This window comes from Nonomuraea glycinis, assembly GCF_014646515.1.
GTDB lineage: Bacteria > Actinomycetota > Actinomycetes > Streptosporangiales > Streptosporangiaceae > Nonomuraea > Nonomuraea glycinis.
Map to the genome: position 1 here is coordinate 56838 of NZ_BMNK01000012.1, position 110714 is coordinate 167551.

Genomic DNA, 110714 nt, shown 5'->3' on the forward strand with positions numbered 1-110714 from the left:
TCCCCGCAGTCCAAGTCACCGCATCCGCGACCGCCGCCACCGAGCCCTGACTCACCGTCGACACCCGCCCCGACCTCGGCGGCAGGCAGCGTCGGCACTGCAACCCCGTGTTTCCCGGCCCTTGCCTGCGGGCGGGGCCGGCATTCGGTTCGTGCGTCGGCGTTCGTAGCCCTGATCAGGTGCCTTTCCCGCGACCGGCACCGGGCACCTTGCCACCAACTGGATCGATCCTCTTGTCGCAGCGGATCAGAGCCCAACATGAGAGTGAAAATGTCTGCCAGACGCAGTGACAGAGGATCGGCCACGCTGTGGGCCGTCGCCCTCATGGGTCTCCTCATGGCGGTGGCCACGGCCCTCGCCATGGTGGGTTCCGTACGCGTTGCCCGTCACCGCTTGAACGATGCCGCCGACCTGAGTGCCCTGGCGGCGGCCAAACTCGCCATCATCGACCCGAAGTCAGCCTGCGCCCATGCGGCGGCCATCGCTGAGGAGAACGGTGTCGAGCTGTCCAACTGCACGATCACCGGTGAAGTCGCAGATGTCTGGACAACGGTGAAGTTCTCACTCCCCGGTCTGGGCACACGCACCCTGACTGGCAGATCAAGAGCAGGACCAGCCCGTCAGGAACACCCCTAACCCAGCAAATCACCGAAGCGCTCTCCTTTCCTGCCCGCCCGTAAGGCCCCTTACGTCTACCCCGCTTAGAGCCTGCTGGCAAAGGCTTTGCTCGCTGAGGCCGGGCGAAGGATGTCCTGGCCGAGGGCATCTTCGAGTGAAGCCCTGCGGACAGGAGCGGCGTCAGCCGCGGCGCCTCGGATGCCTCCTGCGGAGCGGTGTCCCGCAGACGGTGGGCGGTGGGGCGGCTTGGTCAGCTCGCCTGATCGATGACGTCGTGGAGGTACTGTACGGCGAGCTTTTCGGCGTGGTGACGGGGTTCGATCACCGCTTCGGTGTCGTCGAGCCACTGCCGGTAGAGCTCGACGCAGGCGAGCAGGGCCTGACCGGCGTCGTGCCGGTCGTAACCGCAGAGGGTTCCTTGAAGGGCGCGCGCCTCGTCCGGTGCGATGGATTCGAGGTGGCGGACGCCGCGCGGTGACGCACCCACCCGCCGAGCGGCCAGCGGACCCAGCACGGCCTCGCGCAGGTAGCCGAGGAAGCCGATGACCTCGAACAGTTCGCCGCGGCCGAGTTTCGTCGCGCCGTAGTGCACCCAGACCCAGAATCGGTCCTCGATCCACTGGAGGTCGAGCGACGGGTCCGCCGGCGGATGCTCCGCCAGACAGGCGGCCAGGTTGCCGTCTCGGTCCCACAGGATGTCCGGGTCTTCGACGCGCTCGGCGAAGTCGGAGGCCCGCACGAACTTGAAGTCGACGTGGAGGAGGGCCGGCCCGACAAGTGTGATAATCAGGCGGGGTTCGCCGACGTGCTCCCCGGTGAAACCCGCCACCAGGGCGGTCCATGAGCCGATCAGCTCAAGACGCTCCTTCATGACCGAGTCGAACGCCTCGTCGTCGATGACCACGATGAGATCGACATCGGAGTACACATCGGGGTGTCCCCTCGCGATCGACCCCGCGACGGCAACACCGGCCACTCTCGGATCTTGCTGAACCCGAGGAAGCGCGTCGCTGAGGAATTTTTCGTGCAGGAAAAGAGCGTCCATAGCGTTCCTTTTCGATACGAACAAAGTCTTCGGACGTACCATGCCGTCCGGCCAGCCCGGATTCGTAAGCCAGTTCTGCTGCGTCCTCCTGGCGGACAGCTCTGCGCGGTATCGACACCGTCGGTCCGGCGAGGCCGCCGACATGTGGAATATGAGGCCAGAAGCGCTGATACGTGGCACCCCGGCAGACACGACCACTATGGACCAGCTGACCAACACCTGTCCGCTGAGGCCTTTTATGACGGCCGGAACGCCTCTGTGATGCCCAGCAGACTCCCGTTCAGAGACTTTCGGCCAACTTCATGACATCTGTACGTGTGCGAGGTGACAATACCTGGTCGGCTACCGCTAGCTCGGGTCTTGGCGATAGGCGGGCAAGCGGGCAAGCGGAGGAAGGGCGGGTAAGCGGGCAGGTAGGCAGGGCAGGGCAAGGCGGGCGGGCAGGCGGAGGAAGGGCGGGCAAGCGGGCAGGTAGGCAGGGCATGCAGGGCAGGGCAGGACAAGTCGGGCGGGCAGGCGGGCGGGCAGGTGGGCGGGGAGGCAGGGCATGCAGGGCAGGGCAGGGCAAGGCGGGCGGGCAGGCGGGCGGGCAGGTGGGCGGGGAGGCAGGGCATGCAGGGCAGGGCAGGGCAAGGCGGGCGGGCAGGCGGGCGGGCAGGTGGGCGGGGAGGCTGTGGTTGTGAGGGTGGTGTGGTGATTCTTGAGCAGGGTGCGGTCAGGGGTCGAGGAGGGTGGCTAGGAGGCGGAGGGCGCCGCGTTTGTCCAGGGGTTCGTTGCCGTTGCCGCACTTGGGGGACTGGATGCAGGAGGGGCAGCCGCGTTCGCATTCGCAGGAGGCGATCGCCTGGCGGGTGGCGGTGAGCCAGTCGGTGGCGCGGGCGTAGCCGCGTTCGGCGAAGCCGGCGCCGCCCTCGTGGCCGTCGTAGACGAACACGGTGAGCAGGCCCGTGTCGGCGTGGAGCTCGGTGGAGACGCCGCCGATGTCCCAGCGGTCGCACGTGGCGAACAGGGGCAGGAGGCCGATGGCGGCGTGTTCGGCGGCGTGGGCGGCGCCGCCGAGGTCGAAGCCGTCCTCGGCCAGCGCGGCCACCTCGGAGGCCGGCAGGGTCCACCAGACGGCGCGGGTGCGCAGGGTGCGGGGCGGTAGGTCCAGGGGCTCGTCGCCGAGTGTCTCGCCTGATTGGAGGCGGCGTTTGAGGTAGGAGACGACCTGCCTGGTGACCTCGACCTCGCCGAAGTGCAGGGTGCCGGGTCCCAAGGAGTGGGAACGGAGGGTGGAAAGGACAGAAATGTCGGTGATGTCGCGGGCGAAGGTGGAGTAGTCGGGCTGGGCGCTGGATACCAGGGCCACGCCGGCTTCTAGGTCGAGAAGCTCCACCAGGAACGTTTCGCCCTGGTGGATGTAGACGGCGCCGGTGTGGACCATCGTGTGTGCGGACGGCTCGTCGACGCTGCCCAGCAGGCGGCCGGTCGAGGACTCCACGACCTGGATCGGCGCGCCGCCGCCGCCCCGGATGTCGGCCAGGTCGGTGGCGCGCTCGCGCCTGGTCCAGAACCATCCGGCCGGGCGCCGGCGCAGCAGGCCGTCGGTGACGAGGGTGTCGAGTACGGCGGCCGCGGCGTTGCCGAAAGTGGGCAGGTCCTCCTCCGTCAGGGGGATCTCTGCGGCGGCGGCGCACAAGTGGGGACCGAGGACGTACGGGTTGTCGGGGTCCAGGACGATCGCCTCGACGGGCTGGCCGAACAGGGCCTCGGGGTGATGGACCAGGTAGGTGTCCAAAGGGTCGTCCCGGGCGATGAGCACGGCCAGCGCGTCCTGGCCGTCGCGGCCCGCCCGGCCGGCCTGCTGCCAGAGGGAGGCGCGGGTGCCCGGCCAGCCGGCGATCAGTACGGCGTCCAGGCCGGACACGTCCACGCCGAGCTCCAGCGCGTTGGTGGTGGCCAAGCCCATGAGCGTGCCCGAACGCAACGCCTTCTCCAGAACCCTGCGGTCCTCGGCCAGATATCCGGCCCGATAGGCCGCGACCTTGTCGGGCAGATCGGAGCCCTCCGGCAGCGCCCACGCCGGACCCCCCTCGCCCTGAAGACTCGCGGACCCGCCCACCCCCGAGTGGGGTTCGCCCACCTCAACGAGGGGCTCGCGCTCCCCTGGGAGGGGTTCGCCCGCGCGGGACTCGCCGAAGCCGGCCAGACCCGAATCGGGATGCTTTGCCGACGCTTCTGCCGCACCGGATGAGTCCGAAAGGGACAGCCCCGAATGGGGACGGTCGGCTGCGAAAAGGCCGGGGTCAGGGTGTTCGGTCAGGGGATTTCCGCCATCGGGCTGGCCGGAGGGGGCCAGGCCCGAGTTGGGATGGGTGGCTGCGGAGGAGGCGGGGTTGGGGTGGGGGGTGACCGTGCTGGGGTGGGTGGACAGGGAGAAGGCGATGTCGGCGAGTTTGGCGCGGGCGGTGAGGGCCACCGTTTCGGCGCCGCGGCGGGAGCGGACGAAGGCGAGGGTGCGGACCTCCGCCAGCACCAGGTCCGCCAGCAGGTCAGCCGCCTCGGCGGTGGCCGTGCGCCGCACCGGCGCCCCTCCTTCGCCGCGCAGCTCCGTCAGGGGCGGCTCCCAGAGCGCGACGGTCGTCGAACCCTTCGGCGAGGCGTCCGTCGTCACCTCGGCCATCTCAAGCCCGGTGAGCCGCTTGGCGAACGTGCCGGGCTCGCTGGCGGTGGCCGAGGCGAGCAGGAACGTGGGCTGCGTGCCGTAGCGGGCGCAGACGCGGCGCAGGCGGCGCAGGATCTGGGCCACGTGGGAGCCGAACACGCCGCGGTAGCCGTGGCACTCGTCGACGACCACGAGGCTCAGCCGCCGGAAGAACGCCGACCACTGCGCGTGCCGGGGCAGGATGCCGCGGTGCAGCATGTCGGGGTTGGTCAGGACGTAGTTGGCGTGCTTGCGGACCCAGGTGCGCTCCTCGTACTGCGTGTCACCGTCGAAGCAGGCGGCCCGCACCTGGGTGATGCGCAGGTCACGGATGCCGCGGAGCTGGTCGGCGGCCAGGGCTTTGGTCGGCGTGAGGTAAAGAACGGTGCCGCCGTCGAGACAGGAGGCGATCGCCGGGGTGAGGTAGGCGAGCGACTTCCCCGAGGCCGTGCCCGTGGAAATGATCACGTTTCGGCCACGATAGGCCAGGTCGGCGGCCTCGTACTGGTGGGGCCACAGCCCCGTGACGCCGTGGTTCGCCGAGCGCGTAACCAGCAGTTCTGGAGCCCAATCCGGCCATCTGGCTTGACCTGCCTGACGTGCTGGAACATGCTCCACATGGGTGACACGCTCGTGACGTGCGGGAACTCCGAGCAGGTGGTGGAGGAGTGGACCCGTTCGGTGTGGGGAGGATGCGGTGGAAGTCACTGTTTCCAGTCTGCGTCCGTGGGCAAAGTCGTCGGGAATCGTGATTTCGTGTAGACACAAGCCGGACGCGTGGTTGAATGCCGCGCGTCAGGGTCCGGCAGTCGGGAGCCCCGCTCCAGAGTGCCAGGCCCGCAAGGGTAGTTTCGCAGGCGAGGCGCTGGAGGATCTGTGGATCTGAAGTTGGATCACCGCACCGAAGACGGACTCACCATCGTGGAGGTCGAAGGTGAGATCGATGTCTACACGGCGCCGAGATTGCGTGAGCTCCTCATCGATCTGGTGAACAAGGGCAATTTCCACCTGCTCGTCAACATGGAGAAGGTGGACTTCCTGGACTCGACGGGTCTTGGTGTCCTGGTCGGTGGGCTAAAGCGAGTTCGTGCGCACGACGGCTCCCTGGAGCTGGTGTGCACCCAGGAGCGCATCCTCAAGATCTTCCGGATCACCGGGCTGACCAAGGTCTTCGGGATCTACGCTTCGGTCGACGAAGCCAAGGAAGCTCACGGCAAAGACAAGTAGCATGGCTACCGTCGAGCTGATGTTCAGCGCTCTTCCCGCCCACGTGCGGACCGCCCGGTTGGTGGCGACGGCGATAGCCCGCCGCACCGGCGTGGAGGAGTCCCTGCTGGACGAGGTCCGGCTCGCCGTGGGTGAGGCGTGCTCCCGGGCGGTTGAGGCGCATCGCGCACACTGCCCGGGCGAGCCCATTCGCATCGAGCTCAAGGACGACTCGGGGCGGTTCGAGGTCACGGTCAGTGACCAGGCGCCCAGCGATGAGATCAAGCAGGAGCAACCCCTTGACCTGGGCATGCTCTCGGACTCGTTCATGTCCGGTTTCGGCATCGCCGTGATCGCGGGCCTGGCCGACGACGTGGAGGTCTTTCCCAGTCCCAAGGGCATGCGCATCCGCATGAGCTGGCCCGCCGCCAACGGCCACCCGAGCTAGGAGCGTTCCAGAGGCTCCTGAAAGCCTACGGGCCGGCGTTAAGGACATCTTCGGCACCGCACGGCCGCGTAGCGCCGTACGGAGGCGTTCAGGGCGTTTCAGGCAGGTGTGCGGCGCGGCGCGCGGGTGGCGGATGCCACCGGACGTGCCTGTGTGCCGTGAGACCGGAGTCTTCCAAGATTCTTGCGAAGGCTCCGGTCTCGCCATGTGCGGGCGACGCGCCGACGGGTTTCGGGCGGCACTTTTTTCCGCGCAGTCACGGCCGTAAAGCGGGGGAAATATCGCATGTCAGATACCAAAACGCCCTGCTGTCAGGCGCTTACCGGACGGGCGCACAATTCCCCGCCCTCAGAGCCTTCATATCTGAGAATCCCCTGCGTAGACTCCCGGCACCGGCCAAGGTGATCTGGCGAAACCGCGGATTCAACCGGAAGCGGCACCCACAACCCGGATGGTGCCGCACCGCCCAGCCGAACCTTGCAGCGCCACCCGGGCAGGACGACCGGTCTTGCCGAGGAGAACGATGTATAGCCACGTGCTGGCACTGGAGCCAGCGTCCAATCTGGCCCTGAGCTCGAACAACCTCACCATCGTGATCGTGGTCGCCGCGGTCGCACTGCTCGCACTAGCCGTCGCCGGCGGCCTGGTGCGTGAGGTGCTGGCCGCCGACCAGGGCACGGAACGCATGCAGAACATCGCCCGTGCCGTGCAGGAAGGGGCCGCCGCCTATCTTACGCGGCAGTTCCGGACACTGGCGATCTTTGTCGTGATCATCCCGTTCCTGCTGCTTCTGCTACCAGGCGAGCTCGACGTACGCGTCGGCCGCTCGATCTTCTTCGTGGTCGGCGCGGTGTTCTCCGCCCTGACCGGGTTCATCGGCATGTGGCTGGCCGTGCGTGGCAACGTCCGCGTCGCCGCCGCCGCCCGTGAGTCGGGCGAGAAGCTCGCCATGCGCATCGCCTTCCGCACCGGCGGCGTGGCCGGCATGTTCACCGTCGGCCTGGGCCTGCTGGGCGCGGCGGTGGTCGTCTTCATCTACCAGGGTGACGCGCCGGGCGTGCTCGAAGGCTTCGGCTTCGGAGCGGCGCTGCTGGCGATGTTCATGCGAGTCGGCGGCGGCATCTTCACCAAGGCCGCCGACGTCGGCGCCGACCTGGTCGGCAAGGTCGAGCAGGGCATCCCCGAGGACGACCCGCGCAACGCGGCGACCATCGCCGACAACGTGGGCGACAACGTCGGAGACTGCGCCGGCATGGCGGCCGACCTGTTCGAGTCGTACGCGGTCATGCTGGTCGCCAGCCTCATCCTGGGCCGGGTCGCCTTCGGCGAGGAAGGCCTGATCTTCCCGCTCATCGTCCCGATGATCGGCGTCATCACCGCGATCATCGGCATCTTCGTCACCCGCATGCGCGACGGCGACCGCAACGGCATGGCCGCCATCAACCGCAGCTTCTTCATCTCGGCCGCGATCTCCGCGGTCCTGGTCGCGGCGGCGACGTTCTGGTACCTCCCCAGCAGCTTCAGCGAGCTGTCCGGCTCGGCCGTGCAGTCCGACGCCGACCCGCGGATCATCGCGATCGGCGCGGTGCTCATCGGCCTGGTCCTGGCCAGCGCCATCCAGCTGCTGACCGGCTACTTCACCGAGACCACCAGGCGTCCCGTACGGGAGATCGGCGAGAGCTCGCGCACCGGCGCGGCGACCGTCATCCTGGCCGGCATCAGCGTCGGCCTGGAGTCGGCCGTCTACTCGGCGCTGATCATCGGCGGCGCGGTCTACGGCGCCTTCCTGCTCGGCTTCGGCAACGTGACGGTCGCGCTGTTCGCGGTCGCGCTGGCGGGCACCGGCCTGCTCACGACGGTCGGCGTCATCGTCTCGATGGACACCTTCGGGCCGGTCTCCGACAACGCGCAGGGCATCGCGGAGATGTCCGGCGACGTCGAGGGCGAGGGCGCCCAGGTGCTCACCAGCCTCGACGCCGTCGGCAACACCACCAAGGCCATCACCAAGGGCATCGCGATCGCCACCGCGGTGCTCGCGGCGACGGCGTTGTTCGGCGCCTTCAGGACCGCGGTGGAGGGCGAGCTGCCGGCGGGGTCGGTGTTCAGCCTCAGCGTGGACGCGCCCAACGTGCTGGTCGGTCTGATCATCGGCGCGGCGGTGGTGTTCCTCTTCTCCGGCCTGGCCATCTCGGCGGTCGGGCGGGCCGCGATGCGGGTGGTCTTCGAGGTACGCGACCAGTTCCGCAACAACCCCGGCATCATGGACGGCACGGTCAAGCCGGACTACGGCCGGGTGGTGGACATCTGCACCAAGGACTCGCTGCGCGAGCTGGCCACGCCCGGCCTGCTGGCGGTCCTGACGCCGATCGCGGTCGGGTTCGCGCTGGGTTACGCGCCGCTGGGCGCCTTCCTGGCGGGCGCCATCGCGTGCGGCACCCTGATGGCCGTCTTCCTGTCCAACTCCGGCGGTGCCTGGGACAACGCCAAGAAGCTGGTCGAGGACGGCCACCACGGCGGGAAGGGCTCCGAGGCGCATGCCGCCACGGTCATCGGCGACACGGTCGGCGACCCCTTCAAGGACACCGCGGGTCCGGCCATCAACCCGCTGATCAAGGTGATGAACCTGGTCGCGCTGCTGGTGGCGCCCTCGGTGGTGCTCTACGCGAGCAACCCGGCGGTGCGCATCGGCATCACGGTGCTGGCGGTCGGCGTGGTCGTGGGCGCGATCATCGTGTCCAAGCGCCGTTCGGTCAATGTCGAGCCGATCAACAACGACAACGACAGGAAGTCGGAGCCTGTGGCCTCCTGACCTGCCTGGCGACGCCCGCTCCACGTACGACTGGAGCGGGCGTCGCGCCGTCTCGGGGGGTGTTGGCCGGGCGGATGGTCACGGTGCGAAACTGGGCGGATGGAAGACAAGCCGCCCTCCGGTGGAAAAACGCTGGCCATGATCCTGCTCGCGATGTTGACCATCCTGGCGGTGCTCGTCGGACTCGCCCTGTGGGCGTCGAGAGGATGAACGCGATGCGTACTCTGATCGTGCTTCGCCATGCCAAGGCGGCCCACACGACCGACGTGACCGACCACGACCGGAAACTGACCGATCGCGGTGAGCAGGACGCCGAACGGGCCGGTGCGGAGATCCGCGGCCTGGGGCTGGAGCCGGACCTGGTGCTGTGCTCGACGGCACGGCGAACCAGGCGCACCGCCCAGCTCGCCCTGCCCGGCGTCGAGACCGACCATCAGGGCCTCATCTATCAGGGCGTCCTCGAGGAGCTCCTGGAGCTGGTGCGCCAGGCCGGGCCGGAGCGGCGGACCGTGGTGCTGTGCGGTCACAATCCGGGCGTGCTGGACCTGGCCCTGTCGCTGACCGGCGGAGACTTCGCCTTCCCGCCGGGCGCGTTCGCGGTGATCCGGACGGAGTCCGAGTGGGCGGACCTCTCGCCGGGAGACGGCAGCCTGGTCACCCACTGGAACCCCAAGGAGCACTGAGACTCAGCGCGAGGACAGCAGGCCGTCCTCGGCGTCGGCGGCCTCCACCTCGGCTCTGGAGATGCCCAGCAGATAGAGGATCGAGTCGAGGTATGGCGTGTTGACGGCAGTGTCGGCGGCCTGCCGCACGACGGGCTTGGCGTTGAACGCGATGCCCAGCCCGGCCGCGGCGATCATGTCGAGGTCGTTGGCGCCGTCGCCGATCGCCACGGTCTGGCTGATCGGCAGCCCGGCCTCGCGCGCGAAGCGCTCCAGCGCCTTGGCCTTGCCCGGCCGGTCGACGATCTCGCCCACCACCCGGCCGGTCAGCTTGCCGTCCACGACCTCCAGGACGTTCGCGGCGGAGTAGTCGATGCCCAGGTCGTCCACCAGGGCGTCGGTGATCTGGGTGAAACCGCCGCTGACGATGGCGAAGCGGAAGTCGAGCCGCTTGAGGGTACGCACCAGCGTGCGGGCGCCGGGAGTGAGCACGACCTCCTTGCGTACCAGCTCGAAGACCTCGGCGGGCAGCCCTTCGAGCAGGGCGACGCGGCGGCGCAGCGACTCGGCGAAGTCGAGCTCGCCGCGCATGGCCTCCTCGGTCACCCGGGCGACCTCTTCGAGGCAGCCCGCGTGGGCCGCCAGCAGCTCGATGACCTCGCCCTGGATGAGCGTGGAGTCGACGTCCATCACGATGAGCCGCTTGGCCCGCCGCGACAGTCCGGTGCGTTGTACGGCCACGTCGACCTGCTGGGCGGCGGCCTCGGCGGCCAGGTCGATCCTGAGCTGGTCGGGGTTGGCGCCGGAGACCGACAGCTCGATGCAGGTGACGGGCCACTGGGCGAGGCGTTCGATGCGGTCGATGTTGGCGCCGGCGGCGGAGATCCGCCCGGCGATGCCGGCGATGGCCGCCGGCTGCAGGGTGGCGCCCAGGACGCTCACCGAGAGGCGACCCCGGCGGCGGTGCTCCCTGGTCTGGGATCCGGTGGAGAGCTCCACCTCCATCCCGAGGTCCTCGGCGACGCGCTCCACGGCGGTCCACATGGCGCCCAGCGTGCTGCCGGTGCCGGTGGAAGGGCCGCCGGAGTAGGTGACGAGCACGCCGAGCGTGAGGCGGCCACGGATGACGACCTGCTCGATGTCAGAGACGGTCACGGGAAAGCCGGACAGGACGGAGAACAGGCGCGAGGTGACGCCTGGCCGGTCAGGGCCGGTCAGAGTGATCAGGAGGGTACGCTGGTCCACATTCAGCCACGGTACTGCGCCCATGTCGGTGCTCGCGTAGCAGGTACGGCTTTCCGACAGATCAGCCGCTCATGATGAGGTGTGTGTCGCCGAACTCGTGCCACAGGTAGCCCTCCCGCAGGGCCGCCTCGTAGGCCAGGCGCAGCGCCGGTCGCCCGGCTATCGCGCTCAGCATCAGCAGGTGGCTGGAGCGCGGCTCGTGCAGGCCGGTGATCAGCCCGGTGACCACCTGTACGCCCGCCTCGGGGGTGATGACGCGGGTGGTCCAGCCGGCTGACGCCGTCACCTGGCCGTCGCCGTCGACGACCGTCTCCAGCGCCCGCACCACGGTCGTGCCCGCCGCCACCACCCTGGCGCCGCCGTGCCTGGCCAGGTTGACCTGGCGGGCGGTGGCCTCGGGCACCTCGTAGCGCTCGGCGTAGGGCGGCTCGTCCTTCTCCGGCGAGGCCACCCCCGTGTGCAGGGTGATCGGCGCTATCCCGATGCCCCGCGCCACCAGGGCCGTCACCAGCTCCGCGGAGAACGGCCGGCCCGCGCTGGGCATCTCGGCGCTGCCCGGCACCGTGGCGAACACGGTCTGGTACGCCTCGATCGGCCAGTCCCGGTCCACGTAGGAGTAGCGGATCGGCCGTCCGTGCTCGCGCAGGTACGCCTGCACATCCCGGTCCAGCTCGGCCCGCCACAGGCGCGGCGTCTCCCGCCCGAGCAGCCGCAGCGTCGCCCGTCCTGGCATCGGCAGCCACTCGCCCGGCTCACAGCCGCCGTACGGCTCACTCGCGGTGGACGTACGGCGGCGCAGCTCGACCAGCCAGGTGCCGTCCTCCCGCGCGGTGGAGAAGTGCACCGCGAGCCGGTCCAGCCGGACGGCGGCGGGGAGCGTCGCCGAGTTGTTGACGACGACCAGGTCGCCGGGGGAGAGCAGGCGGGGCAGGTCGGTGAAGCGGTGGTGCGCCGGCTCACGGTCTCCGTCGGAGACGAGCATGCGGACCGCGTCGCGGGCGAGCCCCCTGGCCTCCGGCGGCTCGTGCGCGGACAGCGCGGGGGGCAGCGCGAAATCCAGGGCGGCGGTCATTGCAGGCTCACTCGGCCGCTGGCGGGCCTGGAGCGGACCAGGTCGTGCAGGGTGGCGGCGACCTTGGCGGGGTCGGTGGCGGCGGCGGCCTCCTGCTCGCCGACCGCGTCGGCCAGCATGCGGGTGTTCATCTCGCCGGGGTCGGCCCACCAGACGGCGACGTCGGGCTCCTCGGCTGCCAGCACGTTCGACAACTGCTCCAACGCGGCCTTGGTCGCCCCGTACCCGCCCCAGCCCTCGTAGGCGCCGTTCGCGGCGTCGGAAGTGATGTTCACGATCGCGCCGCGACGGGCGCGCAGCGCGGGCAGCGTGGCCTGGATGAGCGCCAGCGGGGCGGTCACATTGGTCTCCAGCAGCTCCCTGAACGGCTCCAGCGGGTAGCCCGCCAGCGGCGGCAGCGGGGTCACGCCCAGCCCGCTCGCGTTGTTGACCAGCAGGTCCAGCTCGGGTACGGCGCCGGAGAGCCGGGCCACGTGCCCGGGGTCGGTCACGTCGCCGGGGATCGCGGTGGCGCCCAGCTCGGCCGCGGCCTTCTCCAGGTCGGCCGCGCCACGGGCGGTGAGCACGAGGTGCCAGCCTGCCTCCGCCAGTGACCTGGCCAGAGCCAGGCCGAGCCCGCGGGAGGCGCCGGTGATGAGTGCGGTGTTCGTCATGTACGCAACGCTAGAAATCGGCCGTCACCCGCACATCGGGCGCAAGGTCCGGCCAGGCCTGGGCCCATCGTCCTAGGACCAGAAGCCTGGGCGCGTCGTACCGGGACCGGGAGTCCGGGCGCGTCGTACCAGGGGCAGGGGTCTGGCCGCGTCGTACCGGGACCGTAGAACGTCGGAGCGGGACCATAGAGTGGGGCCGTGCCTGCTGAACGAGCCGAGATCCTGCAGGCGGTGAGCTCCGCCGTCCTCGCCGTCACGCGCCACCTGTCGGTGCGCGAGGTGCTGCAGGTCATCGTCCGCTCGGCGCAGCGGCTGCTGGACGCCCGCTACGCCGCGCTCGGCGTGCCCGACGAGGAGGGCTCCTTCGCCGAGTTCGTCGCCGAGGGCATCACCGACAAGCAGTGGGACGCGATCGGCCCGCTGCCGCGGCAGCATGGCATGCTCGGCGCGATGCTCCGCGAGGGGACCCCGGTCCGGCTGCCCGACCTGCGCGAGGATCCGAGGTTCGAGTGGTGGCCCAAGGCCCATCCGGTGATGAAGGACTTCCTCGGCGTCCCGATCCTCGACGGCGGCCAGGTGCTCGGCATCATCTTCCTGGCCAACAAGAGCACGCCCGGCGGCTTCACCAAGGACGACGAGGACCTGCTGACGCTCTTCGCCGCGCACGCCGCCATCGCGCTGACCAACGCCAGGCTTTACGAACGCGGCCGCGAGCTCGCCATGCTGGAGGAGCGCAACCGGATGGCCCGCGAGCTGCACGACGCCGTCACCCAGAAGCTCTTCTCGCTCAGGCTGACCGCGCGGTCCGCCGCCGTCATGCTCGACAGCGCCCCGGACCAGGCCGCGGTCGAGCTGGAGCGGGTGCAGCGGCTGGCCGGTGAGGCGCTGTCCGAGCTGCGCGCGGTGATCGTCGAGCTGCGGCCGGCCGAGCTGGACCGGCACGGCCTGGCCGAGACCCTGCGCAAGCATGTGCGGATGCTCGACCGCCTGCATCCCTCGCTGGTCGCCTTCGAGGCCGGGGAGCTGCCGCCGATGGACTCCGCGGTGGAGGTGGCGGTGCTGAGGGTGGCGCAGGAGTCGCTGCACAACGCGCTCAGGCACTCCGGCGCCGAGCAGGTGTCGGTGCGGCTGGCGTACGAGAGTGGCAGGTTGTCGCTGACCGTCCAGGACGACGGCGTCGGCTTCGAGCAGGGCGGGACGCGAGGTCTGGGGCTGGTGTCGATGCGGGACCGGGCGGAGTCCGTTGGCGGGGTCATGACGGTGAGCTCGGCCCCGGGGCAGGGGACGACCGTGCGGGTGGAGGTAAGCGGGTGCGGGTGATCCGGGTGCTGATCGCCGACGACCATCCGGTGGTGCGGCAGGGTTTGCGTACGTTCCTGGATCTGCAGGAGGACATCTCGGTCGTCGGCGAGGCGGGCGACGGCGCGGAGGCCGTCGAGCTGGTCGAGCGGCTCAGGCCGGACGTGCTGCTGCTCGACCTCAAGATGCCGGTGCTCGACGGCCTGGCCACGCTGGGCCGGCTGGCCGGCACGGCCACTCGGGTGGTCGTGCTGACCTCGGTGAGCGACCGGGCGGACGTGGCGCCGGCGATACGGGCCGGCGCGGCCGGCTTCCTCTATAAGGACGTGGACCCGTCCGCGCTGGTGCAGGGCGTGCGCGCCGTGCACGAGGGACAGGTGCTGCTCGCGCCGGAGGCGGCCGAGGCGATGCTGGCCGACGGCCACGGCGGCGACGGCCTCACGGCCACGTCACTGACCGACCGGGAGCGGGAGGTGCTCGCGCTGATCGCGGCGGGGTGTTCCAACCGGGAGATCGCCAGGAATCTGACCGTGGCCGAGAAGACGGTCAAGACCCACGTCTCCAACGTGCTGATGAAACTCGGCGTCCAGGACCGCACCCAGGCCGCCCTCTACGCCGTCCGCCACGGCCTGGTCTGACCTACTGGTTGGGCGGCGGCTCGGGCTGTGCCGTCCAGCACAGCCTGGTCTGACCTCTACGCGTTGCGCGGCGGATCGGCCTGGGTGGGGCTACGGGTTGCGTAGGGGCTCGAAGATGGCGTGGTGGGCGGCTACGACGGCGCGTCGGACCGCGCGGTCGAGTTCGCGCAGCACCGCGCCCCGCGTGGCGATCTGTCCTGAGGTGAGGCCGCGCTCTTCGACCAGGCGCAACACCGCGCCCAGTCGCGTGGCCAGGGCGGAGACCCGGTGCGCCCGCGCCGGGTAGCCGGGTGCGAGCTCGCCGCCGCGGCCCAGGTCGTCGGGGCGGCTCTGCGCGGGGCCGTCCACGGACGCCAGCGCGTCCGTCGCCGACCGCACCGCGTCCGACAGCTCCCGCTCCGCCTCGGCCACCGAAGGCAGATCCAGGCGTACGGGGCCCGTCTCCTGCACGTCCAGCCGTACGCCCACGTAGGACGACCCGCGCAGGTCCGCCGAGGGCACCAGCCCGAGGCACCTGTCGGACAGCACGGCGATGGCGGCCTGCCCGGCGTCGACCGCGGCCGAGTTGAACTCCGCGGGCCCGGACAGCCCCAGAGGGTCGCCGGGCGCCGGCAGCGCGAGCCGGAGCTCACCCAGCCCGTCGACACGGAGGTTGGCAAGGTATTTACGCAACGGCACCTGGCCCACGACAGTGGGTCCGGCGACGGCTTCCACGTGGTCAGCCGCCTCGTCGAGACCGACGTGACCGGCGAGCCAGGCGTTGCCCCAGGCGACGAGCGCGGGGCAGACAGGCGATTGAGGGCGCACCGATCCACGATATGCGCTCGCCCTGCAATAGGTTTGTCCCCGTGGGTTACTCCTAAGGGGGGAACGAGGAATGGGTGGTCAGGTGCTGCGGTTCCAGGATGTCGCGTTCAGGCGCGATGGGGCGACCCTGCTTCGTGGCATCGACTGGACGGTCAACGAGGACGAGCGGTGGGTCATCCTCGGCCCCAACGGGGCGGGCAAGACGACGCTGATGCAGTTGGCGGCCACGATGCTGTTCGCCAGTGACGGGATCATCGAGGTGCTCGGGGAGCGGGTGGGGCAGGCGGACGTGTTCGACCTGCGGCCGCGCATCGGGCTGGCGAGCTCCGCGCTGGCCGAGCGTGTCCCGGCGGACGAGAAGGTCATCGATCTGGTGCTGACCGCCTCCTACGCGCTGCTGGGCAGGTGGACCGAGGAGTACGACTCCAACGACGTGACCCGTGCGGTCGAGCTCATCGACATGATGGGCGCCGCGCATCTGATCCGGCGGCGGTTCGGCTCGCTGTCGGAGGGGGAGCGCAAGCGGGTGCAGATCGCCAGGGCGCTCATGCCCGATCCCGAGGTGCTGCTGCTCGACGAGCCCGCGGCCGGGCTCGACGTGGGCGGCCGTGAGGACCTCGTGCGGCGGCTGGCCGTGCTCGCCGGCGACTATCGTTCGCCCGCGCTGGTGCTGGTGACGCATCACGTGGAGGAGGTGCCGATCGGGTTCACGCACGCGCTGCTGCTGCGGCACGGCGCGATCGTCGACCAGGGGCCGATCGAGCACGTGCTGACGGCCGACAGCCTGTCGCAGACGTTCGGGGTGCCGTTGACGCTGGACCGCAGTGCCGAAGGCCGCTGGTACGCCAGACCGTACTAGCGCAAGACCGTACTAGATCGCTCTATTACGGCCGCTGAACGTACAAACCAAATATCATTCACGAAGTCGGGACAAGTCCACTTCGGAGCGTCGCCATGACCGTGGAGCAGCTCATCGTCGCCCTCGTCGTGGTCGCGGCGGTGGGTTTCGGCGTGGCGCGGACGATTCGCATCATCCCGCAGGCCACGGCGGCGATCATCGAGCGGCTCGGCCGCTATCACCGCACGCTGACTCCCGGGCTGAACCTGGTGGTCCCGTTCGTGGACCGGATCAAGGAGCTGATCGACCTGCGCGAGCAGGTCGTGTCCTTCCCGCCGCAACCGGTGATCACCTCCGACAACCTGGTCGTCTCGATCGACACCGTCATTTATTTCCAGGTGACCAACCCCAAGGCCGCCACCTACGAGATCGCCAACTTCCTCCTCGGTGTCGAGCAGCTCACCGTCACCACGCTGCGCAACGTCGTCGGCGGCATGGACCTGGAACGCACGCTCACCTCCCGCGAGGACATCAACACCGAGCTGCGCGGCACCCTGGACGAGGCCACCGGAAAGTGGGGCATCCGGGTCAACCGGGTGGAGCTCAAGGCCATCGACCCGCCGTCCTCCATCCAGGACTCGATGGAGAAGCAGATGCGCGCCGACCGGGACAAGCGGGCCGCCATCCTCACCGCCGAGGGCCGTCGGCAGGCGGCGATCCTGGAGGCAGAGGGGGAGCAGCGGGCGGCCGTGTTACGGGCCCGCGGCGACGCGGAGGCGTCGGTCCTGCGCGCCCAGGCCGACGCCGAAGCCCAGGCCATGCGGGCCAAGGGGCAGGCGGACGCGATCGGCATGGTCTTCAAGGCCATCCACGAGGGCAAGCCCGACCAGCACCTGCTGGCCTACCAGTACCTTCAGACGCTGCCGGAGATCGCCAAAGGCGATGCCAACAAGCTGTGGATCGTGCCGTCTGAGATGGGCAAGGTGCTGGAGAACCTCGGCGGCCTCTTCGCTCATGACAAGCCCCAGAGCCCCCCGGAGGTCTGACCGGCCCCGTGCGTCAGGATAAACGCACCCCCTCTAAGCTCGGCTAGCGATACCGGGGACATCAAGGGGGCAGGGTGACGGTCTGGGAGGCGCTCGCCGTGTGCGCGGCGGGGCTGGCGGCCGGGGCGATCAACGCGGTCGTCGGGTCAGGGTCGCTGATCACCTTCCCGACCTTGGTGGCCGTGGGCATCGACCCCGTGGTGGCCAACGTCTCCAACAACATCGGCCTGGTGCCGGGCTCGGTCACGGGCGCCTACGGGTACCGGGTCGAGCTGCGGGGGCAGCGCGATCGGCTGGTGCGGCTGGGCGTGGGCTCGGTGCTGGGGTCGCTGATCGGCGGCATCCTCCTGCTTTATCTCGACCCGGACGTCTTCCAGGTGGTCGTGCCGGTGCTCATCGGCCTGGCCTGCGTCCTGGTCCTGATCCAGCCCAGGCTGAACGGGTGGCTCGCGGCCAGGCGCGGGCAGCCGCATCCGCACGGAGGCGCGGCGCTGTGGCTGGGGGTCTTCGGGGCGGGGGTCTACGGCGGGTATTTCGGCGCCGCCCAGGGCGTGCTGCTCATCGGCCTGATCGGCGCCTTCCTCGACGACGGCTTGCAGCGGGTGAACGCCGCCAAGAACGTGCTGTCGCTGCTGGTGAACGCGACGGCGGCCGTGCTGTTCCTGCTGATCGCCGAGGTCGACTGGTGGGCGGTGCTCGCGGTCGCGGTGGGCGCGATGCTGGGCGGCTTCCTGGGCGCCAAGATCGGCCGCCGCATCCCCGCGCCGGCGCTGCGGGGCGTCATCGTGACGGTGGGCCTCGTGGCGATTTTCGTACTGGTGTACGGCTAAATTCCGACCTTTGTGGGTATAAATCCGTACATGAAGGGTGATCGGGTGGAGATCGTCATCGACGCGGGTGGCACCCCGCGCACCTACGAGGTCATAGCCACCCGCGCGGGCCGCCGCGTCGAGGTGGCCACCCGGCGAGGGCTGGTCGAGGTGAGCGAGGTCACCCGCAGCGGCACGGCCATCCGCACCGCCCGCTTCATGTCGAGCCGCATCCTCGCCCTGGTGGAGCACCCCGCCGACGAGAAGTGATCAGCGGAAGTCGGCCGCGTGGTCCCGCGCCCACGCACGGAAGGTCCGCGCCGGCCTGCCGAGCAGCTTCTCCACCGTGTCGGTGACCTCCTCGGGCGCGTCCACGAACGCTCCCCAGGCCGCCAGCGCCGCGTCCACGAACGAGGCGTCACCCCAGGCCGCCAGCAACTGCTCCCGCGCCTCCTCCGGCGACTGGTCCTCCCAGCGGACCGCGCGCCCGGCCGCCTCGCCGATGACGGCCACCTGCTCCGCCTGGGTCAGCCTCTCGGGCCCGCTCAGCGAGTACGCCGCCCCGCCGTGCCCGGCCGAGGTCAGCACGTGCACCGCCACGTCCGCGATGTCCTTCTCGTGGATCAGCGCCCTGGAAGCCCGCCCGTACGGCCACCGTACGACTCCCTGCCTGATCTGCTCGGCCCAGCCCAGGGTGTTGGTCGCGAACCCGCCCGGCCGCAGGAACGTCCAGGTCAGGCCGGAGCGCTGGATGGACCGCTCGATCTCGGAGTGGAAGGTCCCGTCGGGAACGTGGGCCGACAGGTAGACGATCCTGCGGGCCCGCTCGGCGATCAGATCGATCACCGGCTGCGCGGCCCGCGCCTCGAAGCCGGGCCACAGCAGGAACACGGTCTCGACGTCCGCCAGCGCCGGCGCCAGGGTCTCGGGCAGGGTGAGGTCGCCCTGAACGACCTCGACGCCCTGGGGGAGTGCGGCCCGGCCGGGGTCGCGCACCAGGGCGCGGACGGGGACACCCCCGTCGGCGAGGGTGGTCACCAGATGCTTGCCGACATTTCCGGTCGCGCCGGTAATAAGGATTCCGCTCATGCTGCGACCGTAGAACCTCAACAAAGGTTCAGGTCAAGCTCGGCCGTACCTGGATCGTGCCGTCCCGCCGGATCCGGGTCTCGAAGGTGGGAGCAGGAGCGGTGGCGGGCCCGTGCTTCACCGAGCCGTCCTCCAGCCTGAAGGTGCTGCCGTGCCAGGGGCAGATCACGCACGGCTCGCCGTTCTCCATGACCAGCCTGCCCTGGTGGAGCGGCCCGGACAGGTGCGGGCACCGGTCGACGAGCACGGTCACGCCCTCGTTGTGCCGCAGCACGAACAGCTGGAGATAGCCCAGCCGCCGCGAGACCGCCCGGCCCTCCGGCAGGTCCTTGTACAGGCACAGGTCGTGCCAGCCCAGCGGCACCAGGTGGGACACCGGGGGAGCGTGGTTGGCCCCCGCGGCCAGCCGGTAGGCCAGATGCCCGCCCAGGTAGCCGCCCACCCCGACCGCCGTGAGCCCGGCATAGGACAGCGTGCGGCCGGTGCGCTCGCGGCCCCGCACCCGGGCCACCAGCGACGCGGAGAACAGGCCGAGCGCGGCCACGTTGGACAGCATGTGGACGAAGCCCACGCGCTGCTGTTCGCGGTGCAGCGACGACCAGTCGGTCAGCCCGGCCGCGGCGGTGGGCAGAGAGGTCATGATCCCGGTGGCCACCAGCACCCGGACGGCTCGGGGATCGGCTTTGGCCAGGTCGAGCAGGGCGGCGGACATCCAGCAGCCAAGGGTGACCCCGGCCAGCGGCGGGTGCAGAGGTTTGCCGGTCGGCACGCCGTGCAGCACATCCCGCAGGAGACCCGGGCGGATACGTGCGCGCACGGCCTTGGCCAGCCCCAGGATCGGCCTGTCCATGGACGGGGTCCTTTCGAGCCGGTCAGTCAGGTCAACCGGCCCCACGAAACGCCGCAAGTGCCGACGTCTCGCCCGAACTGTCTCTTTCACGACGAGTCCCCTACCCCAGCGATACGGGGGTCACTCGGGCAGGTGTCCGCTGGCCACCGACGACTCGACCAGTTCGCGGGCGTAGGCGCCCAGGGTGGGTGAGCCTGCCGCGATGATCTGGACCTTCTCCCTGACCTGCGCCGCCGACACCTTGAACAGCGGCCAGGTGCCGCCCTCGGTGTGATGATTGGCCAGAATCGGCGCGAACCGATCGATCGCCTTGGCGAACCTGGCCTCATCCGTCTCGCGGGCCTCGAACTCGTCCCAGAGCGCCCGCAGCCGCGCGGCCTGCTCCGCGGGCAGGATCGCGAAGATCCGGTCGGCGGCGGCCCGCTCGGTCTCGGCCTGCGCGGCCACCGCGACGGGGTCGTAGATGAAGGTGTCGCCCGCGTCGATCTCCACCAGGTCGTGCACGAGCAGCATGGCGATCACGTGCTGGATGTCGGTCCCCGGTGGGGCGTGCTCGCCCAGCACCATGGCCAGCGTGGCCGCGTACCAGGAGTGCTCTGCGTCGTTCTCCCGCCGCGAACCGTCCATCAGGAGGTTGCGGCGGATGATCCGCTTCAACTTGTCGATCTCGACGGCGAAGGCGATCTGGGCGGTCAGGGAGGACTTATCCGGCACGATGGTCACGCGCGACACCTTATTGTGCGGTGATCATACCGGTTGGCGAAATACTCACCGGAACTCCGTTGAACACTGCGTTACCGGACGGTATGTCGATGGCCGACTCGTCGGTGAGCGCGTTGGCGCTGACCCCCGGATGCGCGGCCGCCACCGCCTGCGCGCTGCCCGCGTGCCCCCACCCGTGCGGCAGGCTCACCACGCCGGGCATGATCGTGTCGGTCGGCTCCAACGGCACCGTGAGCTCGCCCGTGGCCGAGCGGACCACGGCCTCGCCGGCCAGCCCGAACCGGGCCACGTCGGCCGGGTGGATCTGCAGCGTGCACGTGTTGCTGCCGCTGACCAGCGCGCCCACGTTGTGCATCCAGCTGTTGTTGGAGCGCAGGTGCCGCCGCCCGATCAGCACGACCTCCGGCGGCTCCTCCTCCAGCCGGGCCCGCAGCCGCTCCACGTCCTCGACGATCTGCGGCGGCGCCAGCTCGACCAACCCCGAGGCGGTCCGCAGCACCTCGGGCAGCCGTGGCCGCAGCGGTCCCAGGTCGAGGCCGTGCGGGTGGTCGAGCAGCTTGCGCAGCGACAGGTCGCCCCGGCCGGCCCACTCGCCGTAGGGGCCGAGCCGGAGCATGAGGTCGAGCCGCAGCTCCGCGCCCGTGCGCCCGTCGAGCGCCGCGCGCAGCTCGGCCGCGTCGCGCCCTTCGACGCCGGAGCCGGGCGTCTCCACGGCCTTGCCGAGCAGTTGCCCGATCAGGAACTCGTCCAGGTCCCCGTCCAGCCCGGAGGCGATCAGGGTCAGCCGCGCCAGGATCTGCGCCTCGGACGGCTGCCCGTCCAGCGGCAGCGCCGGCGGCGAGTAGCGGGCGTAGTTGCGCACCGCGAACCCGAGCAGCGCGAAGTCGTAGTGACCCGCCTGCAGCACCCGCGGCGGCGGCAGGATCACGTGGGCGTGCTTGGTGGTCTCGTTCAGGTACGGGTCCACGCTCACCATGAAGTCGAGCCCCGAAAGCGCCCGGCCCAGCCGGTCCCCGTGCGGCGCCGACAGCACCGGGTTGCCCGCCACCGTGACCAGGAACCTGATCTGCCCGTCGCCGGGCGTCTCGATCTCGTCGGCGAACGTCGCCACGGGCAGCTCGCCGTTCGCCTCCGGCAGCCCCCGCACCCGGCTCCTCCACCGCCCCACCGTGTACGGCCTGCGCCGCCCGGCTGACTCGGTGGCGGGCATGGGGAACATGGCCCCGCCCGGCCGGTCGAGGTTGCCGGTGAGCACGTTCAGCACGTCCACCAGCCACTGGGCCAGTGTGCCGAACTCGGCCGTACAGGTGCCGATCCTGGCGTAGACGGCCGCCGTCCTGGCTCCCGCGAGCTCGCGCGCCAGTCGTACGATCACCTGCGCGGGCACGCCCGTGCGGCGGGCCACCACGTCAGGCGGGAAGTGCTTGGCCGCCTCGCGCACCTGGTCGAGCCCGTTGACCGGGCCGGACAGGCGGGTCAGCTCCTCGGCGAACAGCGTGTGCACGAGGCCGAACAGCAGATAGGCGTCCGTGCCGGGCCGGACGAACAGGTGCTCGTCGGCCAGGTTCGCGGTCCTGGTGCGGCGCGGATCGACGACGACCAGCTTGCCGCCCCGGGCGCGCAGCGCCTTGAGCCTGCCGGGGAAGTCGGGGGCGGTGCAGAGCGAGCCGTTGGACTCCAGCGGGTTGGCGCCCAGCATCAGCAGGAAGTCGGTGCGGTCCAGGTCGGGCACCGCGATGGTCAGCGGATGGCCGAACATCAGCCCGCTGGCCACATGCTTGGGCATCTGGTCGGCGGTGCTCGCGGAGAAGACGTTGCGGGTGCCCAGCGCCCTGATCAGGGGCGCGCCGTACAGCGCGCCCGCCATCGTGTGCGCGCTCGGGTTGCCCAGGTAGATGCCGGTCGACTGGCGGCCGTGCCGGGCCACGACCTGGCCGAGCCCTCGCTCGACGGCGGCGAATGCCTCGTCCCAGCCGACCTCCCGCCACAGGTCGCCCTCCCTGACCAGCGGCCCGCTCAGCCGGTCGGGGTCCTCGTCCAGCTTGCCGAGACTCGCGCCCTTGGGGCAGATGAAGCCCTTGCTGAACGGGTCCTCCTTGTCGCCCCGCACGCTCGTCACGTGCCCGCCGTCGTCGAGGGTCAGGGTCAGGCCGCAGACGGCCTCGCACAGCGGGCAGGTTCTGTGGACGGTCGAGGACATCACCACTCCTGAGTTCGCCAGAGGAACTCATCTTGAACCGTACGGCCCGCAGGGGGAAGCCCCGGAGCCCCCGCGGTCTCCGGGGCTCGCACGGAAAGCGCTCAGCCCAGGTGGGACAGGACCAGAGTCCCGCGCAGATCAGGCGGTTCTTCGAGATCGGACCGGAGCGCGACCCAGGCCCGCCTGCCGTAGAGCCGGTCCAGCCCGGGAGAGACGGCTCCGGCGACCTCGTCCCGCCTGACGATCTCCACGATCACCAGGTTGGCCCGCCGGTGATGCCGGAAGACCAGGGAGTTCCTGGCCCAGCAGGCGGCGGCGATCTCCTCGCTGTAGGCGTCGAACTCCTCGGCGCTGATACCGGCCCTCGTCAGGATCAGTGCCTTCTCGCCCGTGCGGGTCGGTGTGATCCACAACACCAGCGGGATCCGGCCGGCCCTGGTGTGCATCGTGGTCTCGAGGCAGACCCGCTGCAGCCGGTGCCTGGAGATCACGCACCACACGTGCGCCATGACCCAGTTGCGGCCCGTCCTGGTCGCGGCCGGCGCCGAGATCGCGCTGCTCAGCAGGATGAACGGCAGCCAGCGGCCCTCCAGGGTCGCGCCCAGCAAGGTCACGGCGAACAGGGCGAGCCCCGCCACCAGCAGTAATTCCGTACGGATCCGCCACAGCCGGACGATCAGCCCCGAACGGCCGGCGGCGGGCAGGTCCTCGTTGGCCGGGTACATCTGGTTGCGTGGGTTCCGCGGCACTCAGGACACCTCCTCGGCCACTCGGCGACCGAGCTTGAGCTGGTCGAAGCGTGGGTCACGGTAGCGGCGGGCGCCGAAGCCGGCGCGCGTCACGGTCCAGCCCCTACGGCAGGCGAACTCGTCGGGTTCCAGACAGATGTCCCGGTCAGCGCGAGCGATGAGATCCTGGATCCAGGACTTGATTCGACTGAGTCTCTTGGTACCTTGTGAGTACATAGAAGACCCCTTTCGCGGCATTATTCGAGGTGGCTTCTTTCGCCGGACTGCAGACCGATGGCCGCTTTCGTCGCAGGGTGGCAGCCCTTGACGCGACGAGCGGTGGTCGGTCTCGGTTCGGTTTTCAGGTGCTCGAACGAGCGACGGTCGCGGTGGTTCTTCAGCTGGGTGAGAAATCCTTCCGGCAGGTGGCCTCCCTGGGGTAGTCCTGCGAATCCGGGACGGCGACGTTGCCGGTGTGGCGGCCCGAGTGGCCGCTCGCGATGATGGGCAGAAGGTTCGGTGTCAAGGGCCGTGTCATCGTCCGGCCGTTTCGTTCCCCCGTGCCTTCTTAATGTCGATCGTCCTCCGTGGTCATCTGTGCTGCAATACCTTGCGCAAGAAAGATTATGTTTTCTTAACATGTTGTCCATGCCCTTGCGGAGCATGTCTACATGCAAGTTGCACGCAACTACTGCGCCCCCGGAGTAGTGTGCGTGGACCCCGCTTGCCCCCTACGCTCTCTCCGTGGCAGCCTTCTGGCAAGACCTCGTGCAAGTTGCAGTGTAAGATTGGGTGAACGGCCCAAAACCTCGGGCTCGAAACGATCCCTTCCGGCTACACCTCCATTTCCGGCAAGGAGAGGTCGACGGTGCCATCGAAGCAGGGCAGCCCCACTGTCCGCAGGCTCAGGCTCGGCCAGGAGTTGCGCCTCCTGCGTGAGCGACGCCAGCTGACAGGCGCCAAGGCCGCCAACGAGCTCGGCTGGTCGCCCAGCAAGATCAGCAGGATCGAAGCGGCCAAGACCATGCCGGTCGCCGACGACATTCAGGCGATGGGCACCCTTTATCGCATCGACAGTGACAAACTTGACGAACTCTTCGGACTGTTGCGTGACGCGGACCAGCGCGGGTGGTGGGAAGATTACGAAGACACCCTGCCCGGGGAGTACACAAGATTCCTCGGGCTGGAGGCGGAGGCCACATTCCAGCGCAACTGGGAACCCCAGGTCGTGCCCGGCCTTCTGCAGACCGAGGACTATGCGCGGGAGGTCATCCTTGCGACCCGCGGCATCGCCCGGATCACTCACAGCGGCGTCCGCAGCCGTGTCGAGGCACGCCTCGATCGGCAGCGGCGTGTCCTGCACAGAGCCGATCCGTCTCGGTTGACCGTGGTGCTGGAGGAGTCGGCGCTCATGCGCCGCTTCGGCGAGCCCTCGGTGATGCGCGCGCAGATGGAGCATCTCCTGGAGGTTTCTCTCCTGCCGCACGTCAGCGTCCAGGTGTTGACTTTGGACGCACTTCATCCGGTTAACACTGGTGCGTTCATCCATCTGAAGTTTGCGGCATTCGATGATGTTGTATACCTCGAGCAGTTGTACACTGCTGACTTCGTCGAAGATCTCGAACGGGTAGCAGGGTATGAGACCGCCTATGACCATATGCGGTCAGAAGCGCTGGACGAGGATGAATCACGTGTCCTTATCCAGCGTAAAGCCATGCTATGGCAGCGCTGAACCATCACAAGCACAACAAGGGGCAATGACGCCCCTTTACCCATTTGGGGAGAAAATGGATATCGACACCACAGCGGCTTGGCAGAAGAGCAGCTTCTGCAATGGCGCAGCGACTTGCGTCGAGGTTGCCCCGCTGGCAAACGGAAGTGTCGCGCTGAGGGACAGTAAGGAGCAGGACGCACCCGTGCTCGTGTTCACCCCGGAGGAATGGGCCGCCTTCACCGCCGGGGTCCGCGAGGGCGAGTTCGACCTGACCGCGCTCACCACCAGCCTTTAGCGAACGGCCCCGCAAATCACCGGCATGACTTGCGGGGCCTTTTACTGCCGAGAAGCCAGCCGAGCAACGCCGCCGCGATCATCGCTGTGGTGAACATCGCGGTACGCCGGGACGCCGGGTGCGCGGCCGTGACGTCCTGCACCGGCTCCTCCATCAGGCTCAACGCATACGCGCGATCGATCGCCGCCACGAAGCGTACGGCGCTGCGCGTCTTCGCCACCGTGTGCCGGTGCTCTCGCGTCTGATCCCAGAACCGCCTGCCCGGATCGGTGTCGAAGAAATCCACACGGGCATATTCGACGAGCGCGTCCTCGGGCAATTCGCCGACTTCGTACAGCATCTCCCAGTAGGACAGGACGAGGTTGAGATAGAGATGCACTCGCGGATCGAGGGCCGTTCCGAAGGCGCCGAAAGATCTGTGCAGAACAGGCTGCTCGATCTGGAGTTGCAACAGCTGAAAATGCTGCATCCGCTCGGCTTCCCTGCGTGTGAACCGCGCCTCTCTCGCCTGCAGGAAAAGCGATGACCCGATGGCCATGAGCGCGAAGGCAGAGAGAACGGCCGAAGCCACTCCGTAGGTCTCCCCGATATCACTCAAATCCTGCCAGCGTGAGCCAGTCGGATCTACCCAGAATTCGAGCAACAGCGGCGAAAGCGCGGTCGCGACGACCACGCAACCTATTCCGAACACAATGGGAAGCGTGGCCAAGAAACGCATGGCCCCACGCGAAGGCCGATGAGTCATAGGCTCACAGTGACACGAGAAACGGGCCCGTGTTCCCAGAACATGGGAAACCGGGCCGTCGTCCCGAGGGGTCAGGAAAGGGCGAGGCCCTGGCTGACGCCGTGGCCGAGGTCCTTGTGGATGTTGGTCCAGTACTCCACGACCCGCTTCTTCATGGCGTCCGTCACCTCGGGGGCCGAGGCGTGGCCGACGATGTTGCTGATCATGTGGGCGCGGTCGGTGTCCGACAGGATGTTCTCCCACCGGGCGCGCGGCTGGACGTGGTCGTCGTCTTCGGCGTGCCTGCTCGCCGAGGCGCGCAGGAGCTCGCCCGTGACGTGGTAGTGCTCGCCCTCGTACAGCGTCGGGTCGGCCGTGGGGCCGCCGAAGCTGTTGGGGGAGTAGAGCGGGTCCTGCGGGTTGGTGAAGGTCATCGGGCCGTCGACGTTGTAGCTGTTGACGGGTGACTTCGGCTGGTTGATCGGCAGCTGCAGGTAGTTCGGGCCGACGCGGTAGCGGTGGGCGTCGGGGTAGGAGAACAGCCGGCCCTGGAGCATCTTGTCCGGGGACGGGCCGATGCCCGGCACCATGTTCGAAGGCTCGAAACCGGTAGTCCGCGGCGGCGCGCTCGGGAACGCGCTCGCGGTTGAAGTGCGCCATCTTCTGGATCAGGTAGTGATCCTGAAGGAGCAGGGGGCCGTTCAGGCCGACGGAGAGCGAGTGGTCGTCACTCGGGGCGGGAACGCCCGAATCGTCGGTGGTGACGGGCCTGTTGGTCATAGTCGCGATCCTCATCTTTGACAGCTCGGGCACACGTCCCGGAGACCCGCGGTCCGGTATGACGGCGCAGGTCAGCGTCTCCCATGGGAGTCAATCTATGCCTTTAACCTGAATTATTTAAGTTTACGAACTTATCTACTCTATGCACCACTACCTCCGGCGAGCTGGACCGACATAGGGGGACAGACAGCGATCGGTCGTACATGGCATGCTCGGTCCCTGAAAGTGTGACTCGAGCTGAAATGGCGACCGATGAAACTCCCCCGTGCCCTGGCGGTGCTGGCCGTCGCCGCCTCCGTCATCGCCTGCTCGGCCAACGAACCTCCGCCCCCCGAACGGAAACAGCAGGCCGGCGCGGCCAAGGCCACCCCCACCGCCGTCAAGCGGCAGCCGTACACGATCTCCTTCGGCGGGGACGTGCATTTCGAGGGGATGCTCCGCCCCAAGCTCGCCGACCCGCGTACGGCGCTCGGGCCGATCGCCGGCGTGCTGCGCAAGGCGGACCTGACGATGGTGAACCTGGAGACCGCGATCACCACCGGCGGCACCCCGGCCCCCGGCAAGCAGTTCACCTTCCGGGCGCCGGCCAGCGCGTTGACCGCGCTCAAGGCCGCCGGGGTGGACGTGGTGTCGATGGCCAACAACCACGGCATGGACTACATGCAGACCGGCCTGGCCGACTCCTTAGCCGCCGGTAAGAAGGCCAAGTTCCCCGTGGTGGGCATCGGCGCGAACGAGGCCCAGGCGTACAAGCCGTACCGGAAGGTCGTGAACGGGAACCGGGTGTCGATCATCGGCGCGACCCAGGTGATGGACAGCGAGTTCATCCAGGCCTGGACAGCCACCTCCGCCCAGGGCGGGCTGGCCTCGGCCAAGAACGAGGCGCGTCTCATCCAGGAGGTGCGCAAGGCACGCAAGAACTCCGACACCGTGATCGTGCACCTGCACTGGGGCACCGAACTGCAGAAGTGCCCGAACCAGGCCCAGCTCTCCCTCGCCCCCAAACTGGTCAAGGCCGGCGCCGACGTGGTGGTCGGCGGGCACGCGCATATCCTCCTCGGCGGTGGGTACCTCGACAACGCCTACGTCCACTACGGCCTGGGCAACTTCGTCTTCTACAACTCCAACCCGGCGACCACCGGACGGACCGGGGTGCTGACGCTCACCATCAACGGCCGCAAGGTGCTCAAGGACACCTGGACGCCGGCGACCATCCAGGGCGGCCTGCCGGTGCCGATGACCGGCCCCGCGCGGCCCCAGGCCGTCGCGGACTGGAAGGCACTGCGCTCCTGCACGGGACTGACCGCCCGCCGCTGAGCGTGATCGTCCATGGGGAGGTTCGATGCGCTGGGTCGAGTCCGGGGACTACGTACGGCTGGCCGTGTTCGAGGAGGGCGACCCGGCCGATCCCACCGTCGTGCTCGTGCACGGCTATCCGGACACCCACCGCGTCTGGGACGAGGTGGCGCGCCGGCTGCGTGACCGCTTCCACGTCGTCCGCTACGACGTGCGCGGCGCCGGCGCCTCCACCGCGCCGCGCGGCCGCCACCGCTACCGCCTGGACCGGCTGACCGCCGACCTGGCCGCCGTGCTGGCGGCGGTCGGCAAGCCCCAGGTCCACCTGGTGGGCCACGACTGGGGTGCGATCCAGGGCTGGGCCGCGGTGGCCAGGCCGGGCATCCGCGAACGCGTCGCCTCCTTCACCTGCTTCGGCGGCCCGGGACCGGGCCAGTTCGGTCACTTCCTGCGGCACGGCAGGCGGCGCGAGGTCGCCGCGCAGCTCGCCAGGTCCTGGTACATCGGCGCCTTCCAGCTCCCCGTCCTGCCCGAGCTGGCCTGGCGCACGGTCCTGCCGGGGATCTTCGAGCGGACGCTGCGGGTCGCCGAAGGGCTGGAGCCGCGACCCGGGCACCCGGCGGACACCCTCCGCGACGACGCGAGCCACGGCGTCCAGCTCTACCGCGCCAACTCGCTCACCGCGCGGGGCGACCCGTGCGTGGACGTGCCCGTACAGCTCATCGAGTGCCTGCGCGACCCGTTCGTCACCCCCGCGCTGCTGCGCGCGCAGGCGCGGGGCGTGGCTCGGCTCTGGCGCCGCACGGCCGACGCCGGGCACTGGGCGCAGCGCGGCGCGCCTGACCTGATCGCCAGAATGATCGGCGAGTTCGCCGAGCACATCGAGGGTGGAGAGGCGGCGAGGGGTTTGCGTACCGCGAAGGTCACACAGGGCCGTAAGGCGTTCACCGGCAGGCTGGTCGTGGTCACCGGGGCGGGCAGCGGCATCGGCCGCGCCACCGCGCGCGCCTTCGCCGCGCACGGGGCGGAGGTGGTCTGCGCCGACCTCGACCCCGCCGCGGCCCGCCGAGCCGCCGACGACATCGCCAAGGACCTGAGAGGTACGGCACACGCCGCGCGGCTCGACGTCGCCGATGCCGTACAGATGGAGGAGTTCGCGGGACATGTCCGGTCCCGGTACGGAGTGCCGGACATCGTGGTGAACAACGCCGGGACCGTGGTCGCCGGAGGCTTCCTCGACCACTCCCTGGAGGACTGGCGCAAGAGCATCGACGTGAACCTGTGGGGCGTGATCCACGGCTGCCGGCTCTTCGCCGCGCAGATGGTCGAGCGCGGCGAGGGCGGCCACATCGTGAACATCGCCTCCCTGGGCGCGTTCACCCCGTCGCGGATCCTGCCCGCCTACTCGGTGGCCAAGGCGGGGGTGAAGATGCTCAGCGACTGCCTCAGGGCCGAGCTCGCCGGCCACGGGATCGGGGTGAGCGCCATCTGCCCCGGCTTCGTGTCCACCTCCATCGCCCGTAACGCCACGTACGTGGGCGCCGCCTCCCGCGAGCTGTCGGAGGAGGCGCTGCGGCGGCGCGGCTACCCGCCGGAGCGCGTCGCCGCGCACATCCTGCGCGCCGTGCACCGCAACGAGGCCGTCGTGCCGATCAACTTCGAAGGGAAGATCGGCTACGCGCTGTCCAGGATCTCGCCCGCGGCGGTGCGCGGCATGGCCAGGTTGGCCACCTTCCCGGGAAATCCACGCATTCGCAGGTAACGATCGGGCTTGTGGGGGGAAGATGGGGCCGTGTCCTCGCCGCAAGTTGAACAGATCTGTGCGCAGCCCAAACCGCTGCGGCGCCAGCCCACACAGCGCCGCAGCGCCCGCCGCGTCGAAAAGATGCTCGACGCCTGCGCCGAGCTCCTCGACGAGATCGGCTACGAGTCGCTGTCCACCACGCGCATCGCGGGCCGAGCCGGCGTCGCGATCGGCTCGGTCTACCAGTTCTTCCCGGACAAACGTGCCATCACCCAGGAGCTGACCAGGCGCAACGTCGAGCAGTTCGTCTCCAGGGTCGGGCGCAGGTTCATGGAGGAGGACTACGCGGGGTGGTGGGAGGCCGTCGACGCGATCATCGACGAGTACGTCGACATGCACCGCACCGTGCCCGGCTTCAAGAGCCTGCACTTCGGTGACGCCGTCGACCTCAACCTGCTCGACTCCGACTCCGACAACAACGCCGTGATCGCCGGACGGCTGCGCGGCCTGCTGCTGAGTGAGTACGGCCTGGCCGACAGCCATGAGCTGGACGTGGCGGTGCTGGTGGCCGTGGAGGCCGGGGACGCGGTGCTCAAGCTGGCCTTCCGCCACGATCCGGACGGCTCACCGGAGATCGTCGACGCGGCCAAGCAGCTCGTGCGCGGCTTCCTGGCCCGCCAGCTCAAGTCCTGGACCCCACAGGCGGGTTAGCCATCCCGAGGGGTCCGGCGGCGAGCTGGTCGTTCCGAGCGGATCCGGCGGCGAGCTGGTCGTCCTGGGCTCATCCGGCTCATCCGGCTCATCCGGCTCATCCGGCTCATCCGGCTCATCCGGCTCATCCGGCTCATCCGGCTCATCCGGCTCATCCGGCTTATTCGGGTCGTCCGGGCGCCCGCTCGGCCGGTCTCGCGGTCCGGCGCTCGTCCGGTTGGAGCGCCGCGGCCGGGGGCTGCCGCTGCAGCTGCTTCGGCGCGCCGGGCGGGCGCAGGCAGCGGATCGGGAGCGACACCGTCCGGACCCCCCTCGCCTCGCGGGCCTCCAGCCTCGCCTCCAGGGCGCGCAGGCTCCGCTCGGCCGATTCGATGGCCTCCAGGCGGGCCAAGACATAACCGGCGAGTCCGGGAATCAGTGCCGAAGCGACGACCGTACAGGCCAGTGCGAAGGCCATCTGCTTGGACGCACCCATCACAGCCCCTCCCGCCCACCGCCGCTGAGCACCGGTTATATGCCCGATGACGTGCGCGGATAAGCGGACGGTGAGCAGGTTTGGACAACGCGTTGCCATGCTCGCGCGGTATCGGCGATGCGTATTGACGGGGCAAAACCGCACCGCGCTCGGTAGTCTCCAGGTTGTGGCGCATGTGACCCGTGAGCACCTTGATCGCCTGCTTGAGCAGGCGCTGCTGGCCGACGACCACAGCTCGTTGGCCAGACGGCTGTACGACGTGGCGCTCGGCTACTCCACCGGCGACGTTTCCAGGGCTTCGATCCTGGTGCAGGCCGCCGAGGAGTGGAGAGCCGCCGGGCAGCCCGCGCGGGCGCTGGAGTGCTTCCAGCGCGCGCTGGAGGACGGTGGCGAGTCCGGCATCGATCCGCGTGCCGGCATCGCCGACACGCTCTTTGAGCTGGACCGGCACGACGAGGCGAGGCAGGTCATCGAGACCATCCGCGCCGAGGGCGAGGTCTCGGCGATGACCGCGCACAGCATCGCCGAGACGCTGGTCGCCTATGGAGACCTGCCCGCGGGGCATGAGTGGGTGACTCAGGCCGTTCTGTCGTGCGACAAGGACGACCCTGAGCACCTGGCCATGCTGCGCACCCGCTATCGCATCAGGGTCGACCTGGGGCTGCCCGAGGACGAGCTCGACGCGCTGATCTCCTGAGCGGCGCGTGGTGACAGGGGTGCGGCCCTGTCACCACGCGGCTGACGCCTGCCGTGACGGACTCAGGGCAGGTCCAGGCCGGGCAGGAGCCCGGTGAGGGCGTCCAGGCCGGTGAGGCCGTCCAGTGACTCCTGCGCGTCCGGCAGCCGGGTGCCGGAGGTGAGCCCGGTCACCGTGCCGGGCACCTGCGGCAGGGTCCGGTTGATGAGCTCGTCCTTGATCTCGTTGACGGGCATGTTCTGCCCGCGCACGCCCTTCCCGGCCACCTTGGCAGGGTCGGGCAGGGTGCCGAGGGTCATCCCGACGGGCAGGTTGGACACGCCCGGGACGTTGGGCAGGTCGGGCAGGTCCGGGACGTCGGGAAGCTTGGCGAGGCTCGGCAGGCCGGGCTCGGCCGCGGTGCTCGACGGCAGCGCGGGCATGCTGGAGGTCGCGGCGATGCCGCCCAGATCCTTCAGGCCCATCGCGGACCGCGCGGAGGCCAGCCCGCTCAGGCCGATGCGCTCGGCCATCCTGGCGGTGCTCGTGGCCAGCTCCTCGGTCTGCGAGGTGACGAGCCGGCTGCCGCCGATCGAGCCGTCGTCCACACGGATCTTGGTGAGGTCGTCGCAGAGCCTCGCCGTCTTCGCCGCGCTCACGGTCGCCGGCTTGGTCCGGCACCTGTCCGCCGCCACGGGGCTCGCTCCCAGCCAGGTGACCCCCGCCATCAGAGTGATCATGGCAAGGATGCTTCGGATGCTCCGAGATGACACTTCACGTCCCCCTGATCGTGCTCGGTGATCTGACGAACGCTGAAGTTAGTCAGCGGCCCCACCCTCGTGAGGCGGCTTGTCCTAAGCCTGGAGCGAACCTTAAGGACCCGGCGCGGGGATGACCGGAGCGTGAAACGCCGGCGCCCGGAGGCCGACCGGGCCTCCGGGCGCTCTTGGCGTCAGGGCGTTCCCGAGGTGCGGGCGCTCTCGGTGCGGTCAGGCCCGCCGGACCGCCAGCTCGTCGTCGCCGAGATCCACCAGGACCGTGTCACCGTCGACGACCGCGCCGGAGAGCACCGCCTTGGCCAGCTTGTCGCCGATGGCCGACTGGACCAGCCGCCGCAGCGGACGCGCGCCGTACAGCGGGTCGTAGCCTGTCAGGGCCAGCCACTCGCGGGCCGCCGGCGTGACGTCCAGCGTCAGCCTGCGCTCGGCCAGCCGCCGCGCCAGCCGGTCGATCTGGAGGTCGACGATCCTGGTCAGCTCCTCGGAGCCGAGCGCGTCGAACAGGATGACGTCGTCCAGCCGGTTGAGGAACTCCGGCTTGAACGCGCTGCGCACCGCGCCCATCACGGCCTCGCGCTTGGCGTCGCTCTCCAGCGTGGGATCGACGAGGAACTGCGAGCCCAGGTTGGAGGTGAGGATCAGGATGGTGTTGCGGAAGTCGACCGTGCGGCCCTGGCCGTCGGTGAGCCGGCCGTCGTCCAGCACCTGCAGCAGCACGTCGAAGACCTCCGGGTGGGCCTTCTCCACCTCGTCGAGCAGCACCACGGTGTACGGGCGCCGCCGGACCGTCTCGGTGAGCTGGCCGCCCTCCTCGTAGCCGACGTAGCCGGGAGGCGCGCCGACGAGCCTGGCGACGCTGTGCTTCTCGGCGTACTCGCTCATGTCGATCCGGGTCATCGCCCGCTCGTCGTCGAACAGGAACTCCGCCAGCGCCTTGGCCAGCTCCGTCTTGCCGACGCCGGTGGGGCCCAGGAACAGGAACGAGCCCGTGGGTCGGTCGGGGTCGGCGATGCCCGCGCGGCTGCGCCGTACGGCGTCGGAGACGGCCTGTACGGCCCGCTGCTGGCCGATGAGGCGCTTGCCCAGCTCCTCCTCCATCCGCAGCAGTTTGGCCGTCTCAGCCTCCAGCAGGCGGCCCGCCGGGATGCCGGTCCAGGAGGAGATGACCTCGGCGATGTCGTCGGCGCCGACCTCCTCCTTCACCATGGCGTTCTCGTCCGGCGCCGCCTCGGAGGCGGCCTTGAGCGCCTGCTCCAGCCGGGGCACCTCGGCGTACATGAGCCGGGAGGCGTTCTCGAAGTCACCGTCGCGCTGCGCCCGCTCGGCCGCGCCGCGCGCGTCGTCGAGCTGCTTCTTCAGCTCGCCGACCTTGTTGAGCCCGGACTTCTCGTGCTCCCAGCGGCCGACCAGGGCGTTGAGCTCCTCCTGGCGGTCGGCCAGCTCCTGGCGCAACCGCTCGAGCCGTTGTACGGAGGCCTCGTCGGTCTCCTTGGACAGCGCCAGCTCCTCCATCTTCATCCGGTCGACGTTGCGCTGCAGCTGGTCGATCTCCACCGGGCGGGAGTCGATCTCCATGCGCAGCCGCGAGGCGGCCTCGTCGACCAAGTCGATGGCCTTGTCGGGCAGGAAGCGGTTGGTGATGTAGCGGTCGGACAGGGCGGCGGCGGCCACCAGCGCGCCGTCGGAGATCTGCACCTGGTGGTGGCCCTCGTAGCGGCCCTTGAGCCCGCGCAGGATCGCGATCGTGTCCTCGACCGTGGGCTCGCCCACGTAGACCTGCTGGAAGCGGCGTTCGAGCGCCGGGTCCTTCTCGATGCGCTCGCGGTATTCGTCGAGCGTGGTGGCGCCGATCATGCGCAACTCGCCGCGGGCCAGCATCGGCTTGAGCATGTTGCCCGCGTCCATCGCGCCCTCGGCGGCTCCGGCGCCGACGACGGTGTGCAGCTCGTCGATGAACGTGACGACCTGCCCGGCGCTCTCCTTGATCTCCGACAGCACGGCCTTGAGCCGCTCCTCGAACTCGCCCCGGTATTTGGCGCCCGCCACCATCGCGCCCAGGTCGAGCCCGATCAGCCGCTTGTTGCGCAGCGACTCGGGCACGTCACCGGCCACGATCCGCTGGGCCAGGCCCTCCACGACGGCCGTCTTGCCGACGCCGGGCTCGCCGATCAGCACCGGGTTGTTCTTGGTCCTGCGGCTGAGCACCTGGACCACGCGCCGGATCTCGGAGTCACGGCCGATGACCGGGTCGAGCTGGCCGCTGCGGGCCTGCTCGGTCAGGTCGATGCCGTACTTCTGCAGCGCCTGGTAGGTGTCCTCGGGGGTCTCGCTGGTGACGCGGGCGTGGCCGCGTACCTTCTCGAAGGCGTCGAGCAGCGCCTGCGGGGTCGCGCCGTGCGACTTGAGCAGCTCGGCGACCGGGCCGCCGTCGGCGGCCAGGCCCACGAGCAGGTGCTCGGTGGAGACGTAGAGGTCCTCCAGCCGGTTGGCGTGCTGGGCAGCGGTGTTCATCACGGTCAGCAGGTGGCGGGAGCTCGACGGCGCGCTCACGGTCGAACCCTGTGCCTTGGGCAGCGCCGCGAGCTGCTCCTCGGCCTTGGCCCGGAGCGTGCGCCAGTCGGCGCCGACCACTTCCAGCAGCGGGACGGCGGTGCCGCCCGTCTGGGAGAGCAAGGTCGTCAGCAGGTGCGCCGGAGCGATCTCCGGGTTGCCCTCCGCGGCGGCGCGCCGCATGGCGCCCGAGAGCGCCTCTTGACTCTTCTGGGTGAGCTTGTAGTCCATCTTTTCTAGGCCCCCGGTGGCAGCTCGTAGCGGATCAGCGCCCTGACCATCTGCATCTCGGCGCGCAGCCGGTGAACCTCCTCACGCAGCCGCAGCGCCTCGTTCTCCAGCTCGAGGATCCGCTTGATGCCGGCGAGGTTGATGCCCTCCTCCTGGGAGAGCCGCTGCACCTCGCGCAGCTGGATGATGTCGCGTGTCGAATAGAGGCGGCCGCGCCCCGCCGTGCGGCCGGGGCAGACCAGTCCGAGCCGGTCATACTGCCGCAACGTCTGCGGGTGAAGCCCCGACAACTGCGCGGCCACCGAGATCACGTAGACGGGAGTGTCATCTGACAGGTCGAAATAGTTGGCGTCCATCGGCTACTCGCTTCTGGCCCTCTGGATGAGATCAGCCCGCGGGTCCTCGGCCGCGGTAGCGGTGTTGAACTCGTTGAGGAGCTCGCGTGACTTGTCATCCAGCGTCTTCGGCACGACCACCTCGACCGTGGCGAGCAGGTCGCCCATGGTGCCGTCCTTGCGCGTCACCCCTCGGCCGCGCACCCGGAAGGTCCGCCCGTTGGGCGTGCCCGGGGGAATGCGCAGCGTGACCGGCATGCCCTTGAGGATCGGCACCTTGATCTCGGCGCCGAGGGCGGCCTCGGTGAACGTCACGGGCACGGTCACCGTCAGGTTGTCGCCCATCCTGCCGAACACGGCGTGCGGCTTGACGTGCGTCTGGATGTAGAGGTCGCCCGCCGGGCCGCCGTTCTCGCCCGGTGCGCCCTTGGCCTTGAGCTTGACCCGCTGCCCGTCGGCCACCCCGGCCGGGATGCGCGCCTGGATGGTGCGGGTGCTCTTGGCCCGGCCGCTGCCCTCGCAGATGGGGCAGGGGTCGTCCACGAGCAGCCCGCGGCCTTTGCAGTCGCGGCAGGGCTCGGAGAAGGCGAAGTTGCCCAGGTTGCGGCTGGCCGCCCCGGTGCCCTCGCAGGTCGGGCAGACCCGCGGGGTGGTGCCGGCCTTGGCGCCCGTCCCGCTGCAGGCGGTGCACGCCGCCGAGCTGGTCAGCCGCAGGGACACGGTGGACCCCTCGACGGCCTCCCGGAACGACAGCGTGACCTCGGACTCGATGTCCTGCCCGCGGCGCGGCCTGGTCGTGGCAGAGGTGCGCGTCGGGCCGCCGCCACCCCGGTTGAACAGGCCGCCGAACAGGTCGCTGAAGCGCTCGCCGGTGCCCTGACCACCCTGCGGCTGTCCGGCGGTGCCGCCGAACAGGTCCCCGAAGTCGAACGGGAAGCCGCCACCGCCAGGCGGCCGCTGGCCGCCCACCCCGGACCCGAACAGCGTGCGCGCCTCGTCGTACTCCTTGCGGCGCTTGCTGTCGGACAGGACGTCGTAAGCCTCGGAGACCTCTTTGAACTTGGTCTCCTTGGTCACGTCACCCTGGTTGGTGTCGGGGTGGTACTGCCTGGCCAGCTTGCGGTAGGCCTTCTTGATCTCTTCGGCGGTGGCTGACTTGGGCACACCAAGGACGGCGTAGTAGTCCTTCTCCAGGTAGTCCTTGGTGCTCATCTACGGCCCTTCGTGCTCGTCAGTTGTCGTCTTCGTCGGACGCCGAAGGGGCGTCCCCAGGCTCTGCCACGGCGACCCGCGCCGGGCGCAGCACCCGCTCACCCATCCGGTAACCGGACTGCAGCACCTCGATCGCGGTCGGCTCGGTCACATCCGGCGAGTAGCTGTGCATCAGCGCCTCGTGGATCACCGGGTCGAACGGATCGCCCTTCTGCCCGAAGGTATTGAGCCCGAGCTTGGTGAGCGCCGCTTCCAGCGACTCTGCCACCTTCGCGAAGCCACCGGTGAGCTCGCCGTGATCGCGGGCCCTGCCGATGTCGTCGAGCACCGGGAGCAGTTCCGTGAGGGCGCCCGCGATGGCCTGCTCGCGGACGACGACCCGGTCACGCTCCACGCGCCTGCGGTAGTTGGTGTATTCGGCCTGGACACGCTGCAGATCGGCGGTCCGCTCGGCGAGCTGCGCGGACAGTTCGCCGTCGACCTGCGCGGGCGCCTCGGGCGCGACGGCGGGACCGCCGCCGTCGCCCTGCACCCGTGCCTCGCCCGTCTCCGGGTCGATCTTGCGGTTGTCGCGGATCACCGGTTCCTCGTGTCCGTTGTCACGCGGCGGCATCACTGGTCCTTCTTCGGCTGGTCTTCATCGACGATCTCGGCCTCGACGACGTCGTCGTCCGCGGCCTTCTGCTCCTGGCCCGGCGTGGCGTCCTGGGGAGCGCCGTCACCGCCGCCGGCCTGCTGGCCCTGGGCGTAGATGGCCGAGCCCATCTTCTGGCTGACCGTGGCGAGCTTCTCCGCCGAGGTGCGGATCGTGTCGGTGTCGGTGCCCTCAAGAGCCTTCTTCAGCTCGCCGAGCGCGTCCGTCACCTCGGTCTTGATGTCGGCCGGCACCTTGTCGTCGTTCTCGCGGAGGAACTTCTCCGTCTGGTAGGCGAGCCCGTCGGCGTTGTTGCGGACCTCGGCCTCCTCGCGGCGCTTCTTGTCCTCCTCGGCGTAGGACTCGGCCTCGCGCATCATCCGCGCGATGTCGTCCTTCGGCAGCGCGGAGCCGCCGGTGATCGTCATCGTCTGCTCCTTGCCCGTGCCCAGGTCCTTGGCGGAGACGTTGACGATGCCGTTGGCGTCGATGTCGAAGGTGACCTCGATCTGCGGGATGCCGCGCGGCGCCGGGGCGATGCCGGTCAGCTCGAAGGTGGCCAGCTTCTTGTTGTACGAGGCGATCTCGCGCTCGCCCTGGTAGACCTGGATCTGCACCGACGGCTGGTTGTCCTCGGCCGTGGTGAAGACCTCGGAGCGCTTGGTCGGGATCGTCGTGTTGCGCTCGATGATCTTGGTGAAGATGCCGCCCTTGGTCTCGATGCCCAGCGACAGCGGGGTCACGTCGAGCAGCAGGACGTCCTTGACCTCACCCTTGAGCACACCGGCCTGCAGGGCGGCGCCGATGGCGACGACCTCGTCCGGGTTGACGCCCTTGTTGGGCTCCTGGCCGCCGGTCAGCTCCTTGACGAGGTCGGAGACGGCGGGCATGCGGGTCGAGCCGCCGACCATCACGACGTGCGCGATGTCGGTGACCTTGATGCCGGCGTCCTTGATGACCTGGTTGAACGGGCCCTTGGCGCGCTCGAGCAGGTCGGCGGTCAGCCGCTGGAACTCCGCCCGGGTCAGCTTCTCGTCGAGGTGCAGCGGGCCCTCGGCGGAGGCCGTGATGTAGGGCAGGTTGATGTTGGTCTCGGACTGGCTGGACAGCTCGATCTTGGCCTTCTCCGACGCCTCACGCAGGCGCTGAAGGGCCATCTTGTCCTTGGACAGGTCCACGCCGTGGGCGTTCTTGAACCGCTTGACCAGCTCGTCGACGACCCGCTGGTCCCAGTCGTCGCCACCGAGGTGGTTGTCGCCGCTGGTGGCCTTGACCTCCACGAAGCCGTGGCCGTCCTCCTGGCCGACATCGAGCAGGGACACGTCGAAGGTGCCGCCGCCGAGGTCGAAGACCAGGATCGTCTGGTCCTTCTCCTTGTCGAGCCCGTAGGCCAGGGCCGCCGCGGTCGGCTCGTTGATGATGCGGAGCACGTTGAGGCCCGCGATCGTGCCGGCCTCCTTGGTGGCCTGGCGCTGACTGTCGTTGAAGTAGGCCGGGACGGTGATCACGGCGTCGGTGATCTTCTCGCCCAGATAGGCCTCGGCGTCCTGCTTGAGCTTCTGCAGCACGAAGGCGCTGATCTGCTGCGGCGAGAACTTCTTGCCGTCGATCTCCTGCGACCAGTCGGTGCCCATCTCGCGCTTGACCGAGCGGATCGTCCGGTCCACGTTGGTGACGGCCTGCCGCTTGGCGACCTCACCGACCAGGACCTCGCCGTTCTTCGCGAAGGCGACCACGGACGGCGTGGTCCGCGAGCCCTGCGCATTGGCGATGACGGTGGGCTCACCGCCCTCGAGGATGGAGACGACGGAGTTGGTCGTCCCAAGGTCGATACCTACCGCACGTGCCATGAGTACGTCCTTGTAGTCAAAGTTGAGTCGGTCAGACTCAACGTACGAATGCCTGCCGTCTTTGTCAAACGACTTGAGCCTATCCGACTCAACCCCTGAGGTGGCGGAATCGTTCCCGATGTCCGGAAGTCGTGGGGAGCAGGCAGACGTGTCAGGACTTGGCGCCGTCCACGATCTTGCGGTTGCCGAGGGGGGACTTGAGCTTGACCGTGGTGGTCTTCTCCACCGCGATCATGATGCAGGAGACGTCCTTCGCCTCGGGGGCGGCGCCCTCGTACAGGGTGATGGTGACCCGCTTCGCGGTCTCCTTGACCTTCACCCGGTCGAGGACCGTGCACGGCTCCACGCCGGACCACCAGACGAGGCGCACCTTGCGGTTCTTGGACACCGGCTTGGCCGTCTTCCAGCGGGCCTTGCGGGGGTTGATCGCGTTGCCGACCGGCTTGACCTGCTTCGGGCCCCCGGTCGGCGGTGTGGTCGTCGGCACCTCGATGCCGGCCACCGTGGTGGCGGGAGCCGCGGGAGCGGCCTCCTGCGCAGGGGCCGCCGCCGCGCCGCAGCCGGCCGCGAGCATCAGGCATCCGGCCAGGAAAGTCGTCGTCGCTGTTCGCATACCCATACGACGAATGTGACAGCCGACCGGTTCAGTCGGCCAATCACCGCAGCGGCGGGCATCGGTGAAGTTAGGGTGATGGCGTGCTGCGTCAGGCTCTCCACGCCATCTCCCGGAGCGATCGCGCCGAGCGCGTCGTCTCCACCTCGCCGCTCACCGCGGACGTGGTCCGGCGCTACGTCGCCGACGACGTCGGCCGGGCCGTCGACGAGCTGACCCGCGCGGGCCTGCTCGTCAGCGTCGACCATCTCGGCGAGGCCGTCCACGACAGAACCCAGGCAGAACGGGCGGTCCAGGCCTACCTGGCCCTGCTCGAACGCCTGCCGGAAGGCGCCGACGTGTCGGTCCGGCTGACCGCGCTGGGGCTGCGCCTGTCGGAGCAGCTCGCCCTCGACAACGCGGCGACCATCTGCGAGTCCGCCGTGTCCATGGGCATCACGCTGACCCTCGACGCCGAGGAGCACGACACCATCGCCGCCCTGCACTCCATCCACGCCACGCTCCGCAAGGAGCACCCCGACGTGGGCGTCGTGGTGCAGGCCTACCTGCGGGACTCGGTGCGGCGCTGCCACCGGCTGGAGGGGGCCAGGGTGCGGCTGTGCAAGGGGGCCTACACGGCGCCCGGCGCGTACACCTCGGCGGCCGACGTCGACCGCTCGTTCGCGCGCTGCCTGCGGGTGCTGATGGCCGGCACCGGCTACCCGATGGTCGCCACGCACGACCCCCGGCTGATCCGCATCGCCGCCGCGCTGGCGGTGCTGGAGGAGCGCGACCCGTCCGGCTTCGAGTTCCAGATGCTGTACGGCGTGCGTCCGGACGAGCAGGAGCGCCTGGCGGCCGAGGGCGCCCGGGTGCGCGTCCACGTGCCCTACGGCGCCGCCTGGTATCCCTACCTGATGCGCAGCCTGGCCGAACGCCCCGCCAACCTGGCCTTCTTCGCCCGCTCGCTGCTGACGCGGGGCTAGCCGCCGGTAGGCTGCGGCCAGCGTCGACCAGGTGAGAGGCAGAAGATGATCGCGATTCTGGGCACCGGCAAGATGGGCGAGGCCCTGCTGTCCGGATTGCTGCGGGCGGGGTTCGAGCCGGCCGAGATCCTGGCCACCGTGCGTCGGCCGGAGCGCGCCCTGGCCCTGCGCGAGACCTACGGGGTCCGTACGGTGTCCAACATCGAGGCCGCCAAGTCCGCCGACACGCTGGTGCTGGCGGTCAAGCCGCAGGACATGGGGGCGCTGCTGGCCGAGATCGCCCCCTACGTGCCGGCCGACCGCCTGGTGATCACCGCGGCGGCGGGCATCACCACGGCCTTCGTCGAGCAGCGCCTGGGCGTCGAGGCGCCCGTGGTCAGGGTCATGTCCAACACGCCCATCCGCTTCGACGAGGCGATGAGCTGCGTCTCGGCCGGCTCGCACGCGGGGGAGGAGCACTTGCGGCGGACCGAGGACCTGCTCAACCCGGTCGGCAAGGTGCTGCGCATCCCCGAGTCGCAGCAGGACGCCGCCACGGCGCTGTCGGGCAGCGGCCCGGCCTACTTCTTCTACCTGGTCGAGGCCATGGTGGACGCGGGCATCCTGCTCGGCATGCCGCGGGCGTCGGCGCTCGACATGGTCACCCAGTCGATCGTGGGCGCGGCCGTGATGCTGCGCGACTCGGGCGAGCATCCGGTGATCCTGCGCGAGGCCGTCACCTCGCCGGGAGGCACCACCATCGCGGCGATCGCCGAGCTGGAGCGGCACAGCGTCCGCGCCGCCTTCCTGGCCGCCATCGAGGCGGCCCGCGACCGTGGCCGCGAACTCGCCTCCGGCTGACCGGGCCGCCCTCGACCGTGGCCGCGAGCTCGCCTGCGGCTGACCAGGCCGTCCGTGACCGTGGCCGCGAGCTCGCCCGCGGCTGATCAGCCGTTCCGCGAGTTCGCCTGCGGTTGATCAGCCGTTCCGCGAGTTCGCCTGCGGTCGGTCAGGCGTCCCGCCGCCTCATCAGCACGGCGGCGACGATCAGGGTGACGGCGACCCAGGCGAGGTACACGGCGTAGCCGGACCACGGGCCGAGCATGGCGTTCTGGCCGGGTTGCACCACTTCCATCCCGGCGTTGGTGGTGAAGTAGCTGTGCACCGTGGCCCCCCACTGCCCCGGCAGCATGCTGGTGAGCTGCGGCAGGATGAGCATCAGCGCGATGGCCGAGACGATGGCTCCGGGCGTGTGCCTGACCAGCGCGCCCAGCGCCAGCCCGAACAGGCCGCCGGCGGTCAGGTAGAGGCCGGAGCCGAAGATCGCCTGGAGCGCCCCGGGATCGCCCAGCGAGGTCGTCCCGAGGATCAGCTGCCCGCCCAGCAGGTAGGCGGCGAAGGACGAGACGGTGCACACGACCAGTGCCACCGGGGTGAACACCACGACCTTCCCGATGAGCACCCGCAGCCGCTTCGGCACCGCCATGAACGTGGTCCTGATGGACCCGGTCCGGTACTCGCCCGACACCACGAGCACCCCGAACGTGGCGATGGACAGTGAGGCGAACACCGTGCCCGCCAGGCTGGTCGCGATGGCTTCCTGGCTGCCCACGGTCTCGCCGGAGTTCGTGATCGCCACCCCGAGCAGGACGCTGATGCCGACCATCAGCAGCGCGGTGACGGCCAGCGTCCACACGGTGGACCGGACGGAACGGATCTTGGTCCACTCGGACCGGACGATGTCGATCATGACGTGTACTCCAGGCTGTCCTTGGTGAGCTCCATGTAGGCGGATTCGAGCGAGGGCCGTACGAGCGTCAGCTCCTCCAGCGGCAGCCCGGCCCGGGCCGTCATCGTGCCGATCTCCAGCGGCTCCAGCCCGGACACCCGCAGGTGGTCCTGGTGCAGCTCACCGACCCTGATCAACTCGGCGACCTCCGCCAGGCGCGGGGACCGTACGCGTACGTACGCCTGGGAGCTGCGCCCGATGAACTCCTGCACGCTCGTGTCGGTGATCAGCCGCCCCTTGCCGATCACCACCAGGTGGTCGGCGGTCTGCGCCATCTCGCTCATCAGGTGGCTGGAGACGAACACGGTCCGTCCTTCGGCGGCCAGCTCGCGCATGAGCGTGCGGATCCACAGGATGCCGTCGGGGTCGAGGCCGTTGACCGGCTCGTCGAAGAGCAGGATCTCCGGGTCGCCGAGCAGTGCGGCGGCGATGCCGAGGCGCTGTGACATGCCGAGGGAGAAGCCGCCGATGCGGCGCTTGGCCACCTGGGTCAAGCCGACGAGCTCCAGCACCGCCTCGACCCGGGCCGCCGGGATGGCGTTGCTCTGCGCGATGGCGAGCAGGTGGTTGCGGGCGCTGCGCCCGCCGTGCACGGCCTTGGCGTCCAGCAGCGCGCCCACCTTGCGCAGCGGATGACCCAGCTCTCGGTACGGACTGCCGCCGATGAGCACGGAGCCGCTGGAGGGATGGTCCAGGCCGAGGACCATGCGCATGGTCGTGGATTTACCGGCGCCGTTCGGCCCGAGGAACCCGGTCACCTGACCGGGCTGGACGTCGAAGGACAGGTCCGCCACGGCCACGGTCTCTCCGTAGCGTTTGGTGAGGTTCATTGCCTGGATAGCGGTCATGACACCAGGATGATCGGCTGAGCGGGCGTTGCCTTCCTGCTGAGGGACCGTTCGCGGGGCAGGCTTCTGGGCCCCTGGTCCTACTCTCCAGGGCTGATCAGCGCGGCCTCGTACGCCACGATCACGGCCTGTGCCCGGTCCCGGACGCCGATCTTGGCGAACAGGCTGTGCACGTGGTTCTTGACGGTCGAGGAGGCGACGCCGAGCTCCTGCGCGATCTCGGCGTTGGACAGGCCGCGCGCGATCAGCACCAGGATCTCCCGCTCGCGCTCGGTGAGCCTGGCCACGCCGTCCTGGTGCGGCGCCGGGGCGGCGCGCCGTGGTTCCGGAGCCCGGACGAACGCGCCGATCAGCCCGGTGAGCAGGCGCGGCGCGACGGCGGCCTCGCCCCGGTGCACCACGCGCACGCCGTCCACCAGCTCCTCCGGCGAGACGTCCTTGGGCAGGAAGCCGCAGGCGCCCGCGCGCAGCGCCGCGACCACGTTCTCGTCCAGGTCGAACGTGCTCAGGGCGAGCACCCGCGCGCCGGGCAGCTCGCCGGTGATCAGCTCGGTGGCGCGCACGCCGTCGAGGCCGGGCATGTGCAGGTCCATCAGCACCACGTCGGGACTGAGCAGCCTGCTCAGCCGGACGGCCTCGGCGCCGTCCGCCGCCTCGCCGACGACGGTCAGGTCCGGCTGCGCGTCCAGCATCAGCCTGAAGCCCTTGCGCACCAGCTCGTGGTCGTCGACCAGCAGTACCGTGATCATCTCTTCTCCAGGGGGATGCGCGCGTGCACGCGGAAGCCGCCCTGCGCGCGCGGGCCGGTCCATAAGTCTCCGCCGCACAACGCCACCCGCTCGGCCATGCCGGTGAGGCCGAAGCCCGTGGACACCGGCAGCTTGGCGGCGCCGTCGTCGACCACCTCGACCTCGATCGCCGAGGCGTCGTAGGTCAGCAGAACGCTGGCCCGGGAGCCCACGGTGTGCTTGCGGGTGTTGGTCAGGGCCTCCTGGACGATCCGGTAGACGGCGTGGTCCACGGCGGTGGGCAGCGGCACGGGCTCTCCCGTCACAGTCAGGCTGGCGGGCAGGCCGGCGGTCCTGGCCTCCTCGACGAGCGCGGGCAGCCGGGCGGCGCCCACCCCGGTCGCGGCGTCGGCGGCGCCGCCCCCGTCGGCTCGGAGCACGTCGAGGAGCTGGCGCATCTCCGCCAGCGCCTGGCGGGCCGTCTGCTCGGCGCCCGCCAGCGCGTCGCGGGTGACGTCCTGGCCCGGGGGCAGCGTGGCCCTGGCGCCGCCGACGAGCGCGTTGATGACGCTCAGATGGTGGGCCACCACGTCGTGCAGCTCCCTGGCGATCCGCCGCCGCTCGGCCCGTACGGCGCTGTCGGCCATCTCCTGCTGCGTGCGCTCGCGCAGCTCGGCCCGCACCCGCACGAGCTGGCCCAAGCCGACCGGGATGGCGGTGGCGAACATGGCGCCCACCCAGAAGCCCGGCGCCGGATCGATCAGCGCGACGCCGATCGCGTAGCCGGCGCAACTGAGGACCGTGGTGATGAGCGTGGTGCGGCCCTGGGTGTAGCGGCCCACGCTGTAGAAGGCGATCAGGCTGCCGAGGCTGTTGCTGCTGTCGACGATGCCGGTAGCCAGGCCGGCGAGCTCAAGGGCGACGACCAGAGCGGCGGCCAGGGGCGGCCGGGTCCGCCGTACCAGCAGAGGGAGCATGGTGAGGGCGAAGTGCGCGGTGCCCGCGGCCACGGCCGGTTGCTCTGCCGCCCAGGCGAAGGCCCCGCCGATGGCCGCCGGCACGACGACCACGATGACGAGCGAGGCGTCGAAAACCCGTGGGCGTCGGAGAAATCGCCATGCGGCCTGAAAGGGACGCACGAAGCGCATGATCAGAGGTTACGTGATATCTCTTCGCGGTCGCTGGGCGATCCTTCTGAACGCCCGCCGGCGACGCTGCGGTAACGTCGCCTCAAGGCGAGGGAAACGGAGCACGCATGAGCCAGTCGGCGCGGGTCATCTGGGACGACGCCCTCACCTCCTACGATTTCGGCCCCGCACACCCGCTCGCCCCCGTCCGGGTCGAGCTGACGATGGCGCTGGCCAGGGATCTCGGCGTGCTGGACAAGGTCGAGATGGGCGGTTGCGAGCCGGCCACGGACGACGAGCTGGCCATGGTGCACGATCCCGCCTACATCGAGGCCGTCAAGCGCGTCTCGGCCTCCGGCCGGGCGGACCTGTCGGTGGGGTTCGGCACGACGGACAATCCGGCCTTCGCCGGGGTGCACGAGGCCTCCGCGCTGATCGCGGGCGCCTCGCTGGCCGCGGCCCGCGCGGTCTACGACGGCTCGGTGGAGCACGCGGTCAACATCGCGGGCGGGCTGCACCACGCGATGCCCGGCGCGGCCAGCGGCTTCTGCGTCTACAACGACCCGGCGCTGGCCATCGCCTGGCTGCTGCGGCAGGGCGTGGAGCGAGTCGCCTACGTCGACGTGGACGTGCACCACGGCGACGGGGTGCAGACGATGTTCTACGACGACCCGCGGGTGCTGACGATCAGCCTGCACGAGAGCCCGATCACCCTGTTCCCCGGCACGGGCTCGGCCGGCGAGACCGGCGTCCAGGGCAGCGCGGTCAACGTGGCGCTGCCCGCGGGCTGCGGCGACGCCGGCTGGCTGCGGGCCTTCGACTCCGTCGTCCCGCCGCTGCTGCGCGAGTTCCGGCCGGACTTCCTGGTCACCCAGCACGGGTGCGACAGCCACGCGCTGGACCCCCTCGCGCACCTGATGCTCAGCGTCGACGGCCAGCGGATGGCCTACGCCGCGCTGCACCGCCTGGCGCACGAGACGGCCGGCGGCCGCTGGATCGCGACCGGCGGTGGCGGCTACGAGCTCGTGCAGGTCGTGCCGCGGGCGTGGACGCACCTGCTCGCCGAGCTGTCGGGCTACCCGCTCGACCCGGCCACCCCGACGAGCGAGAGTTGGCGGCAGCTCGTACGGGAACGTACGGGTGAGGTGCCCCCACTGACCATGACGGACGGCAGAAGCCCGGAATTTCAGGATCTATCCGGTGGTTATGATCCAGCGGACCCCATCGACCGTGCGGTCATGGCGACCCGGCATGCGGTGTTCCCCCTGCACGGCCTTGACCCGATGCCCTAAGGACGAACAGTGCTGAGCCGCGACGAACTCCGTGATCATCTGATCCACAGCCGCATCGCCGGCGACGTCGCGACCTCGCGCGAGAACAACTTGGACCACTACAGCTCGCTGGCCAACCAGGACCCCTATTACATGCTGGGCCTGACCTTCGAGCAGCGCTGGACGTTCCGTGACGTGCTGGCGCTGATGGCCAAGGCCGCCGGCGTGGTCGCCGACCCCGGTCACCGCTGGGGCCAGGACACCATCGACCCCGAGCGCACCATCGACGCCCTCGACGCGATGGCCGACCGGATCGCCACCGCGCTGACGGCGGAGCGGCCCCGGGTGCTGTTCGCCACCGGGCACCCCACCGGCCTGCTGGCCGTGCATCTGCCGCTCGCCAGGCTCGCGCTGGAGTGCGGGGCGAGCCTCCTGACGCCCGCCGAGGGCTGGGCCTACTCCGGGTCGGGCTTCGGCCGGCCGCGCCGGATCCGTTATCTGGGCGACGTGGCGATGCTCGACGACAAGGGCGCGTTCGTGCACACCCACGACGCGGCCCCGATGGAGCACATGCTGGCCGAGCTCGGTGCGGCGCGACCTGACCTGGTTATCGCCGACCATGGCTGGGCAGGGGCCGCTGGAGAGGCGGGAGTGCCCACTGTGGCTTTCGCCGACAGCAACGACCCCGGGCTCTTCGTCGGAGAGGCGGAGGGCAAGATCGATGTGGTGGTGCCACTCGACGACAATGTGCTACCGCGCTATTACACGCCGTTGACCGAGCGCTTGGTCACAAGAGTCACACGAGCCCTATGAGTCGAAATCGGTCCTCCCGATACCGTCTTTTCGCGCCTGCATTCCAAGAGCCTCGCCGTCCCTTTGCCAACTTTTGATGAGGCCTGGGCGACTCTTATGTGTGACAACTTGGACAGTTCCAGGGTTCAGGCGAGGGGCTCGATCCGGCGGCTGGCCAGGGAGTTTGCTGGTTCTGCTGACAGGCGACTCCGCGAACTGAGAAACTAGGGGGTTTGCGCACTCGGAGTCCCGACTTACGCTGACGGCAGTACACGTGCGTGAGCAATGGCACCAGTGGGGATAACCCGGAAACACGTGCGGAAGAGGCGTCCGATGGCTGCAGGCGAAAGACCTCTCAGCGAGGTGAAGTTCCTGACAGTGGCTGAAGTGGCCACGGTCATGCGAGTGTCGAAGATGACCGTTTACCGACTGGTGCACTCGGGCGAGTTGCCGGCCATCCGCGTCGGTCGCTCGTTCAGAGTGCCTGAACAGGCGGTGCACGACTATCTTCGCGAGGCCTACATCGAGGCAGGCTGAAACTGGAGTAGCGGCGCGCCGTGAGCACGCCGTGAATACCGTCGCGGGGAGGCCCGGCCGACACTCGAGCGGCCGGGCTCTCACCCCGGGGGGCGATCCACCACCGATCGCCGGTAGTCTGGCACCCGGTGTGCGCTCGCACATCGATTCAGACGTGTGATCAGCTACCTGGGGGTCCCGTGGGCTCTGTTATCAAGAAGCGCCGCAAGCGGATGGCCAAGAAGAAGCACCGCAAGCTGCTCAAGAAGACGCGCATCCAGCGGCGTAACAAGAAGTAGTCGACGCAGCTGCGAGGCGCTGATGACCCACACCGTGCTAGTCACCGGGGTCTCGCGCCACATCGGCGCACGGGTGGCGAGTGTTCTCGCGGCGGACCCGGACGTCAGCCGCGTCATCGGAGTGGACACCGTGCCGCCGCCCTCGCTGACCCGTGATGGCGGCATCTCCCTGGGCCGGACCGAGTTCGTACGGGTCGATCTGCGCAGCCCCGACATCGCTCAGGTGATCGCGGCAGCCGACGTCGACACCGTGGTCCACATGAGTCTGGTGAGCGCCCCCTCCAGGGGCACCGGCCGGGCCGCCATGAAGGAGCACAATGTCATCGGCACCATGCAGTTGCTCGGTGCCTGTCAGCGCTCCGCGACCGTGCGGCGCGTGGTCGTCCGCTCGACCACGGCCGTCTACGGATCCTCTCCCAGGGATCCGGCGGTGTTCACCGAGGACCTGGAGCCGCACGACGGCCCCAGCCACGGCTACGCCAAGGACGCGGCCGAGGTCGAGGGCTACGTGCGCGGGTTCGCGCGCCGACGCCCCGACGTCAGCGTGTCGCTGCTGCGCTTCGCCAACTTCATGGGGCCCGGCGTCGACTCGCCGTTGACCCGTTACTTCACCCAGCCGGTGCTGCCGACCGTGTTCGGCTTCGACCCACGGCTGCAGTTCGTCCATGAGGACGACGCGGTCGAGGTGCTGCGCCGGATGGCGAAGGAAGATCACCCCGGCACGTACAACGTGGCCGGGGCAGGCGTGTTGCTGCTGTCGCAGTGCGCGCGTCGGGCGGGGCGGCTGTCGCTGCCGCTGCTGTCTCCCGCGGTCCAGCTCCTGGGCGCCATGGTGCGCCGGACGGGACTGGTCGACTACTCGCCGGAGCAGCTGCGCCTGATGAGCCATGGCCGTGTGGTCGACTCCGGCGCCCTGGAGTCCGAGCTGGGCTGGAAGCCGAAGTTCAGCACCGGCGCGGCCTTCGACGACTTCCTGCGCTCGCACGGGCTGCGGCCGCTCGGAGGTGCCCGCCAGTGAACGAGGAGCGAGCGCCGGTGAGTGACGGCCAAGCGCCGGCGAACGACGAGCAAGCGCCGGTGAGCGATGAGCGAGTGCCGGTGAGCGATGAGCGAGTGCCGGTGGGTGGGGAGCGGGCTGATGCGCTGGCCGGGCTGTTGGCTTTTGTGCGCAGGCGGGTCACCGGTGACTACGAGGTGGACGAGTTCGGCTATGACGCCGAGCTGACCGACAAGGTGCTGCTCGAACTGCTCCGCCCGCTCTATCACCGCTGGTTCAGGGCCGAGGCCCTGGAGCTGAAGCAGGTGCCCCGGGACGGCGGCGCGCTCATCGTCGCCAACCACGCGGGCACCCTGCCCGTTGACGCGCTGATGCTGCAGGTGGCGCTGCACGACGAGGCGGGCAGGGCGCTGCGGCTGCTCGGCGCCGACCTGGTCTACCAGCTTCCGATGCTGAGTCACCTGGCGCGCAAGACCGGGCACACGCTGGCCTGCCCTGAGGACGCCGACCGGCTGCTGCGCCAGGGCGAGCTGGTCGGGGTGTTCCCCGAAGGCTTCAAGGGCGTCGGCAAGCCCTTTTCCGAGCGCTACAAGCTGCAGCGGTTCGGCCGTGGCGGGTTCGTCGCCGCGGCCATCCGAGCCGGGGTGCCGATCGTGCCCACCGCCATCGTGGGCTCCGAGGAGATCTACCCCAAGATCGGCGACCTGCCGGCCCTGGCCCGGCTGCTCGGCCTGCCCTATCTGCCGATCACCCCGTTCTTCCCGCTGCTCGGGCCGCTCGGCCTGGTGCCGCTGCCGTCGAAGTGGCTGATCGAGTTCGGCGAGCCGATCAGGACCGACGACTACGATCCGGCCGCGGCCGACGATCCGATGCTGGTGTTCAACCTCACCGACCAGATCCGCGAGGTCATCCAGCAGCTGCTCGACCAGCTCAGGCTGCGGCGCGGGCACGCCTTCCCGCCTTTCCTCTGATCCGCCGCAACCACCGCGGCCTGGCCGGTGTTCTCCCCCTGACAACGAACGCTGAAGGGGAACATCATGGATCTGCAGCTTTCCGGCCGCGTCGCCCTGGTCACCGGCGCGTCCAAGGGCATCGGCCTGGCCGTCGCCCGCACCCTGGCCGAGGAGGGCGCGCACGTCGTGGCCGTCTCCCGTACCTCCGGCGGTGAGTTGCCCGGCAAGGCGGTGCACGTCGCGGCCGACCTGATGGACCCGCAGGCCCCGGCTCGGGCGGTGGCCCGCGCGGTCGAGGAGTTCGGCGGGCTCGACATCCTCGTCAACAACGCCGGCGGCCCGCCGCCCGGGGTGTCCCTGCCCAGGGTCGGCTTCCTGACCCCGGACGACGCCGAGTGGCAGAAGATGTTCGACTTCAACCTGTTCTCCGCCGTACGGGCGATCCGCGCGGCCGTGCCCGTCATGCTGAACCGCGGTGGCGGCTCGATCGTCAACATCTCCTCCACCATGGCCGTGCAGCCCGGCGCGATGAACGTCGACTACGCGGCCGCCAAGGCGGCCTTGAACCACGTCAGCAAGGCCGTGTCCGAGGAGTACGGCCCGCAGGGCATCAGGGTCAACACCGTCTCGGCCGGTCCGGTGCTCACCGACTGGTGGACCAAGAAGGGCGGCGCCGCCGAGATCATCGCCGGTTTCGCCGGGGCCGACCGGGACAGCGTGATCGCCCAGGTGGCGCCCGAGATGATGCGCCTGGTCACCGGCCGCCTCGTGGACCCGCAGGAGATCGCCGACGCGGTGGCGCTGCTCGCCTCACCGCGCTCGGGCAGCACCACGGGCGCCGACTTCCTCGTCGACGGGGGCGCGCGCAAGGAGATGTGAACCCGGAAGGCGGGTTGTGGCAAGACATCATCGACTGATTCCCCCACAGAAGGGCGGAGATGATCACGCAACCCGCCATCCAGGGCGCGGACGCTGAGCTCATCAGCGCCTCCTGGTCCCAGCCGGAGGCGTTCGCCGAGCTGTTCGACCGCTACTCCGCCATGCTCTACAGGTACGTCTCCAAACGGCTCGGCCCCGAGCCCGCCGAGGACCTCGTCGGCGAGACGTTCCTGGTCGCCTTCTCCCGCAGGAAGAGCTACGACCTGGGCTATCCCGACGCCAGGCCGTGGCTCTTCGGCATTCTCACCAAGCTCATGGCCCGGCACCACCGCACCGAGGCGGCCCGCTACCGGGCGCTGCGGCGCGCGCCGATCGACCTCGACGTGGAGTCACCCGCCGACCGCGTCGCCGCGGGGGCGACCGCGCGGGCGGCCGGGCCCGCGCTGGCCGGCGCGCTGGCCGCGCTGCCCGCCAAGGACCGCGACGTGCTGCTGCTCATCGCCTGGGGCGATCTGACGTACGAGGAGGCCGCGCAGGCGCTCGACATCCCGATCGGCACTGTGCGCTCCCGCCTCAACCGGGGCAGGCGGAAGGTCCGCGCGGCGCTCGGCGACACCAACCCGATGCTGCGAGGGCAGGAGTGATGATGGACGACGATCTGCGAACGCTCCGTGACTTCGGCGACAGCCTGGGGCACGAGCCCCCGGCGACACTGGTACGCCAGCGTGAGCGCATGCTGCGGGCCCGGCCGCGCCGCAGAGGGTTCGGCTGGACGATGACGGCCCTGGTCGCCGTCGTGACCGCGGCGGTGGTCGCCGTGCCCACGTTGCTGATCAGCAGTTGGGAGACCGTCCCCCCGCCGGTCGGTCAGCGCCCCGCCGATGTGCGCGGCGCGCTGAACGTGCTGCTGGTCGGCACCGACAGTCAGGCGGGCTCGCCCAGGTTCGCCCAGGGGGCACGCACCGACACGATGATCATGCTGCACCTGCCGGCCGACCGGAAGAAGGTCACGGCCATCAACATCCCCAGGGATTCCTGGGTGCGGATCCCGCGATGCGGCTCCGAGCCCGCCCGTACCGGCATGATCAACTCCGCCTTCGACCGTGGCGGGCTGAGCTGCGCGGTGAAGACCGTGGAGACGCTGACCGACGTACGGATCGACCACATGATCGAGGTCGACTTCGCCGGGTTCAAGCAGGTCGTCGACGCGCTCGGCGGGGTCGAGGTCACGCTGGCGCAGCCGGTGGACGACCCGAAGTCGAAGCTGAGGCTCCCGGCGGGCAAGAGCCTGCTCAACGGCGAGCAGGCGCTCGGCTACATGCGGCTGCGTTATTACGGCGACGGGTCGGACATACAGCGGATCAAACGCCAGCAGAAACTCATCCAGGCGATGGCGAAGAAGGCCAAGCGGACCCTCGGCGACCCGGCCGAGCTGCGCGCCTTCATGGCCGTGGCGGCGAAGTCGGTCAAGACGGACGAGGCGCTGGACATGGAGTCCATGATCGAGCTCGTCTCCAGCCTGGAGGGTGCTTCGGTGACCTTCCGCACGGTTCCTTGGCAACCTCGTCCTGACAACCCCCGCACGATCCAGTGGAAACAGCCGGAGGCGGACCGCCTGTTCGCGACCTTGAGATGACCCGGCCGGTGGACCGGCGCGGTCAGCGGGTGGCGCGGTAGAGCTTGCGCAGGGCGAGGCCGGCGGCCACCCCGCCGGCCACCGCGCCCACCCCGGCCGCGATCGGCAGCGCGGTCAGCGTCGCCTTGCGGCCGGTGCGGAAGTCCTTGATCGCCCAGTCGTGCTTCCTGGCGTGCTCGCGCAGCTCACTGTCGGGGTTGATGGCCACCGCGTGACCGGCCAGCGACAGCATGGGCAGATCGTTGGCCGAATCGCTGTAGGCGGTGCACCTGGTCAGGTCGAGGCCCTCGCGGCGGGCCAGCGCCCGCACCGCCTCGGCCTTGGCCGGGCCGTGCAGCAGGTCGCCGACCAGCCGCCCGGTGTAGATGCCGTCCGTGGTCTCGGCCACGGTGCCGAGCGCCCCGGTCAGGCCCAGCCGCTGGGCGATCACCCGCGCCAGCTCCACCGGCGTGGCGGTGACCAGCCAGACCCGCTGGCCCTGGTCCAGGTGGCTCTGCGCGAGCGCCCTGGTGCCGCCCCAGATGCGGTCGGCCATGACCTCGTCGTAGATCTCCTCGCCGAGGCGTACGACGTCGTCGACCTTGGCGCCCGCGACGAACGCGAGCGCGGTCTCGCGGGCGACGGCGATGTGCTCGGGGTTCTCGTTGCCGCGCAGCCGGAACACCGCCTGCCCGATGGCGAACTTGAACAGGTCGGTGGTGTTGAACATGCCCCGCGTCGACAGGCCCCTGGCGAAGTGGTAGATCGACGCGCCGCGCATCATCGTGTTGTCGACGTCGAAGAAGGCCGCAGCCTGGAGGTCGGGCTCGGTCGGGGGCGCGACCACAGCCGCTGCCGCCGCGACCTCACCGGCGATCTCCGCCTCGGACTGCTGCCGTCGTCGAATTAGCCGCCACATGGGCTTCAGCCTACCTATCCCGGAGCGGCGAGCCCGTCGATGTAGTCGAGGTAGCCGACGGCCTGGTCCTGCTCCACACCGTCGAGCTGTTCGAGCATCGGCTCGACCATGTTCCGCTGGTCCTCGGCGAAGCGGTCGATTTTCGGCGAGCGGGGCTCGGCGCGTCGCAGCCTGGTGATGCCGGCCCGGGTCGACTGCTCCATGTCCTTGAGCGTCCTGTGGACCAGCGGCCCGGCACTGGAGGAGCCGAGGAGCTGGGCGACCTCCTTCGCCCGGGTCTTGGCCGAGACGAGTTCACGCTCGCCGCGCACCACGTCGTCGGTGCTGAGCCGGACCAGGGTGCTCTCCGCCGCGCGCTTGAGCGGGTAGAGGGTGTCGCCGGGCACCGCGCGGTAGGTCGCGACCGAGGTCAGCAGCATGGCGGTCATCAGGCCGATCGGGACGATCGAGGTGGACAGGGACCGCTGGGGCCGGGGCCGCCGGTGGGTGCGCCGGATCGGTCGTACGGGATGCTCGGCGGGCTGGGCGGAGGTGAGCCGTTCGCGCAGGCGCGCGCGGAAGGCCGGGTCCGGAACCCCGCCGCGTGACAGCGCTCCCAGCTCTGTGAGGTGACCGAGCACGCGCTCGTGCGTCCTGCGCGCCCTACCCATGATCGCTCCCTGACGCCCCCGAGATTCGATGCTGGCGTGACACCTGCCTAACGACGTCGCGCGGCGCGAGGTTACGCAAGGTCGTTCTTCAGTGCTCTGGCCAGCGTGCGGATCGCCCGGAACTGCAGCGCTTTGATCGCTCCACTTTTCTTCCCCATGATGAGCGCGGTCTCCGCTAGCGACAGCCCGTGCAGGAATCGCAGGACCACGCACTCCTGCTGCTCGGGGTTCAGATCGCGGACGGCGCGGAGCACCCGGTCGTTGATGATGGCCGTCACCACGGCGTTCTCCGGGATGTGCGCTCCTTCGAGGGGAACGTCGATCACTTCTCCGGTCGAGACCTCCAGGCGGTAGCGCCCGGATTTGAAATGGTCGGCGACCAGGTTTCTGGCGATGGTCACGAGCCAGGCGCCGAAGTCACGGCCCTGCCAGGTGAAGTCGGCGATCCGGCGCAGCGCCCGCAGGAAGGTCTCGCTGGTCAGATCCTCGGCGAGCGGATGGGAGCCGACCCGGAAGTAGATGTAGCGATAGACAAGATCCACATAACGGTCATAGAGCGTGCCAAAGGCATCCGTGTCCCCGGTCTTCGCGTGCAGGACCAGGGTGCGGAGATCGTCGGTGACGTCTTCACGCACGGCAAGCTGGGTCGTCCGGGCCGAGCCAGCCGTCGCTGGCGTGAGCAGCCCGGAGAACGGCCACGAGTCAGGCATCCGGTATCCCTAAGGCTAAGGGGTGCGCCGTGCTCGAACACTCTAGAAATCAACCGGAAATTCCACAATCCACATCCTCCTTGCATGCCGCCGCTTAATCGGCAGATACGGTGTGGATCGACCCTTTCCCTCTTCGGCTACCGGCTGGGAGGCATAGTCCGGCAGCATAGGAGTCACCATGGAGATCCTCGTTGCTGTCATAGCGTTCGCCGGTGCGCTCCTGGCTGCGATCGCCTCCGTCGCGCTGGTCCGCCGGCTGCGCGAGGAGCCCGAGGGCTGGTTGATCGCCTGGACCATCGCCGGTCCGGCGCTGTGCCTGTCGCTGACGGTGATCGGTGTCGGCTACCTCGTCGGGTTCGGGGTCGTCACCTTCAAGGTGCTCCAGATCACCGGGTCGATGCTGGCGCCGCTCTGGCTGGCCGTCGGGCTGATCCAGCTGCTGGCGGAGAAGGTGCCGCCGAAGTTCCTGGCCTGGCTGTTCGGCATCGCCTACACGATCGTCGCCCTGGTGATCATGGTGGTGGACCCGCTCATCAGCGAGGAGATGGGCAAGTCGGTGCCGGTGTCGTCCGCGCACTGGGCGGTCATCCCCGCCTATCTGCTCATCGCCCTGCATGTCATCGCCGCGCTCATCATGCTGGGGACCATCGTGGTCGCGGCGCTGCGGTGGCGCGGCGGCGACGAGTACGACACCGACAACCTGCACGCGGTCCTGGTCATCGCCCCCTCGGGGCTGGCGCTCATGGGCGCCATGCAGTTCGCGGTGCCCGGCTTCTTCACCGTCATGCTGCTCATCGCCGCCGCCGCGGCCATCTGGTACACCGTGCTGCGCCCGCTCGCGCCGTACGACGACGAAGAGGACGACGAGTTCGTCGACCAGCAGCAGGACAGGCGGCCGGTCGGTGGGCGGCGCGAGCTGCGGCCGGTGGGACCCCGGCCGCAGGAGCAGCCGCCACCGGGTCACCGCCCCGCGCCGGAGCCCGTCCCGCTGGCCGCCGCCGAGCCGCCGCGCCAGCGCAGGTCGGGCCTGGGCGACCTGGTGGCCGAATACCGGGCCAACGACCAGGAAGTCGACTACGCCGCCCGGATGTCCCCGCCGCCGGACGCGGGCCCGTCGACCGGCTACATCATGAACGGCCGGCACGGCGGCCCGTCCCAGGCCGACCCGCGCGACCAGTCGATGCCCGGCGGCTCGATGCCCGGCGCTTCGATGCCTGGCGGCTCGATGCCTGGCGCTCCGATGCCCGGCGGCGGCTACTCGGGTGCCGAGCTGTTCGCCCCCCGCATGCCGGAGACCGGCCCTCAGCCCATGGTGCAGCCCGCCCCGCAGCAGACCTCCGGCAAGCCTTCGCCGAACATCTACGGCATGCTGACCGTCTTCACGCTCATGGACGGCTCGGGTCCCGCCTTCGACCAGCTGGCCGACCTGACCGTCGAGGCGGTCCGGCGCGGTGAGCCGGACACGTTGATCTACGCCTGCCACGCGGTCAAGTCCGCACCGCTGCAGCGCATCGTCTACGAGCTCTACCGTGACGAGGTCGCCTACCGCGACCACCAGCGCCAGCCGCACATCGAGCGCTTCATCAACGAGCGTCAGGCCATGGTGCTGGCCACCAACATCATCGAGCTCAACGTGAACGCCGCCAAGGTCGTGCCGCTGCCGATGGCGATGTTCTGACTAGGCCGCCAGGGCCGCGCGCAGCCGATCTTCCGAGACCCGCCAGAAGTCGTGCTGGACACCGTCGATCAGGGTGACCGGGATCATCTCCCAGTAGCGCTCCCGCAGCTCGTCGGAGGAGTTGATGTCCACTTCCTCCCACGGCACGCCCAGCTCGCCGGCGACCCGCGCGATGATCTCGCGCGCGTCCGCACACAGGTGGCAACCGGGCTTTCCGAGCAGCGTGATGCGGTGCATGACGTCCACCGTAGCGCTCGGTGGACGGTGACTTTGTGCATCGGTTCACAAAAGGATTAACCTGAAAGACGGTTCCATCCCCAGTCACGCGGCCCAAGGCCGCCCGTTCCCCTGGAGCTCCGGCAAGTGAAGAGCCCGTCCCAGCCTCGTGATCGAGGCATACCCGAAGCGACGGTCGCACGGCTCCCGTTGTACCTTCGGGCGCTGCACGGGATGGCAGAGCGTGGCACCGCGACCGTCAGCTCCGAGGATCTCGCCGCGGCCGCCGGGGTCAACTCCGCCAAGCTGCGCAAGGATCTGTCACACCTCGGCTCCTACGGCACCCGCGGCGTCGGCTACGAGGTCGAATACCTCGTCTACCAGATCTCCCGCGAGCTCGGCCTGACCCAGGACTGGGCCGTCGCCATCGTCGGAGTCGGTAACCTGGGCCGCGCGCTGGCCAATTACGGCGGCTTCGTCTCCCGGGGATTTCGCATCGCGGCCGTGTTCGACGCGGACCCCGAAGTCGTGGGCGACGACATAGCGGGGTTGAATGTGGAGCACATCGATGAGCTGGAGGCCGTGATCAAGCGGCGTGGGGTCTCGATCGTGGTGCTGGCGACACCGGCGGTCGCGGCGCAGGAAGTGTGCGATCGTGTGGTGAGCGCCGGGGTGACCAGCATCCTCAACTTCGCCCCGGTCGTGCTCACTGTTCCGGACAGCGTCGATGTCCGTAAAGTCGACCTATCCATCGAACTGCAGATCCTTGCGTTCCACGAGCAGCGCAAAGCTGGGGGGCCACTCATGGCAGTGGACAGTCAATGAGTGTTCTGGCGATCGGACTCAGCCACCGGACCGCGCCGGTGGCCCTGCTCGAGCGCGTCTCGGTGAGCGGCGAAGCCCTCGTCAAACTGCTGTACGACGTGCAGCAGGACCCCTGCGTGGCGGAGGCCTTCGTGGTCTCGACCTGCAACCGGGTCGAGGTCTACGTCGCCGTGGACCGCTTCCACGCGGCCGTCACGGCCGTCACCGGCCTGCTCAGCCTCCACTCGGGCGTGCCCGTCGACGAGCTCACCCCGCACCTTTACGTGCACTACGAGGAGCAGGCCGTCGAGCACCTGTTCTCGATGGTGTGCGGCCTGGAGTCCATGGTCGTGGGCGAGGGCCAGATTCTCGGCCAGACCCGCCACGCGCTCAAGCTGGCACAGAAGCACGGCACCGTCGGCGCCACCCTGAACGAGCTGGTCCAGCAGGCGCTGCGGGTCGGCAAGCGGGCGCACACCGAGACCGGCATCGACAAAGCCGGGGCCTCGCTGGTCAGCGCGGGCCTCGCGCTCGCGGGCGAGCCGGCCGGGCGGCGCGCCCTGGTGATCGGCGCGGGCTCGATGAGCTCGCTGGCCGCCGCCACGCTGGCGCGCGCCGGCGTCACGGACATCGTGATCGCCAACCGTACGTACGAGCGCGGCGCGCGGCTGGCCGAGACGGTCGGCGGCAGGGCGGTGGAGTTCTCCGCCGTCGCCCGTGAGCTGGCGACGGCCGACATCGTCATCACCTGCACCGGCGCGGGCCGTCACCTGATCGGCGCCGACATGGTGTCGCCGGGGACGTTCCTGCTGGACCTGGCGCTGCCGCACGACATCGACCCGGCGGTGCGCGCCGTTCCCGGCGTCACCCTGGTGGACCTGGAGACGATCCGGGTGTCCGGAATCGGCTCACGCGAGGGTGACGCGGTAAGGTCCGTGCGCAAGCTCGTCGCGCAGGAGCTCGCCGCCTACCTGGAGTCGGAGCGGGCCGCCAAGGTCACTCCGACCGTGGTGGCGTTGCGCAGCAAGGCGGCGGGCGTGGTCGAGTCCGAGCTGGGCCGCCTGCTGATGCGCGTGCCCGATCTCGACGGCAAGCTCAGGGACGAGGTGACCCTCACCGTGCAGAGAGTCGTCGACAAGCTGCTCCACGAGCCCACTGTGCGTGTCAAGCGGCTCGCCACCTCGCCAGGAGGCGATCATTATGCCGAGGCGCTGCGTGAGCTGTTCGATCTGGATCCGAAGACGCCCGAGGCCGTGAGGGAGGTGGAGTTGTGACTCCACAGATGGAAGGCCCGCTGCGCCTCGGCACGAGGCGCAGCCTGATGGCGACCACGCAGTCGCAGATGGTCGCCGACGCCTACACCGAGCGGACCGGCCGGCCGATCGAGCTGGTCGGCGTGACGACCTTCGGCGACGTGACCAAGGGGAGCCTGGCCCAGCTCGGCGGCACCGGCGTGTTCGTCAGCGCGCTGCGCGACAAGCTGATCGAGGGCGAGATCGACTTCGCCGTGCACTCGCTGAAGGACCTGCCCACCAAGCCCGACCCCCGGATAGCGCTGGCCGCCCTGCCCACCCGGCACGACCACCGCGACGCGCTGGTCGGCGAGGTCAAGTTCGCGGACCTGCCGCCCGGCGCCCGGGTCGGCACCGGCTCGCCGCGCCGGGTCGCCATGCTGCGCGCGCTGCGGCCGGATCTGGACTACGTCCCGATCCGCGGCAACGCCGACACCCGGATCGGCAAGGTCACCTCCGGTGAGCTGCACGCGGTCGTGCTCGCCGCCGCCGGCCTGACCAGGATCGGCAGGACGGCCGAGATCGCCCAGATCTTCGAGGTCGAGGAGCTGCTGCCCGCGCCCGGCCAGGGCGCGCTGGCCGTGGAGTGCCTGTCCGACCGCGCCGACCTCGTCGACTTTCTCGGCGTGCTCGACGACCCGCGGACCCGCTCCGCGGTGGCGGCCGAGCGAGCCGTCCTGGCCGCACTCGAGGCAGGCTGTTCGGCTCCCGTGGGTGCGTTCGCCCTCGATGACGGGCACACTCTGAACCTGACCGCCGCAGTCGTCGCCGTCGACGGCCTGCGCACGGTACGCAAGTCCGCCGCCGGCATTCCTTCGGAGGCTGAAGACCTGGGGCGCCAGCTCGCGACCCAGATGCTTCGCGAAGGGGCCGACAAATTGATGGGGGAGCATTCCCATTGAGCTCCGATAGTCCAACCTCCGCTTTCGTCGCGTTCGTAGGCGCGGGGCCAGGAGATCCGAATCTCCTCACGCTCCGCGGCGCCGAGCTGCTCTCCAAGGCCGACGTGGTCGTGCTGGAGGAAGAGCTACACGGCCCGCTGCTACGGCACTGCCGCGAAGGTGTGCACGTCGTCGCCGACGGCGACTACCTCAAGCACGCCAAAGCCGGTCAGTTCGTCGTGCGCCTGTGCGAGGGCGACCCGATGCTGTTCTCCTCGGTCGCCGAGGAGGTCGCGGCCTGCGCCGCGGCGGAGGTGGACTTCGAGGTCGTGCCCGGCGTCCCGCCCGCGACCGCCGTGCTCACCTACGCGGGCATCCCGCCCGCGACCTCGGTGCCCGAGTTCAGGGTCGTCGACGCCGCACAGGACCAGGACTGGTCCTCGCACGCCGCCTGTCCGGGCACGCTCGTCATCTACAACGGCATCACCGAGGCGGTCGCGATCGGCAAGGCGCTGATCGGCGGTGGCAAGCCCGACAGCACGCCCGTGGCGGTCAGCAGCGGCGGCACCACGACCGAGCAGTACACCGTGGTCTCGACGCTCGGCAGGCTGCAGGCCGACCTCAAGCACGCCGGATTCACCGAGCCCGCGCTGATCGTCGTGGGTGCGGCGGTCGGCCTGCGCGACAAGCTCTCGTGGTTCGAGACCAAGCCGCTGTTCGGCTGGCGGGTGCTGGTGCCGCGCACCAAGGAGCAGTCCAAGAGCCTGTCCGAGCAGCTCATCTCCTACGGCGCGGTGCCCGAGGAGGTGCCGACCATCTCGGTCGAGCCGCCCCGCACTCCGCAGCAGATGGACCGGGCCATCAAGGGCCTGGTCACCGGCCGCTACGAGTGGGTGGCCTTCACCAGCGCCAACGCGGTCAAGGCAGTGCGCGAGAAGTTCGAGGAGTACGGCCTCGACGCGCGCGCCTTCGCCGGGCTCAAGGTGGCCGCCGTGGGCGACGCCACCGCGCGGGCGCTGATCGACTTCGGCGTCAAGCCCGACCTGCTGCCCTCGGGCGAGCAGTCGTCGGAGGGGCTGGCGGCCGAGTGGCCGCCGTACGACTCGATGCTCGACCCGATCAACCGGGTGCTGCTGCCGCGGGCCGACATCTCCACCGACACGCTGGTGGCCGGGCTGACCGAGCTCGGCTGGGAGTGCGACGACGTCACGGCCTACCGGACCGTACGGGCCGCGCCGCCGCCCGCGCCGATCCGTGAGGCGATCAAGGGCGGCGGGTTCGACGCGGTCCTGTTCACCTCGTCCTCGACCGTGCGCAACCTCGTGGGCATCGCGGGCAAGCCGCACAACGTCACCGTGATCGCCGTCATCGGGCCGCAGACGGCCAAGACCGCCGAGGAGTTCGGGCTCCGCGTCGATGTCATGGCCGACAAGGCCTCCGCGTCGGCCCTGGCGACCGCGCTGGCGTCCTACGGCGCCAAACAGCGCGAGGCCGCCGTCATCGCCGGTGACACCCCGCGCAGGCCGTCCCAGAACCGCAGGGGAGCCAGGAGGAGAGCGAAGTGAGTGCCGAGTTCCCCGTCGCCCGTCCGCGCAGGCTGCGCCGTACCTCGGCGTTGCGCAGGATGGTGGCCGGCACCAGGCTGCACGCCGCGGACCTGATCCTGCCGATGTTCGTCAAGGAGGGCATCGGCGAGCCGCACCCCGTCGTCTCCATGCCGGGCGTCGTCCAGCACACCCGCGACTCGCTGCGCAAGGCCGCCCGCGAGGCGGCCGAGGCCGGGGTGGGCGGGGTGATCCTGTTCGGCATCCCGGCGGTGAAGGACGCGCGCGGCTCGGCGGCCGACGACCCCGACGGCATCCTGCAGGTGGCGCTGCGCGACGTGCGCGCCGAGGTCGGCGACGCCGTCGTGGTCATGGCCGACACCTGCCTCGACGAGTTCACCGACCACGGGCACTGCGGCATCCTGACCGAGTCGGGCGACGTCGACAATGACCTCACGCTGGAGCGCTACGCCTCGATCGCGGTCGCGCAGGCCACGGCGGGCTCGCAGATGATCGCGCCCAGCGGGATGATGGACGGCCAGGTGGGCGTGATCCGGGCGGCGCTGGACGCGGCCGGCTTCGCGGACCTGCCGATCCTCGCCTACTCCGCCAAGTACGCCTCCGCCTTCTACGGGCCGTTCCGGGACGCCGCCGAGTGCGCGCCGCAGTTCGGCGACCGCAGCACCCACCAGCAGGATCCGGCGGGCCCGCTGGAGGAGGCGCTGCGCGAGGTGCGCCTGGACCTGGCCGAGGGCGCCGACGCCGTCATGGTCAAGCCCGCGCTGGCCTACCTCGACGTCATCAGGCGCTTCCGCGACGAGGTGGACGTGCCCGTCGCCGCCTACCAGGTGAGCGGCGAGTACGCGATGATCGAGGCCGCCGCGGCCAACGGCTGGGTCGACCGCGACCGGATGATCATGGAGTCGCTGGTGTCGATCAAGCGCGCGGGCGCCGACCTGATCCTCACCTACTGGGCCACCGAGGTGGCGCGCCGCCTCTAACCCATGGGTTTGCCGTTAAGTGCTGAGGCCTGTGCGTTAGAGTGGGGCAAGAAGTGCTGGTGTGTCCCGCGTGTGCGTACGGCCCGGAGCCGGGACCGCTTCAGGCACAGACTTGACGGGAGACACCTTATGGTGGGGGTACCTCTAGCTCGGCGTACCAAAAAACGGTCGCGAGCGACGCGCATCGACACTGTGCTGGGTTATGCCGCCCTCGGGTGGCCGTGCGTGCCCGGCGCCTCCCCGCTGCGACGTGGCTCCCGTGCCTGCTCCTGTGACCGCGTCGGCTGTCCCGACCCGGGCGCGCATCCGGTCTCGCCCGCCTGGCACATCCAGGCGACGACGGACCCCACCCAGCTCACCCGCTGGTGGCAGCGCGACCCCGAGGCCAACGTCATCTTGCCCACCGGACGCGTGTTCGACGTCTTCGATGTACCCCTGCCCACCGGCCTGTCCGCCCTCACGCGGATCGACAACGCCGGAGCCGACTCGGGCCCGGTCGCCGCCAACGGTGACCGGGTCCTTTTCTATGTGGCCACCCGGGGCAACCCCGAGGACGAGGACGAGTGGTGGTCCTGTCAGCTGGACTGCGACCCGGCCACCATCGAGGACACCCCGGGCCTGCGCTGGCACTGCCGCGACAGCTACGTCCTCGCGCCGCCGTCCACGCTCCCCACCGGCCAGCCGGTCTCCTGGCTGCGCCCCCCGGACGGCCGCCCGCTCCCGGACCCGCTACGCGTCCTGGAGTGGCTCGCCGACTAGCTGCCCGCCGCTGGGGGCGTGGGTGGGGGGACCTAATCTGGTCGGGTGAGCCGTACACAGAACTCCGAGGACCTGTTCGCCCGCGCCTGCGCCGTCGTGCCGGGGGGTGTCAACTCGCCGGTTCGCGCGTTCGGCGCCGTCGGGGGGACGCCGCGCTTCATGGTCTCCGGCCAGGGGCCGTACATCACCGACGCCGACGGCAATGAGTACGTCGACCTGGTCTGCTCCTGGGGGCCGATGATCCTGGGGCACCGGCATCCCGCGGTGGTCGAGGCCGTGTCGAAGGCGGTGGCGCACGGGTTCTCCTACGGCACCGCGACGCCGGGCGAGGTGGCGCTGGCCGAGGCGATGGTGGCCCGGGTCGCGCCGGTGGAGAAGATCCGGCTGGTCAGCTCGGGCACCGAGGCGACGATGAGCGCCGTGCGGCTGGCCCGGGGGTTCACCGGGCGCTCCAAGGTGGTCAAGTTCGCGGGCTGCTACCACGGGCACGTGGACGCGCTGCTCGCCGCCGCCGGGTCGGGGGTGGCGACGTTCGGGCTGCCGGACACGCCCGGGGTGACCGGGGCGTCGGCCGCCGACACGATCGTGCTGCCGTACAACTCGATCGAGGCCGTCGAGGAGGCGTTCGCGACCGCCGAGATCGCCTGCGTGATCACCGAGGCCTGCCCGGCCAACATGGGGATCGTGCCGCCGCTCGACGGGTTCAACGCCCGCCTGCGGGAGCTGTGCACCGCCAACGGCGCGCTGCTGATCGTCGACGAGGTCCTCACCGGCTTCCGCGTCTCACCCTCCGGCTGGTACGGCCTGGACCCGGTGGATGCGGACCTGATGACGTTCGGCAAGGTCATGGGAGGGGGGCTGCCCGCCGCGGCGTTCGGCGGCCGGGCGGACGTGATGGCCCACCTCGCGCCGGAGGGGCCGGTCTACCAGGCGGGCACCCTGTCGGGTAACCCGCTGGCCTGCGCGGCGGGCCTGGCCACGCTGCACGCGCTGGACGCGGAGGCGTACACGAAGATCAACGCGGCGGCGGCGACGGTGGCGACGGCGGCGGCGCACGCGCTGACGGCGGCGGGGGTGCCGCACCGGCTGCAGACGGCGGGCAGCTTGTTCTCCGTCTTCTTCACCGACCGTCCGGTGACGAACTTCGACGAGGCCCGGACGCAGAGCACGGCGGCGTACACGGCGTTCTTCCACTCGATGCTGGACCAGGGCGTCTATCTGCCGCCGTCGGCGTACGAGGCGTGGTTCCTGTCGGCCGCCCACGACGACGAGGCCCTCAGCCGCGTCGCCGACGCGCTGCCGGCGGCGGCCAAGGCCGCGGCGGCAGTCCGCTAACCAGCGCCACCGGGCAGCCGCGGCCGGAGCACACCGGGCTCGGCGTGGTCCCACAGAGCGGACAGCGGTGTGAAGAAGATGCGATCACCTGAGGGCAGGTTCGTGTCGCCGAGGTGCAGCACATAGCCGGCACGGAACCTGTCACCGAGGGTGTCCCTCAGCCAGCGGAGGTGTCGTGCGTCCTCGGGTTTGGGCGTCGAGGAGGCCTTCACTTCTATACCGATGATGCTCCCGTCCCGGCGTTCGAGGATGAAATCCACCTCCCGCCTGTCTCTGTCGCGGTAGTGCCGCACCGCGACGTGCCGGCGGGCGAAGGTGGACAGTTTGAGCAGTTCCGCGAAGACGAACGTTTCAAGCAGCCCGCCAAGTGCGGGATGTCCTGGCGTCAGCAGAGACTCGGCGTCCACGTCGAGCAGGTGCGCGGCCAGGCCGCTGTCGGTCACGTAGGTTTTGGGCGCATGCGTGACCCGCGCGGAGAAGTTGTTGGACCACGCCGGTGCGGAGGCGACCAGGAAGACCGTTTCCAGATGGGCCAGATAGGAGCGGACGGTCGTCGCATCCAGCCCCAGGCTGTTGGAGAGGTGCGAGAGGACCAATTGGCCGCCCGCGCGAGCGGCCACGAGGGCGATGAGGTCGGGTATCGCCCGCACCTTGTTGACGTGGGCGAATTCCTGGATATCGCGGAAGATCACCGTGTCCAGATAGCCACGGAACCATCCTCGGATGGCGACGGGAGAGGTCAGGCGGAGCACTTCTGGGTAGCTGCCGTGGCTGATGAGCCTGATGTAGTCATCCCTCGTCCAGACCGATGTCCGCTGGGTCACCGAGCCCGGATCCGCGAAAACCTGATCGCAGAAGCCCCCCGTGCCCCCGGTGCGTTCTGTGACCGCGAACGGCCACAGATCCACGAAGGCCACGCGCCCGGCGAGGGACTCCGACAGGGTCGGCACGCTGAGAAACCGGGTGGAGCCCGACAGGACGAACTGCCCGGGGCTCCAGTCCTCGTCCACCACCTGTTTGATCGCCAGGATCAGCGGATCACCGGCACGCTGGATCTCATCGATGATCACCGGCTGCGGTCGGCGACGAGCGAAGGTGCGCGGGTCATCCAGGGCGAAGGCCAGATGTGAGGGGTCGTCGAGTGTGACGAAGGTGGCATCCCCGAACTTCTTGCAAGCCTGGAGCAGCGTGGTCTTGCCACACTGCCGTGGTCCGTTGACGACAACGATCCGCAGCTCGGCGAGCAGATCTTTGAGCCCCTCAGCGGCAAGTCTGGGGAGTAGCTCCATCGTGCTCCTCACCTGGGAAGTAAGTGCGTCTTACCGCCATCTTCCCAGATCCGCGAGCGGAGTTTCCCGGATCTGCGAGCGGAGTTTTCCCGATTCTGCGAGCGAAGTTTTCCGGTTTTCGCGAGCGGGGTTCTCCTGGGTGCGCCGAAGGCTCAGTGGGTGAGGGCGGGTCTCGGGGCGCGGGGGCGGGTGCCCGCGTACAGGACGCCGGCCACGATGAGGGCGGCGGCGAGGACCTGGAGCCAGGAGATGGCCTCGCCGGTGAGCAGGGCGGCCGAGGACATGCCGAAGACGGGGACCAGCAGCGTGTAGGGCGCCACGGTCGAGGCGTCGTAGTGACGCAGCAGGTAGCCCCAGACGCCGAAGCCGCCGAGTGTGGAGATGAAGGCGACGTACGCCAGCGAGAGCCAGCCCTCGACGGGGGCGGCCAGGTCGGGGGCGCCCTCCACCAGGAGGGAGAGCAGCAGGAGCGGGGGCGCGGACAGGGCGCTGACCCAGACCATGAAGCGCAGCGCGTCCGGCGGGGCGGCCTTGCGCTGGGCCACGTTGCCGAGGCCCCAGGCGGCCGCCGCGGCCACGCAGAGGGCGAAGGCGCCCACCGGGCCTGACAGGCCGAAGTCGAAGGCGACCAGGGCCAGGCCGCCGAAGGCGACGGCCAGGCCGGCGACGCGTCGGGCGGTGAGCCGCTCGCCGAGGAGCGTCACCGCGAACAGGATGGTGAACAGGACCTGCATCTGCAGGACCAGGGAGGTCAGCCCGGCCGGCATCCCGGCGCGCATGCCGACGAGCAGCAGGCCGAACTGGCCCGCTCCGAGGGTGGCCGCCACCGCGACGACCCATCGCCAGGGCACTTCCGGCCGCCCGACCAGCAACAGGGCGGGGAAGGCCGCGAGTGTGAACCGCAACGACGCGTACAGCAGGGGCGGGAAGTGCTCCAGTCCCACCTGCATGACGACGAAGTTGACGCCCCAGACCGCGGCCAGGCCGATGGCGAGGGCCAGGTGGCCTGGCCTCACGCGGTGGCGGACTTGCGGTTGCGCTGGTTACGGGCCTGCTCCGCGAGGCTCCGGAGGTAGGAGATGGACTCGGTACGGTTCTGCTTCGCCTTAATGATTCTCATGCATATATTTTCCATCGCTACAGAGTTCAGCACAAGCGAGACTTTCTACGCTTAACCCTTTAGGCTGGCTTACATGTTGGACTTGAACCGCCTCAAGGCTCTACACGCGGTGCACGTGTACGGGTCGGTCGGCGCCGCGGCGGAGGCGCTCATGGTCACCCCGTCGGCCGTGTCGCAGCAGATCGCCAAGCTGGAGCGGGAGACCGGCGCCCGGCTCATCGAGCGCAACGGGCGCGGCGTGCGGCTGACGGACGCGGCCGGGCTCCTCGCCGAGCACGCCGAGCGGATCCTGGCGCTGGTGGAGACCGCCGAAGCGGACTTCGAGGCGCTGCGCGGCGAGGTCGTCGGCCGGCTCAACGTGGCCGCGTTCCCCACGGCGGCCCGCGGCCTGATGCCCCCCGCGCTGGCCGAGCTCCGGGAGCGCCACCCCGACCTGTGGATGCAGCTCTACGAGCGCGAGCCGGAGCGGATGCTGCGCGAGGTCGCCAGGGGCGAGCTCGACCTGGTGGTGGTGCAGGACTGGCTCAACAGGCCGATGGCCATCCCCGAAGGGCTGTCCAGGAAGACGCTGATCGACGACATCGCCGACGTGGCCGTGCCCCTGGACCATCCCCTGGCCGGCAACAAGGAGATCCAGCTGTCCGCGCTGCGCGACGAGCGGTGGATCGCCTCCTCGCCCGGCACCATCTGCCACGACTGGCTGGTCTTCACGCTGCGCAGCGCGGAGATCGAGCCCGAGATCGCCTACATGGCCGATGAGTACCCCACCCACCTGGCCCTGGTGGCGGCCGGGCTCGGCTGCTCCATCGTGCCCCGGCTCGGCCGCGACCCGGTGCCGGACAACGTCCGGCTCATCCCGCTGCGGCCCAGGCAGACCCGCCGCATCTACGCCCTGTGGCGCACCGACGCGGCCCGGCGGCCCGCCATCAGGGCCACCGTAGAGGCGCTGGGACGGGCCAGCGCGCTGCAGGAGAACGCGTGGGCGAGCGAGCCGGAGCTGCAGGTCAGCTGAGCACTGAAGGTCGGCTGAACGCTGAAGGTCAGTTGAGCACTGAAGGTCGGCTGAGCGCTGAAGGTCAGTTGAGCACTGCAGATCAGCTGAGCGCTGCAGGTCAGCTGAGCGCGATCGCGACGATGCCGCCGAGGATCACGCCGGCGGCCAGCAGCCGGTGCCGCAGCCCGCTCTCGGCGAGCAGGCTGCCGCCCAGCACGACGGCGATCAGCACGCTGATCTCGCGGGCCGGCGCCACCACGCTGACCGGCGCCATGGTGAACGCGATCAGCACCAGCAGATAGGACACGAAGGTCAGCACCGCGGCGCCCAGCACCCCGGCGCGGTGCTCACGCCAGACCGGCAGGATCAGCGCTCTGCGGCGCGCGGTGAGCACCGCCGGGGTGAGCGCCAGCGCCCGCCCCACCTCGTCCAGATAGTTGAGCATGATCGGCGCCACCGCGAACACGCCCACCACCCGCGAGTCCCACACCGTGTAGCCCGCGATGAACAGCCCGGTCGCCAGCCCGAACGCCAGCCCCTTCAGATCGCCCCGGCCGCTGCCGCCGCTCATCAGGAACACGCCCACGCCCACCAGGACGATCCCCGCGACGCCCACGGCGGTCGGACGCTCACCCAGGAACAGCACGGCGACCAGGCTCGCCAGCATCGGGCCGGTGCCCCGCGCGACGGGGTAGACGATGGACAGATCGCCGTTGCCGTAGCCCCGTTGCAGCAGCACGAAGTAGCCCAGGTGCAGCGCCGTGCTGCCGCCGATCACCGCCAGGTCGCCCCAGGACAGCGTGGGCCCGGCGACGAGCAGGAATCCGGCGAACAGCGGGCTCCAGATCACCGCCGCCGTGGCGGCCACGAGCCAGAGGAAGACGAGGCTGTCGGCCTGGGCGGCCTTCTTGCTCAGCAGGTTCCAGGAGGCGTGCGCGACGGCGGCGACGAGGACGAGGAGCAGGGCCCTGGGGTCCAACGGGACGGCTCCTTCCGATCGCCCCGACTCTACTCTCGGGTGATCGGCCCTGGCGGGAAGGGGGACGGGACCGGCTAAGCTGAGCCCCACCATGGCTGAAACCACCGTCGTTCACCTTTTGCGCCACGGTGAGGTGCACAATCCCAGTGGCATCCTCTACGGTCGGCTGCCCGGCTACAACCTGTCCGAGACCGGGCAGTTGATGGCCAAGACCGTCGCCAAGGCGGTCGCCGGACGCGACATCAAGGCCGTCTACAGCTCGCCGTTGGAGCGTGCCCAGCAGACCGCGACCCCGGTCGCGGCCACTCTCGGTCTCGACATCATCACCGACGAGCGGCTGGTCGAGGCGGGCAACCTGCTGGAGGGCCGGATGGTCGGGACCGGCCTGCGGATCCTGCGCAGCCCGCGCAACTACCGCTACTTCTGGAATCCGATGCGCCCGTCCTGGGGTGAGCCCTACCCCGTGATCATCGCGCGGATGCGCTCGATGGTCGACGACGCGCGGGAGGCGGTGCGCGGCCACGAGGCGGTGCTCGTCAGCCACCAGCTGCCGATCTGGGCGATCAGGATGGCGGCGGAGGGGCGGCGCAGGCTCTGGCACGACCCGCGGCGCAGGCAGTGCGCGCTGGCCAGCCTCACCACGTTCACCTTCGACGGGGACCGCCTCGTCAGCGTCGGCTACAGCGAGCCGGCCGGATCACTGCAGAGGGGCCCCAGCGTTCCGGGCGCCTGACCCCGCCGGTAGAGTTGCAAGCTCTACCGGCTGTAGTACAAGGAGATCTTCCTCCGTGCGCGCGAAGTCCATCTCCGTGTCTGGCTCCGTCGCCCTGCTGGCTCTGCTGGCCGCCGGATGCGCGGGCAGCCAGGGCGGCCAGCCGCAGGCCGGCGACACCCGATTCGTCGCGGGCGACGGGAAGATGCAGGTGTTCGCGGCGGCCGACCGCCAGGCCGCGCCCGCGATCGAAGGGCCCACCCTCGACGGCGGCACCGCCTCACTGGCCGCGCACCAGGGCAAGGTCGTCGTGATCAACTTCTGGGCGTCCTGGTGCGGGCCCTGCCGGGCCGAAGCGCCGGTGCTCAAGGAGGTCGCGGCCAAGACCAAGAGCTCCGGGGTCGAGTTCATCGGCATCGACTTCAAGGACCGCAAGGCCGACGCGCTGGCCTTCGAGCGCACCGAGCAGAGCGGCTACCCGAGCATCTTCGACCAGCCGGGCAAGGTCGCGCTGGCCTTCCAGGGCACGGTGCCGCCCGCCGCCATCCCGTCCACGCTGATCATCGACGAGCGGGGCAGGATCGCCGCCAGGGCGCTCGGCGCGGTCACGTACACCGACCTGATGAACACGGTGAGCAAGGTGCGCGATGAATGACATCGTCGCCTCCGGCTCGCTGCTGCTGGCCGTGCCGATCGCGGTGCTCGCCGGGCTCGTGTCGTTCCTGTCCCCGTGCGTGCTGCCACTGGTGCCGGGCTATCTGTCGTACGTGACCGGGATGAGCGCCGACCCCAAGCGGGGGCGGCTGGTGCTCGGCACGTCGCTGTTCGTGGCCGGGTTCGGCGCGGTGTTCGTGGCCACCGGCGCGCTGTTCGGCGGGCTCGGCAGGCTCCTGCTGGTCAACGCCGACCTCATCACGCGGATCATCGGCGTGCTCACGATCCTGCTCGGGCTGGCCTTCCTCGGCGTGATCCCCGGGCTGATGCGTGATGTGCGCATCCACCGGATGCCCGCCGCGGGGCTGGCCGGCGCGCCGCTGCTCGGCGTGGTGTTCGGGCTGGGCTGGACGCCGTGCATCGGCCCCACCTTGGCGGTGGTGCTCGGGCTCGGGCTGAACGAGGGCAGCGCCTCGCGGGGCGCGCTGCTCGCCGTCGCCTACGCGCTCGGGCTCGGGCTGCCGTTCGTGGCCGCCGCCTTCGCCTACAGCAAGGCGCTGCGCACCTTCGGCGCCATCCGCAAGCACTCACGGCTGATCACCAGGGTCGGCGGCGCCATGCTGGTGGCCGTCGGGCTGGCGCTGGTGACCGGCCTGTGGACAGAGCTGATCGCGACCATGCAGGGCCTGATCGGCTCCTTCCGGCCGGTGATCTGATGAGCGTCGACGAGCTGGAGAAGGAGCGGGCGCCCAGGCCGGCGGGCATCGGCCTCGTCGGCTGGCTGCGCTGGGGCTGGCGCACGCTCACCTCGATGAAGACGGCGCTGATCCTGCTGTTCCTGTTCGCTCTGGCGAGCGTGCCAGGCTCCCTGCTGCCGCAGCGCGGCGTCGAGCCGGGCAAGGTGGCGACCCTCTACCAGGAGAGCCCTGCGCTGGCCGAGTGGTACGACCGCTTCCAGCTCTTCGACGTCTTCACCTCCGTCTGGTTCGCGGCGATCTACCTGCTGCTGTTCACCTCGCTGATCGGCTGCGTCCTGCCGCGCACCGCCACGTACGTGCGCGAGCTGCGCCGCAAGCCGCCCGCCGCGCCGCGCAACCTCGCGCGGCTGCCGCAGTCCGCCTCCTTCCCGGGCGAGCTGACCGTCGATCAGGCCGCCCGGCGGCTGCGCAAGCTGCGCTTCCGGGTGGAGACGGGCGACGGCTGGGTGTCCGCCGAGAAGGGCTATCTCCGCGAGACCGGCAACCTGCTCTTCCACATCTCCCTGCTCGGCCTGCTGATCGCCGTCGGTTTCGGCTCCTTGTACGGCTACCGCGGCAACGTCCTGGTCTCCGAGGGCGACGGCTTCGCCAACACCGTGGCCGCCTACGACCGCTTCATCCCGGGTCAGCAGGTGTCGGCCGAGTCGCTGGAGCCGTTCAGCTTCGAGCTGACCGACTTCATGGCCACCTACCAGGTCGAGGGCGACAAGAGGGGGCAGGAGGTCGACTACTCCGCCTTCCTGAAGGTCAACGACTCGCCGACGGCGCCCGTCCGCGACTACGAGCTCAAGGTCAACGAGCCGCTGGAGGTCAACGGCACGCAGACCTACCTCCTCGGCCACGGCTACGCCCCCGTTTTCAAGGTCACCGACGGCAAGGGGCAGGTCGCCTTCGAGGGGCCGGTGCCGTGCCTGATCGAGGACAAGCCCTCGCTCACCTCGGGCTGTGTCGTCAAGGTCCCCGACGCGCGACCGTCGCAGCTCGGGTTCCTGCTCAGGTTCCTGCCCACCAGCGCGCGGGCGAGCGACGGCAGTGGCTTCGGCTCGGCGTTCCCCGGCGCCCTCCAGCCTGAGGTGCAGGTCCTGGGGGCGTTCTCCGGCGACTTCGGGGTGCGCTCCGGGAAGCCGCAGTCGGTCTACGAGCTCGCCCCGCCCGAGGTGATGAAGAAGCTCACGCCGCTGGTCATGGGCACCGCGGTGCCCGAGCCGCTCGCGGTGGGGGAGTCGCTCGACCTGCCCGGCGACGCGGGCAAGCTGGAGTTCGTCGCGGTCAAGGAGTGGATGACGCTCCAGGTCGCCTACGATCCCGGCCGGGTCCCCGCCCTCGTGGCGGCCGCGCTGGCCACCGTGTCCATCGCGCTGTCGCTGATGATCCGCCGCCGCCGGGTATGGGTGCGGGTCAAGGACGGCACGGTCGAGGTGGGCGGGCTGACCCGCACCGAAGGCTCGGCGGCGGGCTTCGCCGAGGAGTTCGAGGACATCGTGAAGGCTCTACAAGCAGCAGGAGACAAGGATGAACGCTGAAGGACTGGCCGAGCTGAGCGACCTGTTCGTGGTCGCGGCAGTTCTGCTCTACCTGTTCTCCATGGTCGGTTTCGCGATGGAGCTCGCCTTCGGCCGGACCCGGCTCGACCAGGAGTCCGCGGCCGCCAAGGTTCCCGTGGCCGTGGGGGCCGCTACGGTGGTCGACGCCCCGGTGGACGAGGCCGCCGAGACCCCTGCGGCCGGCGGGCCGGTCTGGTCGGTCAGGGCCGGGATGGTGGGCCTGGGGCTCGCCTGGCTCGGCTGGGCGGCCAACCTCGGCGCCATCGTCACCCGAGGCGTGGCCGTGGAGCGCTGGCCGTGGGGCAACATGTACGAGTTCGTGGTGGGCATCTGCTTCGCCGCGGTGACCGCCTTCCTGGTCACCCAGTTCCGGCGGAACGTGCGCTTCCTCGGCGCCTTCGTCATGGTCACCGCGGCCCTGGGCCTCGGGCTGGCGGTCAAGACGCTCTACACCTCGGCGGGGCCGGTCGTGCCCGCGCTGGACTCCTACTGGATCGCCATCCACGTCACCGCCGCGATCCTGGCCAGCGGCATGTTCATCCTGGCCGGGGTGGCGGGCATCCTCAACCTCATCCGCAAGGAGGGCCCGTCCCGGCTGCCGTCCAAGGCGGAGCTGGAGAAGGTGGCCAACCGCGCCATCGTCCTGGCCTTCCCGCTGTGGACGTTCGCCGTCATCGCGGGCGCGCTCTGGGCCGACCGGGCCTGGGGCCGCTACTGGGGCTGGGACCCTAAGGAGGTCTGGTCCTTCATCACCTGGGTGGGCTACGCGGCCTACCTGCACGCCAACGTCACGGCCGGCTGGCGTGGCCGGCGCGCCACGATCGTGCAGCTGGTGGCCTTCGCGTGCCTGCTGTTCAACCTGTTCGGCGTGAACATCTTCATCTCGGGCCTGCACAGCTACTCAGGCCTGTGATCGCCGGCGTTTACTAGCACGGAGCGGCCCGCCGGTGAAATCGGCGGGTCCCGTACGTGCGGGCCGGTAGGTGGCGTGACAAGGGGACCCGGTAGTGGCGTGACAAGGGGACCCGGTAGTGGCGTGCCAAGGGGACCCGGTAGTGGCGTGCCAAGGGGACGGGGCGTCGCCTGGGGGGTGAAGGCGGCGCTCGGTGTTGCTTACTTCTCTTCGCCACCGCGCATGCGGCGCTCGAGCTCGCGAAGGAAATCGGGATCGTCGTCCGGGCCCTTGGGGGCGGGCTCGCCTTCGGCCCGCGGGGCGACGGACCAGGTCTCGCGCGCGACTCTGGGACGGCCGCGCATCATCCAGAACAGGCCGCCGATCAAGGGGAGCGCGACGACAATGATCAACCAAACGGCTTTTGGTGAGTGCCTGACCTCTTCCTCGGGGGTGGTAGCGACGTCGAACAGTGAAAACAGCCAGAAGGCCAGCAGAGCCAGGCCGACAAGGACACCTGCCATGCCCGAACTGTAAGCCATCCTCAGCGTGATCGTGCCACCTTGATGTCCCATTCCGGGTGACTAGGGAAGATCGGCGTCGTACGGTGGAACACGATTCGGCGCAGTCTGCCCCGGCTGGGCCGCGCGTCAAGCGGCCTCGGTATCCGGTGTGGTGAGCGTCATGGGGTGGTGAGAGGTGCGATGGCTTTCTCCAACGACAAAGGACGTCATCGGCGGGGACGCTGGTGGCGGCGCGGCTCGTACCTCTTCTCGCGTCGCACCGAGGCGCCCGACACGGACCGGTCGATCTGGACGAACGACGGCGGGCGGGCGCGTGAGCGCGGTCGTCGTCTGTCCGGCCGGAGAGGGGCCGGTGTGCGAGACCTGGGCCCGGCCGGTGGAGAGGAGCAGATGGACCGCGATCGCCGCCTGAGCGGGCGTGAGGACCCCGGTGGCAGAGAACGCCGCAACCTGATGGGCGGGTACGGCTTCCGCGACCGGCCGCGTGAGGAGCCCGAGCAGGCGTGGCCGCCCGGCGGTCAAGGGCCGCCCGGCGGTCAGGGGCGGCAGCGGTGGGAGGGCGGCGAGCGCCGCTGGGACCAGGGCGAGCGGTTGCCCGCGGCCGTGGTGGAGCGCCCCCGCTACACCTGGCAGGACTTCGAGCTCGACGACGCGTTACCCAGGGCGCAGCCGAACCGTCCCGACGCGCCTCTTCAGGGCGACGGGCTGCGCCACTGCGGGAAACTGGAGGCGATCCTGCACCGGCAGTGGGACGCCAGGAGAAGCCGGCCGTCGATCGACGTGGTGCGGGCGGTGGAGAGCCTGGCCAGGCTGCCTGACCGGATCAAGGAAAAGCTCGTCCAGGGGCTCGAGGGCATCTACGTGGGGCCGGGCGGAGTGCCGGACCTGGACGACATGGGCTATCTACGGGGCGCGCCGCTGCCGTCGGGCCGGGCGACGTGGGACATCTGCGCGGGAGCCTACGGGGATCGCAAGATCGTCGTGGGGGACCGGCCCTCGCCGACACCGGACGTGATGATGCACGAGGTGGGGCACGCCATCGACGACATCGACGCGGCGCTGGGCGTCTGGGTGTCGGACACGCCGGAGTTCGTGGCGCTCTTCGAGGAGCTCACGCCGCTCCTGGCCTCGTCCTTCCACCGGCAGGGGGGCGGGCTGGGACGCAAGGAGTTCTTCGCCGACGCCTTCGCCGCCATCGCCTCACGCCAGCGGCCGGCCCTGGTCGACATGCTCGGCGGCAACACGCGGATGGCGCTCGACGTGATGCTGTTCTTCAACCGGCGCTACGGAATCTAGGTGATCGGCAATGTACGTCATCCGCCTCGCTGACGGGACCCTGCGCGTGCCGCAGAGCCTGACCAGCGAAGACGGGCGCCTGATCGGGAACGCGTACGTCGAGGTCGAGCCGGGCGATCCCGAGTACGATCGGTGGGTGCAGGAGTCGCTGACCGAGGAGGAGGCGGCCGAGCGCCGTCGCCGTTGGGCGGAGGAGAACGACGAGCTGGAGCGGGAGTTCCTGGCGTTCAAGGCCGACCAGGAGGGGGCGTGAGAGGAATCGGCCAGGCGCCAGCCACGATCGGTGGTTGACGCCTTTCCCGTGCTAGCCGTACGGATGGTGCCGGTTAACACACGGATAGAGGTCCCGTCTCGGTGACCCTGCGTACAGGATCACCGACTTGGACGGTACGTCAAACGCGCGGGGACTCGCCTGTTGGCCTGTCGGCCGTAAGAACATCCTCACCACGGAGGAGGGCGTGCACTTCCGATTCACGGAAGCGCCGGTGCCCTCCGGGGGTGCGGATACTGCTGATGCGGCCTGCCGCGGCCCAGCGCGTAACCGTTTTTGGGTCTACCCGGAAGAGGGCGGCAACCTCTCCAGGGGTCAGCAGACGCTCGCTGCTACTCTCCACCAATCTCTCCCCCTCGCATCCCGCTTCCTGCCAGCGGGCGGACAGGTAACTAGTGTGTCGAGCGAAGCCTGATTTATCCGTGGTTTTCTACAAAGATCACGGGTTGTTATCAGCTGACTGCCCGATTGTTATATCATAGAGCCTCTTTGGGGCTCTCGTGGGTGTTTCTTTACGAAACATCCTTACTGGGAACAGTAGCAGCGCTCGCGCCCGATGCGAAGAGCGACCGGATGCCCTGGGCGAGTAATCTCGACCTGTGCGTCCTGTTCTCGTTTACACCATGTCGCGGATCGGTCTGTTTCTTGTAACCCTGGGGGTGCTGTGGCTGCTCGGGCTTGCTAACCCTCTGTTGCTGATCATTCTTTCTTTCGTGATCAGCGGAGTCGCGAGCTACGTCCTGCTGTCGAAACAGCGCGATGCCATGAGCGCGCGCATCAGCGACAAGATCGACCACCCGAAGCCGCAGGGCGACTAGGGCAGAGGGAACATGCCAATCCGGGCATGGTACTCCCGTCCGAGTCGGGTCGTGTCGCTACCGACAAGTAGTCCGCCGCTGTGGGCCAGAAAGGCCTTCACGCCGATCCCGCGCTCCCGGCCGGGATTCCAACTCAGCGCCTTTCCCGTGCGCGGATGAATGGCGCCGATGCCCTCGCGCGGCACCGCACCAGGACCGGCCGAGTCGCGGCCCAGCGGGTTGTTCAGCCAGCGCTGGTGACCGCCTACGTAGACCGCGCTGCCCGTCACCGACACCGCGTACAGCGAGTCGCCGCCCGTCCTGTTGACCCAGGTCGGTTTGATGCCCTGGCCACTCGCGTAGGTCTCGAACCTGGCCGCGCTGTCGCACATGCCACTGCGCGGCCCGCCGGTGGTGACGACCACGAAATAACGGCCGTCGGGTGAGAAGTCCAGGCCGCGCACGTAGTAGGGAAAGGTGTCCTTGCACTTTTTCGCGTAGGCGTCGCTGTGCCAGTTCGCGAGCTTGGCCGTACGGCCGGCGATGTCGATCAGCCCGAGTTGCGGCCTGGAGCGCCCGGCGAGGGTGGTGAAACTGCCGTCGACCAGGAGCCGGTTCGCCGTGGCGGCGAGGGCGTGCACCCGCACCTGCCTGGTCAGCGACCCGCCCGGCGTGATCGTGAAGCCGGGGTCCGGGGCGCCTGTCGTGGCGTTCAGGCCGGCCAGCGCGACGCGCGGCTCGGTGAAGTCGCCGCCGACGTAGAGGTCGGCGCCGCGCCGGGCCAGTGCGGTGACCGCGCCACCCGCGATCCGCGGCGCGAACGAGGCCACCGGCTGTCCGGTGGACACGCTGAGGCGCGCCAGTGCGGCACTCCGGTGGCGGTCGATGGAGTAGAAGTCGCCGCCGACATAGACGGTGCCGGCCTCGCCCGCGGCCAGGCTGTGCACCGGGCCGCGCACGCTGGGGGCGAAGCCGGGCAGCACGCGCCCGGTGGCCAGGTCGTAGGCGAACAGGTTCTCGCGCGCGTAGGTGGTGGTCCTGGTCGAGTCGGCGACGGCGGTGAACGAGCCACCGACCACGACGGTGCCACCGACCAGGGCGATGGCGTTCACGATGCCGTCGAGCACGTGAGGGGTGTTGTCGACGGGGTCGGCCGAGACCACGCGGGTGTGCGCGGTGGGGGCCGCAGCGATGATCGCCGCAAGGGCGGCTCGGGCAAGCATTCGCCAATTTCTAGCAGACGGAAAGTAGCCGTGCTGCTACTTTCCGTTGATTGTCGGGATAGCCATACTCTTGAGGGATGACGCGCGCTCAGTTGGACAAGCAGCCGGACGAGGTCGCCGCGATGTTCGATCGCACGGCCCGGCGTTACGATTTGGTCAATGATGTGATCTCCCTCGGGCAGGTCCGGCTGTGGCGCAAGGCCGTGGCCGCGGCCGTCGACGCGGGGCCCGGCGAGATCGTGCTCGACCTCGGTGCGGGCACCGGCACCTCCACCGACTCCTTCACCGCCTTGGGCGCCCGGGCGATCGCCTCCGACTTCTCGCTCGGCATGCTGCGCACGGGCGTGCGGCGGCACGGCGGCAACGCGCTGACGGGCGCGGGCGTGCCGTTCATCGCGGGTGACGCGCTGCGGCTGCCGTTCGCCGACGAGGTCTTCGACGCGGTGACCATCTCGGTGGCGCTGCGCAACGTGCACGACACCGCGCAGGCGCTGCGCGAGATGCTCAGGGTGACCAGGCCCGGCGGGCGGCTGGTGATCCTGGAGTTCTCGCACGTGACCGTCGACGCCTTCGACCTGGTCTACCGCGAATATCTGATGAAGATGCTGCCGAAGGTGGCCGGGATGTTCGGCTCCAACGACGACTCCTATGAATATCTCGCCGAGTCGATCAGGGACTGGCCGGACCAGGCGACGCTGGCCGGCGTCATCCAGCGGGCCGGCTGGGAGCGGGTCGCCTGGCGCAACCTGACCATGGGGATCGTGGCGATGCACCGGGGGTTCAAGCCGCGGCCCTCGAAAGGGTGAGGGCCGGCGTGATCTACTAGCGCGTGACGGCCCCCCGGCTGCCACTTTGTGCACGAAAAGGGTTAGACTTCGGCCCGAACAGTTTGTGAAGGGGTTCACAAAGGAACGAAGGCGAACCCACCCCGTGCCTTCGAGTGTGTAGGGACAGGACAGTCCAGTGACCGTGCCAGCAGCCATTCAGGCTGACGCCGACGTCATCGTCGTCGGCGCCGGTCCCGCAGGTTCCGCCACGGCTTTCCACCTCGCTCGGTCCGGGCTCGACGTGCTGCTTCTGGAGAAGACCCGCTTCCCCAGGGAAAAGGTGTGCGGCGACGGCCTGACCCCGCGCGCGGTCAAGCAACTGATGAACATGGGCGTCGACATCGACGCGCCCGGCTGGGTCCGCAACAAGGGCCTGCGGGTCGTCGGCGGCGGCCTCCGCTTCGAGCTCGACTGGCCCCAGCTGGAGCGCTTCCCCGACTTCGGGCTCGTACGCACCCGCAAGGACTTCGACGAGATCGTCGCCGCGACGGCGGTGCGGGCCGGGGCGCGCCTCATGGAGGGCGTCACCGTCACCGGCCCGATCCTCGACGACCGCAGCGGCCACATCGTGGGCGTGACCACCAAGGACGGCGCCTCCTACCGTGCCCGCCTGGTGGTGGCCGCCGACGGCAACAGCACCCGGCTGGCCCTCGGCATGGGCCTGCACAAGCGCGAGGACCGCCCGATGGGCGTGGCGGTGCGCACCTACTTCGAGAGCCCGCGGCACGACGACGACTACCTCGAGACCTGGCTGGAGCTGTGGGACGAGGAGACGTTGCTGCCCGGCTACGGGTGGGTGTTCGGGGTCGGCGACGGCACCGCCAACGTCGGGCTCGGCCTGCTCAACACCAGCTCTTACTTCAAGAACATCGACTACCGCGACCTGCTGATGCGCTGGTGCCGGTCGATGCCCGCCGAGTGGGGTTTCACCGAGGAGAACATGACGGCGCCCATCCGCGGCGCCGCGCTCCCGATGGCCTTCAACCGGCAGCCGCACTACACCCGCGGCCTTCTGCTCGCCGGCGACTCCGGTGGATCGATCAACCCCTTCAACGGCGAAGGCATCGCCTACGCTCTGGAGACCGGAGAGATCGCCGCCGAGGTCGTCGCCAAGGCCCTCAAGGGCACCACCCCCGCGCAGCGGGAGCGGATCCTGCGGACCTACCCGCAGACCCTGAAGGACGCCTACGGCGGCTATTTCACCCTGGGCAGATTGTTCGTGGAGGCAATCGGGAAGCCGGGTGTGATGAGCTTCGGCACCAGGCATGGATTGCCCCATCCGAGGCTGATGCGCTTTGCGCTCAAACTCCTTGGTAATCTCACCGACCGGCGAGGCGATGCGTCGGACAAGATCATCAACGCACTCTCGAAGGTCGCGCCACGAGCATGAATCCCACACTCACCCGGCAAACACATAGATCAGGCTGCGCGCCCGCGCGCGTGGCGACTCCAGAGGAGGTGTAGCGATGGACCTTTACGTGCCCATCCTGGTGCTCGCCGTTCTCGCGGGGGGCTTCGCGATCTTCTCGGTCGCCATCGCTCCCTTCACCGGTCCCAAGCGCTGGAACCGCGCCAAGCTCGACGCCTACGAATGCGGCATCGAGCCGACGCCCCAGCCTGTCGGTGGCGGACGGTTCCCGCTCAAATACATGATCACCGCGATGCTCTTCATCGTGTTCGACATCGAGATCATCTTCCTTTACCCGTGGGCGGTCTCCTTCGCCCCGCTCACCAACGACGCGGGCAGCGTGATCTCCTCGGGCCTCGGGGTGTTCGCGCTCGTCGAGATGCTGCTGTTCATCGCCACCGTGCTCGCCGCCTACGCCTACGTGTGGCGCCGCAAGGGTCTGGACTGGGACTGAAAATGGGACTTGAAGAGAAACTCCCCAGCGGGTTCATCCTCAGCACGGTCGAGCAGGCCGCGGGCTGGGCGCGCAAGAACTCCGTATGGCCGGCCACGTTCGGGCTCGCCTGTTGCGCCATCGAGTTGATGGCCACCGGTGGCCCGCACTACGACCTGGCGCGCTTCGGCATGGAGCGCGCTTCGGCGTCTCCTCGCCAGGCCGACCTCATGATCGTCGCCGGCCGCGTGTCGCAGAAGATGGCTCCCGTCCTGCGGCAGATCTACGACCAGATGGCCGAGCCCAAGTGGGTCATCGCCATGGGCGTGTGCGCCTCCAGCGGCGGCATGTTCAACAACTACGCGATCGTGCAGGGCGTCGACCACATCGTGCCCGTCGACATCTACCTGCCCGGCTGCCCGCCGCGGCCGGAGATGCTCATCGACGCGATCGTCAAGCTGCACGACAAGATCCAGAACACGAAGTTCGGCGCGCACCGCGCCAAGCAGGTCGAGGAGCTCGAACTGCAGGCGCTGCGCACGCTGCCGCTGATCGACCAAGGGGCCGCCAAGTGACCTCCCCTGACAACCTTCCCGAGGTCCCCGACGCGGAGGTGCCCGAGGTCGCGCAGACCCCGGTGACCGAGCCGCCCGTCGTCAGGCGTGGCATGTTCGGGGTCCAGGACAGCGGTGACACCTCTGGCTACGGCGGCCTCGTCGTGCGCCGGGCACCGCAGCTGTCCACCCCGCGCCCGTACGGCGGCTACTTCGACGAGATCGTGGACGGCCTCGGCCTCGACGACGCCATCGAGCGCGTGGTCGTCGACCGCGGCGAGCTCACCCTGCACGTCAGGCGGGAGCGGCTGGTCGAGGTGTGCCAGAAGCTGCGGGACGACCCGGCGCTGCGCTTCGAGCTCTCGCTCGGCGTCTCCGGCGTCCACTACCCGCACCTGGCGGGCGAGGAGTTGCACTCGGTCATCCACCTGTGCTCCCTCACCCACAACCGCCGCGTGCGCGTCGAGACGAGCTGCCCGGACGCCGATCCGCACATCCCGTCCACCGTCGGCGTCTACCCGGCCAACGACTGGCACGAGCGTGAGGCGTACGACTTCTTCGGGATCGTCTTCGACGGGCACCCGGGGCTGACGCGGATCATGATGCCGGACGACTGGGACGGCCACCCGCAGCGCAAGGACTACCCGCTGGGCGGCATCCCGGTCGAGTACCGCGGCGCGACCATCCCCGCTCCGGACCAAAGGAGGTCTTACTCGTGAGCACCGCATACGACGAGGCGACCGAGGGCAAGGTCTATTCGGTCAACGGCGCGGACTGGGACGAGGTCGTCGGCGCGGTCCGCGACGCAGACGACGAGCGCCTGGTCATCAACATGGGTCCGCAGCACCCGTCCACGCACGGCGTGCTGCGGCTGGTCCTGACCCTCGACGGTGAGACGGTCACCGAGGCGCGCGGCGTCATCGGCTACCTGCACACCGGCATCGAGAAGAACATGGAATACCGGACGTGGACCCAGGGGACCACGTTCGTCACCCGGATGGACTACCTGTCCCCGATCTTCAACGAGACGGCCTACTGCCTCGGCGTGGAGAAACTGCTCGGCATCGAGGATCGGATCCCGGACCGGGCGCAGGCCATCCGGGTCATGATGATGGAGCTCAACCGGATCGCCTCGCACCTGGTCGCGATGGGCACCTTCGGCATGGAGCTGGGCGCGACCACGCCGTTCCTGTTCGGGTACCGCGATCGCGAGATGATCATGGACCTGTTCGAGTACATCACCGGTCTGCGCATGAACCACGCCTACGTACGGCCGGGCGGCGTGAGCGTCGACCTGCCCGCGGGCGCGGTCGACAAGGTCGGCGAGTTCCTCAAGGAGATGCCCAAGCGGATCAAGGACATCCGCAAGCTGCTCGACGAGAACCCCGTCTTCGTCGGCCGCACCAAGGACGTCGCCTACCTCGACCTGACCGGCTGCATGGCGCTCGGCATCACCGGGCCCATCCTGCGCTCCGCGGGACTGCCGTGGGACCTGCGCAAGTCGCAGCCCTACTGCGGCTACGAGACCTACGACTTCGACGTGCCCACCGAGCGCGGCTGTGACGTCTACTCCCGCTACCTGGTGCGCATGCAGGAGATGGAGGAGTCCCTCAAGATCGTCGAGCAGGCGCTCGACCGCATCGCCGGACCGCTCAAGGGCGACCCGGTGATGATCGAGGACAAGAAGATCGGCTGGCCCGCGCAACTCGCGCTCGGCCCTGACGGCTTCGGCAACTCGCCCGACCACATCGCGCACATCATGGGCAGCTCCATGGAGGCCCTCATCCACCACTTCAAGCTGGTGACCGAGGGCTTCCGCGTGCCCGCCGGCCAGGTCTACGTGCCGATCGAGTCGCCCAAGGGCGAGCTCGGCGCGCACGTCATCAGCGACGGCGGCACCAAGCCCTACCGTTTCCACTTCCGCGAGCCGTCGTTCAACAACCTGCAGGCCTTCCCCGCCATGGCGGAGGGCGGCCAGGTCGCCGACGTGATCGCCGCGGTGGCATCTATCGACCCCGTCATGGGAGGTGTGGATCGGTGACGTATTCACCGGAAGTCCGGGAGCGTCTCGAACGCGACGCCAAGGAGATCATCGGCCGTTACCCGAAGACGCGGTCGGCGCTCCTGCCGCTGCTGCACCTGGTGCAGTCCGAGGACGGTTACGTCTCCGACGACGGACACGAGTTCTGCGCGCAGCTGCTCGGCCTGAGCAAGGCCGAGGTCGTCGGCGTGTCGACCTTCTACACCATGTACAAGCGCAGGCCCGCCGGCGAATATCACGTCGGCGTCTGCATCAACGCGCTCTGCGCCGTCATGGGCGGCGACGAGATCTGGGAGCAGCTCTCCGAGCACGTCGGGGTCGGCCACGAGGAGACCACCTCCGACGGCAAGGTCTCGCTGGAGCGCCTGGAGTGCAACGCGGCCTGCGACTTCGCCCCGGTCATGATGGTCAACTGGGAGTTCTTCGACAACCAGACCCCTGACTCGGCCAAGCAGCTCGTCGACGACCTGCGGGACGGCAAGGACGTGCGGCCCACCCGTGGGCCGAAGAAGCTCTGCTCGTTCAAGGACGCCTCGCGCGTCCTGGCCGGGCTGCCCGACGAGCTGGCGGGCGACGGCCCCTCGGCGGCCGGGCCCTCACTCGAGGGTCTCAAGGTCGCCAAGGCCCATGGATGGAAGGCCCCCGAGGCATGACGACTACCCTTACCCCGGTCCTGACCGCCAACTGGGACCAGGCCAACTCTTTCACCCTCGACGGCTACGGGCCGTACGAGGCGGCCAAGAAGGCGCTGGGCATGGACCCCGACGCCGTCATCCAGGCCGTCAAGGACTCGGGCCTGCGCGGCCGTGGCGGCGCCGGCTTCCCGACGGGCATGAAGTGGGGGTTCATCCCCCAGGGCGACGGCAAGCCGCACTATCTCGTGGTCAACGCCGACGAGTCGGAGCCGGGCACCTGCAAGGACATCCCGCTCATGATGGCCAACCCGCACTCGCTGATCGAGGGCGTCATCATCACGGCCTTCGCGATCCGGGCCAACCACGCCTTCATCTACGTGCGCGGCGAGGTGGTGCACGTCATCCGGCGGCTGCACGCGGCCGTGCGTGAGGCGTACGCCAAGGGTTATCTGGGCACCGACGTCTTCGGCTCCGGCTATGACCTGGAGCTCGTCGTGCACAGCGGCGCGGGCGCCTACATCTGTGGCGAGGAGACGGCGCTGCTCGACTCGCTGGAGGGCTTCAGAGGTCAACCGCGTCTCAAGCCCCCGTTCCCGGCCGTGGCGGGGCTTTACGCCTCACCTACTGTTGTGAACAACGTGGAATCTGTGGCCAGTGTTCCCTCCATCATCGCCAACGGGGCCGACTGGTTCGCCGGGATGGGGACGGAGAAGTCCAAGGGCTTCGGCATCTTCTCGCTGAGCGGCCACGTCACCAGGCCCGGCCAGTACGAAGCGCCGCTCGGGATCACCCTGCGCGAACTGCTCGACATGGCGGGCGGGGTCCGGGCGGGGCACCAGATCAAGTTCTGGACCCCCGGCGGCTCGTCCACGCCGATCTTCACCGACGAGCACCTCGACGTGCCGCTCGACTTCGAGGGCGTGGGCGCCAAGGGCTCCATGCTCGGCACCCGGGCGCTGCAGATCTTCGACGAGACCACCTGCGTGGTCCGTACGGTGCTGCGCTGGACCGAGTTCTACGCCCACGAGTCGTGCGGCAAGTGCACGCCGTGCCGCGAGGGCACCTACTGGCTCAAGCAGGTGCTCAAGCGCCTGGAGGCCGGCCAGGGCTCCGAGGAGGACCTGTCCACGATCACCGACATCGCGGACAACATCCTGGGCCGCTCGTTCTGCGCGCTCGGCGACGGGGCGACCAGCCCCATCCACTCCTCGGTGAAGTACTTCCGCGAGGAATACCTCAAACACTTCGAGATCGGCGGCTGTCCGTTCGACGCGAAGAAGTCCACTGTGTGGGGTGACCAGTGACCACAACCGCTGTAGAGACCAACCTGGTGACCCTGACGATCGACGGGTTCCAGGTCAGCGTCCCCAAGGGCACCCTGATCATCAGGGCCGCCGAGCTGATGGGCATCCAGATCCCCAGGTTCTGTGACCACCCGCTGCTCGACCCGGCGGCCAACTGCCGTCAGTGCCTGGTCGACATCCCCGACGCCGGCAACGGCCGCGGCTTTCCCAAGCCGCAGCCGTCGTGCGCGATCGAGGTCGCCGAGGGCATGGTCGTGCAGACCCAGCTCACCTCGCCGGTCGCCGAGAAGGCGCAGCGGGCGGCGATGGAGTTCCTGCTGATCAACCACCCGCTGGACTGCCCGGTCTGCGACAAGGGCGGCGAGTGCCCCCTGCAGAACCAGGCCATGTCCAACGGCCAGGGCGAGTCCCGCTTCCAGGAGCAGAAGCGGACCTTCCCCAAGCCGCTGCCCCTGTCCACCCAGGTGCTGCTCGACCGCGAGCGCTGCGTGCAGTGCGCGCGGTGCATCCGCTTCTCCGACCAGATCGCCGGCGACCCGTTCATCGAGTTCTTCGAGCGCGGCGCCAAGGAGCAGGTCGGGGTGGCCGACGGCGAGCCGTTCCAGTCCTACTTCTCCGGCAACACGGTGCAGATCTGCCCGGTGGGCGCGCTGACCGGCGCCGCCTACCGGTTCCGGGCCCGCCCGTTCGACCTGGTGTCCACGCCGAGCGCGTGCGAGCACTGCGCGTCGGGTTGCGCGCAGCGCACCGACCACCGGCGCGGCCGGGTCACCCGCCGGCTGGCGGGCAACGACCCGCAGGTCAACGAGGAGTGGAACTGCGACAAGGGCCGCTGGGCGTTCACCTACGCCACGCAGCCCGACCGGCTCAAGACGCCGCTGGTCCGCAACGCCGACGGGGTGCTGGAGCCCGCGTCCTGGCCGGAGGCGCTCAGCGTCGCCGCCCAGGGTCTGGCCGCCGCCCGCGGCAAGGCCGGCGTGCTGGTCGGCGGCCGGGTCACGGTCGAGGACGCCTACGCCTACGCCAAGTTCGCCCGGCTCGCGCTCGGCGGCAACGACATCGACTTCCGGGCCAGGCCGCACTCCGCCGAGGAGGCCGCCTTCCTGGCCCACGAGGTCGCCGGCAAGGGCATCGAGATCTCCTACGCCGACCTGGAGAGCGCGCCCGCGGTGCTGCTCGTCGGGTTCGAGCCCGAGGAGGAATCGCCCATCGTCTTCCTGCGCCTGCGCAAGGCGTGGCTGAAGCGGGGGCTCAAGGTCGCGGCGATCGCCCTGTTCGCCACGCCGGGCCTGGTCAAGATGGGCGCCACGCTCATCCGCACCGCGCCGGGCGCGGAGGCCGAGGCGATCGGCGAGCTGGTCGGCACGCTGGCCGAGGGCACGATCGTGCTCGCGGGCGAGCGACTGGCCGCCGTACCCGGCGCGCTGTCCGCCCTGTCGCGGCTGAGCGCCGCCTCGGGCGCCCGGCTCGCCTGGATCCCGCGCCGGGCCGGTGAGCGCGGCGCCCTGGAGGCGGGCGCGCTGCCCAACCTGCTGCCGATCGGCCGCCCGGTCGACGACGAGAGCGCCAGGGCGGAGGTCGCCAGGGTGTGGAACGTGGCCTCGCTGCCCGCCACGCCGGGCCGCGACACCACGGGCATGCTCGCCGCCGCACTCGACGGCGAGCTCGACGCGCTGGTCGTGGCCGGCGTCGACCCGTACGACCTGGCCGACCCCGCCGCGGCGCTGGCCGCGCTGGAGAACACCCCGTTCATCGTCAGCCTGGAGACCCGCGCGAGCGCCGTCACCGACCGGGCCGACGTGGTCCTGCCGGTGGCCACCGTGCAGGAGAAGGGCGGCACGTTCGTCAACTGGGAAGGCAGGGGCCGCTCGTTCGAGGCGCCGATCAAGGTGCCCGGTCTGCAGAGCGACCTGGCCGTGATCGGCAACCTGGCCGACCGGATGGACCTGCACCTGGGCCTGCCCGACGCCAAGGCCGCCCGGCGCGAGCTGTCGTCGCTGGGCTCCTGGCGCGGCACCCGCGTCGCGGCGCCCAGCACGGGCGGCCGCACCAGGCCCGCGCCCGCCGCCGGTGAGGCGCTGCTGGCCACCTGGCACCTGCTCCTCGACGAGGGCCGGCTGCAGGACGGCGAGCCCTACCTCGCGGGCACCGCCCGCGCCGCCGAGGCGCTGGTCTCGGCGGGCACCGCGGTGGAGATCGGCGTCGTGGACGGCGACAAGCTCGTCGTCGGCGGTGCCGGGCCGCAGGCGGTCACGCTGCCCGTCCGCATCGCCGACCTGCCGGACCGGGTGGTCTGGGTGCCGTCGAACTCGGGCGGCTGCTCGGTCACGCGCGATCTCGGCGCCGTGTCGGGCGACATCGTCACGATCGGGAGCGCCTCATGATGAAAACCGTTCTCGCGGCCGATCTTGCCGACTTCGGCAAGGATCCGCTCTGGATCACCATCGTCAAGGCCGTGATGCTGTTCGTCTTCGTGATGCTGTGCGTGCTGTTCGGCGTCTGGTTCGAGCGCAAGCTCATCTCCAGGATGCAGAACCGCTACGGACCCAACCGGGCGGGCAAGTTCGGCCTCCTGCAGTCCGTGGCCGACGGCATCAAGATGGGCCTGAAGGAGGACCTGACCCCGAACACCGTGGACAAGGTCCTCTACCTGCTGGCCCCGATCATCATGGTGGTGCCGGCCTTCCTGGCCTTCTCCATCGTGCCGTTCGGGCCGGTGGTCAACCTGTTCGGCGTGCAGACGCCGCTGCAGCTCGTGGACCTGCCGGTGGCCGTGCTGTTCATGCTGGCCATGGGCGCCGTCTCGGTCTACGGCGTGGTGCTCGCCGGCTGGTCCTCGCGCTCGCCGTACGCGCTGCTCGGCGGTCTGCGGTCGGCGGCGCAGGTGGTCTCGTACGAGATCGCGATGGGTCTGTCGTTCGTGGCCGTCTTCCTGTTCGCCGGGACGCTGTCCACGTCGGAGATCGTCGCGGCGCAGGAGACGACCTGGTTCGCGGTGCTGCTCCTGCCGTCGTTCCTGGTCTACGTGGTCTGCATGTTCGGCGAGGCCGCGCGCATCCCGTTCGACCTGCCCGAGGGTGAGGGCGAGCTGGTCGGCGGCTTCCAGACGGAATACTCCTCGTCGCTGAAGTTCGCCGTGATCATGATGGCCGAGTACATCCACACCTTCACCGCCAGCGGCATCGCCGTCACGCTGTTCCTCGGCGGTTGGCGGGCGCCCTTCCCGATCTCGTTGTGGGAGGGTGCCAACGTCGGCTACTGGCCGGTGCTCTGGTTCTTCATCAAGTTCGTGCTGACGTTCTGCTTCATCGTGTGGGTGCGCGCGTCTCTGCCGCGGGTCCGCTACGACCAGCTGATGTCGCTGGGCTGGAAGGTTCTGATCCCGGTCAACCTGGCGTGGATCCTGCTCGTCGCCGCGGTGCGCAACGTCCTGTTCGTCAACAACGGGACATTCGAGGGCGACGTGTACATCTCCGCCGGGCTCGGCGTGGTCGTCGTCATCGGCGCGCTGGCCATCTGGATGCGGTTCGACACCGTCAACCAGCGACGCAAGGAAGCCAGGAAGGCGGAGGTCGAAGCCGAGTTCGAGGAGCTGTCCAACGAGCCGACGGCAGGCGGCTTCCCTGTGCCGCCGCTCGATCTGCCGCACTACCACGGGGTGCAGCACAAGGAGATTCCCAGTGGGACTAACTGATTGGCTGAACCCCGTCAAAGGCTTCGGGGTCACCTTCCATACGATGTTCAAGAAGCCCGTCACGACCAACTATCCGGAGGAGAAGAGGCCGACGGCCCCTCGCTTCCACGGACGGCACCAGCTCAACCGCTGGCCCGACGGGTTGGAGAAGTGCATCGGCTGCGAGCTGTGCGCCTGGGCGTGCCCGGCCGACGCCATCTACGTGGAGGGCGGGGACAACAGCGACGAGGAGCGCTTCTCTCCGGGGGAGCGCTACGGACGCACCTACCAGATCAACTATCTGCGGTGCATCCTGTGCGGCCTGTGCATCGAGGCCTGTCCGACTCGCGCGCTCACCATGACCAACGAGTACGAGCTCGCCGACAGCAGCCGCGAGAGCCTCATCTTCACCAAGGAGATGCTGCTCGCGCCGCTGACCCAGGGGATGGAGCAGCCTCCGCACCCGATGCGGCTCGGTGAGACCGAAGAGGACTACTACCGGCTGGGACGGACCAATGGGTGAGACCATCACTTTCTGGGTGCTCGCCGTCATTTCCGTCGGCGCGGCGCTCGGCATGGTCTTCAACCGGAAGGCCGTCTACTCGGCGCTGATGCTCGGCACCGTGATGCTCTGCCTCGCGGTCCTCTACGCCGTGCAGGAAGCGCCCTTCCTGGCCGCCGTGCAGATCATCGTCTACACCGGCGCCGTCATGATGCTCTTCCTGTTCGTGCTCATGCTGGTCGGCGTCGACTCCTCCGACTCGCTGGTCGAGACGCTCAGGGGACAGCGGTTCTGGGCGGCGATCGCCGGTCTCGGCTTCGCGGCGCTGATCGTGCTGGCTGTGGGCAACGCGGTCTTCTCCACCCAGGCGGGCCTGGCGGCGGCCACGGCGCAGGGCGGCTACATCCGCTCCATCGCGCTGCTGCTGTTCACCAAGTACGTCTTCGCGTTCGAGATCACCTCGGCGCTGCTCATCACCGCCGCGCTCGGCGCGATGGTGCTGGCGCACCGGGAGCGCGAGGAGAAGAAGGTCACGCAGAAGGAGCAGTCCCGCGCCAGGTTCCTGGGCGACCGGCCGTCGCCGCTGCCCGGCCCCGGCACCTACGCCCGCAACAACGCCATCGACATGCCGGCGCTGCTGCCGGACGGCTCGGTCGCCGAATCCTCGGTCAACCGCTACATCGCGCGGTACGACGTGGAGCGGGGGCTCCTCCCTGAGGATCCCAAGCTCGCCGAGGCCATCAAGCACAGGGCCGAGGAGGAGTCCAAGTGACCACGCATTACCTCATCCTGTCCGGCCTGCTGTTCGCCATCGGCGCGATCGGCGTGCTGACCAGGCGCAACGCGATCGTGGTGTTCATGTGCGTCGAGCTCATGCTCAACGCCTGCAACCTCGCGTTCGTCACCTTCGCCAGGCAGGTGGGCAACCTCGAAGGTCAGATCATCGCGTTCTTCGTGATGGTGGTGGCCGCGGCCGAGGTCGTGGTAGGCCTGGCAATCATCGTGACGATCTTCCGAACCCGCAGGTCAGCGTCGGTCGACGACGTCAACCTGCTGAAGTACTAAGAGGTGACTGGTGGAATCTCCTGCTGAGATCATCCAGCACACCGCTGGTGGCGCGATCGGGTTGTCCTGGCTGATGATCGTGCTCCCGTTGCTGGGGGCGCTCATCCTGCTGGTGCTCAACCGCCGCACCGACCGGTGGGGCCATCTGCTGGGCGTGGCCATGTCCCTCGCCTCGTTCGTCGTGGCGGTGCTGGCGTTCGTCGAGCTGCTCGGACTCGGGGAGGCTGAGCGCCGGCAGGCCGTGCACCTGTACGAGTTCATCCCGGGCATGGTGGACATGGGCCTGCTGATCGACCCGTTGTCGATCAGCTTCGCCCTGCTGATCACGGGTGTCGGATCGCTGATCCACATCTACTCGATCGGCTACATGTCGCACGACCCGGACCGGCGCCGGTTCTTCGCCTACCTGAACCTGTTCGTCGCCGCGATGCTCCTGCTGGTGCTGTCCGACAACTACGTCGGGCTGTTCATCGGCTGGGAGGGCGTCGGTCTGGCGTCCTACCTGCTGATCGGCTTCTGGCAGTTCAAGCCGTCGGCCGCGGTCGCCGCCAAGAAGGCGTTCGTCGTCAACCGCGTCGGCGACCTCGGCCTGCTGGTCGGCATGTTCATCGTGTGGACCTCCTTCGGCACGCTCGCCTTCGCCGACCTCGGCACCAAGGTCGGCACCGCCTCGGACGGCACGCTGACCGCGATCGGGCTGCTGTTCCTGCTCGGCGCGTGCGGCAAGTCGGCCCAGCTGCCGCTGCAGTCCTGGTTGCTGGACGCGATGGAGGGCCCGACTCCGGTCTCCGCCCTCATCCACGCCGCGACCATGGTCACCGCCGGTGTCTACCTGGTGGTCCGCTCGGGCGGGTTCTTCTTCCCGGAGGGATCGCCGCAGGCGCTGGCCGTCGCGATCGTCGGCGCGGCCACGCTGCTCGCCGGTGCGATCATCGGTTGCGCCAAGGACGACATCAAGAAGGGCCTGGCGGGCTCCACGATGTCGCAGATCGGCTACATGATGCTGGGCGCGGGCCTCGGTCCGGTGGGCTACGCCTTCGCGATCGGCCACTTGATCACGCACGGCTTCTTCAAGGCCAACATGTTCCTCGGCGCGGGCTCGGTCATGCACGGCATGAACGACGAGGTGAACATGCGCAAGTACGGCGGCCTTCGCAAGCACATGCCGATCACCTTCGTCACGTTCCTCGTCGGCTACCTGGCGATCATCGGCTTCCCGCTGCTGTCCGGCTACTTCACCAAGGACGGCATCATTGAGACCGCGGTGCACCACCAGCCGGTGCTCGGCTGGCTGGCCGTGCTCGGCGCCGGACTCACCGGCTTCTATATGTCGCGGATGGTCTTCATGACCTTCTTCGGCGAGAAGCGCTGGGACAAGGACGCGCATCCGCACGAGTCTCCGGCCGTCATGACCTGGCCGCTGATCATCCTGTCGATCGGCTCCCTCTTCCTGGGCGGTTACCTGATCCTGAGCAACAGGCTCATGCTGTGGCTCAGCCCGGCGGTCGGTCGCCCAGAGGTACTGCCGGAGTTCCACTTCCTGAGCACTCCCGGCCTGGCCACGCTCGGGCTGGTCGCCGTCGGCGCGGCCTTCGCCTGGATGAGGTACGGCAGGGCTACGGTGCCGGTCGTGGCTCCGCGCGGGTCGTTCCTCACCACGTTCGCCCGGCGTGACCTGTACGGCGACGCGATCAACGAGTCGCTGCTCATGCGCCCCGGCCAGTGGCTGACCCGCTTCGCCGTCTACTTCGACAACCGGGGCATCGACGGGCTGGTCAACGGCCTGGCCGCGGGCATCGGCGGGAGCTCAGGGCGCCTGCGACGGCTCCAGACGGGCTTCGCCCGAACGTACGCGCTGTCCATCCTGATCGGTGCCGCCCTGGTGACCGGCGCCCTGCTCCTCGTTGGGAACATCTGATGTCGGAACTCTGGCTCCCGATCATCATGGCGGTGCCCGTGCTGGGCGCCATCGTGGTGGCCCTGCTCCCCAAGGGCGGCGACAAGCTGGCCAAGCAGGTCACCCTGGCAGTCTCGCTGGTGGTCCTGGCGCTCACGCTGGTGATGGCGTTCCAGTTCCCCGGCGCGGCCGGCGACAGGTTCAAGTTCGAGGCGACGTACGACTGGATCCCGACCTTCGGGGTGCACTTCGGCGTCGGCGTCGACGGTGTGGCGCTGGTGCTGATCGCCCTGTCGGCGGTGCTGGTGCCGATCGTGGTGCTCGCCTCCTGGCACGACGCCGACGGCGTCAAGACCGCCGACGGCACCGTGGTCGCGCCCAAGCGGTCGGTGAAGACGTACTTCTCGCTGCTGCTGGTGCTCGAAGCGATGATGATCGGCGTCTTCGCGGCGACGGACATCTTCCTGTTCTACGTCTTCTTCGAAGCCATGCTGATCCCGATGTACTTCATGATCGGGTCGTACGGCGGTGCCCAGCGGTCCTACGCGGCCGTCAAGTTCCTGCTGTACTCCCTGTTCGGCGGCCTGCTCATGCTGGTCGCGGTCATCGGGCTCTACGTCATCGCGGGCAAGCAGACGTTCATGTTCCCCGAGCTCGTCGGGGTCATCCAGGACCCGGCCACGCAGAAGTGGCTGTTCGCCGGCTTCTTCATCGCCTTCGCGATCAAGGCGCCGCTCTGGCCGGTGCACACCTGGCTGCCCGACGCGGCCGCGCAGGCTCCGGCGGGCGCCGCCGTCCTGCTCGTGGGCGTGCTCGACAAGGTCGGCACGTTCGGCATGCTCCGCTTCTGCCTGGAGCTGTTCCCCGACGCGGCCAAGGCGTTCACGATGCCGATCGTGGTGCTCGCGGTGATCAGCATCATCTACGGCGCGATCGTGGCCATCGGGCAAACCGACATGAAGCGCCTGATCGCCTACACGTCGATCTCGCACTTCGGCTTCATCGTGCTGGGCGTGTTCGCCATGTCGCAGGTCTCCCAGGCCGGCGCGACGCTCTACATGGTCAACCACGGCTTCGCCACCGGCGCGCTGTTCCTGGCCGCCGGGTTCCTCATCGCCAGGCGCGGCTCGCCGCACATCGCCGACTACGGGGGCGTCCAGAAGGTCGCTCCGCTGCTGGCCGGCTTCTTCCTGATCGCCGGCTTGGCCGGGCTGTCGCTGCCGGGGCTGTCGACGTTCGTCAGCGAGTTCATGGTGATGATCGGCGCCTACTCCAGCACGGCCTCCGGGTCGGGCGCGTTCGTGGTGGCCGCGATCGTCTCCGCGACGGCCGTCATCCTGGCGGCCGTCTACATCCTGTGGATGGTGCAGCGGACCCTGAACGGGCCCACGGCCGAGCCGGTCAAGGCCTTCAAGGACCTCAACGCGCGGGAGATCTGGGTGATGGCGCCGCTCATCGCTCTGATCATCGGCTTCGGGTTCTACCCCAAGCCGCTGCTCGACGTGATCAATCCAGCGGTCACCAGCACGTTGACCAACGTGCATGTGGACAATCCGGCTATCGCTGAGAAGGGAGCCGGTCAGTGAACAACACCATCGTGGCGCCGACGATCGAGTACGGCACGCTGGCGCCGCTACTGCTCATCTTCGGCGCCGCCATCGTCGGCGTGCTGGTGGAGGCGTTCGCGCCCCGCTATCTGCGCAAGGCGATGCAGGTGCCCATCACCCTGCTCAGCATCGCGGGCGCGTTCGCCCTCGTCATCCTGCAGGTCGTCTCCGGCGACGTGCCGACCACGCCGGTCGCCATGGGCGCCCTCGCGGTCGACGGGCCGTCGCTGTTCATCTGGGGCGTCATCCTCGTCCTGTCGTTCGTCTGTGTGCTGCTGATCAACGACGAGGGTCACTTCGTCGCCTCGGCCGCCGCGGTGCCCGGCAGCGCCGACGAGGAAGAGGCCGAGCGCTCCGGCAGCGCGCACACCGAGGTCTACCCCCTCGCGCTGTTCGCGATCGGCGGCATGCTGCTCTTCCCGGCCGCCAACGACCTGCTGACGATGTTCGTCGGCCTTGAGGTCATGTCGCTGCCGCTGTACCTGCTGTGCGGCCTGGCCCGCCGTCGCCGCCTGCTGTCGCAGGAGGCGTCGATGAAGTACTTCCTGCTGGGCGCGTTCTCCTCGGCGTTCTTCCTGTACGGCACCGCCATGATCTACGGCTACGCCGGCACGGTCTCCTTCGCCGGGATCAGCCAGGCCATGGCGACGGGCGCGCTGCTCGACCCGCTACTGCTGCTCGGGTTCTCGCTGCTCGCCGTGGGCCTGCTGTTCAAGCTCGGCGCCGCGCCGTTCCAGGCCTGGAAGCCGGACGTCTACCAGGGCGCGCCGACGCCCATCACCGCGCTGATGGCCTCCGGCACGCTGGTCGCGGCCGTGGGCGCCCTGCTGCGGGTCTTCTGGGCCGGTCTGGGGAACCTGGACTGGAACTGGCGGCCGGTCATCTGGGTCATCGCGGCGCTCACGATGATCGTCGGCTCGATCCTGGCGATCACCCAGACGGACATCAAGCGGATGCTCGCCTACTCCTCCATCGCGCACGCCGGCTTCCTGCTGGTGGGTGTGGTGGCCACGTCCAGCACGGCCGCGGGCAACGCCATCTCGATGCAGGCGATCCTGTTCTACCTGCTGGTCTACGGTCTGGCCACCGTCGGCGCGTTCGCGGTGGTCACGCTGGTGCGCGACCCCGGCGGCGAGGCGAACCACCTGTCGCGCTGGGCCGGGCTGGGCAAGCGCTCGCCGATCCTGGCAGGCGTCTTCGCCTTCTTCCTGCTGGCCTTCGCCGGAATCCCGCTGACCAGCGGCTTCTTCGGCAAGTACGCCGTGTTCACGGCGGCCCTGGCCAGCGGCAGGGAAGCCGGCGACTCGCTGGGCGCCTGGATGACCGGGCTGGTCGTGGTGGGTGTCGTCGCCTCGGCGATCGCGGCGTTCTTCTACGTCCGCGTCATCGTGCTGATGTTCTTCAACGAGCCGGCGGCGGACGGACCGTCGATCGCGATCCCCAGCACGGGGACCGTGGCGGTCATCTCGATCGCGATGCTGGTTACGGTAGGAGTCGGGGTGTTCCCGGAGCCCGTGCTCCAGCTCGCCCACAACGCCGCTGCCGGCCTTTTCATCAGATAGGGGATCTATATGTCCGCGCCTCCCGTGGTTGACCTTCCCATCGCGGATGAGCGGTTGGCGCAGGATGTGGCCAACGGACTGGCTGCCGTGGAGAAGCTGCTGCGGACCTCGGTGGAGAGCGAGGACGCCTTCGTCACGGAGGCGTCCAAGCATCTCATCCAGGCCGGTGGCAAGCGCTTCCGCACGCTGATGGTGCTGCTGGCCGCCCAGTTCGGCGACCCGTCGGCGCCGGGCGTGGTGCCCGGCGCCGTGGTGATCGAGCTGACCCACCTCGGCTCTCTCTACCACGACGACGTCATGGACGAGGCCCCGGTGCGCCGGGGCTCCCCGTCGGCGAACGCCCGGTGGGACAACACCGTGGCCATCCTCACCGGCGACTACCTGTTCGCCCAGGCGTCCGACCTGCTCGCCGACCTCGGCCCCGAGCTGATCCGGATCCAGGCGCAGACGTTCTCCCGCCTGGTGCAGGGACAGATCCGCGAGACCGTCGGCCCGCGCGCCGACGAGGACCCGGTGGTCCACTACATCAGCGTGCTGGAGGACAAGACCGGCTCGCTGATCGCCGCCTCCGGCCGCTTCGGCGCGCTGCTGTCCGGTGCCCCCGCCGAGATCGAGGAGCGGCTCAGCCGGGCCTGCGAGGCGATCGGCGTGGCCTGGCAGCTCGGCGACGACCTGCTGGACGTGGCGTCCACGTCCACCGAGTCGGGCAAGACGCCGGGCACCGACCTGCGGGAGGGCGTCAAGACCCTGCCGGTCCTCTACGCGCTGGCCGACGACCCGTCCTCCAGGCTGTCGGAGCTGCTGTCGGGACCGGTCCCGGAGGCGGACGTCGAAGAGGCGCTGACCCTGCTGCGGGCGCACCCGGCGATGGCCAGGGCCCAGGCGGACCTGGACGACTGGGTCAACCGGGCGCGGGACGACATCTCCAACCTTCCCGACATCCCGGCCCGGGGCGCCTTCCTGTCGCTATGTGACTACGTGGTCGAGCGTTCTGGCTGACTTGGCGATGCGTGCGGCCCGCGCCGTACGGAAGCTGTCGTACGTGAATATCGCCAGCGCGAGCCACACCAGCGAGAAGCCGATCCACCGGCTCGGCGGCATGGTCTCCTTGGCGATCAGCACCCCGCACAGGAACTGCAGGACGGGCGCGATGTACTGCAACAGCCCGATCGTGCTCAGCGGCACCCGGTTGGCGGCGGCGGTGAAGAGCATCAGCGGCACCGCCGTGATCACGCCCGCGCCGACCAGCAGCAGGAGGTGCCCCACGCCCTCGGTCCCGAACGTGGCCTGGCCCGCCTGCTGCAGGAACACCAGGTAGCCCAGCGCCGGCAGCAGCAGCACCAGTGTCTCCACCGTCAGGCTCTCGCCGGCGCCCACGTTCGCCTGCTTCTTGATCAGCCCGTAGGCCCCGAAACTGACGGCCAGCACCAGTGCCATGTACGGCGGCCGCCCGTAGTTGACGGCCAGCACCAGCACGGCCAGCGCCCCGAACCCCACGGCCACCCACTGCAGCCGCCGCAGCCGCTCGCCCAGCAGCACCACTCCGAACACCACGCTCACCAGCGGGTTGATGAAGTAGCCGAGCGCGGCCTCCACCACATGGCCGGTGTTGACCGCGTAGATGTAGGTGCCCCAGTTGACCGTGATGATCACGGCCGCGAGGGTCAGCAGCCCGAGCTTCCTGGGCTGCGCCACCAAGGCCCTGATCCACGACCAGTGTCGCCGCACCGCCAGGATCGCGACCACGGCTACCAGCGACCACACCATCCGATGCGCCAGGATCTCCACGGCCCCCGACGGCTTGAGCAGTGGCCAGTAGAGCGGGAACAGTCCCCACAGAATGTAGGCGGCCACTCCGTACAGGACACCGCGTCGCATGTCAGGCATGAAGCCTATAGTCGGGCATTACCACCCTTCATCACAAATGCAGTCTCTTGCACGAGACCATGTAGGAACCGTAAACCGTTGATTCATCCGTACCGTGCCAGAGCCTGCGGAGGCGCGACGGTTGGCCGTTCGGAAGACGGGCTACACGCCCAACCCCATGTACGGAGGAGGTGTGCAGCGGACGCACCAGGCACACCGAGGTCGTACGGGTCGTCTTCGACCCCACGGAGGTCGCACAACGGCGTCTGCTGCTCGAACGTCATCTGCGCCTTGACGGTCCGGCCGGGCGCGGCGTCGCCCTTCCACGGTCCGAACTTGTAGCGACATCAGGACCGGACTTTTGCTACTTCAAGTAGTAAACTAAGCTCATGAGCATGCCAGAGCGAGACTTCGCCCCGGGAGACGGGCCGGCCGCCAAGGTCAGTGTGTCTCTGAGAACGGGCAATATTCGCGCCGTCCGAGAGCGAGTCGGGGCCCGCGGGTTTTCCGCTTACGTCGATGCCGCTGTGGAACGTCAGATCGAGCGCGATCTCCTGGAGGAGGCCCTGCAGGCGAACGAGGCCGCTTCTGGGCCGATCCCACAGTCATTGCGCGATGAGGCGGCGGAGTTGTTTCGCCGCGTGAAGTCGGCGCCTGAACTCCAGGAGGAGGACGGGTGGCGCGCGCACGAAGCAGGTTGAGCGCGGGCACCGTCGTTCTCGACTGCGAAGGGCTCGTGAAGTGGTGCGAGGCCGACCAACGGGTGACAGCGTTCGTACGGGAGGCGCAGGACAACGACTTCCGGGTCGTGGTCAGCGCCATGACACCGATTGAGGCGCAAGACATCCGCGTCAAAGGGGATCGTCTCAGGTGGTATCTGTCCCGGCTGAAGATCGAGCCTGTGACCGAGGACATCTCGTCGCGTGCGATCGAGGTTCTTCGGGATGCCCGCCTGGACGGTCACAAGTACGCCATCGACGCTGTGGTCGCGGCCACCGCACTGCGTTCGGTGCACCCTGCCATGGTTCTCACGTCTGACGCGGACGACATGAGCAAACTGTGCGGAAAAGCAGTGCAGGTGGTCCCCGTCTGACTGTGCGAGGGCTGTGCGGGAGTCTCCGGGACTATCGCAGGAGGGGAACTGCTACCACCAGTCGGCAGCCCGGGCGCGTTCGAGATCGACGCCGACGATGCGCTGATCGGACTGAATCTCTTGGCGAGGGCACGGCGGGAGGTCGGCGATCGGCCACCGGCCACCGGCGCGAAGCAGCGGGGCGTGCTCATGACTGAGGTGGCGACCGCTGAGTCTATGTCGGGGCCTACGGCGAGGCGCTACATCTGCGGGTTGTCCTGTCTGGCGGACGGAGCCGATCAGATCTTCGCCCGTGGAGTGCTGAATGTCGGTGGGGTGCTGGAGGCAGTCATACCAGCCAAGGAGTACCGAGACGGGCTGCCGAGTGAGTGCCATGCTGCGTATGACGAGTTGCTGGGCCGGGCGGTTCGGACTCACAGGCTGGAGTTTGTGGAGTCCACCTCGGAGTCGCACATGATGGCCAGTGCACGGATGCTGGACGATGCTGATGTGTTGTTCGCCGTGTGGGACGGGCAGCCCGCCCGAGGCTACGGCGGCACTGCTGACGTGGTGGTCGAGGCCCGACGGCGGGAGGTCCCCGTTCGGGTGATCTGGCCCGAAGGAGCCCGGCGAGATTAGGGCCCTCCAGGCGCTAGATGCCTGGTCGGGCGGCTAATGACCCTTTAGCCAAGCCTCTAGACCTAGAGTCGGTCTCTCTAGGTCTAGAGGCAGTGGCTCTATGGGACTCCCGTGCCACTGTGTAGGCCAGTGATGATCAGGTGGTACGTGTCGTCCTTGTAGGCCGCTGAGCAGGCCGGGCACTTGGACGCGCGCTGGTTGCCGCAGGCGTCCGGACGATCCCGCCTTCGGATGACGAATGGGATATCCAGTTCGGTAAGCCAGGTGACCCGTCTTGCCGAAGGTCAAAGCCTGACTCCCGGTTTTGGGACTGAAACAGGGAGTAGTATGCAAGGGGAAGGAGAACCATCCTCATGGCTGATGTCAGACCCCGGAAGTCTTCGACGCGAGCGGCTAAGAAGCGAAAGCATCGGACGCTCCCGCCGCAAAGTGATCACGAGACGGGTGGCACGGCGCAGGCTCCTCGTAGGAAAGAGATCGAGGAGCGGGCGGCACTGGTCTTGTTCGACCAGGCACAACGGCTGGACGGGGTGGCTGCCAGTACTCATGAGACCGGCACCCGTGACACGGTCCGGGAGGTCGTCCAGGGTCTGCTCGCTCACGCCGAGCCGGTGCGGGCGACGATCGCGTCGAAGATTCTCGGTGTTGACGAGAAGACGGTTCGCGCGTGGGCCAAGGAAGGGCTGCTCATCTCGGTCAGGGGAAGACCCCGCCTGATGCTTGAAGCCGAGCGTCTGTATACCGTGGCAACACTCGTTCAAGATCTACGCCGGGCCGGCCGTACCCGGAATCTGGTCGAGGTGGTCTGGCAGCGCTTGCAGGACCGGGAGCTTCTGGAGAACGATCAGCTGACCGATGGTCTTCGGCAGATGGAGCAGGGTGAGGGCCGTCCGTGGCGGGAGATCAGGGCAGAGTGGAGTTCCAAAAATTCGGAGCTGACTGCCGGTGAAGACTGAGGTCTACCTCTCGGTTCTCGCGGAGAAGCACGCTGAGACCTTGCGCGGGGCGGATCTCAGGTCATTCGTCGCCTTTGTCAGTGATCTGGAAGCGCGGGGTTGCGCGGCCCTTGGATATCGGCTCACGGAAGAACTCCCGGTGAGTCGGCTGTGCGTCAAGCATTTGAGAGGTGCCATGCGCGTCGTGGTCGCCTTCAAAGAGCCGGGTCATGCATGGGTTCTGATGCTGGGACCTCATGATGAGCGCAACCGGACGTACGATGTCTACACCTCGCTGTGGGAGGTATGCGGGCTGGATGCGCCCCCGGTGGGTGAACGTACCAAGCCCGCCTGTTGTGACGACGGTGGCGCGGACCCGAACCTGCCGGAAACCGATGATCTGGTGACTCGCTGTCGTGATCTCGCCAAGCCGCCTCGTCGGCGTAAGCGCCCAAGCTGATCAGATCCTGACCCTGGATCGCGCAAGGCGCTCGCTCCCGGCATCCTTCCCCGGCCTCGCTACGACGGAAGGCGCAGGGCGAATGTCGTGCGGATGCCTGGCACGCTGGTGACCGTGGCTGTGCCGTTGTGTGCTTCGGCGAGGTTGCGGACGATGGCGAGGCCGAGGCCGCTGCCTCCGGTTCGTCGGTTGCGGGACTTCTCGGCTCGCCAGAACCTGTCGAAGACGTGGGGGAGGTGCTCGGCGCGGATGCCGACCCCGGTGTCGGTCACCTCGATGACGATCTGGTCGCCATCCTGGCGGGCGGCCAGGGTGATGTGCCCGCCGGGTGGGGTGTAGCGCAGGGAGTTGGTGACCAGGTTACCGATGGCCTGGCGGAGGCGTACCGGATCTGCGGTCAGTGCGGGGTCGTCGGTGATCGCGGTGGTCAGGGTGAGGCCTGCCGCTTCGGCTCGGCCTCGGTGGGCGGTGGCCACCTGGTCGAGGAGGTAGCCGAGGTGGACGGGTTCGACGTGCAGCCGGAGTTTGCCCGCGTCGGCGAGGGCGAGCTCCTGAAGGTCGTCGACGATGTGCTGCAGCAGCAGGATCTCCTCGACCAGCGACGCGATCAGCGCCGGGTCCAGCTCGGCGACGCCGTCCTGGGCCGCCTCCAGCCACCCCCTGAGGTTGCTCAGCGGGGTCCGCAGCTCGTGGGAGACGTCGCTGACCATGGCCTTGCGCTGCTCCTCCATGCGCTGGAGGTGCTCCGACATTTCGTTGAACGCCGTGGCGAGCTCGCTGATCTCGCCGGTCGTCCTGACCGTGACGCGGGCGGAGCTGTCCCCGTCCCGCATCCGCCGCGCGGCGTGGGTGAGCGCGTTGACCGGCCCGACCAGGCGCCGGGCCGCCATGACGCTCACCCCCACGGTCAGTACGAGCACGAGAAGGGCGGCGCCGGCGATCGAGGGGAGCGGGATGCGCTGGCCGGTGGCCTCGGCGGGGGAGCCGATGTACAGGTAGGCCGCGGGCGCGACGTACGGATCGAGTTGCTCCTTGCGGGCGGTGACGATGCAGGACGAGATCGTCTGATCGGGCTCCGCGTCGGAGGGCTGCTTCTTCCTGGAGATCCAGGCGAAGTCGAGGCCGACCGAGCCCCGTTCCGTGCTCTTGCCCTTGAGGCACCTGCCGACCAGGAGGTTGAGCTGCTTCAGCGCGGCCTTCTCGGTGCGCGTCGGCGTGCTGAAGGTGGCGGTGTCGCAGGCCTGCGGCACCGCGACGGCCTCGCGCGGCACCGGGTGCGGCTCCGGGGCGGTTTCCTTGCTGGTCGTCGTCACGACGGGCCGGCCGGTGTTCGAGACGGTCAGCTGTACGGCCTGCCCGGTACGGTCGGCGCAGGTGGCGTAGGCGCCGGCGGCCTTGACCAGCCGGGCGCGATCGGCGGCGGACAGCAGGAAGGGCCCCACCGCGCGTGGATCGATCCGGTCCCTGGCCGCCCCCGGCACCAGGGTCACGTCCACGGCCAGCGGGTCGACGACGGCCGACACTCTGGCGGGCAGTGGGGTCCCGGTGGTCGCCGAGTCCGCGATGAGGGCGCCCTTCTCGGTGGTCAGCGCGATGCGACGGTTGTTACGGGCGGCGAGATCGCGCACCGTGGCGGCGACGCCCGACCATTCCGGATGGCGGGAGGCGTAGCCGAGCAGCTTGTTGTTGATCTGGGCATCGCTGGCCAGCGTCTGACCCTGCTCACGCTGGATGGCGCCGGAGGTGCTGCTGGCGGCCAGCCACGCCGTCGCGCTGATCGAGCAGACCGCCACGATGGCGGAGCTCGTGAGCAGCCTGACGAGCAGCGATCTCATGCGTGGGTCAGTTTGTAGCCGACGCCGTACACGGTCAGCAGCCGGACCGGGCGGCGCGGATCAGGCTCGATCTTCTTGCGCAGGTTCATCACGTGCACGTCGACCGTGCGTTCGGTGATGAACCTGTCGAAGCCGTGGATGCGCTCCAGCAGCTGCTTCCTGGTGAACACCCGCTCCGGCTCGGCGGCCAGCGTCTCGATGATCCGGAACTCCGCGAGCGTGCACTCCACCAGCGTGTCCGCCGCGGTGACGGTATGCCTGACCGGGTCCACGACGAGGTCGCCCGCCTGGAACAGCCGCCGATCGTCCTGGGACCTGCCGGTACGGCGCAGCAGCGTCCGCACGCGGGCCATCAGCTCACGGGGGCTGTACGGCTTGGCCACGTAGTCGTCGGCGCCGAGGTCGAGCCCCAGCAGCAGGTCATCCTCGGTGGACCTGGCGGTCAGCATCAGGATCGGCAGGTCGGACTCGGCCCGCAGCACCCGGCAGACGTCCAGCCCGTCGACCTTCGGCATCATCACGTCGAGCACCACAAGGCCGGGATCCACCCGCCGGGCCTCGTCGATCGCGGAACGCCCGTCGTGCACGACGAGGACCTCATGGCCCTCCCGCTCCAGATACCGCCTGAGCAGTTCGGCCTGCTTGGGATCGTCCTCAGCGACCAGTACATAGGCGCACATGACCTGAGGCTATGCGCATGCCAGTGGTGCATATGGGATCTGCATGACAACCAAACAGGTTCCACACATTCTGTCGCCAGGCTGCGGCGAGTGAGAACCAACCTGGTCCGTACGGCTGCCGCGGCGACCCTCGCCTTCCTGCTGACCGGCTGTGCGGCCGACGCGAGCACGGCCGTACGGCATGAGCCGCCGAGCAGTGCCGCGCGGTCGGAGCCGTCGAGCGGTGGCGCGCGGTCGGCGGCCGGAGCGAAGATCGCAAGCGTCAAGGGGTCCCGGATCACGGTCTACCGGAGCAAGGCGGGGGTGGCCCAGCGGACGATCACGAGCCCCAACGACTACGGCGTGACGCGGGTCTTCCTGGTGGACCGTGCCGAGGGTGCGTGGCTCCGGGTGCTGCTGCCGATCCGGCCGAACGGCAGCAAGGGCTGGATCAAGGCCACCGACGTGACGCTCGCGGAGACCGCTCACCGGGTGGAGATCGATCGCGGGGCGTTCAGGTTCACGGTCTACGACGGCGACCGGGCCGTCAGGACGGGCAAGGTCGCGACGGGCGAAGCGGGGACGCCGACGCCTCCAGGCCGCTACTTCTTCACCGAGCTGGTGAAACCCGTCGGTGACGGCGGGGCCTACGGCGCCTACGCCTTCGGGCTGAGCGGCTTCTCGCCCGCGCTGAAGAGCTTCGCCGGCGGTCCGGGCCAGCTGGCGGTCCACGGGACGAACAAGCCGTCCGCCATCGGCACCCAAGCCAGCCACGGCTGCGTCCGGATCAGCAACGACGACATCACCTGGATGGCGAAGAACCTGGCGATCGGTACTCCGGTCGTCATCAAGGGCTGAGGCCCGACTCGAATGAACAGGGGAACCCCTATGAAGATCAAAGCCATCATCATCGGCTTCGGCGCGGCTCTGATTCTGGCCGTGGGCCTCTCAGGCCTTTCGGGTACGGCCGCGGCCGATCCCAAGGAGCCGTCCGCCGCGCCCTCCCCGGTCCCGGCCGAGCGTCGGTCCCCGGCCGAGGAGCCGTCCGCCGCGCCCTCTCCGGTCCCGGCCGAGGAGTCGACGCCGGGCCCGAAGGAGCCCGTCACCGTCAAGCCGGCCTACACCGGCTGATCAAGATGCGTCGAGGCAGGGCGAACGCGTCAGAGTTCTTCCCGACCGTGCCTGGTGCGACTCCTGTCAGCGAGCGATCAGTCTGCCTGGCAGGGGGAGAACGGTGGTCCTGGCCACCCGGCGGTTCTTGATCCAGCGAATCCGGACGGCTTTTCCGTCGGCGGTGGCGAGCTCCGGGACGGAGTCGCCGTCCACGTCGAGCAGCGCCGCATTGACCCCGCCCTGCCCGATCCAGCTCGGCCGGCTCGGCCCGTCGGCCGAGCCGTACAGGATGGCGACCCTGCCCGTGCCGCGAGCCACCGCGACGAGGTCGGTGTAGCCATCCTTGTCGACGTCACCGGCCGCCAACGACCCGGCGTGGTCGTCGGCCGGGGCACTGGTCCCGGTGACGCCAGGCAGCGCCAGCGTCTTCAGCCGACGTTTGTCGATGCCCGAGGGGCCTCCTCGCAGGACAAGAAGCTTGCCGTCACCGATCCCGGCGATCACGTCGGCGTACTTGCCACGGTGGAAGCGGCCCGTCCTCACCGACCAGCCGAACGGCTTCCGTGTGCACCTGGCGGTGTTCGCCTTGTTGTCAGCGCCCGCGGAACCGCCCGCGCACGCCTGCACATCCATGACGCGGCCGTCCACGTTCCCACTGGTCACCATGGTGTTCCCAGCGATCCGCACGCCTTTGGCCGATCCCTTGAACACGTGGATCGCCCCGCCGATGTCGTATCCCGGCCGTCCGGACGGCGCGGTGACCACCAGGTCGTTGTAGCCGTCGCCGGTCACATCCCCGGCGGCCAGTCCGGCGCCGAACAAACGACTGTGCTGGCTGAAGCCGGCCACTCCCGGGGTGTTCTCGCTGAGCACCAGTGCTCCGGACGAGGTGAGACCGCGGCGGGAGCCGTACAGGACGATGGCCGCGCCGCCGTGCGTTGCCGCGGTGTCCAGTGTGGTTTCCGGCGCCCCGACGGCGAGGTCGACGTAACCGTCCCGGTTGAAGTCAGAGGTGGTCAGCGTGTTGCCGAACCCGTGGCCGGTGCCCAGCCGGGGGACTCCGCCCTGGCCAGGGGTGAACCGGCTCGTCGGGCCGGTATAGCCGTCCGCGCGCCGGCCGTACAGGACGGTGACCGTGCCGGCGGCGCCGACCGTCACGTCCGCGAGGCCGTCGCCGTTGAAGTCACCCGTCGACAGTGCGGTCGCCCGCTGACTCCGGGTGGCTGCTCTGCCCCCCAGCGGCTGGATCGTGAGCAGCTTTGCACCACCTACGACCAGGTCGGCCCGGCCGTCGCCGCTGACATCTCCGCGAACAGGGCGCGGAGACGCCGAGGCTCCGATGCACAGCACGGCCGCCAACACGATGATCATTGAGCGAGGGGGCACGAAGGGATGATAACGGGCATCCCCGTCGTGGAGGTTCGTTCTGTACATACCAGCGCATGGTTGTCCGTGGACGCGGCCATCCGCGGGTCGTGCCGGCGTGGCGCCTCTGCGTAATCTTGGCCAAGCTGTCCGCGTTCCTGGAGATGGCGGCAAGGTGTCCTGGCTCTGGGACGCCTTGTCTATACACTGAAGACCATGAGCGTGATGCGCGAGGAACTTCATCACTTGGTGGACCAGCTCCCCGAGGAGAAGGTCGCGCCTCTACTGCGCCTGGTCAAAGATCAGCTCGATGAGCCGCCGGCTGTTCGTAATCTGCCCTTCATCGGCATGCTGGCGGCTGAGCCGGATTTTGCGGAACGTGCCGAGGAGATCTTGCAGTCGGAGGACAATCACTCCGTGTGATCGTCCTTGACACAGGCCCATTGGTTGCGGCGCTCAACAGCCAAGACAAGTACCACGATGCGTGCGCGCGCCTTCTGCGAACTCATCCCGGTCCGCTGCTGGTCCCCTCCACTGTCGTCACCGAGGTCTGCCAGTTGGTGGAGAGACGACAGGGCAGCAAAGCGGAGGCGGCGTTCTTGCGGAGCTTTGGGTCGGGACTGACGCTGGTGGATCTTACCGAGTTGGATCTGGATCGTATGAGCACCTTGGTCGAGATGTATGCGAGCCTTCCGCTGGGTGCGGTCGACGCATCTGTGATCGCGGTTGCCGAACGGCTCGGGATTTCAGAGGTGGCGACACTTGATCGCCGTCACTTCACAGTGGTCCGACCGGACCACACCAGCGCGCTACTCCTCCGACCGGAACAGCTGTGAATAACCGCCTGCACGCCTGGGGCGCGTGCGTGTCACACATCGTGATGCTCCGGACTTCTCGGCCGAGCTGGATGTCGATGCCATTTCTCCAGGAGGTCCGTGCGGGCTGTCAGTCCCCGGACTGCTCGTCGAAGTACGGCTTCATCGCGGGGTAGTAGTCGCCGAAGTCCGGTGTGGGGGAGCCTTCGCGTGCGGCCACGAGCATGTCGAGGTAGTACTCCCAGCCTGGGCCGACCTCGCCGATGCCGTTCTCGGTGGCCAGGTGGTGCACGAACCGCAGTTCGGTCGAGCCGGCCGTTTCGGACAGCAGTAGCTCCACCCGCCAGGACCCGGAGTCGTCGGTCATCGACAGGGCCAGCCGCTGCGGGGGGTCGCATGCGTCGATGTGCATGTCGCACCACGGCTCCTGCTCCTCGAATGCCATCTGCACCTTGATCGTCCGTCCGGGCGCGGCGTCGCCCTCCCATGGTCCGAACCAACGCGCCGTGCGTTCGGGCTCGGTGAGACTGGCCCACACGTCCTCGGCGGACGCGCGGAACGTGCGGGTGAGAACGAGGTCGCTTCCGGCGCCGGTACGGAACAACCGGCCGGTGGGCATGGGGCTCATGCGGTGTTCTCCTCTTCTTGGCCGGTCATGCCGTGGGCACGGCGTTCGCGGCGGGTGCGATGGACCTCTGTTTCCAGGGCGTCGAAGTGGTGTTCCCACCCGGCGGGACGGCTGAGGAGGGCGATCCACTCGGTGAGCTCGGTGAGCCGCTCGGTGTGCAGGACATAGAACCGCTGCCTGCCCACCAACTCGGCGCGGACCAGCTCGCTGTCTCTGAGGACGCGAAGGTGGCGGCTCACGGCGGGCCGGCTGATCGCGAAGCATTCGGCGATCTCTCCGGCGGAGAGCCGTTGGTCGCGCAGCATCATCAGGATGGCGCGCCGCACCGGATCAGCGATCGCGCCCGCTACCTTGTCCACCTGTGAAGCGTAACCTGTTGGTTACGCGTTAGGCAACCACCTGCTCGACTCCCTTTTCGGGGCATATATCTAATTATTGTTCTCTGTAAGTACGTCACGGATGTTCCGGCTGTACCTCGGGCCGGACCCGGAGCCCCGGTGGGGAGTCGGTCGTGGCCTGACCGCCGGGCGAGAAAGAAAAGATTGCACCGGCTGGGGCAAAATTATCGAATGAGGGCTGTCTGGAATAAGGCGCTGAATCTCTGGATAAGAGCACATGAAGTTCTTGTGCAGAGGAGACGTCATGACCGCTACCCAGCAGGGCCGCGACGAGGTCGCGTCGAACGGGAAGGAGCCGAGGCGGATCGACATGCCGATGCTCGGCATCGAGATCCGCCGGCGCGAGGTCGAGATGCCCCACGTGCCGATGCCCCATGTGCCGATGCCGCACATCAGCAAGCAGGAGTTCGGACACTACGTCGACGTCGCCCGGACGATCCTGCCGCCACCCGAACGCGTCGCCTACTACGGAGCGCTGGGCGCGCTGGCGATCTTCGGGGCCATCGAGTGGCCGGTCGCCGCCGCCATCGGCGTGGGCATGGCCATCACGCAGCGAGGGCGACAGGGGTCGGCCAAGCCTGACATGCCCGTACGGGGACAGCAGCAGGCACAGGGTTCCGGCAAGCCTGGCACGCCCGTACAACGACAGCAGCAGGCGCAGGGGGGCGCGCCCGTACCGGCACAGCAGCAGGAGCAGGAGCCGAAGAAGCGTCGCGCGGCCGCCGCGCAGCAGGCGGTGGCCGGTGCCGCGAGAAACCGCAAGAGCGCTCCGCAGAGCAAGTGAGCAGCGACCTCGCCATGGACGGGAGAGTTTGAGAGCCTATGGCGCTGTTCGGCATGCTGCTCGACCTGCTTCCGCCACCGGTACGGAACGTCTTCCCGGACTCCCGCTCGGTGCGGAGTTGCCCAGGGGGAGTGCGGATCGAGCTGAGGAGCGTCGGCGGGCCCCGGACCGAGGGGCCCGCTCGTGTTCTCGAGGAGCGGCTGCGCGCGGCCGGCGCCGCGCGCGCGGAGGTGAACGGGGCGCTCGGCAGCGTGTTCGTGAGCTGCGACGAGACGACGGACGTCGCCAAGCTCGTGGCCATCGTGGCGGAGTGCGACGCCGACGGCCGGACGGCCGGCCCGGCTCGCGTTCTCGACGGCGTGGAGCAGCAGGCCAGGGCGGCGTTCAGCCTCGGTCTGCACCTGGCCGGTGCCGGGCTGGCCATGACCGGCCGCCTGGCCCGCCTGCCCGCGCTGCCCGTCGCGGTGCCCAGTCTCGTCACGCTGGCCGAGCACACCCCGCGGGTGCGTACGGAGTTGGAGCGGCACCTCGGCAAGCCTGCCGTGGACGCGGCGCTGGTGACGTCCAGGATCGTCGCGCACACGCTCAGCCTGCGACCGGCGTCGCTGCTCGTCGACTCCGTCGCCGCGGCCGTACGCTACGCCGAGGCTCGTGCCCGGCGGCAGGCGTGGGAGCGGCGCGAGGAGGAGTTCGCGGTGACGCCGGGGGCGTACCGGCACATCGCCCCGGCCGTGGCGGCGCGGCCGGTCCCGCTGCCGCGCGGGCCCGTGGAGCGGTACGCCGACGCGGCCGGCGGGGTGTCGCTGGGCGCGCACGTGGTGACCTCGGTCCTCAGCCGGAGCCACCATCGCGGGCTGTCCGTGCTGATCAGCGGCACCCCCAAGGCGGCGAACCTCGGCAGGGACGCCTTCACCGGCGCCGTCGGGCGCGCGCTGGCCGGGCGCGGCACGATGGTGCTCGACCGTGCGGCCCTGAGCCGCATGGACCGCATCGACACCGTCGTCCTGGACGCCGCCGTGCTCACCACGGGCGCGTGGACGATCGACGGCGTGCTGCCGCTCACCCCCGACGTGGACCTCGACGACCTGCACGCCCGCCTGTACACCCTCCTCGACCTCACCGACCCCGACGCCGCCCGCACCCGCGACGGCTGGCAAGCCCGCCCGCACACACTCCGGAGTGACCCCCGCCCAGATCGCGACCGCGTGCTGGAGGAGTGGCGTGAGCAGGGTGTACGTGCGGTGGAGGTGGTGCGGGGCGGTACCCCGATCGCGCTGGTCGGGCTGGCTCGTGAGCTGTATCCCGCCGCCGAGGCCCTGGTGGCGGCTCCGAAGGGGGCATGCGAGGTGGTCCTGGCCGGTGGGGAGCCCGGCCTGGCTCGGCGTCTGGTAGTGGAACGGTCCATCGACGGCGGGACCAAGCTGGCCGCGTCGGTGCGGGCGTTGCAGGCCGAGGGGCGTGGGGTGGCCGTGGTGTCGCGGCGCGGGCGGGGGGCGCTGCGCCAGGCCGACCTGGGGATCGGTCTGCTCGACGGCGTACGGCGGGTGCCGTGGGACGCCGATGTGGTCGCCGAGCTCGACGGCGTGCACCTGCTCCTCCGCTACCTGGCCTCGGCCAGGAAGGCGAGCGTGCGAGCGGTGTACGTGAGCGCCGCCGGCTCGGCCGCCGGTCTCGGGCTGGCGTTCCTCGGCCCGGCCACCACCGCGGTCGGGCGCGCGAGCCTGGTGCGCGACTGCACCGGGCTGGCCGCTCTCGCAGCCGGGCAGTGGACGGCCAGGAGCGTCGGACGGGAGGCCCCGCCGATCCGCGCCGACCACACGCCCTGGCACGCCATGGCGGCCCGCGACGTCGTGGAACGCCTCCGCACGTCGCCCGACGGGCTGACCGAGTCGGAGGCCGAGCGTCGCAGAACCGCCCGGCCGGCGGCCAAGGGGCCGCAGTCCCTGGCCGGCGCGTCGGTGGAGGAGCTGGCCAACCCGATGACCCCGCTCCTGGCCGTGGGGGCGGGCCTGTCGGCCGCGTTCGGCTCGGTGCTCGACGCGGTGCTGATCGGCGGCGTGATGGTGACGGGCGCGCTGCTCGGCGGCGCCCAGCGGCGGGGCGCCGACCACGCGCTGCACCATCTCACCGAGACGACCGCCGTCCGGGTACGGTTGCGCCGCCCCACGGGCCTGGTCCAGGGCGACGCCGACGCCCTGGTGCCCGGTGACGTGATCGAGCTGCGGGCCGGCGATGCCGTGCCGGCCGACGGCAGGCTGCTCAAGGCGGCCGGGCTGGAGATGGACGAGGCCCCCTTGACGGGCGAGTCGCAGCTCGTCGCCAAGACCGCCGCGCCGACCGCGGCGCCCGCCGTCGCGGATCGCGCGTCGATGGTCTACGAGGGTACGACCGTCGCGGCGGGGCACGGGCTGGCCGTGGTCGTGGCCACCGGTGAGGCGACCGTGGCGGGCCGGACCGCCAGGCTGAGCCAGGAGCGGCCGCCGCCGAGCGGGGTGGAGCTGCGGCTGCGCGAGCTGGGCCACAAGATCCTGCCGACCGCGCTGGGCTCCGGCGTGGTGCTGATGCTGGTCGAGCTGGTCCGCGGCTCGCCGTTGGCCCAGGCGCTCGCCCCGGCGGTGAGCATGATGGTGGCGGCGGTGCCGGAAGGGCTGCCGTTCGTCGCCACCGTGGCCGAGCTCGCCTCCGCCAAGCGCCTGTCCACCCGCAACACGCTTGTTCGCAATCCGTCCACGATCGAGGCCCTGGGCCGGGTGGACGTGCTCTGCTTCGACAAGACGGGGACCCTCACCGAGGGCCACATCAGCCTGCGCATGGTCTCGGACGGCCGGGTCGAGCAGAGCGTGGCGGAGGCCGTACCCGAGCTGAGGGCGATCGTGGGCGCGGCGCTGCGCGCCGGGCCCAGGTTCGACGGCGGGCGGGCCATTCCGCACCCCACGGACCGCGCGGT

Annotated in this window: 116 protein-coding genes and 2 pseudogenes (2 of these 118 cut by a window edge); 75 read left to right on the top strand and 43 right to left on the bottom strand. The window is 69.5% G+C overall.

Going from position 1 to position 110714, the window contains the following annotated elements; all coding sequences use genetic code 11:
* Together IEY87_RS47035 and IEY87_RS29430 are read left to right on the top strand one after the other, a co-directional pair.
* Positions 1–50: the end of a TadE family type IV pilus minor pilin gene (locus tag IEY87_RS47035; protein ID WP_308112961.1), read on the top strand. Its footprint begins 331 nt before the window's first position; the window shows 50 of its 381 coding nt (coding positions 332–381); its start codon lies off the left edge, out of view; it ends in the stop codon at positions 48–50.
* Positions 51–270: 220 nt separating this feature from the next.
* Positions 271–636 (top strand): Rv3654c family TadE-like protein, encoded by a 366-nt coding sequence (locus tag IEY87_RS29430; protein WP_225277447.1) that lies wholly within the window; start codon positions 271–273, stop codon positions 634–636.
* A 232-nt stretch (positions 637–868) separates the two neighbouring features.
* Here the strand turns inward: IEY87_RS29430 and IEY87_RS29435 are convergent, their stop codons facing one another.
* The gene (locus IEY87_RS29435; RefSeq protein ID WP_225277397.1) at positions 869–1807 is read right to left on the bottom strand and encodes a nucleotidyltransferase domain-containing protein; all 939 of its coding nucleotides are present in this window, start codon (positions 1805–1807) and stop codon (positions 869–871) included.
* A 571-nt stretch (positions 1808–2378) separates the two neighbouring features.
* Positions 2379–4817: a DEAD/DEAH box helicase gene (locus IEY87_RS29440; RefSeq protein WP_229699404.1), complete on the bottom strand. Its 2439-nt coding sequence runs from the start codon at positions 4815–4817 to the stop codon at positions 2379–2381.
* Between the two features lie 408 nt (positions 4818–5225).
* Between IEY87_RS29440 and IEY87_RS29445 the strand changes: the two genes are divergently transcribed.
* The 4 genes from IEY87_RS29445 to IEY87_RS29460 all read left to right on the top strand — a co-directional run bounded on the left by IEY87_RS29445 (position 5226) and on the right by IEY87_RS29460 (position 9495).
* On the top strand, positions 5226–5576 hold the full coding sequence (locus IEY87_RS29445) for an STAS domain-containing protein (protein ID WP_101786510.1): 351 nt from the start codon (positions 5226–5228) through the stop codon (positions 5574–5576).
* Position 5577: 1 nt separating this feature from the next.
* Positions 5578–6003: an ATP-binding protein gene (locus IEY87_RS29450; RefSeq protein WP_189142079.1), complete on the top strand. Its 426-nt coding sequence runs from the start codon at positions 5578–5580 to the stop codon at positions 6001–6003.
* Between the two features lie 523 nt (positions 6004–6526).
* Positions 6527–8812 carry a sodium-translocating pyrophosphatase gene (locus IEY87_RS29455; protein ID WP_189142080.1) on the top strand — a complete coding sequence of 762 codons (2286 nt, stop codon included), beginning with the start codon at positions 6527–6529 and terminating at the stop codon, positions 8810–8812.
* Between the two features lie 215 nt (positions 8813–9027).
* Complete coding sequence (locus IEY87_RS29460) at positions 9028–9495, top strand: SixA phosphatase family protein (protein WP_225277396.1); 468 nt, start codon at positions 9028–9030, stop codon at positions 9493–9495.
* A gap of 3 nt (positions 9496–9498) precedes the next feature.
* Here the strand turns inward: IEY87_RS29460 and serB are convergent, their stop codons facing one another.
* From serB to IEY87_RS29475, 3 genes are all read right to left on the bottom strand, one after another.
* Complete coding sequence (serB, locus tag IEY87_RS29465; protein ID WP_225277395.1) at positions 9499–10719, bottom strand: phosphoserine phosphatase SerB; 1221 nt, start codon at positions 10717–10719, stop codon at positions 9499–9501.
* Positions 10720–10780: 61 nt separating this feature from the next.
* Positions 10781–11791 carry an S-adenosylmethionine:tRNA ribosyltransferase-isomerase gene (locus IEY87_RS29470; protein WP_189142082.1) on the bottom strand — a complete coding sequence of 337 codons (1011 nt, stop codon included), beginning with the start codon at positions 11789–11791 and terminating at the stop codon, positions 10781–10783.
* On the bottom strand, positions 11788–12444 hold the full coding sequence (locus IEY87_RS29475; RefSeq protein WP_189142083.1) for an SDR family NAD(P)-dependent oxidoreductase: 657 nt from the start codon (positions 12442–12444) through the stop codon (positions 11788–11790). The genes IEY87_RS29470 and IEY87_RS29475 overlap by 4 nt, the downstream gene beginning before the upstream one ends.
* 198 nt (positions 12445–12642) lie before the next feature.
* Here IEY87_RS29475 and IEY87_RS29480 point away from each other — a divergent pair, with 198 nt between their 5' ends.
* Together IEY87_RS29480 and IEY87_RS29485 are read left to right on the top strand one after the other, a co-directional pair.
* Positions 12643–13764, top strand: coding sequence for a GAF domain-containing sensor histidine kinase (locus IEY87_RS29480; RefSeq protein ID WP_189142084.1), 1122 nt, complete (start codon positions 12643–12645; stop codon positions 13762–13764).
* The gene (locus tag IEY87_RS29485; RefSeq protein WP_189142265.1) at positions 13761–14381 is read left to right on the top strand and encodes a response regulator; all 621 of its coding nucleotides are present in this window, start codon (positions 13761–13763) and stop codon (positions 14379–14381) included. The genes IEY87_RS29480 and IEY87_RS29485 overlap by 4 nt, the downstream gene beginning before the upstream one ends.
* Positions 14382–14471: 90 nt before the next feature.
* Here the strand turns inward: IEY87_RS29485 and IEY87_RS29490 are convergent, their stop codons facing one another.
* Entirely contained in the window at positions 14472–15188 is a 717-nt protein-coding gene (locus IEY87_RS29490) for an Rv1486c family protein (RefSeq protein WP_189142085.1), read from the bottom strand.
* A gap of 70 nt (positions 15189–15258) precedes the next feature.
* Between IEY87_RS29490 and IEY87_RS29495 the strand changes: the two genes are divergently transcribed.
* The 4 genes from IEY87_RS29495 (at position 15259) to IEY87_RS29510 (ending at position 18151) form a co-directional block, all read left to right on the top strand.
* Complete coding sequence (locus IEY87_RS29495) at positions 15259–16047, top strand: ABC transporter ATP-binding protein (protein ID WP_189142086.1); 789 nt, start codon at positions 15259–15261, stop codon at positions 16045–16047.
* Positions 16048–16142: 95 nt separating this feature from the next.
* Positions 16143–17072 (top strand): SPFH domain-containing protein, encoded by a 930-nt coding sequence (locus tag IEY87_RS29500; protein ID WP_225277394.1) that lies wholly within the window; start codon positions 16143–16145, stop codon positions 17070–17072.
* A gap of 74 nt (positions 17073–17146) precedes the next feature.
* A complete protein-coding gene (locus IEY87_RS29505) occupies positions 17147–17902 on the top strand; it encodes a sulfite exporter TauE/SafE family protein (protein WP_189142087.1) in 756 nt (251 codons plus the stop codon).
* A 30-nt stretch (positions 17903–17932) separates the two neighbouring features.
* Positions 17933–18151 (top strand): DUF8836 family protein, encoded by a 219-nt coding sequence (locus IEY87_RS29510; RefSeq protein ID WP_189142088.1) that lies wholly within the window; start codon positions 17933–17935, stop codon positions 18149–18151.
* On the opposite strand, the gene IEY87_RS29515 is transcribed toward IEY87_RS29510, so the two are convergent.
* From IEY87_RS29515 to IEY87_RS29535, 5 genes are all read right to left on the bottom strand, one after another.
* The gene (locus IEY87_RS29515) at positions 18152–18970 is read right to left on the bottom strand and encodes an NAD(P)H-binding protein (RefSeq protein ID WP_189142089.1); all 819 of its coding nucleotides are present in this window, start codon (positions 18968–18970) and stop codon (positions 18152–18154) included.
* A 28-nt stretch (positions 18971–18998) separates the two neighbouring features.
* The gene (locus IEY87_RS29520; protein WP_189142090.1) at positions 18999–19820 is read right to left on the bottom strand and encodes a Rieske (2Fe-2S) protein; all 822 of its coding nucleotides are present in this window, start codon (positions 19818–19820) and stop codon (positions 18999–19001) included.
* A 120-nt stretch (positions 19821–19940) separates the two neighbouring features.
* Entirely contained in the window at positions 19941–20552 is a 612-nt protein-coding gene (locus IEY87_RS29525) for an HD domain-containing protein (protein WP_189142091.1), read from the bottom strand.
* Between the two features lies 1 nt (position 20553).
* Entirely contained in the window at positions 20554–22743 is a 2190-nt protein-coding gene (locus IEY87_RS29530) for a molybdopterin-dependent oxidoreductase (protein WP_189142092.1), read from the bottom strand.
* A 101-nt stretch (positions 22744–22844) separates the two neighbouring features.
* Positions 22845–23492, bottom strand: a complete 648-nt coding sequence (locus tag IEY87_RS29535; RefSeq protein WP_189142093.1) for a hypothetical protein — start codon at positions 23490–23492, stop codon at positions 22845–22847.
* Between the two features lie 847 nt (positions 23493–24339).
* Between IEY87_RS29535 and IEY87_RS29540 the strand changes: the two genes are divergently transcribed.
* Both IEY87_RS29540 and IEY87_RS46790 read left to right on the top strand, forming a co-directional pair.
* Positions 24340–25203, top strand: a complete 864-nt coding sequence (locus tag IEY87_RS29540; RefSeq protein WP_189142094.1) for a helix-turn-helix domain-containing protein — start codon at positions 24340–24342, stop codon at positions 25201–25203.
* A 55-nt stretch (positions 25204–25258) separates the two neighbouring features.
* Complete coding sequence (locus tag IEY87_RS46790) at positions 25259–25480, top strand: DUF397 domain-containing protein (RefSeq protein WP_189142095.1); 222 nt, start codon at positions 25259–25261, stop codon at positions 25478–25480.
* A gap of 16 nt (positions 25481–25496) precedes the next feature.
* Here IEY87_RS46790 and IEY87_RS46045 read toward each other — a convergent pair whose 3' ends face one another.
* The 3 genes and pseudogenes from IEY87_RS46045 to IEY87_RS46050 all read right to left on the bottom strand — a co-directional run.
* The gene (locus IEY87_RS46045) at positions 25497–26153 is read right to left on the bottom strand and encodes a DUF6082 family protein (RefSeq protein WP_225277445.1); all 657 of its coding nucleotides are present in this window, start codon (positions 26151–26153) and stop codon (positions 25497–25499) included.
* Between the two features lie 143 nt (positions 26154–26296).
* Positions 26297–26803: pseudogene (locus tag IEY87_RS29560) on the bottom strand (catalase); the annotation flags it as partial.
* Between the two features lie 82 nt (positions 26804–26885).
* A pseudogene (locus IEY87_RS46050) lies at positions 26886–26999 on the bottom strand (hypothetical protein); the annotation flags it as partial.
* Between the two features lie 237 nt (positions 27000–27236).
* Here IEY87_RS46050 and IEY87_RS29570 point away from each other — a divergent pair.
* From IEY87_RS29570 to IEY87_RS29580, 3 genes are all read left to right on the top strand, one after another.
* Positions 27237–28301: a CapA family protein gene (locus IEY87_RS29570; protein ID WP_189142099.1), complete on the top strand. Its 1065-nt coding sequence runs from the start codon at positions 27237–27239 to the stop codon at positions 28299–28301.
* Positions 28302–28326: 25 nt separating this feature from the next.
* Positions 28327–30042 carry an SDR family oxidoreductase gene (locus IEY87_RS29575; protein ID WP_189142100.1) on the top strand — a complete coding sequence of 572 codons (1716 nt, stop codon included), beginning with the start codon at positions 28327–28329 and terminating at the stop codon, positions 30040–30042.
* Positions 30043–30165: 123 nt separating this feature from the next.
* Positions 30166–30735 carry a TetR/AcrR family transcriptional regulator gene (locus tag IEY87_RS29580; RefSeq protein ID WP_189142267.1) on the top strand — a complete coding sequence of 190 codons (570 nt, stop codon included), beginning with the start codon at positions 30166–30168 and terminating at the stop codon, positions 30733–30735.
* 160 nt (positions 30736–30895) lie between these two features.
* Here IEY87_RS29580 and IEY87_RS29585 read toward each other — a convergent pair whose 3' ends face one another.
* A complete protein-coding gene (locus tag IEY87_RS29585; protein ID WP_189142101.1) occupies positions 30896–31210 on the bottom strand; it encodes a hypothetical protein in 315 nt (104 codons plus the stop codon).
* Positions 31211–31376: 166 nt separating this feature from the next.
* Here IEY87_RS29585 and IEY87_RS29590 point away from each other — a divergent pair, with 166 nt between their 5' ends.
* Positions 31377–31907, top strand: coding sequence for a tetratricopeptide repeat protein (locus IEY87_RS29590; protein WP_225277392.1), 531 nt, complete (start codon positions 31377–31379; stop codon positions 31905–31907).
* A 62-nt stretch (positions 31908–31969) separates the two neighbouring features.
* On the opposite strand, the gene IEY87_RS29595 is transcribed toward IEY87_RS29590, so the two are convergent.
* The 7 genes from IEY87_RS29595 to IEY87_RS29625 form a co-directional block, all read right to left on the bottom strand.
* Complete coding sequence (locus IEY87_RS29595; RefSeq protein ID WP_189142102.1) at positions 31970–32626, bottom strand: hypothetical protein; 657 nt, start codon at positions 32624–32626, stop codon at positions 31970–31972.
* 249 nt (positions 32627–32875) lie between these two features.
* Positions 32876–35446, bottom strand: coding sequence for an ATP-dependent chaperone ClpB (gene clpB, locus IEY87_RS29600; RefSeq protein ID WP_189142103.1), 2571 nt, complete (start codon positions 35444–35446; stop codon positions 32876–32878).
* 5 nt (positions 35447–35451) lie between these two features.
* Positions 35452–35802 carry a heat shock protein transcriptional repressor HspR gene (locus IEY87_RS29605; RefSeq protein ID WP_189142104.1) on the bottom strand — a complete coding sequence of 117 codons (351 nt, stop codon included), beginning with the start codon at positions 35800–35802 and terminating at the stop codon, positions 35452–35454.
* Positions 35803–35805: 3 nt separating this feature from the next.
* On the bottom strand, positions 35806–36993 hold the full coding sequence (gene dnaJ / locus IEY87_RS29610; RefSeq protein ID WP_189142105.1) for a molecular chaperone DnaJ: 1188 nt from the start codon (positions 36991–36993) through the stop codon (positions 35806–35808).
* A gap of 19 nt (positions 36994–37012) precedes the next feature.
* On the bottom strand, positions 37013–37606 hold the full coding sequence (gene grpE / locus IEY87_RS29615; RefSeq protein ID WP_189142106.1) for a nucleotide exchange factor GrpE: 594 nt from the start codon (positions 37604–37606) through the stop codon (positions 37013–37015).
* Positions 37606–39477: a molecular chaperone DnaK gene (dnaK, locus tag IEY87_RS29620; protein ID WP_189142107.1), complete on the bottom strand. Its 1872-nt coding sequence runs from the start codon at positions 39475–39477 to the stop codon at positions 37606–37608. The genes grpE and dnaK overlap by 1 nt, the downstream gene beginning before the upstream one ends.
* 151 nt (positions 39478–39628) lie before the next feature.
* A complete protein-coding gene (locus tag IEY87_RS29625; protein WP_225277391.1) occupies positions 39629–40096 on the bottom strand; it encodes a hypothetical protein in 468 nt (155 codons plus the stop codon).
* 77 nt (positions 40097–40173) lie between these two features.
* Between IEY87_RS29625 and IEY87_RS29630 the strand changes: the two genes are divergently transcribed.
* Together IEY87_RS29630 and proC are read left to right on the top strand one after the other, a co-directional pair.
* Positions 40174–41055 (top strand): proline dehydrogenase family protein, encoded by an 882-nt coding sequence (locus IEY87_RS29630; protein ID WP_189142108.1) that lies wholly within the window; start codon positions 40174–40176, stop codon positions 41053–41055.
* 45 nt (positions 41056–41100) lie between these two features.
* On the top strand, positions 41101–41895 hold the full coding sequence (gene proC / locus IEY87_RS29635; protein ID WP_189142109.1) for a pyrroline-5-carboxylate reductase: 795 nt from the start codon (positions 41101–41103) through the stop codon (positions 41893–41895).
* A gap of 148 nt (positions 41896–42043) precedes the next feature.
* Here proC and IEY87_RS29640 read toward each other — a convergent pair whose 3' ends face one another.
* The 4 genes from IEY87_RS29640 to IEY87_RS29655 form a co-directional block, all read right to left on the bottom strand.
* On the bottom strand, positions 42044–42784 hold the full coding sequence (locus tag IEY87_RS29640) for an ABC transporter permease (RefSeq protein ID WP_189142110.1): 741 nt from the start codon (positions 42782–42784) through the stop codon (positions 42044–42046).
* The gene (locus IEY87_RS29645; RefSeq protein ID WP_189142111.1) at positions 42781–43671 is read right to left on the bottom strand and encodes an ABC transporter ATP-binding protein; all 891 of its coding nucleotides are present in this window, start codon (positions 43669–43671) and stop codon (positions 42781–42783) included. The genes IEY87_RS29640 and IEY87_RS29645 overlap by 4 nt, the downstream gene beginning before the upstream one ends.
* 80 nt (positions 43672–43751) lie before the next feature.
* Positions 43752–44420 (bottom strand): response regulator, encoded by a 669-nt coding sequence (locus tag IEY87_RS29650; protein ID WP_189142112.1) that lies wholly within the window; start codon positions 44418–44420, stop codon positions 43752–43754.
* Positions 44417–45547 carry a sensor histidine kinase gene (locus tag IEY87_RS29655; RefSeq protein WP_189142113.1) on the bottom strand — a complete coding sequence of 377 codons (1131 nt, stop codon included), beginning with the start codon at positions 45545–45547 and terminating at the stop codon, positions 44417–44419. Before IEY87_RS29655 ends, IEY87_RS29650 begins: the two co-directional genes overlap by 4 nt.
* A 107-nt stretch (positions 45548–45654) precedes the next feature.
* Between IEY87_RS29655 and IEY87_RS29660 the strand changes: the two genes are divergently transcribed.
* The 9 genes from IEY87_RS29660 to IEY87_RS29700 all read left to right on the top strand — a co-directional run bounded on the left by IEY87_RS29660 (position 45655) and on the right by IEY87_RS29700 (position 52869).
* Positions 45655–46818 (top strand): acetoin utilization protein AcuC, encoded by a 1164-nt coding sequence (locus IEY87_RS29660; RefSeq protein ID WP_189142114.1) that lies wholly within the window; start codon positions 45655–45657, stop codon positions 46816–46818.
* 9 nt (positions 46819–46827) lie between these two features.
* Entirely contained in the window at positions 46828–47610 is a 783-nt protein-coding gene (locus IEY87_RS29665) for a phosphatase (RefSeq protein ID WP_189142115.1), read from the top strand.
* A gap of 312 nt (positions 47611–47922) precedes the next feature.
* The gene (locus IEY87_RS29670) at positions 47923–48126 is read left to right on the top strand and encodes a helix-turn-helix domain-containing protein (protein ID WP_043629748.1); all 204 of its coding nucleotides are present in this window, start codon (positions 47923–47925) and stop codon (positions 48124–48126) included.
* A gap of 179 nt (positions 48127–48305) precedes the next feature.
* Positions 48306–48404: a 30S ribosomal protein bS22 gene (locus IEY87_RS29675; protein ID WP_018654693.1), complete on the top strand. Its 99-nt coding sequence runs from the start codon at positions 48306–48308 to the stop codon at positions 48402–48404.
* A gap of 22 nt (positions 48405–48426) precedes the next feature.
* Positions 48427–49422 carry an NAD-dependent epimerase/dehydratase family protein gene (locus IEY87_RS29680; RefSeq protein WP_189142116.1) on the top strand — a complete coding sequence of 332 codons (996 nt, stop codon included), beginning with the start codon at positions 48427–48429 and terminating at the stop codon, positions 49420–49422.
* A 17-nt stretch (positions 49423–49439) separates the two neighbouring features.
* A complete protein-coding gene (locus IEY87_RS29685; RefSeq protein WP_372462259.1) occupies positions 49440–50372 on the top strand; it encodes a lysophospholipid acyltransferase family protein in 933 nt (310 codons plus the stop codon).
* 66 nt (positions 50373–50438) lie between these two features.
* Positions 50439–51233: an SDR family NAD(P)-dependent oxidoreductase gene (locus IEY87_RS29690; RefSeq protein ID WP_189142117.1), complete on the top strand. Its 795-nt coding sequence runs from the start codon at positions 50439–50441 to the stop codon at positions 51231–51233.
* A 59-nt stretch (positions 51234–51292) separates the two neighbouring features.
* On the top strand, positions 51293–51877 hold the full coding sequence (locus tag IEY87_RS29695; RefSeq protein WP_189142118.1) for an RNA polymerase sigma factor: 585 nt from the start codon (positions 51293–51295) through the stop codon (positions 51875–51877).
* A complete protein-coding gene (locus tag IEY87_RS29700; protein ID WP_189142119.1) occupies positions 51877–52869 on the top strand; it encodes an LCP family protein in 993 nt (330 codons plus the stop codon). The genes IEY87_RS29695 and IEY87_RS29700 overlap by 1 nt, the downstream gene beginning before the upstream one ends.
* A 22-nt stretch (positions 52870–52891) precedes the next feature.
* Here IEY87_RS29700 and IEY87_RS29705 read toward each other — a convergent pair whose 3' ends face one another.
* The 3 genes from IEY87_RS29705 to IEY87_RS29715 all read right to left on the bottom strand — a co-directional run bounded on the left by IEY87_RS29705 (position 52892) and on the right by IEY87_RS29715 (position 55127).
* Complete coding sequence (locus tag IEY87_RS29705; protein ID WP_189142120.1) at positions 52892–53767, bottom strand: HAD family hydrolase; 876 nt, start codon at positions 53765–53767, stop codon at positions 52892–52894.
* Positions 53768–53781: 14 nt separating this feature from the next.
* Positions 53782–54417, bottom strand: a complete 636-nt coding sequence (locus tag IEY87_RS29710; RefSeq protein ID WP_189142121.1) for a DUF5667 domain-containing protein — start codon at positions 54415–54417, stop codon at positions 53782–53784.
* A gap of 71 nt (positions 54418–54488) precedes the next feature.
* Positions 54489–55127 (bottom strand): sigma-70 family RNA polymerase sigma factor, encoded by a 639-nt coding sequence (locus IEY87_RS29715; protein ID WP_189142122.1) that lies wholly within the window; start codon positions 55125–55127, stop codon positions 54489–54491.
* Positions 55128–55305: 178 nt separating this feature from the next.
* Here IEY87_RS29715 and IEY87_RS29720 point away from each other — a divergent pair, with 178 nt between their 5' ends.
* Complete coding sequence (locus IEY87_RS29720; protein WP_189142123.1) at positions 55306–56805, top strand: putative quinol monooxygenase; 1500 nt, start codon at positions 55306–55308, stop codon at positions 56803–56805.
* Here IEY87_RS29720 and IEY87_RS29725 read toward each other — a convergent pair whose 3' ends face one another.
* Entirely contained in the window at positions 56806–57042 is a 237-nt protein-coding gene (locus IEY87_RS29725; RefSeq protein WP_189142124.1) for a glutaredoxin family protein, read from the bottom strand.
* Positions 57043–57168: 126 nt separating this feature from the next.
* On the opposite strand from IEY87_RS29725, the gene IEY87_RS29730 reads away from it, so the two are divergent.
* From IEY87_RS29730 to hemL, 7 genes are all read left to right on the top strand, one after another.
* A complete protein-coding gene (locus IEY87_RS29730) occupies positions 57169–57846 on the top strand; it encodes a redox-sensing transcriptional repressor Rex (RefSeq protein WP_189142125.1) in 678 nt (225 codons plus the stop codon).
* A complete protein-coding gene (locus IEY87_RS29735) occupies positions 57843–59099 on the top strand; it encodes a glutamyl-tRNA reductase (protein WP_189142126.1) in 1257 nt (418 codons plus the stop codon). The genes IEY87_RS29730 and IEY87_RS29735 overlap by 4 nt, the downstream gene beginning before the upstream one ends.
* Before the next feature lie 8 nt (positions 59100–59107).
* Positions 59108–60019 (top strand): hydroxymethylbilane synthase, encoded by a 912-nt coding sequence (gene hemC, locus IEY87_RS29740; protein ID WP_189142271.1) that lies wholly within the window; start codon positions 59108–59110, stop codon positions 60017–60019.
* Positions 60016–61563, top strand: coding sequence for a bifunctional uroporphyrinogen-III C-methyltransferase/uroporphyrinogen-III synthase (locus tag IEY87_RS29745; protein WP_189142127.1), 1548 nt, complete (start codon positions 60016–60018; stop codon positions 61561–61563). The genes hemC and IEY87_RS29745 overlap by 4 nt, the downstream gene beginning before the upstream one ends.
* A complete protein-coding gene (gene hemB / locus IEY87_RS29750) occupies positions 61560–62543 on the top strand; it encodes a porphobilinogen synthase (protein ID WP_189142128.1) in 984 nt (327 codons plus the stop codon). The genes IEY87_RS29745 and hemB overlap by 4 nt, the downstream gene beginning before the upstream one ends.
* A 129-nt stretch (positions 62544–62672) precedes the next feature.
* Positions 62673–63302 (top strand): bifunctional DNA primase/polymerase, encoded by a 630-nt coding sequence (locus IEY87_RS29755; RefSeq protein ID WP_189142129.1) that lies wholly within the window; start codon positions 62673–62675, stop codon positions 63300–63302.
* A gap of 45 nt (positions 63303–63347) precedes the next feature.
* Complete coding sequence (gene hemL, locus IEY87_RS29760; protein WP_189142130.1) at positions 63348–64637, top strand: glutamate-1-semialdehyde 2,1-aminomutase; 1290 nt, start codon at positions 63348–63350, stop codon at positions 64635–64637.
* Here hemL and IEY87_RS29765 read toward each other — a convergent pair.
* Both IEY87_RS29765 and IEY87_RS29770 read right to left on the bottom strand, forming a co-directional pair.
* Positions 64634–65926 carry an ATP-binding protein gene (locus tag IEY87_RS29765; RefSeq protein WP_189142131.1) on the bottom strand — a complete coding sequence of 431 codons (1293 nt, stop codon included), beginning with the start codon at positions 65924–65926 and terminating at the stop codon, positions 64634–64636. The genes hemL and IEY87_RS29765 overlap by 4 nt on opposite strands.
* 152 nt (positions 65927–66078) lie before the next feature.
* Entirely contained in the window at positions 66079–66942 is an 864-nt protein-coding gene (locus IEY87_RS29770; protein ID WP_189142132.1) for an EamA family transporter, read from the bottom strand.
* Between the two features lie 177 nt (positions 66943–67119).
* On the opposite strand from IEY87_RS29770, the gene IEY87_RS29775 reads away from it, so the two are divergent.
* Positions 67120–68058: a LysR family transcriptional regulator gene (locus IEY87_RS29775; protein ID WP_189142133.1), complete on the top strand. Its 939-nt coding sequence runs from the start codon at positions 67120–67122 to the stop codon at positions 68056–68058.
* 100 nt (positions 68059–68158) lie between these two features.
* On the opposite strand, the gene IEY87_RS29780 is transcribed toward IEY87_RS29775, so the two are convergent.
* Entirely contained in the window at positions 68159–69019 is an 861-nt protein-coding gene (locus IEY87_RS29780) for an EamA family transporter (RefSeq protein ID WP_189142134.1), read from the bottom strand.
* Positions 69020–69110: 91 nt separating this feature from the next.
* Between IEY87_RS29780 and IEY87_RS29785 the strand changes: the two genes are divergently transcribed.
* From IEY87_RS29785 to ccsA, 5 genes are read left to right on the top strand one after another with little or no spacing between them, the layout of a single operon-like run.
* Positions 69111–69752, top strand: coding sequence for a histidine phosphatase family protein (locus IEY87_RS29785; RefSeq protein ID WP_189142135.1), 642 nt, complete (start codon positions 69111–69113; stop codon positions 69750–69752).
* A gap of 55 nt (positions 69753–69807) precedes the next feature.
* A complete protein-coding gene (locus IEY87_RS29790) occupies positions 69808–70386 on the top strand; it encodes a TlpA family protein disulfide reductase (RefSeq protein ID WP_225277390.1) in 579 nt (192 codons plus the stop codon).
* Positions 70379–71101, top strand: a complete 723-nt coding sequence (locus IEY87_RS29795; protein WP_189142136.1) for a cytochrome c biogenesis CcdA family protein — start codon at positions 70379–70381, stop codon at positions 71099–71101. The genes IEY87_RS29790 and IEY87_RS29795 overlap by 8 nt, the downstream gene beginning before the upstream one ends.
* Complete coding sequence (resB, locus tag IEY87_RS29800; RefSeq protein ID WP_189142137.1) at positions 71101–72666, top strand: cytochrome c biogenesis protein ResB; 1566 nt, start codon at positions 71101–71103, stop codon at positions 72664–72666. The genes IEY87_RS29795 and resB overlap by 1 nt, the downstream gene beginning before the upstream one ends.
* Complete coding sequence (gene ccsA, locus IEY87_RS29805) at positions 72656–73600, top strand: cytochrome c biogenesis protein CcsA (protein WP_189142138.1); 945 nt, start codon at positions 72656–72658, stop codon at positions 73598–73600. Before resB ends, ccsA begins: the two co-directional genes overlap by 11 nt.
* 200 nt (positions 73601–73800) lie before the next feature.
* Here the strand turns inward: ccsA and IEY87_RS29810 are convergent, their stop codons facing one another.
* Positions 73801–74103 carry a PLD nuclease N-terminal domain-containing protein gene (locus IEY87_RS29810; RefSeq protein ID WP_189142139.1) on the bottom strand — a complete coding sequence of 101 codons (303 nt, stop codon included), beginning with the start codon at positions 74101–74103 and terminating at the stop codon, positions 73801–73803.
* A gap of 180 nt (positions 74104–74283) precedes the next feature.
* Between IEY87_RS29810 and IEY87_RS29815 the strand changes: the two genes are divergently transcribed.
* Entirely contained in the window at positions 74284–75399 is a 1116-nt protein-coding gene (locus tag IEY87_RS29815; protein WP_189142140.1) for a hypothetical protein, read from the top strand.
* A gap of 10 nt (positions 75400–75409) precedes the next feature.
* The gene (locus IEY87_RS29820) at positions 75410–75652 is read left to right on the top strand and encodes a hypothetical protein (RefSeq protein WP_189142141.1); all 243 of its coding nucleotides are present in this window, start codon (positions 75410–75412) and stop codon (positions 75650–75652) included.
* A 139-nt stretch (positions 75653–75791) separates the two neighbouring features.
* Here IEY87_RS29820 and IEY87_RS29825 read toward each other — a convergent pair whose 3' ends face one another.
* Positions 75792–76013 (bottom strand): BldC family transcriptional regulator, encoded by a 222-nt coding sequence (locus IEY87_RS29825; protein ID WP_181616591.1) that lies wholly within the window; start codon positions 76011–76013, stop codon positions 75792–75794.
* A 256-nt stretch (positions 76014–76269) separates the two neighbouring features.
* Between IEY87_RS29825 and IEY87_RS29830 the strand changes: the two genes are divergently transcribed.
* Positions 76270–76488, top strand: a complete 219-nt coding sequence (locus IEY87_RS29830; RefSeq protein ID WP_189142142.1) for a DUF4229 domain-containing protein — start codon at positions 76270–76272, stop codon at positions 76486–76488.
* Here the strand turns inward: IEY87_RS29830 and IEY87_RS29835 are convergent.
* Positions 76485–77690: a hypothetical protein gene (locus IEY87_RS29835; RefSeq protein WP_189142143.1), complete on the bottom strand. Its 1206-nt coding sequence runs from the start codon at positions 77688–77690 to the stop codon at positions 76485–76487. The genes IEY87_RS29830 and IEY87_RS29835 overlap by 4 nt on opposite strands.
* A 77-nt stretch (positions 77691–77767) precedes the next feature.
* Here IEY87_RS29835 and IEY87_RS29840 point away from each other — a divergent pair, with 77 nt between their 5' ends.
* The 17 genes from IEY87_RS29840 to IEY87_RS29920 all read left to right on the top strand — a co-directional run bounded on the left by IEY87_RS29840 (position 77768) and on the right by IEY87_RS29920 (position 96197).
* Positions 77768–78496: a demethylmenaquinone methyltransferase gene (locus IEY87_RS29840; protein WP_189142144.1), complete on the top strand. Its 729-nt coding sequence runs from the start codon at positions 77768–77770 to the stop codon at positions 78494–78496.
* Positions 78497–78653: 157 nt separating this feature from the next.
* On the top strand, positions 78654–79907 hold the full coding sequence (locus IEY87_RS29845; RefSeq protein ID WP_189142145.1) for a geranylgeranyl reductase family protein: 1254 nt from the start codon (positions 78654–78656) through the stop codon (positions 79905–79907).
* 76 nt (positions 79908–79983) lie between these two features.
* Complete coding sequence (locus IEY87_RS29850; protein WP_189142146.1) at positions 79984–80379, top strand: NADH-quinone oxidoreductase subunit A; 396 nt, start codon at positions 79984–79986, stop codon at positions 80377–80379.
* A gap of 2 nt (positions 80380–80381) precedes the next feature.
* Positions 80382–80933: a NuoB/complex I 20 kDa subunit family protein gene (locus IEY87_RS29855; RefSeq protein WP_189142147.1), complete on the top strand. Its 552-nt coding sequence runs from the start codon at positions 80382–80384 to the stop codon at positions 80931–80933.
* Positions 80930–81631, top strand: a complete 702-nt coding sequence (locus IEY87_RS29860) for an NADH-quinone oxidoreductase subunit C (RefSeq protein WP_189142148.1) — start codon at positions 80930–80932, stop codon at positions 81629–81631. The genes IEY87_RS29855 and IEY87_RS29860 overlap by 4 nt, the downstream gene beginning before the upstream one ends.
* Positions 81628–82953 carry an NADH-quinone oxidoreductase subunit D gene (locus IEY87_RS29865; RefSeq protein WP_189142149.1) on the top strand — a complete coding sequence of 442 codons (1326 nt, stop codon included), beginning with the start codon at positions 81628–81630 and terminating at the stop codon, positions 82951–82953. Before IEY87_RS29860 ends, IEY87_RS29865 begins: the two co-directional genes overlap by 4 nt.
* Positions 82950–83606 carry an NADH-quinone oxidoreductase subunit NuoE gene (nuoE, locus tag IEY87_RS29870; protein WP_189142150.1) on the top strand — a complete coding sequence of 219 codons (657 nt, stop codon included), beginning with the start codon at positions 82950–82952 and terminating at the stop codon, positions 83604–83606. The genes IEY87_RS29865 and nuoE overlap by 4 nt, the downstream gene beginning before the upstream one ends.
* Positions 83603–84892 (top strand): NADH-quinone oxidoreductase subunit NuoF, encoded by a 1290-nt coding sequence (nuoF, locus tag IEY87_RS29875; protein ID WP_189142151.1) that lies wholly within the window; start codon positions 83603–83605, stop codon positions 84890–84892. The genes nuoE and nuoF overlap by 4 nt, the downstream gene beginning before the upstream one ends.
* Entirely contained in the window at positions 84889–87276 is a 2388-nt protein-coding gene (locus IEY87_RS29880; protein ID WP_189142152.1) for an NADH-quinone oxidoreductase subunit G, read from the top strand. Before nuoF ends, IEY87_RS29880 begins: the two co-directional genes overlap by 4 nt.
* A complete protein-coding gene (gene nuoH / locus IEY87_RS29885; RefSeq protein WP_189142273.1) occupies positions 87276–88586 on the top strand; it encodes an NADH-quinone oxidoreductase subunit NuoH in 1311 nt (436 codons plus the stop codon). Before IEY87_RS29880 ends, nuoH begins: the two co-directional genes overlap by 1 nt.
* A complete protein-coding gene (gene nuoI / locus IEY87_RS29890; protein WP_189142153.1) occupies positions 88573–89088 on the top strand; it encodes an NADH-quinone oxidoreductase subunit NuoI in 516 nt (171 codons plus the stop codon). Before nuoH ends, nuoI begins: the two co-directional genes overlap by 14 nt.
* Positions 89081–89839: an NADH-quinone oxidoreductase subunit J gene (locus IEY87_RS29895; RefSeq protein ID WP_189142154.1), complete on the top strand. Its 759-nt coding sequence runs from the start codon at positions 89081–89083 to the stop codon at positions 89837–89839. Before nuoI ends, IEY87_RS29895 begins: the two co-directional genes overlap by 8 nt.
* Positions 89836–90132: an NADH-quinone oxidoreductase subunit NuoK gene (gene nuoK, locus IEY87_RS29900; protein WP_189142155.1), complete on the top strand. Its 297-nt coding sequence runs from the start codon at positions 89836–89838 to the stop codon at positions 90130–90132. The genes IEY87_RS29895 and nuoK overlap by 4 nt, the downstream gene beginning before the upstream one ends.
* Before the next feature lie 73 nt (positions 90133–90205).
* Complete coding sequence (gene nuoL / locus IEY87_RS29905; protein ID WP_189142274.1) at positions 90206–92050, top strand: NADH-quinone oxidoreductase subunit L; 1845 nt, start codon at positions 90206–90208, stop codon at positions 92048–92050.
* The gene (locus IEY87_RS29910; protein WP_189142156.1) at positions 92050–93615 is read left to right on the top strand and encodes an NADH-quinone oxidoreductase subunit M; all 1566 of its coding nucleotides are present in this window, start codon (positions 92050–92052) and stop codon (positions 93613–93615) included. The genes nuoL and IEY87_RS29910 overlap by 1 nt, the downstream gene beginning before the upstream one ends.
* Positions 93612–95198 carry an NADH-quinone oxidoreductase subunit NuoN gene (gene nuoN, locus IEY87_RS29915; protein ID WP_189142157.1) on the top strand — a complete coding sequence of 529 codons (1587 nt, stop codon included), beginning with the start codon at positions 93612–93614 and terminating at the stop codon, positions 95196–95198. The genes IEY87_RS29910 and nuoN overlap by 4 nt, the downstream gene beginning before the upstream one ends.
* Positions 95199–95207: 9 nt before the next feature.
* A complete protein-coding gene (locus IEY87_RS29920) occupies positions 95208–96197 on the top strand; it encodes a polyprenyl synthetase family protein (protein WP_189142158.1) in 990 nt (329 codons plus the stop codon).
* On the opposite strand, the gene rarD is transcribed toward IEY87_RS29920, so the two are convergent.
* The gene (gene rarD / locus IEY87_RS29925) at positions 96165–97085 is read right to left on the bottom strand and encodes an EamA family transporter RarD (protein ID WP_189142159.1); all 921 of its coding nucleotides are present in this window, start codon (positions 97083–97085) and stop codon (positions 96165–96167) included. The genes IEY87_RS29920 and rarD overlap by 33 nt on opposite strands.
* Positions 97086–97255: 170 nt before the next feature.
* On the opposite strand from rarD, the gene IEY87_RS47235 reads away from it, so the two are divergent.
* From IEY87_RS47235 to IEY87_RS29945, 4 genes are all read left to right on the top strand, one after another.
* Positions 97256–97441: a hypothetical protein gene (locus IEY87_RS47235; RefSeq protein ID WP_372462258.1), complete on the top strand. Its 186-nt coding sequence runs from the start codon at positions 97256–97258 to the stop codon at positions 97439–97441.
* 12 nt (positions 97442–97453) lie between these two features.
* Positions 97454–97765 (top strand): hypothetical protein, encoded by a 312-nt coding sequence (locus IEY87_RS29935; RefSeq protein WP_189142160.1) that lies wholly within the window; start codon positions 97454–97456, stop codon positions 97763–97765.
* Positions 97741–98157, top strand: a complete 417-nt coding sequence (locus IEY87_RS29940; RefSeq protein ID WP_189142161.1) for a type II toxin-antitoxin system VapC family toxin — start codon at positions 97741–97743, stop codon at positions 98155–98157. The genes IEY87_RS29935 and IEY87_RS29940 overlap by 25 nt, the downstream gene beginning before the upstream one ends.
* A gap of 189 nt (positions 98158–98346) precedes the next feature.
* Entirely contained in the window at positions 98347–98775 is a 429-nt protein-coding gene (locus IEY87_RS29945) for a hypothetical protein (RefSeq protein ID WP_189142275.1), read from the top strand.
* Between the two features lie 98 nt (positions 98776–98873).
* Here the strand turns inward: IEY87_RS29945 and IEY87_RS47040 are convergent, their stop codons facing one another.
* Positions 98874–99026 (bottom strand): replication initiator, encoded by a 153-nt coding sequence (locus IEY87_RS47040; protein ID WP_308426463.1) that lies wholly within the window; start codon positions 99024–99026, stop codon positions 98874–98876.
* Positions 99027–99128: 102 nt separating this feature from the next.
* Between IEY87_RS47040 and IEY87_RS29950 the strand changes: the two genes are divergently transcribed.
* Both IEY87_RS29950 and IEY87_RS29955 read left to right on the top strand, forming a co-directional pair.
* A complete protein-coding gene (locus IEY87_RS29950) occupies positions 99129–99731 on the top strand; it encodes a hypothetical protein (protein WP_189142162.1) in 603 nt (200 codons plus the stop codon).
* A complete protein-coding gene (locus tag IEY87_RS29955; protein ID WP_189142163.1) occupies positions 99721–100170 on the top strand; it encodes a hypothetical protein in 450 nt (149 codons plus the stop codon). Before IEY87_RS29950 ends, IEY87_RS29955 begins: the two co-directional genes overlap by 11 nt.
* 59 nt (positions 100171–100229) lie before the next feature.
* Here the strand turns inward: IEY87_RS29955 and IEY87_RS29960 are convergent, their stop codons facing one another.
* The gene (locus tag IEY87_RS29960) at positions 100230–102005 is read right to left on the bottom strand and encodes a sensor histidine kinase (RefSeq protein ID WP_189142164.1); all 1776 of its coding nucleotides are present in this window, start codon (positions 102003–102005) and stop codon (positions 100230–100232) included.
* Positions 102002–102685: a response regulator gene (locus IEY87_RS29965; protein ID WP_189142165.1), complete on the bottom strand. Its 684-nt coding sequence runs from the start codon at positions 102683–102685 to the stop codon at positions 102002–102004. Before IEY87_RS29965 ends, IEY87_RS29960 begins: the two co-directional genes overlap by 4 nt.
* Before the next feature lie 90 nt (positions 102686–102775).
* On the opposite strand from IEY87_RS29965, the gene IEY87_RS29970 reads away from it, so the two are divergent.
* Positions 102776–103522 (top strand): L,D-transpeptidase, encoded by a 747-nt coding sequence (locus IEY87_RS29970; protein ID WP_225277389.1) that lies wholly within the window; start codon positions 102776–102778, stop codon positions 103520–103522.
* Between the two features lie 30 nt (positions 103523–103552).
* Positions 103553–103795, top strand: coding sequence for a hypothetical protein (locus IEY87_RS29975; RefSeq protein ID WP_189142167.1), 243 nt, complete (start codon positions 103553–103555; stop codon positions 103793–103795).
* A 66-nt stretch (positions 103796–103861) separates the two neighbouring features.
* On the opposite strand, the gene IEY87_RS29980 is transcribed toward IEY87_RS29975, so the two are convergent.
* Positions 103862–105148, bottom strand: coding sequence for an FG-GAP-like repeat-containing protein (locus tag IEY87_RS29980; protein ID WP_189142168.1), 1287 nt, complete (start codon positions 105146–105148; stop codon positions 103862–103864).
* A 210-nt stretch (positions 105149–105358) separates the two neighbouring features.
* Here IEY87_RS29980 and IEY87_RS29985 point away from each other — a divergent pair, with 210 nt between their 5' ends.
* Both IEY87_RS29985 and IEY87_RS29990 read left to right on the top strand, forming a co-directional pair.
* Positions 105359–105565 carry a hypothetical protein gene (locus IEY87_RS29985; RefSeq protein WP_189142169.1) on the top strand — a complete coding sequence of 69 codons (207 nt, stop codon included), beginning with the start codon at positions 105359–105361 and terminating at the stop codon, positions 105563–105565.
* Complete coding sequence (locus IEY87_RS29990) at positions 105562–105978, top strand: type II toxin-antitoxin system VapC family toxin (protein ID WP_189142170.1); 417 nt, start codon at positions 105562–105564, stop codon at positions 105976–105978. The genes IEY87_RS29985 and IEY87_RS29990 overlap by 4 nt, the downstream gene beginning before the upstream one ends.
* A gap of 109 nt (positions 105979–106087) precedes the next feature.
* Here IEY87_RS29990 and IEY87_RS29995 read toward each other — a convergent pair whose 3' ends face one another.
* The gene (locus IEY87_RS29995; RefSeq protein WP_189142171.1) at positions 106088–106585 is read right to left on the bottom strand and encodes an SRPBCC family protein; all 498 of its coding nucleotides are present in this window, start codon (positions 106583–106585) and stop codon (positions 106088–106090) included.
* Positions 106582–106944, bottom strand: a complete 363-nt coding sequence (locus IEY87_RS30000) for a metalloregulator ArsR/SmtB family transcription factor (RefSeq protein ID WP_189142172.1) — start codon at positions 106942–106944, stop codon at positions 106582–106584. The genes IEY87_RS29995 and IEY87_RS30000 overlap by 4 nt, the downstream gene beginning before the upstream one ends.
* Before the next feature lie 283 nt (positions 106945–107227).
* Here IEY87_RS30000 and IEY87_RS30005 point away from each other — a divergent pair, with 283 nt between their 5' ends.
* The gene (locus tag IEY87_RS30005; protein ID WP_189142289.1) at positions 107228–107767 is read left to right on the top strand and encodes a hypothetical protein; all 540 of its coding nucleotides are present in this window, start codon (positions 107228–107230) and stop codon (positions 107765–107767) included.
* Positions 107768–107805: 38 nt separating this feature from the next.
* Positions 107806–110714 carry the 5' portion of a cation-translocating P-type ATPase gene (locus IEY87_RS30010; protein WP_189142173.1) on the top strand. The gene runs 1417 nt beyond the window's last position, so 2909 of the gene's 4326 nt are visible here — the first part of the coding sequence; the start codon lies at positions 107806–107808; the stop codon falls past the right edge of the window.

What these genes read in the sequence shown, in the direction of transcription:
- IEY87_RS29430 (WP_225277447.1), top strand. Translation starts at nt 271, where the DNA reads ATGTCTGCCAGACGCAGTGACAGAGGATCGGCCACGCTGTGGGCCGTC.
- IEY87_RS29435 (WP_225277397.1), bottom strand. Translation starts at nt 1,807, where the DNA reads ATGTCGGCGGCCTCGCCGGACCGACGGTGTCGATACCGCGCAGAGCTG.
- IEY87_RS29450 (WP_189142079.1), top strand. Translation starts at nt 5,578, where the DNA reads ATGGCTACCGTCGAGCTGATGTTCAGCGCTCTTCCCGCCCACGTGCGG.
- IEY87_RS29455 (WP_189142080.1), top strand. Translation starts at nt 6,527, where the DNA reads ATGTATAGCCACGTGCTGGCACTGGAGCCAGCGTCCAATCTGGCCCTG.
- IEY87_RS29460 (WP_225277396.1), top strand. Translation starts at nt 9,028, where the DNA reads ATGCGTACTCTGATCGTGCTTCGCCATGCCAAGGCGGCCCACACGACC.
- IEY87_RS29470 (WP_189142082.1), bottom strand. Translation starts at nt 11,791, where the DNA reads ATGACCGCCGCCCTGGATTTCGCGCTGCCCCCCGCGCTGTCCGCGCAC.
- IEY87_RS29475 (WP_189142083.1), bottom strand. Translation starts at nt 12,444, where the DNA reads ATGACGAACACCGCACTCATCACCGGCGCCTCCCGCGGGCTCGGCCTG.
- IEY87_RS29495 (WP_189142086.1), top strand. Translation starts at nt 15,259, where the DNA reads ATGGGTGGTCAGGTGCTGCGGTTCCAGGATGTCGCGTTCAGGCGCGAT.
- IEY87_RS29500 (WP_225277394.1), top strand. Translation starts at nt 16,143, where the DNA reads ATGACCGTGGAGCAGCTCATCGTCGCCCTCGTCGTGGTCGCGGCGGTG.
- IEY87_RS29510 (WP_189142088.1), top strand. Translation starts at nt 17,933, where the DNA reads ATGAAGGGTGATCGGGTGGAGATCGTCATCGACGCGGGTGGCACCCCG.
- IEY87_RS29515 (WP_189142089.1), bottom strand. Translation starts at nt 18,970, where the DNA reads ATGAGCGGAATCCTTATTACCGGCGCGACCGGAAATGTCGGCAAGCAT.
- IEY87_RS29520 (WP_189142090.1), bottom strand. Translation starts at nt 19,820, where the DNA reads ATGGACAGGCCGATCCTGGGGCTGGCCAAGGCCGTGCGCGCACGTATC.
- IEY87_RS29530 (WP_189142092.1), bottom strand. Translation starts at nt 22,743, where the DNA reads ATGTCCTCGACCGTCCACAGAACCTGCCCGCTGTGCGAGGCCGTCTGC.
- IEY87_RS46790 (WP_189142095.1), top strand. Translation starts at nt 25,259, where the DNA reads ATGGATATCGACACCACAGCGGCTTGGCAGAAGAGCAGCTTCTGCAAT.
- IEY87_RS29570 (WP_189142099.1), top strand. Translation starts at nt 27,237, where the DNA reads ATGAAACTCCCCCGTGCCCTGGCGGTGCTGGCCGTCGCCGCCTCCGTC.
- IEY87_RS29575 (WP_189142100.1), top strand. Translation starts at nt 28,327, where the DNA reads ATGCGCTGGGTCGAGTCCGGGGACTACGTACGGCTGGCCGTGTTCGAG.
- IEY87_RS29580 (WP_189142267.1), top strand. Translation starts at nt 30,166, where the DNA reads ATGCTCGACGCCTGCGCCGAGCTCCTCGACGAGATCGGCTACGAGTCG.
- IEY87_RS29585 (WP_189142101.1), bottom strand. Translation starts at nt 31,210, where the DNA reads ATGGGTGCGTCCAAGCAGATGGCCTTCGCACTGGCCTGTACGGTCGTC.
- IEY87_RS29595 (WP_189142102.1), bottom strand. Translation starts at nt 32,626, where the DNA reads ATGATCACTCTGATGGCGGGGGTCACCTGGCTGGGAGCGAGCCCCGTG.
- clpB (WP_189142103.1), bottom strand. Translation starts at nt 35,446, where the DNA reads ATGGACTACAAGCTCACCCAGAAGAGTCAAGAGGCGCTCTCGGGCGCC.
- IEY87_RS29605 (WP_189142104.1), bottom strand. Translation starts at nt 35,802, where the DNA reads ATGGACGCCAACTATTTCGACCTGTCAGATGACACTCCCGTCTACGTG.
- dnaJ (WP_189142105.1), bottom strand. Translation starts at nt 36,993, where the DNA reads ATGAGCACCAAGGACTACCTGGAGAAGGACTACTACGCCGTCCTTGGT.
- grpE (WP_189142106.1), bottom strand. Translation starts at nt 37,606, where the DNA reads ATGCCGCCGCGTGACAACGGACACGAGGAACCGGTGATCCGCGACAAC.
- dnaK (WP_189142107.1), bottom strand. Translation starts at nt 39,477, where the DNA reads ATGGCACGTGCGGTAGGTATCGACCTTGGGACGACCAACTCCGTCGTC.
- IEY87_RS29625 (WP_225277391.1), bottom strand. Translation starts at nt 40,096, where the DNA reads ATGGGTATGCGAACAGCGACGACGACTTTCCTGGCCGGATGCCTGATG.
- proC (WP_189142109.1), top strand. Translation starts at nt 41,101, where the DNA reads ATGATCGCGATTCTGGGCACCGGCAAGATGGGCGAGGCCCTGCTGTCC.
- IEY87_RS29640 (WP_189142110.1), bottom strand. Translation starts at nt 42,784, where the DNA reads ATGATCGACATCGTCCGGTCCGAGTGGACCAAGATCCGTTCCGTCCGG.
- IEY87_RS29645 (WP_189142111.1), bottom strand. Translation starts at nt 43,671, where the DNA reads ATGACCGCTATCCAGGCAATGAACCTCACCAAACGCTACGGAGAGACC.
- IEY87_RS29650 (WP_189142112.1), bottom strand. Translation starts at nt 44,420, where the DNA reads ATGATCACGGTACTGCTGGTCGACGACCACGAGCTGGTGCGCAAGGGC.
- IEY87_RS29655 (WP_189142113.1), bottom strand. Translation starts at nt 45,547, where the DNA reads ATGCGCTTCGTGCGTCCCTTTCAGGCCGCATGGCGATTTCTCCGACGC.
- IEY87_RS29660 (WP_189142114.1), top strand. Translation starts at nt 45,655, where the DNA reads ATGAGCCAGTCGGCGCGGGTCATCTGGGACGACGCCCTCACCTCCTAC.
- IEY87_RS29670 (WP_043629748.1), top strand. Translation starts at nt 47,923, where the DNA reads ATGGCTGCAGGCGAAAGACCTCTCAGCGAGGTGAAGTTCCTGACAGTG.
- IEY87_RS29680 (WP_189142116.1), top strand. Translation starts at nt 48,427, where the DNA reads ATGACCCACACCGTGCTAGTCACCGGGGTCTCGCGCCACATCGGCGCA.
- IEY87_RS29690 (WP_189142117.1), top strand. Translation starts at nt 50,439, where the DNA reads ATGGATCTGCAGCTTTCCGGCCGCGTCGCCCTGGTCACCGGCGCGTCC.
- IEY87_RS29695 (WP_189142118.1), top strand. Translation starts at nt 51,293, where the DNA reads ATGATCACGCAACCCGCCATCCAGGGCGCGGACGCTGAGCTCATCAGC.
- IEY87_RS29700 (WP_189142119.1), top strand. Translation starts at nt 51,877, where the DNA reads ATGATGGACGACGATCTGCGAACGCTCCGTGACTTCGGCGACAGCCTG.
- IEY87_RS29705 (WP_189142120.1), bottom strand. Translation starts at nt 53,767, where the DNA reads ATGTGGCGGCTAATTCGACGACGGCAGCAGTCCGAGGCGGAGATCGCC.
- IEY87_RS29710 (WP_189142121.1), bottom strand. Translation starts at nt 54,417, where the DNA reads ATGGGTAGGGCGCGCAGGACGCACGAGCGCGTGCTCGGTCACCTCACA.
- IEY87_RS29715 (WP_189142122.1), bottom strand. Translation starts at nt 55,127, where the DNA reads ATGCCTGACTCGTGGCCGTTCTCCGGGCTGCTCACGCCAGCGACGGCT.
- IEY87_RS29720 (WP_189142123.1), top strand. Translation starts at nt 55,306, where the DNA reads ATGGAGATCCTCGTTGCTGTCATAGCGTTCGCCGGTGCGCTCCTGGCT.
- IEY87_RS29725 (WP_189142124.1), bottom strand. Translation starts at nt 57,042, where the DNA reads ATGCACCGCATCACGCTGCTCGGAAAGCCCGGTTGCCACCTGTGTGCG.
- IEY87_RS29735 (WP_189142126.1), top strand. Translation starts at nt 57,843, where the DNA reads ATGAGTGTTCTGGCGATCGGACTCAGCCACCGGACCGCGCCGGTGGCC.
- hemC (WP_189142271.1), top strand. Translation starts at nt 59,108, where the DNA reads ATGGAAGGCCCGCTGCGCCTCGGCACGAGGCGCAGCCTGATGGCGACC.
- IEY87_RS29755 (WP_189142129.1), top strand. Translation starts at nt 62,673, where the DNA reads ATGGTGGGGGTACCTCTAGCTCGGCGTACCAAAAAACGGTCGCGAGCG.
- IEY87_RS29765 (WP_189142131.1), bottom strand. Translation starts at nt 65,926, where the DNA reads ATGGAGCTACTCCCCAGACTTGCCGCTGAGGGGCTCAAAGATCTGCTC.
- IEY87_RS29775 (WP_189142133.1), top strand. Translation starts at nt 67,120, where the DNA reads ATGTTGGACTTGAACCGCCTCAAGGCTCTACACGCGGTGCACGTGTAC.
- IEY87_RS29785 (WP_189142135.1), top strand. Translation starts at nt 69,111, where the DNA reads ATGGCTGAAACCACCGTCGTTCACCTTTTGCGCCACGGTGAGGTGCAC.
- IEY87_RS29795 (WP_189142136.1), top strand. Translation starts at nt 70,379, where the DNA reads ATGAATGACATCGTCGCCTCCGGCTCGCTGCTGCTGGCCGTGCCGATC.
- resB (WP_189142137.1), top strand. Translation starts at nt 71,101, where the DNA reads ATGAGCGTCGACGAGCTGGAGAAGGAGCGGGCGCCCAGGCCGGCGGGC.
- ccsA (WP_189142138.1), top strand. Translation starts at nt 72,656, where the DNA reads ATGAACGCTGAAGGACTGGCCGAGCTGAGCGACCTGTTCGTGGTCGCG.
- IEY87_RS29810 (WP_189142139.1), bottom strand. Translation starts at nt 74,103, where the DNA reads ATGGCAGGTGTCCTTGTCGGCCTGGCTCTGCTGGCCTTCTGGCTGTTT.
- IEY87_RS29815 (WP_189142140.1), top strand. Translation starts at nt 74,284, where the DNA reads ATGGCTTTCTCCAACGACAAAGGACGTCATCGGCGGGGACGCTGGTGG.
- IEY87_RS29820 (WP_189142141.1), top strand. Translation starts at nt 75,410, where the DNA reads ATGTACGTCATCCGCCTCGCTGACGGGACCCTGCGCGTGCCGCAGAGC.
- IEY87_RS29835 (WP_189142143.1), bottom strand. Translation starts at nt 77,690, where the DNA reads ATGCTTGCCCGAGCCGCCCTTGCGGCGATCATCGCTGCGGCCCCCACC.
- IEY87_RS29840 (WP_189142144.1), top strand. Translation starts at nt 77,768, where the DNA reads ATGACGCGCGCTCAGTTGGACAAGCAGCCGGACGAGGTCGCCGCGATG.
- IEY87_RS29850 (WP_189142146.1), top strand. Translation starts at nt 79,984, where the DNA reads ATGGACCTTTACGTGCCCATCCTGGTGCTCGCCGTTCTCGCGGGGGGC.
- IEY87_RS29855 (WP_189142147.1), top strand. Translation starts at nt 80,382, where the DNA reads ATGGGACTTGAAGAGAAACTCCCCAGCGGGTTCATCCTCAGCACGGTC.
- nuoF (WP_189142151.1), top strand. Translation starts at nt 83,603, where the DNA reads ATGACGACTACCCTTACCCCGGTCCTGACCGCCAACTGGGACCAGGCC.
- nuoH (WP_189142273.1), top strand. Translation starts at nt 87,276, where the DNA reads ATGAAAACCGTTCTCGCGGCCGATCTTGCCGACTTCGGCAAGGATCCG.
- IEY87_RS29895 (WP_189142154.1), top strand. Translation starts at nt 89,081, where the DNA reads ATGGGTGAGACCATCACTTTCTGGGTGCTCGCCGTCATTTCCGTCGGC.
- nuoL (WP_189142274.1), top strand. Translation starts at nt 90,206, where the DNA reads ATGATCGTGCTCCCGTTGCTGGGGGCGCTCATCCTGCTGGTGCTCAAC.
- IEY87_RS29910 (WP_189142156.1), top strand. Translation starts at nt 92,050, where the DNA reads ATGTCGGAACTCTGGCTCCCGATCATCATGGCGGTGCCCGTGCTGGGC.
- IEY87_RS29920 (WP_189142158.1), top strand. Translation starts at nt 95,208, where the DNA reads ATGTCCGCGCCTCCCGTGGTTGACCTTCCCATCGCGGATGAGCGGTTG.
- rarD (WP_189142159.1), bottom strand. Translation starts at nt 97,085, where the DNA reads ATGCCTGACATGCGACGCGGTGTCCTGTACGGAGTGGCCGCCTACATT.
- IEY87_RS29935 (WP_189142160.1), top strand. Translation starts at nt 97,454, where the DNA reads ATGAGCATGCCAGAGCGAGACTTCGCCCCGGGAGACGGGCCGGCCGCC.
- IEY87_RS29945 (WP_189142275.1), top strand. Translation starts at nt 98,347, where the DNA reads ATGACTGAGGTGGCGACCGCTGAGTCTATGTCGGGGCCTACGGCGAGG.
- IEY87_RS29950 (WP_189142162.1), top strand. Translation starts at nt 99,129, where the DNA reads ATGGCTGATGTCAGACCCCGGAAGTCTTCGACGCGAGCGGCTAAGAAG.
- IEY87_RS29960 (WP_189142164.1), bottom strand. Translation starts at nt 102,005, where the DNA reads ATGAGATCGCTGCTCGTCAGGCTGCTCACGAGCTCCGCCATCGTGGCG.
- IEY87_RS29965 (WP_189142165.1), bottom strand. Translation starts at nt 102,685, where the DNA reads ATGTGCGCCTATGTACTGGTCGCTGAGGACGATCCCAAGCAGGCCGAA.
- IEY87_RS29975 (WP_189142167.1), top strand. Translation starts at nt 103,553, where the DNA reads ATGAAGATCAAAGCCATCATCATCGGCTTCGGCGCGGCTCTGATTCTG.
- IEY87_RS29980 (WP_189142168.1), bottom strand. Translation starts at nt 105,148, where the DNA reads ATGATCATCGTGTTGGCGGCCGTGCTGTGCATCGGAGCCTCGGCGTCT.
- IEY87_RS29985 (WP_189142169.1), top strand. Translation starts at nt 105,359, where the DNA reads ATGAGCGTGATGCGCGAGGAACTTCATCACTTGGTGGACCAGCTCCCC.
- IEY87_RS29995 (WP_189142171.1), bottom strand. Translation starts at nt 106,585, where the DNA reads ATGAGCCCCATGCCCACCGGCCGGTTGTTCCGTACCGGCGCCGGAAGC.
- IEY87_RS30005 (WP_189142289.1), top strand. Translation starts at nt 107,228, where the DNA reads ATGACCGCTACCCAGCAGGGCCGCGACGAGGTCGCGTCGAACGGGAAG.